This is a genomic window from Paenibacillus sp. RC67, from assembly GCF_030020805.1.
In the GTDB taxonomy this organism is placed as follows: domain Bacteria; phylum Bacillota; class Bacilli; order Paenibacillales; family NBRC-103111; genus Paenibacillus_S.
In genome coordinates this window covers 6,916,833-7,005,000 of the sequence record NZ_CP125098.1, presented here as the reverse complement: position 1 = coordinate 7,005,000, position 88,168 = coordinate 6,916,833, and the positions used below count along the sequence as shown (strand labels likewise).

75 protein-coding genes, 2 rRNA genes and 2 pseudogenes (1 of these 79 running past the window's edge) are annotated in these 88,168 nt (G+C 45.1%); 60 read left to right on the top strand and 19 right to left on the bottom strand.

Features of this window, described 5'->3' with window-relative positions; all coding sequences use genetic code 11:
- Together QMA13_RS31725 and rrf are read left to right on the top strand one after the other, a co-directional pair.
- Positions 1 to 1,667, top strand: a 23S ribosomal RNA gene (locus QMA13_RS31725); it begins 1,256 nt to the left of the window's first position.
- A gap of 205 nt (positions 1,668 to 1,872) precedes the next feature.
- A 5S ribosomal RNA gene (gene rrf, locus QMA13_RS31720) occupies positions 1,873 to 1,989 on the top strand.
- Positions 1,990 to 2,333: 344 nt separating this feature from the next.
- On the opposite strand, the gene QMA13_RS31715 is transcribed toward rrf, so the two are convergent.
- The 4 genes from QMA13_RS31715 to hxlA all read right to left on the bottom strand — a co-directional run bounded on the left by QMA13_RS31715 (position 2,334) and on the right by hxlA (position 8,179).
- Positions 2,334 to 5,273 (bottom strand): DEAD/DEAH box helicase, encoded by a 2,940-nt coding sequence (locus QMA13_RS31715; protein WP_282937623.1) that lies wholly within the window; start codon positions 5,271 to 5,273, stop codon positions 2,334 to 2,336.
- Positions 5,270 to 6,829, bottom strand: coding sequence for an SWIM zinc finger family protein (locus QMA13_RS31710; protein ID WP_282937622.1), 1,560 nt, complete (start codon positions 6,827 to 6,829; stop codon positions 5,270 to 5,272). The genes QMA13_RS31715 and QMA13_RS31710 overlap by 4 nt, the downstream gene beginning before the upstream one ends.
- Before the next feature lie 151 nt (positions 6,830 to 6,980).
- Complete coding sequence (gene hxlB / locus QMA13_RS31705; protein ID WP_282943663.1) at positions 6,981 to 7,538, bottom strand: 6-phospho-3-hexuloisomerase; 558 nt, start codon at positions 7,536 to 7,538, stop codon at positions 6,981 to 6,983.
- Between the two features lie 8 nt (positions 7,539 to 7,546).
- On the bottom strand, positions 7,547 to 8,179 hold the full coding sequence (gene hxlA / locus QMA13_RS31700; protein WP_282937621.1) for a 3-hexulose-6-phosphate synthase: 633 nt from the start codon (positions 8,177 to 8,179) through the stop codon (positions 7,547 to 7,549).
- Between the two features lie 275 nt (positions 8,180 to 8,454).
- Here hxlA and QMA13_RS31695 point away from each other — a divergent pair, with 275 nt between their 5' ends.
- The 4 genes from QMA13_RS31695 to QMA13_RS31680 all read left to right on the top strand — a co-directional run bounded on the left by QMA13_RS31695 (position 8,455) and on the right by QMA13_RS31680 (position 11,084).
- The gene (locus QMA13_RS31695; RefSeq protein ID WP_282937620.1) at positions 8,455 to 8,829 is read left to right on the top strand and encodes a winged helix-turn-helix transcriptional regulator; all 375 of its coding nucleotides are present in this window, start codon (positions 8,455 to 8,457) and stop codon (positions 8,827 to 8,829) included.
- 204 nt (positions 8,830 to 9,033) lie between these two features.
- Positions 9,034 to 9,699, top strand: coding sequence for a GGDEF domain-containing protein (locus QMA13_RS31690; protein ID WP_282937619.1), 666 nt, complete (start codon positions 9,034 to 9,036; stop codon positions 9,697 to 9,699).
- Positions 9,696 to 10,058: a response regulator gene (locus tag QMA13_RS31685; RefSeq protein WP_282937618.1), complete on the top strand. Its 363-nt coding sequence runs from the start codon at positions 9,696 to 9,698 to the stop codon at positions 10,056 to 10,058. The genes QMA13_RS31690 and QMA13_RS31685 overlap by 4 nt, the downstream gene beginning before the upstream one ends.
- Before the next feature lie 27 nt (positions 10,059 to 10,085).
- Positions 10,086 to 11,084: an HD-GYP domain-containing protein gene (locus tag QMA13_RS31680; protein ID WP_282937617.1), complete on the top strand. Its 999-nt coding sequence runs from the start codon at positions 10,086 to 10,088 to the stop codon at positions 11,082 to 11,084.
- A 113-nt stretch (positions 11,085 to 11,197) separates the two neighbouring features.
- On the opposite strand, the gene QMA13_RS31675 is transcribed toward QMA13_RS31680, so the two are convergent.
- Positions 11,198 to 12,082, bottom strand: a complete 885-nt coding sequence (locus tag QMA13_RS31675; protein ID WP_282937616.1) for an AraC family transcriptional regulator — start codon at positions 12,080 to 12,082, stop codon at positions 11,198 to 11,200.
- Between the two features lie 249 nt (positions 12,083 to 12,331).
- Here QMA13_RS31675 and QMA13_RS31670 point away from each other — a divergent pair, with 249 nt between their 5' ends.
- The 9 genes from QMA13_RS31670 to QMA13_RS31630 all read left to right on the top strand — a co-directional run bounded on the left by QMA13_RS31670 (position 12,332) and on the right by QMA13_RS31630 (position 25,861).
- A complete protein-coding gene (locus tag QMA13_RS31670) occupies positions 12,332 to 13,642 on the top strand; it encodes an ABC transporter substrate-binding protein (RefSeq protein ID WP_282937615.1) in 1,311 nt (436 codons plus the stop codon).
- Positions 13,643 to 13,827: 185 nt separating this feature from the next.
- The gene (locus tag QMA13_RS31665; RefSeq protein ID WP_282937614.1) at positions 13,828 to 16,059 is read left to right on the top strand and encodes a hypothetical protein; all 2,232 of its coding nucleotides are present in this window, start codon (positions 13,828 to 13,830) and stop codon (positions 16,057 to 16,059) included.
- Positions 16,060 to 16,157: 98 nt separating this feature from the next.
- Positions 16,158 to 17,246 carry a glycosyl hydrolase family 18 protein gene (locus QMA13_RS31660; RefSeq protein WP_282937613.1) on the top strand — a complete coding sequence of 363 codons (1,089 nt, stop codon included), beginning with the start codon at positions 16,158 to 16,160 and terminating at the stop codon, positions 17,244 to 17,246.
- 485 nt (positions 17,247 to 17,731) lie between these two features.
- Positions 17,732 to 19,612 (top strand): molecular chaperone HtpG, encoded by a 1,881-nt coding sequence (gene htpG, locus QMA13_RS31655; protein WP_282937612.1) that lies wholly within the window; start codon positions 17,732 to 17,734, stop codon positions 19,610 to 19,612.
- A gap of 463 nt (positions 19,613 to 20,075) precedes the next feature.
- Positions 20,076 to 20,768 carry a response regulator transcription factor gene (locus tag QMA13_RS31650; RefSeq protein WP_282937611.1) on the top strand — a complete coding sequence of 231 codons (693 nt, stop codon included), beginning with the start codon at positions 20,076 to 20,078 and terminating at the stop codon, positions 20,766 to 20,768.
- Between the two features lie 109 nt (positions 20,769 to 20,877).
- Positions 20,878 to 22,341: a sensor histidine kinase gene (locus QMA13_RS31645; protein ID WP_282937610.1), complete on the top strand. Its 1,464-nt coding sequence runs from the start codon at positions 20,878 to 20,880 to the stop codon at positions 22,339 to 22,341.
- 323 nt (positions 22,342 to 22,664) lie between these two features.
- A complete protein-coding gene (locus QMA13_RS31640; RefSeq protein WP_282937609.1) occupies positions 22,665 to 24,140 on the top strand; it encodes a GGDEF domain-containing protein in 1,476 nt (491 codons plus the stop codon).
- A 161-nt stretch (positions 24,141 to 24,301) separates the two neighbouring features.
- Complete coding sequence (locus tag QMA13_RS31635) at positions 24,302 to 25,363, top strand: LLM class flavin-dependent oxidoreductase (protein WP_282937608.1); 1,062 nt, start codon at positions 24,302 to 24,304, stop codon at positions 25,361 to 25,363.
- A gap of 51 nt (positions 25,364 to 25,414) precedes the next feature.
- Complete coding sequence (locus QMA13_RS31630; protein ID WP_282937607.1) at positions 25,415 to 25,861, top strand: response regulator; 447 nt, start codon at positions 25,415 to 25,417, stop codon at positions 25,859 to 25,861.
- Between the two features lie 69 nt (positions 25,862 to 25,930).
- Here the strand turns inward: QMA13_RS31630 and QMA13_RS31625 are convergent, their stop codons facing one another.
- Entirely contained in the window at positions 25,931 to 26,611 is a 681-nt protein-coding gene (locus QMA13_RS31625) for an MIP/aquaporin family protein (protein ID WP_282937606.1), read from the bottom strand.
- Positions 26,612 to 26,785: 174 nt separating this feature from the next.
- A complete protein-coding gene (locus tag QMA13_RS31620; protein ID WP_282937605.1) occupies positions 26,786 to 27,040 on the bottom strand; it encodes a sensor histidine kinase in 255 nt (84 codons plus the stop codon).
- A gap of 187 nt (positions 27,041 to 27,227) precedes the next feature.
- Here QMA13_RS31620 and QMA13_RS31615 point away from each other — a divergent pair, with 187 nt between their 5' ends.
- Complete coding sequence (locus QMA13_RS31615; RefSeq protein ID WP_282937604.1) at positions 27,228 to 28,241, top strand: HD-GYP domain-containing protein; 1,014 nt, start codon at positions 27,228 to 27,230, stop codon at positions 28,239 to 28,241.
- Between the two features lie 286 nt (positions 28,242 to 28,527).
- A complete protein-coding gene (locus QMA13_RS31610) occupies positions 28,528 to 32,976 on the top strand; it encodes an S-layer homology domain-containing protein (protein ID WP_282937603.1) in 4,449 nt (1,482 codons plus the stop codon).
- An 86-nt stretch (positions 32,977 to 33,062) separates the two neighbouring features.
- Here the strand turns inward: QMA13_RS31610 and QMA13_RS31605 are convergent, their stop codons facing one another.
- A complete protein-coding gene (locus tag QMA13_RS31605; protein WP_282937602.1) occupies positions 33,063 to 35,099 on the bottom strand; it encodes a bifunctional diguanylate cyclase/phosphodiesterase in 2,037 nt (678 codons plus the stop codon).
- A 237-nt stretch (positions 35,100 to 35,336) separates the two neighbouring features.
- Between QMA13_RS31605 and QMA13_RS31600 the strand changes: the two genes are divergently transcribed.
- The 25 genes and pseudogenes from QMA13_RS31600 (at position 35,337) to QMA13_RS31480 (ending at position 62,590) form a co-directional block, all read left to right on the top strand.
- Complete coding sequence (locus QMA13_RS31600) at positions 35,337 to 36,494, top strand: response regulator (protein WP_282937601.1); 1,158 nt, start codon at positions 35,337 to 35,339, stop codon at positions 36,492 to 36,494.
- 142 nt (positions 36,495 to 36,636) lie between these two features.
- Entirely contained in the window at positions 36,637 to 36,996 is a 360-nt protein-coding gene (locus QMA13_RS31595) for a response regulator (RefSeq protein WP_282937600.1), read from the top strand.
- Positions 36,997 to 37,040: 44 nt separating this feature from the next.
- The gene (locus QMA13_RS31590; RefSeq protein WP_282937599.1) at positions 37,041 to 37,445 is read left to right on the top strand and encodes a hypothetical protein; all 405 of its coding nucleotides are present in this window, start codon (positions 37,041 to 37,043) and stop codon (positions 37,443 to 37,445) included.
- A gap of 219 nt (positions 37,446 to 37,664) precedes the next feature.
- Positions 37,665 to 40,238: a tetratricopeptide repeat protein gene (locus QMA13_RS31585; protein WP_282937598.1), complete on the top strand. Its 2,574-nt coding sequence runs from the start codon at positions 37,665 to 37,667 to the stop codon at positions 40,236 to 40,238.
- A gap of 25 nt (positions 40,239 to 40,263) precedes the next feature.
- Positions 40,264 to 40,935: a DUF1266 domain-containing protein gene (locus QMA13_RS31580; protein WP_282937597.1), complete on the top strand. Its 672-nt coding sequence runs from the start codon at positions 40,264 to 40,266 to the stop codon at positions 40,933 to 40,935.
- A gap of 100 nt (positions 40,936 to 41,035) precedes the next feature.
- A complete protein-coding gene (locus QMA13_RS31575) occupies positions 41,036 to 41,599 on the top strand; it encodes an RNA polymerase sigma factor (protein WP_282937596.1) in 564 nt (187 codons plus the stop codon).
- A 147-nt stretch (positions 41,600 to 41,746) separates the two neighbouring features.
- On the top strand, positions 41,747 to 42,304 hold the full coding sequence (locus QMA13_RS31570; RefSeq protein WP_282937595.1) for a hypothetical protein: 558 nt from the start codon (positions 41,747 to 41,749) through the stop codon (positions 42,302 to 42,304).
- 367 nt (positions 42,305 to 42,671) lie between these two features.
- The gene (locus QMA13_RS31565) at positions 42,672 to 43,403 is read left to right on the top strand and encodes a sporulation initiation factor Spo0A C-terminal domain-containing protein (protein WP_282937594.1); all 732 of its coding nucleotides are present in this window, start codon (positions 42,672 to 42,674) and stop codon (positions 43,401 to 43,403) included.
- 275 nt (positions 43,404 to 43,678) lie between these two features.
- Positions 43,679 to 45,001, top strand: a complete 1,323-nt coding sequence (hisD, locus tag QMA13_RS31560; protein WP_282937593.1) for a histidinol dehydrogenase — start codon at positions 43,679 to 43,681, stop codon at positions 44,999 to 45,001.
- Positions 45,002 to 45,098: 97 nt separating this feature from the next.
- Positions 45,099 to 45,731, top strand: a complete 633-nt coding sequence (locus QMA13_RS31555) for a TraX family protein (protein WP_282937592.1) — start codon at positions 45,099 to 45,101, stop codon at positions 45,729 to 45,731.
- A gap of 169 nt (positions 45,732 to 45,900) precedes the next feature.
- Entirely contained in the window at positions 45,901 to 46,269 is a 369-nt protein-coding gene (locus QMA13_RS31550; RefSeq protein WP_282937591.1) for a hypothetical protein, read from the top strand.
- A gap of 24 nt (positions 46,270 to 46,293) precedes the next feature.
- Positions 46,294 to 46,467: pseudogene (locus tag QMA13_RS31545) on the top strand (DUF3995 domain-containing protein); the annotation flags it as partial.
- A gap of 84 nt (positions 46,468 to 46,551) precedes the next feature.
- The gene (locus tag QMA13_RS31540; RefSeq protein WP_282937590.1) at positions 46,552 to 47,352 is read left to right on the top strand and encodes a stalk domain-containing protein; all 801 of its coding nucleotides are present in this window, start codon (positions 46,552 to 46,554) and stop codon (positions 47,350 to 47,352) included.
- 258 nt (positions 47,353 to 47,610) lie between these two features.
- The gene (locus tag QMA13_RS31535; RefSeq protein WP_282943662.1) at positions 47,611 to 48,315 is read left to right on the top strand and encodes a FadR/GntR family transcriptional regulator; all 705 of its coding nucleotides are present in this window, start codon (positions 47,611 to 47,613) and stop codon (positions 48,313 to 48,315) included.
- A 251-nt stretch (positions 48,316 to 48,566) separates the two neighbouring features.
- Complete coding sequence (locus QMA13_RS31530; RefSeq protein WP_282937589.1) at positions 48,567 to 49,940, top strand: acyclic terpene utilization AtuA family protein; 1,374 nt, start codon at positions 48,567 to 48,569, stop codon at positions 49,938 to 49,940.
- Positions 49,937 to 50,248 (top strand): DUF4387 domain-containing protein, encoded by a 312-nt coding sequence (locus QMA13_RS31525; protein WP_282937588.1) that lies wholly within the window; start codon positions 49,937 to 49,939, stop codon positions 50,246 to 50,248. The genes QMA13_RS31530 and QMA13_RS31525 overlap by 4 nt, the downstream gene beginning before the upstream one ends.
- On the top strand, positions 50,245 to 51,147 hold the full coding sequence (locus tag QMA13_RS31520; RefSeq protein WP_282937587.1) for an AraC family transcriptional regulator: 903 nt from the start codon (positions 50,245 to 50,247) through the stop codon (positions 51,145 to 51,147). Before QMA13_RS31525 ends, QMA13_RS31520 begins: the two co-directional genes overlap by 4 nt.
- 171 nt (positions 51,148 to 51,318) lie before the next feature.
- Positions 51,319 to 52,203 carry an ABC transporter permease gene (locus QMA13_RS31515; protein ID WP_282937586.1) on the top strand — a complete coding sequence of 295 codons (885 nt, stop codon included), beginning with the start codon at positions 51,319 to 51,321 and terminating at the stop codon, positions 52,201 to 52,203.
- 15 nt (positions 52,204 to 52,218) lie between these two features.
- Positions 52,219 to 53,103 (top strand): carbohydrate ABC transporter permease, encoded by an 885-nt coding sequence (locus QMA13_RS31510; RefSeq protein ID WP_282937585.1) that lies wholly within the window; start codon positions 52,219 to 52,221, stop codon positions 53,101 to 53,103.
- 34 nt (positions 53,104 to 53,137) lie between these two features.
- Positions 53,138 to 54,592, top strand: a complete 1,455-nt coding sequence (locus QMA13_RS31505) for an extracellular solute-binding protein (RefSeq protein WP_282937584.1) — start codon at positions 53,138 to 53,140, stop codon at positions 54,590 to 54,592.
- Between the two features lie 104 nt (positions 54,593 to 54,696).
- Positions 54,697 to 55,857 (top strand): ADP-ribosylglycohydrolase family protein, encoded by a 1,161-nt coding sequence (locus QMA13_RS31500; RefSeq protein ID WP_282937583.1) that lies wholly within the window; start codon positions 54,697 to 54,699, stop codon positions 55,855 to 55,857.
- Positions 55,858 to 55,921: 64 nt separating this feature from the next.
- Complete coding sequence (locus QMA13_RS31495; RefSeq protein ID WP_282937582.1) at positions 55,922 to 57,979, top strand: ADP-ribosylglycohydrolase family protein; 2,058 nt, start codon at positions 55,922 to 55,924, stop codon at positions 57,977 to 57,979.
- A gap of 4 nt (positions 57,980 to 57,983) precedes the next feature.
- A complete protein-coding gene (gene rbsK / locus QMA13_RS31490) occupies positions 57,984 to 58,880 on the top strand; it encodes a ribokinase (protein ID WP_282937581.1) in 897 nt (298 codons plus the stop codon).
- Between the two features lie 466 nt (positions 58,881 to 59,346).
- On the top strand, positions 59,347 to 61,995 hold the full coding sequence (locus tag QMA13_RS31485) for a lipase/acyltransferase domain-containing protein (protein ID WP_282937580.1): 2,649 nt from the start codon (positions 59,347 to 59,349) through the stop codon (positions 61,993 to 61,995).
- A gap of 22 nt (positions 61,996 to 62,017) precedes the next feature.
- Entirely contained in the window at positions 62,018 to 62,590 is a 573-nt protein-coding gene (locus tag QMA13_RS31480; RefSeq protein ID WP_282937579.1) for a hypothetical protein, read from the top strand.
- A gap of 501 nt (positions 62,591 to 63,091) precedes the next feature.
- On the opposite strand, the gene QMA13_RS31475 is transcribed toward QMA13_RS31480, so the two are convergent.
- Both QMA13_RS31475 and QMA13_RS31470 read right to left on the bottom strand, forming a co-directional pair.
- Positions 63,092 to 63,403 (bottom strand): hypothetical protein, encoded by a 312-nt coding sequence (locus QMA13_RS31475; RefSeq protein ID WP_282937578.1) that lies wholly within the window; start codon positions 63,401 to 63,403, stop codon positions 63,092 to 63,094.
- An 827-nt stretch (positions 63,404 to 64,230) separates the two neighbouring features.
- Positions 64,231 to 65,553 (bottom strand): IS4 family transposase, encoded by a 1,323-nt coding sequence (locus QMA13_RS31470; RefSeq protein WP_282937577.1) that lies wholly within the window; start codon positions 65,551 to 65,553, stop codon positions 64,231 to 64,233.
- 505 nt (positions 65,554 to 66,058) lie between these two features.
- Between QMA13_RS31470 and QMA13_RS31465 the strand changes: the two genes are divergently transcribed.
- The gene (locus QMA13_RS31465) at positions 66,059 to 66,244 is read left to right on the top strand and encodes a hypothetical protein (protein ID WP_282937576.1); all 186 of its coding nucleotides are present in this window, start codon (positions 66,059 to 66,061) and stop codon (positions 66,242 to 66,244) included.
- A gap of 81 nt (positions 66,245 to 66,325) precedes the next feature.
- Positions 66,326 to 66,778 carry a hypothetical protein gene (locus tag QMA13_RS31460; protein ID WP_282937575.1) on the top strand — a complete coding sequence of 151 codons (453 nt, stop codon included), beginning with the start codon at positions 66,326 to 66,328 and terminating at the stop codon, positions 66,776 to 66,778.
- A gap of 364 nt (positions 66,779 to 67,142) precedes the next feature.
- Here QMA13_RS31460 and QMA13_RS31455 read toward each other — a convergent pair.
- The 4 genes and pseudogenes from QMA13_RS31455 to QMA13_RS31440 all read right to left on the bottom strand — a co-directional run.
- Positions 67,143 to 67,310 (bottom strand): annotated as a pseudogene (locus QMA13_RS31455) (recombinase family protein); the annotation flags it as partial.
- A 15-nt stretch (positions 67,311 to 67,325) separates the two neighbouring features.
- On the bottom strand, positions 67,326 to 67,478 hold the full coding sequence (locus QMA13_RS31450) for a recombinase family protein (protein WP_282937574.1): 153 nt from the start codon (positions 67,476 to 67,478) through the stop codon (positions 67,326 to 67,328).
- A gap of 44 nt (positions 67,479 to 67,522) precedes the next feature.
- Complete coding sequence (locus QMA13_RS31445; protein WP_282937573.1) at positions 67,523 to 67,747, bottom strand: recombinase family protein; 225 nt, start codon at positions 67,745 to 67,747, stop codon at positions 67,523 to 67,525.
- A gap of 85 nt (positions 67,748 to 67,832) precedes the next feature.
- Positions 67,833 to 68,000, bottom strand: a complete 168-nt coding sequence (locus QMA13_RS31440) for a hypothetical protein (protein ID WP_282937572.1) — start codon at positions 67,998 to 68,000, stop codon at positions 67,833 to 67,835.
- Between the two features lie 584 nt (positions 68,001 to 68,584).
- Here QMA13_RS31440 and QMA13_RS31435 point away from each other — a divergent pair.
- The 7 genes from QMA13_RS31435 to QMA13_RS31405 all read left to right on the top strand — a co-directional run bounded on the left by QMA13_RS31435 (position 68,585) and on the right by QMA13_RS31405 (position 74,830).
- Positions 68,585 to 70,219: an abortive infection family protein gene (locus QMA13_RS31435; protein WP_282937571.1), complete on the top strand. Its 1,635-nt coding sequence runs from the start codon at positions 68,585 to 68,587 to the stop codon at positions 70,217 to 70,219.
- Between the two features lie 727 nt (positions 70,220 to 70,946).
- Entirely contained in the window at positions 70,947 to 71,672 is a 726-nt protein-coding gene (locus tag QMA13_RS31430; RefSeq protein WP_282937570.1) for a hypothetical protein, read from the top strand.
- 532 nt (positions 71,673 to 72,204) lie between these two features.
- Complete coding sequence (locus QMA13_RS31425; RefSeq protein WP_282937569.1) at positions 72,205 to 72,582, top strand: restriction endonuclease; 378 nt, start codon at positions 72,205 to 72,207, stop codon at positions 72,580 to 72,582.
- 20 nt (positions 72,583 to 72,602) lie between these two features.
- The gene (locus tag QMA13_RS31420) at positions 72,603 to 72,998 is read left to right on the top strand and encodes a hypothetical protein (RefSeq protein WP_282937568.1); all 396 of its coding nucleotides are present in this window, start codon (positions 72,603 to 72,605) and stop codon (positions 72,996 to 72,998) included.
- Between the two features lie 18 nt (positions 72,999 to 73,016).
- The gene (locus QMA13_RS31415; protein WP_282937567.1) at positions 73,017 to 73,712 is read left to right on the top strand and encodes an MrcB family domain-containing protein; all 696 of its coding nucleotides are present in this window, start codon (positions 73,017 to 73,019) and stop codon (positions 73,710 to 73,712) included.
- The gene (locus tag QMA13_RS36760) at positions 73,672 to 74,283 is read left to right on the top strand and encodes a DUF6602 domain-containing protein (protein WP_481858061.1); all 612 of its coding nucleotides are present in this window, start codon (positions 73,672 to 73,674) and stop codon (positions 74,281 to 74,283) included. Before QMA13_RS31415 ends, QMA13_RS36760 begins: the two co-directional genes overlap by 41 nt.
- Positions 74,284 to 74,536: 253 nt before the next feature.
- A complete protein-coding gene (locus QMA13_RS31405; protein WP_282937565.1) occupies positions 74,537 to 74,830 on the top strand; it encodes a hypothetical protein in 294 nt (97 codons plus the stop codon).
- 159 nt (positions 74,831 to 74,989) lie between these two features.
- Here the strand turns inward: QMA13_RS31405 and QMA13_RS31400 are convergent, their stop codons facing one another.
- Positions 74,990 to 75,319, bottom strand: coding sequence for a helix-turn-helix domain-containing protein (locus tag QMA13_RS31400; RefSeq protein WP_282937564.1), 330 nt, complete (start codon positions 75,317 to 75,319; stop codon positions 74,990 to 74,992).
- Positions 75,320 to 75,705: 386 nt separating this feature from the next.
- On the opposite strand from QMA13_RS31400, the gene QMA13_RS31395 reads away from it, so the two are divergent.
- Positions 75,706 to 75,951, top strand: a complete 246-nt coding sequence (locus QMA13_RS31395) for a hypothetical protein (RefSeq protein ID WP_282937563.1) — start codon at positions 75,706 to 75,708, stop codon at positions 75,949 to 75,951.
- A 136-nt stretch (positions 75,952 to 76,087) separates the two neighbouring features.
- Positions 76,088 to 76,345, top strand: coding sequence for a hypothetical protein (locus QMA13_RS31390; protein WP_282937562.1), 258 nt, complete (start codon positions 76,088 to 76,090; stop codon positions 76,343 to 76,345).
- A 440-nt stretch (positions 76,346 to 76,785) separates the two neighbouring features.
- Here the strand turns inward: QMA13_RS31390 and QMA13_RS31385 are convergent, their stop codons facing one another.
- The 4 genes from QMA13_RS31385 to QMA13_RS31370 all read right to left on the bottom strand — a co-directional run bounded on the left by QMA13_RS31385 (position 76,786) and on the right by QMA13_RS31370 (position 78,729).
- Positions 76,786 to 77,010 (bottom strand): hypothetical protein, encoded by a 225-nt coding sequence (locus QMA13_RS31385; RefSeq protein WP_282937561.1) that lies wholly within the window; start codon positions 77,008 to 77,010, stop codon positions 76,786 to 76,788.
- A 105-nt stretch (positions 77,011 to 77,115) separates the two neighbouring features.
- Entirely contained in the window at positions 77,116 to 77,505 is a 390-nt protein-coding gene (locus QMA13_RS31380) for a DUF8051 family protein (RefSeq protein ID WP_282937560.1), read from the bottom strand.
- A 94-nt stretch (positions 77,506 to 77,599) separates the two neighbouring features.
- The gene (locus QMA13_RS31375; RefSeq protein ID WP_282937559.1) at positions 77,600 to 78,394 is read right to left on the bottom strand and encodes a helix-turn-helix domain-containing protein; all 795 of its coding nucleotides are present in this window, start codon (positions 78,392 to 78,394) and stop codon (positions 77,600 to 77,602) included.
- Positions 78,395 to 78,507: 113 nt separating this feature from the next.
- A complete protein-coding gene (locus QMA13_RS31370; protein ID WP_282937558.1) occupies positions 78,508 to 78,729 on the bottom strand; it encodes a helix-turn-helix domain-containing protein in 222 nt (73 codons plus the stop codon).
- Between the two features lie 207 nt (positions 78,730 to 78,936).
- On the opposite strand from QMA13_RS31370, the gene QMA13_RS31365 reads away from it, so the two are divergent.
- From QMA13_RS31365 to QMA13_RS31335, 7 genes are all read left to right on the top strand, one after another.
- Positions 78,937 to 79,380 (top strand): hypothetical protein, encoded by a 444-nt coding sequence (locus QMA13_RS31365; protein WP_282937557.1) that lies wholly within the window; start codon positions 78,937 to 78,939, stop codon positions 79,378 to 79,380.
- A gap of 82 nt (positions 79,381 to 79,462) precedes the next feature.
- On the top strand, positions 79,463 to 80,428 hold the full coding sequence (locus QMA13_RS31360) for an aldo/keto reductase (protein WP_282937556.1): 966 nt from the start codon (positions 79,463 to 79,465) through the stop codon (positions 80,426 to 80,428).
- Positions 80,429 to 80,754: 326 nt separating this feature from the next.
- Positions 80,755 to 83,043, top strand: coding sequence for a helix-turn-helix domain-containing protein (locus tag QMA13_RS31355; RefSeq protein ID WP_282937555.1), 2,289 nt, complete (start codon positions 80,755 to 80,757; stop codon positions 83,041 to 83,043).
- Between the two features lie 255 nt (positions 83,044 to 83,298).
- A complete protein-coding gene (locus QMA13_RS31350; protein ID WP_282943661.1) occupies positions 83,299 to 84,228 on the top strand; it encodes an ABC transporter permease in 930 nt (309 codons plus the stop codon).
- Positions 84,229 to 84,231: 3 nt separating this feature from the next.
- Positions 84,232 to 85,104, top strand: a complete 873-nt coding sequence (locus QMA13_RS31345; protein WP_282937554.1) for a carbohydrate ABC transporter permease — start codon at positions 84,232 to 84,234, stop codon at positions 85,102 to 85,104.
- A gap of 51 nt (positions 85,105 to 85,155) precedes the next feature.
- Positions 85,156 to 86,691, top strand: a complete 1,536-nt coding sequence (locus QMA13_RS31340; RefSeq protein WP_282937553.1) for an extracellular solute-binding protein — start codon at positions 85,156 to 85,158, stop codon at positions 86,689 to 86,691.
- A 108-nt stretch (positions 86,692 to 86,799) separates the two neighbouring features.
- Positions 86,800 to 88,143 (top strand): FAD-dependent oxidoreductase, encoded by a 1,344-nt coding sequence (locus QMA13_RS31335; RefSeq protein ID WP_282937552.1) that lies wholly within the window; start codon positions 86,800 to 86,802, stop codon positions 88,141 to 88,143.
- Positions 88,144 to 88,168 lie beyond the last annotated feature (25 nt).

Genomic DNA, 88,168 nt, shown 5'->3' with positions numbered 1-88,168 from the left:
ACCGTAAGGAGCGCTGGACAGTACACAAGTGAGAATGCCGGTATGAGTAACGAAAAGACAAGTGAGAATCTTGTCCGCCGAAAGCCTAAGGGTTCCTGAGGAAGGCTCGTCCACTCAGGGTAAGTCGGGACCTAAGGCGAGGCCGAAAGGCGTAGTCGAAGGACAACAGGTTGAAATTCCTGTACCACCGTGAACCGTTATGAGCAATGGGGTGACGCAGAAGGATAGTGACGCGGGCTGATGGATGCCCGTCCAAGCAGAGAGGCTGATGTGTAGGCAAATCCGCACATCGTTAAGGCTGGTCTGTGATGGGGAGCGAAAATTGCAGTAGCGAAGGTCATGAGTTCAGGCTGCCAAGAAAAGCCTCTAGCCAGGGAGAAGGTGCCCGTACCGCAAACCGACACAGGTAGGCGAGCAGAGCATGCTAAGGCGCGCGGAAGAACTCTCGTTAAGGAACTCGGCAAAATGACCCCGTAACTTCGGGAGAAGGGGTGCCTCGGTAGGGTGAATAGCCCGAGGGGGCCGCAGTGAAAAGGCCCAAGCGACTGTTTAGCAAAAACACAGGTCTGTGCGAAGCCGCAAGGCGAAGTATACGGGCTGACGCCTGCCCGGTGCTGGAAGGTTAAGGGGAGTGGTTAGGGAGCAATCCCGAAGCTATGAACCGAAGCCCCAGTAAACGGCGGCCGTAACTATAACGGTCCTAAGGTAGCGAAATTCCTTGTCAGGTAAATTCTGACCCGCACGAATGGCGTAACGACTTGGGCGCTGTCTCAACGAGAGATCCGGTGAAATTTTAATACCTGTGAAGATGCAGGTTACCCGCGACAAGACGGAAAGACCCCATGGAGCTTTACTGCAGCTTGATATTGGACTTTGGTACGATCTGTACAGGATAGGTGGGAGCCTGAGAAGCATGAGCGCCAGCTTGTGTGGAGGCGACGTTGGGATACCACCCTGATCGTATCGGAGTTCTAACCCGCGGCCGTGAACCGGTCGGGGAACAGTGTCAGGTGGGCAGTTTGACTGGGGCGGTCGCCTCCTAAAAAGTAACGGAGGCGCCCCAAGGTTCCCTCAGAATGGTTGGAAATCATTCGAAGAGTGCAAAGGCATAAGGGAGCTTGACTGCGAGACATACAGGTCGAGCAGGGACGAAAGTCGGGCTTAGTGATCCGGTGGTACCGAATGGAAGGGCCATCGCTCAACGGATAAAAGCTACCCTGGGGATAACAGGCTTATCTCCCCCAAGAGTCCACATCGACGGGGAGGTTTGGCACCTCGATGTCGGCTCATCGCATCCTGGGGCTGAAGTAGGTCCCAAGGGTTGGGCTGTTCGCCCATTAAAGCGGTACGCGAGCTGGGTTCAGAACGTCGTGAGACAGTTCGGTCCCTATCTGTCGTGGGCGTAGGAAATTTGAGAGGAGCTGTCCTTAGTACGAGAGGACCGGGATGGACGTACCGCTGGTGTACCAGTTGTTCCGCCAGGAGCACGGCTGGATAGCTACGTACGGACGGGATAAGCGCTGAAAGCATCTAAGCGTGAAGCCCCCCTCAAGATGAGATTTCCCAGTATGTAAGACCCCTTGAAGACGACGAGGTTGATAGGTTCGGGGTGGAAGCACGGCAACGTGTGGAGCTGACGAATACTAATCGGTCGAGGGCTTAACCTAATACCCAAGAAAGTGAAGAGAAGCGTTGTAGCTTATTCCGAATACTTTCTCGGGGCCCGGAAACAAACCGGTTAACAAATACGATTACTTTACGCATGCATTTCGTATCTAGTTTTCAAGGAATAAGCCTTGAGCTGCATGTCCTTTTTAATGAAGGATATTTTCTCGCAGCATTTTCGAAGAAGTAATCCTTCGAAAAATCCCGTTTGGTGATGATGGCGGAAGGGAACCACGCGTACCCATACCGAACACGAACGTTAAGCCTTCCAGCGTCGATGGTACTTGGACCGCAGGGTCCTGGGAGAGTAGAACGTCGCCAAGCAAATCTAAAACACTCACTTTGTGGGTGTTTTTTTGTTTTTGTGGTGCTCCCGAGTTTCTTAGAAAACTAATTGAGTGCATTAATACGGTTGTTAAATCATGTTGGCCTTTATCACATCAAAATAAAGTTGGAGTCCTTACAGCTTAACAATTGCTTTCCTTTGCCTTAGCCTTACTTTATAGCTCCACATTGTGAACAGTGTTAAGTTTGGATCACTATTTTCAACCAGCTTTTGAAGCTTTCACTTTATAATTACAATCCCTTAAATGAGCAAATGAAAAAATCCATCCTGGTTTTTTTGACCAGGATGGATTTTTTAACATCATCTATTCAATAAAACCGCATTACCACGACTGACGAAGAGCAAACAAATCACGCAGCTCATCATTAGAAAGCTCTGTAATCCAATTCTCTGAGGTGGAGATTACGTTTTCGCTCAAGCTCATTTTGCTCTCCAGCATCTCATCGATCTTCTCCTCCAGAGTGCCGAGGGAAATGAACTTGTGCACTTGTACGTTGCGCTTTTGTCCCATACGGTAGGCGCGGTCAGTAGCCTGGTTCTCCACGGCGGGGTTCCACCAGCGGTCAAAATGAAACACGTGGTTGGCAGCCGTCAAGTTGAGGCCGACACCGCCGGCTTTCAATGACAAAATAAAAATGCCGGGGCCTGATCCATCCGGTGCTTGGAATGTATCGATCATTTTATCGCGGTCTGCCTTGGAGGTGCTGCCGTTCAAATACAGTACGGGTTCGTTTCGATGCTTCCCTAGGACGTCGGCTAACATGCGTCCCATGCCTATATACTGGGTGAAGATCAGGCAGGAATCTCCTTCGTCCCGAAGCTCATCAACCATAGCGACAAGCCGTTCCAGCTTCGCAGACCGAGTAATGAACGATTCTCGCCGCTCCTCAGATAGGAGCACTTCCTCGGATAACGCATCTTCCTTTGTCAACAGCACGGGATGGTCACATAGCTGCTTGAGACGAGTCAAGGCAGCAAGGATGGCTCCCTTTCGTTCAATGCCTTCCAAATTCTTCATGCGGTCCATAAGATCCTTGACCGCCTGCTCATACAGCGCTCCTTGCTCGGCGGTAAGGTTGATATAGACCTTCATCTCCAGCTTGTCCGGCAGATCCAGCTGGATTGCAGGATCTTTCTTTTTGCGGCGCAGCATAAAGGGTTTGACGAGCTTTTGAAGCTGTAGGGTTCGTTCCTCGTCATGATGCTTCTCGATCGGATTAGCAAATCGATGTTGGAAGCCGCGTGAATTCCCCAAGTAACCGGGATTGAGAAAATCGTAGATCGACCACAGCTCTGATAACCTATTCTCAATCGGTGTACCCGTCAACGCAATACGGTGCCGTGCTTTTAGAGAGCGTACGGCGGCAGATTGTTTGTTTTGCGCGTTCTTGATGTTTTGTGCTTCATCCAGACAAAGAGCGCTCCATTGGATTTCCTGGAGTAGCTCCTGATCTAGCAGAGCCGTCGTATAAGAGGTGAGTACAACGTCTGTATCCTGTAGTACAGCATGAAATGCTTCACCATTTAAGCGTCCTTTTCCGTAATGAACCCAGACTTTTAGATCGGGAGCAAAACGGGCGATTTCCTTCTGCCAGTTGCCAAGCACAGATACCGGGCAGATGAGCAGCGCAGGGGATTCAGACTCTTCTTTGTGCTGCAGCAAATACGTAATGAACTGAACGGTTTTACCTAGTCCCATGTCATCGGCTAAACAGGCACCAAGCCCAAGTTTTCTAAGAAAGCTTAGCCATGTGAAGCCTTCTCGTTGGTAGCCGCGCAGCTCTGCGCGCAGCCCATCAGGGACGGCAAGCTCTTTTAATTCCGACGGCTGGCCTAGTTGGCGGAGAAGCGCTAAGAGATGGGAGTTCAGTTCGACTTCTAGCTTGATCCGTTCTTCCTCGTTCTCATCTTCTAGCTCGGTAGTCCGACGCCCTTCAGACGTAGGCTTCTCTTGTTCAAGCTCACTCAGCAGATGTAATTGAAGGACATCCTGCAAGGATAGGCCTTCTTCCGGATCCATACTCTCCATAAGCCTTTGGATTTGCTCCAGCAGCGCGGGATCCAAGTAAACCCATTCGCCGCGGAAGCGAATCAGCCGTTCCTTGCGGTTCACCAGTTCGGTGAATTCAGCTTCATTAAGATCCGCATTGCCGATAGCAACGCGCCAGTCAAAATCGACAAGAGCATTCAAGCCGAATAGTGACTCGCTTCTACCTCCGGCCTCAGATGTTACTTGCGCACGAAGCCGCGGCTTGCGCTTCGAAGCTGCTTCCCACCAGCCGGGAAGCATGACGTTCCAGCCATCGCTCAGCAATTCACGGCTGTCCGTGGTCAGAAACCGCCAAGCAGCTTCGTCACTAAGCGGCTTAGCAAAGAGCTCGCCGCCAGCAGTGGCGCTTGGAAGTGCTGTGGCCAGTCTGGCTGTCCATCCGGGAGAACGCTCCTGGATATAGGGACTCCACTCGCTAGCCCAGGTGCCGAATGCATTCCCGTCTGAAGCCAGACGAAGGGGTACGAGTACAGAGCTATCGTTTTTATCCTGCAGCACGAGCCGGAGGCGCCAATCGTACTGCTCGTCGTCCGGCTCCAGCAGCTGCAGAGCAGGACGGAAAGGGGCCATATCCGGCTTCCAGCCAAGTGATGCGAGCCACTCTTCCTCTGTAAAAGCGCCAGCGGATGCAGAGGCTGCCGACTCGCGACCTCTGAACAACGCGGGATAATCACGCCGAAGATCGGCCATCGCGGCCTCGTCGGAATATTGCTCCATGAAAACCGTAGCGGAAAAAGCGGAACGCAGACCGGAGAGCTCCTCACCTGTGGCATCTAATTGATGCAAAGGTTCCCAATCCAGTTCCTCCAAGCCTTCCGATCCGGACTCCCATGTCCACTGCAGCTTTCCGCTGCGAAATGAGCTATAGCTAGGTATATAGTGGCCCGATTTGGCTTCTTCGTATAAGAGAGGTGCTGCCTTAAGCAATCCATTCACCGCTTCCGTTCCACCCTCCCATCGGATGATATCGATGAAATTCGGCTGGGCGAAGAAGGGAAGCACCATTTCCGCAGGAAGAACCGTTACCGTCAGCTCACCCGCCTGCTGCAGCTCCAAAGTCGTTCCATAGTAGGAGGGCTCATGCCATGCGAACAATAATTTCCGGAATTTTTCGCCGGGAACATCCTGTTCATTCTGCTGGCCCCATAACAAGGCGTCCCCGCTATCTGTTAAAATGACATGCAGTGTCATATCATACCATTGTGTAATCATTCCAGCAGCTTTCCTTTCTTCATTTCCTCTTGCAGTGCCCGCAATCGGCTGTGCCGCTCAATGAAACCGGTGAAGAATCGTTCCCACCTATCCACCTGCTTCATTTTTTTGTATACCTTGTCCAGTCTCTTCAACAGCTTGACCGCTAATTTGTAATCGTGGCGATTTTTAAGGGCGACATATCGCTCGATGGCTTGATGATAGAAAGGAAGAAGAAGCTCAGGAGCTTCCTTCTCAATCGGCTGTAGAACGCTGACCTTATGGGAGTGGGGATCATGTCCCTGAATCATTTGCAGCTCTAGCCAAGGCTTCCATTTCCGCTGCTCGTATAGCACCTCTTCCATAATTGAGATGGAATGAGGAAGCATCCCTTCGAGAACGGTCCATAAATGGTTCTCCGCTTCTGGTACATGCGAAATGGCCGTTTTCCAGTAGTCCATATAGGTGTCAAGCTCTTTATTTTTTTGACCATAGAAGTAAGAGGCGGTCTTGATTAACCAGTCCACTAGATCATCCCAGTTGTGAGAATCCCTAATACGATTCAAGAAAGGAAAGAAGAGACTCGCCGGTACTTTTATTACCGCATTGCTCTCTTGTAAAGCTTCCCATGCCTCTTTACTTTTGGATTGATACAGATACAAGTAAGCCTTGGCCGCCAGAAGAGAAGCCGATGGGGAATCGGATGTTTGTTTCTCTAATTCGGTAATCTCTTGAGACACCCAGTGGCTGCCTTCGGGAGAATGGGCTATTCCGTACTCCCATAGTGCTGTATACAGTCCTAAATCCAAATACTTATGTTTGGTTTCATCCAGCATTTGCTGTCTTATATATTCTAATGTTTCTTTAAGACGCTCTGCATGGAGAGTAAAATCGACTAGGGAGGATTGCTGCTCCAGCCAGTCTTGGATTTTATCAGACAATCGGTACAACGCAAAAGATGTGTAATAGTTTACGTTATTTTGAGCGGAATGTTCTTTCATTTTTCGTAAAATAAATAACTCTTGATGCAGCTCGAAAAAGATTCGATCCCCATCAGAGAAATCAATAGAGTCCTTACGAATCGTTTGCAGTTGGCTTCTCAGCGCGTCAGAATACATCCCTAAATCATACGCCGGGGTAACACGAGATGTATATTGATTCATAGCCTCATGCCAACCTTTAATCTTCATGCTCGGCAATTGGTTAATCTGTGATTCTGGGGATGGTGTGGACGTGATCCGTTTCAGATGGTGCTTGGCATTCACAATCTGAGAGGCAGGATAGCCCAACCTATCGGCAAGCTCCATGATCACAGCTGCTTGATGCTTGCAGGAAGTTTGAACCGGGCAATCACAGGAGTTGGACTTAAAATGATTTAAGTGCAGCGTAACCTTGTACTCTTCCGAGCCAGTCACCCATGCTTGAATAACCCGATCCTCTGAAGCGACCAGCCTGACTACGCGCTGCTGTTTAAAATAATTAAACCCTCGGCTAAGGGTGACTTCATTAAAAGTTTGGGCTACTTGTTCGAGCAGCTGCAACCATTGTTCATCGTTTAATGTAGAAAACAAGCTCATAGCAAAGCTCCTTGCTAAAAAATAAGGATTGTATTCATCTATTATAAATCGACGTGGACATAAATACGATATTTTCATGATTTAGATTCAAAAAGGTCGTCAGTAGAACCTGAAACAAATAGCCCTCACAATAATTCGTGAGGGCCACTCTCTACTCCAGATTGGCATGGCGGCCAAACATCGTACCGGAGTTCAAGCCTTGTTTTTCCATGATTTTAAGGATAACGGCGTCGAAGTAGATTAATAAGGTTTGCTCAAATAATGCTCCCATCGGTTGAATGGTTTGAGCTGTATTGCTAGATTGATCTTTTGGAGCGCCAGGCAGTTTCACGGCCAGCTCTGCTATTGTTCCAAGAGTGGATTCCGGGAAAATGGTTACAACGGCGACTGATCCGCCTAAGCCTTTTGCTTTTTCGGCCATAGGCACCAAGCTGCGAGTCTCCCCAGATCCGGATCCGATGATTAATGTATCCTCGGTTTCCATGTTCGGGGTGACCGTTTCGCCTACGACATACGCTTCGATCCCCATTTGCATCATCCGCATGGCGAAGGCTCGTACCATCAAACCGGATCGGCCAGCGCCCGCAACAAATACTTTTTTCGATCGAAGGATGAGCTCTGCCAATTGTTCCACCTGTTCTTCGGAGATCAAGTCGACTGAGCGGCTTAATTCTTTGCTTATGGTGTCTAAATAAGGCGCTGTCTGCATCATGGACATTAACCTAGTTTGATCAGCTTTTGCATTTCAGCTGCAACGGCTTGTTTGTTTTCTTCACTGGTAATTCCGCCGCCTACAATGATCAGATCCGGCTGCGCTTTAATGACTTCCGGCAGAGTGCTTAATTTAATGCCGCCAGCGACAGCTGTTTTTGCATTTTTGACTACACGTTTAATAGTCAGCAGGTCTTCAAAGGAATTTTTTCCGACCGCTTGAAGATCATAGCCTGTGTGAACGCAGATGTAGTCTACTCCGAACGCATCGACTTCTTTAGCCCGCTGCTCCAGATCCTTAACGCTGATCATGTCGATCAGAATTTTTTTGCCTTGTTTTTTGGCTTCTTCCACCGCGCCTTTGATAGTCATATCTTCAGCCGCTCCTAGGATGGTGATAATATCCGCGCCTGCTTCGGATGCTTTCATAACTTCATAACCGGCTGCATCCATAACCTTCAGATCCGCCAGTACCTTCAAATGAGGAAATGCTTCTTTGATTTCTTTTACAGCCTTGAGTCCTTCATTTATAACAACGGGTGTGCCGATTTCTACGATATCGATGTACGGCTCGACTTCCTTCACCAGTTCTTTCGCTTGCGGGATGTTAACCAAGTCTAACGCTAATTGCAGTTCCATAATATAATGTCCTCCTGATAATGGTTTTTTATTAAATGCTTTTTCTGATATAATTTGAATTCCCTTGAACAGGGATCATCCTATCGTCTCAGCCATTATGCTTATCCTATTTATGAGCGTATTCCTGTGCATGATTTTGTGTAAGCACCTCTCTCTAGGAAACCGTATTGGTTAATACAAAATACATCTTAACCTCTGTGGAGAGAATAAAGAAGAATGCACTTTTTTGTGCGGTGGTTACAAAAAAGTAACTTTTGAAAGCGTGGGAGAGAATCATGTCGGACCTTAGACAAGAAATACTAGATAAAATCAAGAACGGGGATTTTAATTGTGAGAAAGAATTGACCCTATCGATGATCAGCGGAAAGTGGAAGATTGTCATTCTGTGGCATTTGGGAACGGAGGGCACCCGCCGGTTCAGTGAGCTTCAGCGCCTGTTTCCAAAAATCACGCATAAGATGCTTACGAGTCAGCTGAAGGAATTGATGGATGACGGCATCGTGCATAGAGAAGTGTTTCCCGAGGTGCCACCAAAAGTCGAATATTCTATAACGGAGCTCGGAAAGACACTGCTTCCGATTATTGAAATGATGTACGAATGGGGCAAGAAGAGAATCGCGGATATTCAAGAAAGCGAAGGAATCTACTAACAAGTAGAGATTAGAATACCTAAACAAAAAGAAGCAGGCCAACAAGACGAGTCTTTTAAGGGACGGATGTTGGCTTTTTCCACTTATAACGGGATTAAAGGATCAATGACCAATTATTAACAATTCTTAAGTAAACGGTCTTTTGAAATGGTGTACAATAGGTAGGGCTAATGACCTAAAATAAACAAGGGGCTGCCATAAGGAATGAAATATACGGGACGTATCGTATCTCTCCTCATCGTCATGATTAGTTCGTTGGGGTTAATTGTATATAACTACATATTTCATGGTTTATTGGATGTGATTCAGTTTACGGTTTCGGCTTTCTATCTGTTTTTTGGCTGGTGGCTTGGTAAGCAGTATGACAGAATCAAATACTTATCGGAGAAGGATTTATTGACGGAAAGCTACACCCGTCGGTTCGTCATAGATAGGTTCCCCAAGCTTCAAAGCCTATCGGATAGAAAAGGACAGCAGCTGATTCTTTTTCTGATAGACGTCAATAACTTCAAATCGATTAACGATCAGCATGATCATGCAATGGGGGATCGGGTGTTGCAGCTTATTGCGCATACGCTCAAAAGCATTTTTAGAGAATCGGATTATGTGGTGAGATGGGGTGGCGATGAGTTCCTGGTCATTCTTCCCTGTACGGACGAATCAGGAATGCAAGAGCGGCAAAGCCGTCTGCATCATGAATTGAATGCACTGTCTGGTCAGGTTCCTATGACAGTTACTGTCTCGGCAGGGTACGCGGTGTATCCAGATGAAGGTAAGGGTTTGGATGAATTATTAAAAATCGCAGATAAAAAAATGTACACCAACAAATATGGTAATCAAGCAAACAAGGAGCGCAGAATAAGTCTATGACAAAAATAATGGTAGTTGATGACGCTGCTTTTATGAGGCAGATGTTAAAGGACATGCTGACTACGAGTGGCTTTGAGATCGCGGCAGAAGCTGCGAATGGTGAAGAAGCGGTTCTAATGTATAAGAAGGTAAAGCCGGATCTGGTGACCATGGACATCACGATGCCTGAGATGGATGGAATTGAGGCTCTGACTGAAATCAAAAAGCATGATCCGCTAGCTAAAGTGATTATGTGTTCCGCCATGGGCCAACAGGGAATGGTAGTGAATGCGATTAAGGCCGGGGCTAAAGACTTTATTGTAAAGCCGTTCCAGAAGGAGCGGGTGCTTGAAGCTATTAACAAAGTGCTGGTCAACTAATAATTCGGCGGTTTGGGGAGTGAGTACATGGATAGGTATCTTGGGAAAAAAGTGAAAAATGACATTGCCAACTCGTATGGGATGATCCTTATACCTGCGGGGACCCTGCTGCTTGATCTGCATGTTGAGTTATTGAAAAACCATAATGTTGATCCCCTATCCATTATCCTCGTATCCGAAGTGGAGGATGTATACAAGCATTCTGTTGACAGAGCTGTTCAAACATCGGAGGAGCTGTTTCAATCGATTGGAAAATCTCAAAAGATCCCGCTATTAGAAATCCAAGAGGAGCTTCTCCCCGTCATTCAGCAAGTATCTGAGCATTCTAATATTTTTCGTTTGTTTCAGGTAGTCAGAGCGACGGACGAGTACACATATCAGCACAATATTGGTGTGGGAATCTTATCTACCTTAATCGGAAAATGGTTGAAATTGCCGGAGCCTGATCTTTCCACGCTATCGCTTGCGGCAACTTTGCATGATGTCGGGAAAGTGAATGTGCCGATTGAAATACTGAATAAGCCAGGTAAACTGACCAAGGAAGAGTATGATCTCATAAAAAAACATACGATTTACGGTTACGAGATTCTAAAAAATACGGAAGGCTTAAACCGCCGTATTCCGCTTGTAGCTTTGCAGCACCATGAGCGAAATGACGGTAAAGGCTACCCTTTGGGTCTTAAACATAACCAAGTTGATTATTTTAGCAAAATTGTCGCGGTAGCCGATATTTTCCACGCTATGTCCTCCAAGCGGCCGTACCACGACCCTATCCCCTTCCATGAGATTGTAAGCCGTATGAGAACGGGATTGTTTGGGGAGCTTGATCCGAACATCGTATCCGTGTTTCTTGATAATATGATCAACAAACTGATCGGCGAAACGGTGTTCTTATCCGATGGCAGAGAGGGAGAGGTTGTGTACCTGAATCCTCACAGCCGAGAGACTCCATTAATTAAAGTCAACGATGAGTTCGTCGATTTAAGTAAACGATACGATATTCGCATTCAGGAAGTGAGTGTGTAAAAGAGAACATAGGAAGTGCCCTAGAAGTTTCAAGGCATACTTCAGCAGCTTCAAAGTTTAACAGCGCGGAAAGGGCTTAGGGCCTAGACCGCGTTGTTTTTTTTGCTGCTAAGTCACCCGCGCTGAGCAGGGTACATCGTCGTTAAATGGCGGCGATATTGTCGAGGCGTCTGGCCGTACCGCTGCTTGAATATCCGAGTAAAATAAGACGGATCGTCAAAGCCGGATTGCTTCGCCACCTCATGAATGGAAGCTGAGGGACTATGAAGTAATAGACAGGCCTCCTGCATTCTGCGGGTGGTTATGTACTCTATAATCTTTTTGCCCGTTACTTTATGAAACAGCCCCGAAATATAATTCGGTGACAAAAATAATTCCTCTGCCATTTTTGACAGCTCAAAGGGCTCTTTGAAGTGCATTTCAATCCATTGAAGCATCTTTTCAACGTGGCGTGATTTTTGCGGCCGAATCGGCTGATGGCTGATATTTTCCGTAGGGAACACTCGGGTCATAAGATAAGAAAGGAAATTCATGGTGAACAGCAGGACCGCTTCTTTTTGCTCATGGACAGGTACTGTGCGAATCAACTCGCCAAAATGATAAAAGCGATCGTTCAACTGCTGCTCCTGCTCTTCTGTCAGTCGGAACACTTGAATCTCTAACGGACTGTTGGCGATATGGGACATAAACGTATACAAGGTTGGAAACAGCTTGGAAAACGGTTCTAAGATCGAAGGCTTGAAATTAAAAACGGTACGTTGATACGGTGGCTCGACATGATTGAAATGGAGCTGGTAGGGCTGTGAAAAAAGCAGCGTCCGAGGTTCGATGGGATAGAGACGTTCGTTAATGATTAATTTTCCTGATCCTTCATGCACGTAAACAAACTCCATGCCTTCATGGGCATGGTAGTATTCGATATCCTGGGTCAGCTCTTCCACTTTATGAAAGAACTGAAACATATCCTGGGTCCAATATACTTTTTTGATCAAGTCCATGCTTTATCCCCCGAGCACTCAGCCTGTATATCGTAAAAATTCACATAAATTAAGCTCAAATGGTCATTTTAAGAGCGATTAGGCGTTAGAAAATCGTAATATAATCCTGGTTTAGGGTAACCGTTTTCAAGTGCCCTCATGATATCATCAAGTTGTAACTTCCGCAAGCCTAGGGTTGGAAGCGCTTTTTCACATAAAAGATAAGCATCGGGGGATACGGCTACGAAAAAACGAAAGGGGACAGATTCGATGAAAGAATTCAAGAGAAATAGATACCTATCAGGGTTTATTGCCCTTACCGCTGCTACGACCATGCTGGCGGGCTGTGGGCCAAAACAGGAGCCAGCAGCAAGCAAGGCGCCCGAGGTTCCGGTTATGAAGGATCCGGTCGATATCGTGTTTTACTCACCTCAAGCGACAAGGACAACGGATCAGTTCATGACGTTGTACGGCAATGACATCAAAGAGAAATTCCCGAATGTAAACGTCAAATTCGTTGAATATGGCAAAGGGATGACGACCCCGGACCTCCTGACATCGGGACAGACGGTGGATATCATCATGTCGACACCTTCCACGATTAGCGAATTGACCAAATATGGACTTCAATACGATATTTCTGATCTCATCAAAAAATATAACTATGATTTGAATCGGCTGGAGCCTTCGCTTGTGGAGTTTATGAAAGAATATGCAGGCGGAGGGATGTACGGATTGCCTACTAATACGGATACGTTTGCCCTTTTTTACAATAAAAGCCTATTCGATAAATTCGGCGTGGCCTATCCTAAAGAAGGCATGACCTGGGATCAGGTGTACGATCTGGCCAAAACATTGACACGCTCCGAAGGCGGAGTTCAATACTACGGATTTACAACTTCCGTCTTCCACATTCTCGCATACAATCAGCTATCGGCCCCTTACTATGATCTGAAAGCCAACAAAGTGGTCATTGCCGAAGACAAGTTTAAAACCGTCGTGAACAACTTCTCTCGTTTCTTCGAGCTGGCGGGACCACAAAATGCCGAGGAAATGATCAATAAGTATGCCGACTTGTTCAAAAAGGATCAGCGTGCTGCCATGTACGCCTATTACGGAGTTGATCTGCTCTCGAATCAGGTTCCGTTCGATTGGGATGTGGTTTCGATGCCGTATTTTAAGGAAGCTCAGGGCGTCGCTCCACAGTTTGCACCGTCCTATATGTCGATTGCGGGGATGAGCAAGCATAAAGACGAAGCGTTCCAAATTCTAGCTTACCTTACATCCGACGAATATCAGACGAAGATCTCCAAGATAGGCAAGCTGACGAGCTTGAAAAGCTCCGACGTCCGCAAAGTATTTGCCCAAAATCAAGACGCGTATAAAGGTAAAAATTTGAAGCCTTACGCTCCTGAAAAGACCGCACTGATAACGCCGAAGGATGAACTTAGCGGGATTGCTAGCTCCAAGACGACGGCGGCTTTCAAACAGATCGTAACAGGACAAAAGGATGTCAATACGGCACTTAGAGAAGCGGCGGAAGCAGCACAGAAAGATATCGATACAGCCAAAACCAAATAAAGCGGACGTGTAGAGGAGAAGGAGAGAGGGCGACAAGACAAAGATTGGAAAAGCGGTACTAGCGCTCCACGGATCAGCAGGAAGTAGTTGCTTGCACTGAGGAGAGTATGGGTCCCTTACTATCGGCTCGTTGATCCATTTCGGCTTCTCCTCGACCTTAAGATCATCACGGAGGTACAGAGAATATGGAACTAACGTTACAGGAATTGAAACAATCGACTGCTGTAGTGGAAGGAACGGTCCTATCCACCTATGGTTACTATAGAATCGGTGACAGGGGTGGTGCGACTTATGTGATTAAGCGTGCTGCTGAACGAGAAGACGGAGGCAGTGTCATTCAACTGCAAGGCGGGCTGCAGGCGCATCTGCTGCCCGTTTCCTCCGTTAACTACACCATGTTCGGCACGGTCAGCGATGGCGTCAACGATGACGGAGTACAGATTAAAAAAGCGCATGCTTATGCGAACAAAGTCGGGCTCCCCCTCGTTAATCCCACGGGTGAATATTGGATCAAGGATACGCAGTGGATCACGATTCAAACGGATGTCCAGTGGGGGCAAACGGTATTTCACATTGACGAGAAGCTCAACAAGAACGCCGAGCCCAAATTCCAGGTTATAAGCTGCAAGGAGCCAGAAGAGATCGAGCTTGATCCAGCGACCAAAGCGGCTCTTCTATCGAAGCTAAAACCGGGAACTACGCTGATTCCAGAACTGGCTCCATACAAAAATTGCCTGGTGGTCGTCAAGGACGACAATGACCGAATAGGCATGCGGTATGGTAATTACAACGGTACGGGCTGGGCGAGACAAGAGTTTTTTTATGTGGAGGAGTACGGCCGAATTATTGGAGATATTGCCTGGACCTTCAATGACTATACGAGTCTTACAGCCTATCCGTGCGATGACAGCTATTTGACCTTAAATGGAGGGACATTTTACTTATCGGGTGACAATTCCGGAGTCGATCCCCAAAAATACGTACAAAACGGGTTTGTCATTCGTCGCAGCCGAACGCGCGTTACGAACCAGTGGGTAGGTTTGGAGCCTGGCAAGGAAGATATATCACGAAATGCTCGCAACGGCTTTTACAATTTTAACTTAGCTTACGATGTACTGCTTGAAAATGTCCGGCTTCTGCCGTTGGTCTATGATCGAGGAGCTCCTAATCTTAATGTGCCTCACGGTACTTACGGTATTGGCGGCAGCACCGTGCTGTGTGCCACCTTTCGCAATGTAACGGCCGAAGGAAGCAGCTCGCATTGGGGCGTATTCGGAACGAATTTGTTCAAAAATTTCCGGATCGAGGGCTGTAGGCTGAACCGCGTGGACGTGCATTTTCACTGCTGGAATTTTTATATGCGTGACTCGGAAATCGGCTATAAGGGGCTTACCTTGACCGGAGGCGGCGATCTATTTATTGAAAATACGCGCTGCGTGAGCAATCAGTTCTTAGGCATGCGCAACGATTACGGCGCTCAATGGGACGGCAACATTCGGTTGAACCGCTGCCGGCTTACGATAACGGATACCAAGCTGGAGGCTAGTGCGCTGCGAATGACGCCAAGCGATTTTGATTATAAATATCCCATTGGCTATGGCAAATCGGTCATTATCGACGATTTCACGTTCGATTTCACAGGTCTGCCGGAGGCTCAGAACGTTTGCTGGATCATGAAAATAGCGCCTTTTTCCAAGATGGGAACGGGGCAGCGCTTGTTTTTCCCTTCCCACGTTGAATTTCGGAGCATCTTCGTCGAAGGGCGTGAAAGCGGCGTGAGAATTATGGAAGTGAAGGATACAAACGGGTTTGTTCTTCGCAACAAAGGCGGTTTCCAAGGCGATTTGCTTGTGCCTAACTCCAGGATGCGTTTTACAAATATACAGCTTGAGGAGCTGTCCTCTGGATCAACAGACCCTATTCATTTTTCAGTGAAAAATGATAATAAAGGAGCAGATGGAGACGAGTATTCGCTGTTTCCGAGTATCGAATTTAGCGATTGCGGACCGCTATCCGCTGAACTGGTCGGATGTGCTGCGGATGTCGGCTTTACACGCTGCATCGTTAGTAGAGTTGCCGGGGAGGACGGAGGAACGCTGCGAGGAAGGCTTGACTTTGATCGCTGTCGCTTTAAAGCTTACGGGACCGACGACGGGCAAAACTTCTTCTCGCTCGAATCGACCGGCGGCACGACACTGAGCCATTGTACGGTATATGCGCCTGTTGTAAACGGAACGATGCAGCCTGAGCTTGTAAATCGCAGCGGGATCCTCGTTATGAATGAAGCGGTGAAGTACAACCATGTCAATACGAGGCTATCCAAAGAAATCGTAGATTATTTTGCTGGAAAAGGAATTGGGATGCATCGCGAGTTTGCGGAGCAATTGAGAAGTCGTTCCGATTCGTACGGAGACTGATTTCTAGTGCAGCAGTCCAAATACATGCCCGTAGTGATGGAGCTTTTGGGATGTGTGTATGTTAGCCAAAAACGATAAGCGAAAGGAACGAATTGCTTATGAAAAAGTCAAAGCTATCCTTTTACACCGTATGGTTCCTATTTCTCTGCTTGTTGACTGCCAGTGCCAGCCCTGCCAGTGCCGTTACTACGGTGCAAGGACAGTATTTGGACAATGCTGCTTTTTTTAGCCACAATTACGTGAAGTACACCTCCTTTGTAAATCTGGTTCCCACTCTTGCTGATAAAATGGACCATACCTACAAGGTGAATTATTGGTTTCCGAACTCAGGTTTTTTTACCGCTAATGGATTGATTAGCAATGCATCGACTGAGCTGGCGCAAGTGAAATCATACTTAAATGCGGTTAAAAGCTACGAGGACACCAACGGGACCAAGTTTAAAATCCTCGCCTGGCTGAGCGCAGACAGCGCAACGGTAGATGTAACGAATGCAGCGGTTAGAGCGGCCATTGTGAATGAGTGTAAAAAGCTTACGGATACCTCAGTTCCCGGCAGCTACGTAAGCGGCGCCAACCGAGCGTTTGACGGAGTGATACTGGATCTTGAGCCTTCGGGCAACAACGATACACGCTACAATGCTTATAAGCAGCTGATGATCGAAATCAAGCAGGGGATCGGCAGCTCGAAGCTGACCGGGGTTGCGGCGCATAAATGGGGGAACGGCAGTAATTGGAGCTGGAGCCCTACTTATTTCTATTATATGGGACGCAATGTCGATGTAGTTGTGGCTATGACTTACGACAGCGGTGCCGCTAGCGGAAGCGGGTACCAGAGCTGGATGCAGCAGCAAACGACCGATATTATGCATGCCATTTCAGGTAAGACATGGAATAACAATGCTGATCATCCTGCACCTATGAACGGTGTGCGCGTATTTATAGGACAGCCGGCGTTTGCCGATAAGCCTGCATCAGGTCATAATTCCCAGTATGAAAACATGGAGTTTGGTCTGCAAGGGGTCGATACGGCCATTACCGCTTTGCAAAATGACAGCGCGGATCCTTCGGCAAACTATTTTCATGGTATGGCCGTTTACTTACATTCGGACGGATCGGGAGCCGACGGTTTCGCATCATGGACTACGGATTGGTGGAAATTCGGTCATTATTGGTTAGGATCGTGGTGAAGCCAGCTATAGGCTGTTAGTCAAAAGAGAAACCTAAAAAACTCGAAATGCTGCTAGCATAATCCGGTGGGGTATCCCCCTCCGACCGCTGTTATTATCGGGAAAACTTGATTTTACTCGCTTTACAGCTGTTATTTCCCGATAATAAAGGCGGGCGCTAACGCTTCTCCAGGGGATACCCCACCTATTTATATAGCAAATTTCTCGAATACTCAGGTTTCTCGATAAACTCGCTAGCCTATAGCTGGCGGTTTTTTTGTAGGTAAGAAAAGCTTGAGTGTATTTTAGGGAATACTTGAATTTACCAAATAATATTCCGTCTTTTGGAATAAGAGGTTGACATTAAAAATTAGGATATGGTATATAAAAGGAAGAGTTAGCACTCAAGTGAATTGAGTGCTAAAGCTTACAGCAGTTGAATTTATATCATCTGCGCAGCAACTTAACCTACTTTGACGATGTTTATTTTGAGAGGAGATCTTTTCGTGGCCAAACAACAGTTTAAAGCAGAATCCAAAAGATTGCTGGAAATGATGATTAACTCTATTTACACACAGCGTGAAATCTTTCTAAGAGAGCTTATTTCTAATGCAAGCGATGCTATCGACAAAATATACTACAAAGCATTAACCGACGATCAACTGGTGTTCAACCAAGACAATTATTTCGTTAAAGTTACTGCGGATAAGGCAAACCGTACGTTGACCATTTCCGATACGGGTATCGGTATGACGAAGGAAGAGCTTGAAAATAACTTGGGCGTTATCGCCAAGAGCGGCTCGCTCGCATTCAAGAAAGAAAATGAAGCCAAAGACGGCCACAACATTATCGGCCAATTCGGTGTTGGTTTCTATGCCGCTTTCATGGTAGCTGATGTGGTTACAGTCACAAGCAAAGCTTTGGGCAGCGACGAGGCTTATAAATGGGAATCCGAGGGAGCAGACGGCTACACGATCGTCCCTTGTGAGAAGGATTCCGTAGGTACAGAAATTGTTTTGCAAATTAAGCAAAACACCGAGGATGACCAATATGACGAGTATTTGGACGAGTATCGTCTGAAGGCGATCATTAAGAAATACTCCGATTTTATCCGTTACCCGATCAAGATGGATGTAAAAGGGCAGCGTCCTAAGGAAGATAACGCCGAGGAGCTCGAGGAATACACCGAGGAACAAACGGTTAACAGCATGGTTCCGATCTGGCGCAAAAACAAAAGCGAGCTGACGCAGGAAGACTACGATCAGTTTTATTTTGAGAAGCGCTACGGCTTCGACAAGCCGCTTAAGCATATTCATATTAGTGCGGACGGCGCCGCGGTATATAATGCGATTCTTTTTATCCCGGAAAACACGCCTTTTGACTACTATACGAAGGAATACGAGAAGGGGCTTGAGCTGTACTCCAATGGCGTGCTGATCATGAACAAATGCTCCGACCTGCTTCCGGACTATTTCAGCTTCGTGAAAGGGATGGTCGATTCCGAGGATTTGTCACTGAACATTTCCCGTGAAATGCTGCAGCATGACAGACAGCTGACCTTGATCGCTAAAAACATTAAGAACAAGATCAAGAGCCAATTGCAAAGCTTGTTGAAGGATGAAAGAGACAAGTACGAGCAATTTTATAAATCGTTCGGCAGACAGCTGAAGTTCGGCGTGTACAGCGATTACGGTGCGAATAAAGACGTACTGCAAGACCTGCTGCTGTTCTACTCCTCTAAGGAGAAGAAGCTGGTTACTTTGGATGAATACGTATCAAGAATGCCGGAAGATCAGAAGTACATTTACTACGCCGCTGGTGAATCGATCGAAAGAATTGAGAAGCTTCCACAGACCGAGATGGTGGCAGATAAAGGCTATGAAATCCTGTACTTCACCGACGATATCGACGAGTTCGCGATCAAAATGATCATGAACTATAAGGAAAAAGAGTTCAAATCCGTATCGAGCGGCGACTTGGGAATCGAATCGGATGCTAACGACAATGCGGCTGAGACCGAAGAGGGCGGCACTAAGGAGCTCTTCGATTCCATGCAATCCTTACTGACGAACAAAGTGACTAAGGTTAAAGCGTCCAAACGCTTGAAAACCCATCCGGTCTGCTTGTCAACCGAGGGCGAGGTCACCATTGAAATGGAGAAGATTTTAAAAGCAATGCCGAACAGCCAAGATGTAAAGGCCGACAAAGTGCTTGAAATTAACGTAAATCATGAAGTGTTCCAATCATTGAAGGATGCATATGGCAAAGATAAAGAGAAGTTCAATCTGTATACCCAATTGCTCTACAACCAAGCTCTTCTAATCGAAGGATTACCGGTTCAGGACCCTGTAGAATTTACGAACGATATTTGCAAAATTATGGTGTAACAGGTATCAACCTAAGGAAACCCGACGCTGGCACTGCCGGTTCTGTCGGGTTTCTTTGCGCTGCTTGGAGGATGAAATCAAATCCATAACGTTAAGAAACTTTTAAGAATTGTTTCTACAATCTGTTAAGATTCTGCAGCTATACTAAGTACCATAGCAGTTCAAACGACGCAATCAATCATTCCATGTGAAAAGTTTGTTTTAGCAATATTTGGGTCGAGAAACTTGATTATTCGAGATGGAGGTGAGGTATCCCCTGTAGGAGCGGTAGCGCCCTCACCGGAGTACCACCTACTTATCTAAAGCTTCATGGGATTCTCTTCAAGACTCGCAATCCTCAGGGGTTGTATTTACTCTTCCAAGTTGTTACGTTTATGGATATGCATGTATATGAAGGGCGTCCTTTTAGAACTGATACAACTGAACTACAAACTATACAGGAATACAGGAGGGTATCCGCGCGATGGCACAATCTACGATACTCCTTGTCGATGACGAGAAAGAAATCATCGATATGCTTGAAATTTATTTAAAAAACGAAGGATATAAATTGCTCCGGGCATCGGATGGAGAGCAGGCGCTTCAGGTGCTTCAGAAGGAGGACGTAGACTTGATCGTTCTGGACATTATGATGCCGAAGATGGATGGTATTGAGGCTTGTCTCAAAATCCGTGAGCAAAGAAATATGCCTATTATCATGCTCTCGGCCAAAAGTCAGGACATGGACAAAATCTGGGGCTTGTCCTCCGGTGCCGACGACTATCTGAGCAAGCCGTTTAACCCGCTCGAGCTGATTGCCCGAATCAAGTCCCAGCTGCGCCGCTACACGCGTTTGAATATCCCTCATGTGAATAAGGAGCATGAGATTGAGGTAGATGAGCTGACGATCAACACGTTAACGCACGAAGTCAAGCTGCAAGGACAGGAAGTGAAGCTTACGCCGCGAGAGTTTGCCATTCTGGAGCTTCTGGCCCGTAACCGGGGCATGGTGTGGAACATTGAGAAAATATATGAAGCCGTCTGGAAGGAAGCGTATTTTGATTCCGACAATACCGTCATGGTACATATTCGTAAAATTCGGGAGAAAATCGAGCAAAATCCGCGCAAGCCGAAATTTATAAAAACCGTATGGGGGGTTGGCTACAAAGTTGATTAGAAGATATGAATTGGACCCGTCCTCCAGGTTAAATCGTTTTCCATTTACCTGGTTTCCTTTTAACCTTCTCCGTAAATTAATCATATGGGCCCGGAGGCTGTATTTGGCCATGATGGGTCATGTAAGTCGGAGTATACGGTTGCAGCTGATATTGACCTTTTGCGTTTGTTTAATAGCCTCGTCGCTTCTTTATGCCTTCACTTATCAAGCATTTGGTGAAATGCGAAGTCAGGCTGTCATCGACTACAAATATGGGATTGATCAAATAGACGGTGAAGCGCGTAGTCTTGTTCGTGAGTTAGATACTCGATCCTTTGATCAAGAAGCGGATACCAGTGAAGTCATTCCTACTCCTGCTTCAAGGCAAGCCGATTTTGAAAATCATGTTAAACGCATCGCTCGTGACCAGAAGTACAAAGTCCTCATAACGGATCTTGAAGGGAAAGTCATTTTCCGAAGCAGCAATGCGGCGGAAACGAATGTCGATATTCACAATATCATCAGCAACGCGATGAATGCCCGTACGGATCACGACTATAATAGAAAAGAGTTTTCCAGCTTTTATCCGGTTAATTATAATAGTCAAAAATCATATTTAATCGTATCCGCCATTCCTGAGCCTCACATCACTTATCGCAAGGGCGAAAGCCCGATGTCTTTTTTTAGCGCGGTAGTTTTATTTATCTTCTTGTTCTATTTCTTGACTCAGAGGAAAATGCGTTACGTGGAGGAGCTGGCAGGGGGCTTGCGAATCATTGCTACAGGAAATCTGGATTATCGAGTCATCGAGCGCAGTGATGATGAATTAGGCTCCTTGGCGCGGGATATGAATCTGATGGTGGAGGATTTGCAAAGGAGGATCGAGGAAGAGCGGCGCAATGAGCGGCTGAAGAACGAGCTCATTACGAATGTCTCTCACGACTTGCGCACTCCGCTTACCCTTATTATGGGATATCTCCGATTGCTGCAGGATAAAGGCTACGAGACACAAGAACAGGCAGCCGGTTACGTAAGTATCGCTTACAATAAATCCGAGAAGCTGAAACTTCTCATCGATGATTTGTTCGAATATACGAAGCTTTCCAATCGCGATGTACCGCTGTACAAAGAAGGCGTCCCGATCAACGAGGTATTGGATCAGCTCCTTGAGGAATTCGTCACCATGGCAGAAGAACAACAGCTAACGATCGTCCGTAATATTCCGAAGGAAAAGCTGCTCGTCCGAATCGATGTGGATAAAATGATCCGCGTATTCGAGAACCTGCTCACCAATGCCCTCAAGTATAGTTTGAAGCCAGGCGCTATCACAGTCAACGTCTCACGGGATCACCGCTATGTGACTATTAGGGTCAGCAATAGGTCCGATATGCTGACGGATGAAGAGCTGCAGCAATTGTTCGAGCGGTTTTACCGGGTCGATGCCTCCCGTTCCTCCGCCACAGGTGGCTCCGGATTGGGACTGGCAATCGCCAAAAGTATCGTAGATTCGCATGAGGGTACCATTTGGGCAGAGCAAGATAGCGGTCAGCTGCATTTCTATGTCAAGCTGAAGCTGGCTGCATCGGGAATATAACTTTAGACTTAAACGATCTCAATAACCCGTCACTGGTATAGACCAGGGCGGGTTATTCCCTTTAGAATGCAGATATAAGCCAGCCAAGATTCGACAAAAAAAGCGTTTTTGAAGTTTACAAATCATTTCCATATGATAGAATAAACAAAAGGAGGTCTAAATTCCTAAATATAGGGGAGAGGACTCCAAGACTCCATAGCTGCCTCCTAGTACACAGATTAAAAGATGATACATTGTGATAGATTCCCAACCTTACATATAGGGGTGTGGGTTTATTTCACTATGTCTTTTTACTGAGGATGCGGCGAAGGCGGGGGCACAGGATGAATTCTTGGTTCAGAGTAAAATTGACGATCACGATGATCATTTTTGCTGTGGCGATTTCATTTACTATTGCAATAACGGATCACGTAAGGCTAAGAGAACAAGCCATTCATCATAAAATGGAAGAAGTAGATCGGAACGAAAAGATAGCCAAGTATGCTTTGGAATCTATGGAAAAGGCTTACTTTGTGTTTGGCGATCCTATTGCGAGCAGGCTGAAAGACAATTCCATCTATCTGCTAAATCTGTATGACCGGAATCATTCATTTGATGAATGGGATTTTGATTCGCTTCACGCCTTATTAGGAACCGATATATACATAATCAATAGCGATAACAGGATCACGCACAGCAGCTTTAAAGAGGATATAGGTCTGGACTTTGAAGCCTGCTGCAGGAAGCTTGCGCAAACAATGGATGAAAGAAGGGCGTCGGGGGAGTTTTTCCATGACGGCATCGATATAGAGCAGAAGACAGGTTTAATCAAAAAATACAGCTACATGGCCACGCGGGACAAGAAATATATCATTCAGCTCGGTTATGTGCTGCAAAATGAGGACATTTTTGATAAGTTTAATTTCTTTAAAACCATAGACGAGCTATTGCAGCAGTATCCTAACGTTAATGAGATTAATATTTTGAATACGGGTGGTTTCTCTTTAGGTGAACCGGTCAATGGACCAAGGCTTACCGGCGAAAGGCGTAAAGCATTTGATCAGACACACCAGACAGGACAAACGACTGAATGGAGAGGGGAATGGAAGGGCGAGCCGGCTATTTACCGTTATGTTCAATATGTATCTGCTTATGATACTGGAGCCACGAAGAATAAGGTGTTGGAAATCATTTATAATGAAAAGGATCTGCAATGTATCCTTGATGAAAATAAAAGAATCTTTTTCATTCAATTGTTCATAGTATTCCTCATTTCCATCGTACTTTCTCTGATTATTTCCCGGTGGGTAGCCCTCCCCATGTATCTTGCGTTTCATGACAGTTTGACTGGATTAAGGAACAGAGCCGCTTTCGATGAAATGCTGGCAACGACATTATCGCAAAACAAGCATACGACGGCTATGATGATGATTGACCTCGATAATTTTAAGCTGGTGAATGATCGCTTGGGACATGACCAGGGAGATCATTTGTTAAAATGTGTCGCACAATGTCTCCGGACGGTTATCCGCAAGACGGATGTAGCCATTCGTTTGGGAGGCGATGAATTTGTGGTCATTATGCCCTCTGCAACCAAGCCTATGATTGAATCGACGGCGGCCAGGATCATTGAAGAAATTGGGATATCGACGGCACGGGAAATCCAGTTGGACGGTGAGAAGGTCACGGTCAGCATCGGGATTTCACTTGCGCCAGAGCATGGTGCTGACCCGGATGCTTTGTGTAAAAGTGCTGACATTGCTTTGTACCTATCCAAGAAAAGAGGAAAGAATCAGTATTATATTTACGATAACAATTGATATTTTCGATTCATAAATAGAAAGTGTCTATTAGACTCAAAGGGCGAGCGATGCTATAGTGAAGCAAAAGCAATAATCATATTAAATCAATAGGAAATGTATGTTTAATATAGCAAAAGAAGCTGTATCGGATTCCGACATGTGAAGGAGGATGCCGTACGATGAAGTTTGCTCTTTTTACCCTTATGATGAATATTCCCAATGCGGTAACAGGGGAGTCTTGGACGACCCAGCAGAAATTTCAAAATGTACTCAAGCAAGCGGTTCTTGCCGAGAAGCTTGGCTTTGATGCTTATGGTGTAGGAGAAAGGCATGGAAAGCCATTCATCTCGTCATCGCCACCCGTGGTTTTGACCGCTGTAGCTGCCCAAACATCCAGCATAAGGCTGCTAACTACCGTTACGGTATTAAGTGTGCTGGACCCGGTACGTGTAGCTGAAGATTACGCCACGCTGGACCATCTATCGGGTGGACGGCTGGAGCTAATTATCGGTAAGGGGAACGATCCGCGTCATTACCCGCTTTTTGGTATTAGTGAAGAAGAACAATGGGACTCACTCTCCGAGCGCTATGCCCTCCTCAAGAGGCTGTGGAATGAGGAGAACGTAACCTGGGAGGGGCGCTTCCGTACTCCGCTTCACCATGTAACAACCGAGCCCAGACCGTATCAACAATCGATTCCCGTATGGCATGGCAGTGCGTCAAGTACAAGGTCCACGGAATTGGCGGCACAATATGGGGAACCGATTTTCTCATCTAACACATTCCATCCGCAAGCCAAATATAAGGCATTGATCGATCATTATCGGGAGCGATTGGCCTATTACGGTCATGATCCGAAGCAAGCAGTTGTCGGAGCAGGAGCCGGAAGATTATATTTAGCTGATACCTCGGAAGAAGCGGTCAAACGATATCGTCCCTATTACGACGCCTTCAATGCCACAGCCTCCGCTCAGCATAATCAATCCCCTTTTAAGGATCTTGAGGATAACATTAAGAATGGTCCTGCTCTTGTAGGAAGCAAGGAATTCGTCATTGAGAAAATTCTAAATTACCATGAAGCTTACGGGAATCAGGTACTCAGCATTAGTGTGGACGGCTTAACCGAAGCCGAGCAGCTGGAACAGCTGGAGCGGTTCGCTGAAGATATCATGCCTGTATTGCGCAGAGAGATTCCAAGTTCGATATGGAATAAGCAGGAAGTGGCTGTGGCCGAGCGATGAGAAAGCGATGACGATCCTTCATAACGAAAGTATTCCTTTTCAACTGTTCGGATGCTACGATATCTTGAACTGGTAATGAAAGGAATGCTGCTTGAGATGAAGGAAAAAAGAAGCATGCTTGTTATTGATGATCAGTATGGAATTAGACTGCTATTGTCCAAAGTGTTCACTCAGGAGGGCTTTGAAGTACATGCTGCGAAACATGCTAGACAGGGGTTAGAGCTGTTCACCGAAATAGCCCCGGATATCGTTCTGCTGGATATAAAATTTCCCGGCGGCATGGACGGGATAGAATTATTACAGGAAATATTGGTACTCAACTCTCATGCCAAAGTCATCATGATGACTTCTTATGAAGACCATTATGACGAATGTCTGGAGCTTGGAGCCGTTGACTATTTTCAGAAACCGTTTGATTTGGAGGATTTAAAGGAAAGGGTACATGCTTCTCTGCTTAGCGCAAAGAGAGCGCCTGGATCAGGCGCTCAGATTGACTAGAAACCCGGATTTTTAGAAAAATACAAGTGTGGTTTCCTACCAGAGTACGAAGCGGATTTCTCATTTTTTTCACTTACTTTTGTTAAGCAATCGGAACATGAAGGCAGCCAATACAGCACCGACAAGAGGGGATAGCAGGAATACCCAGACTTGCGATAGGGCCTGCCCTCCCAGCAAAAGCGCAGGTCCTAGGCTTCTTGCAGGGTTGACCGATGTTCCTGTTAAACCGATGCCGAGAATGTGAACGAAAACAAGCGTGAGTCCGATAACCAACCCTGCGAGGCCGGGATTGCCCTGAGCTGATGTAACGCCCAGAATGGTATAAATAAAAACAAAGGTTAGCACGACTTCGACGATGACAGCCATCCAAGTTGAAATCCCGATCCCATAGCCTGAGCCAAAACCATTCTGTCCAAGACTTGTTACGGCTTTGCCTGTGGAGTCGATAATCGCATAAAGAAGAGCTGAGCCAGCAACTGCACCGGCTACTTGAGCGATAACATAACCTACAAAGTCTTTACCAGACAGCTTATGGCTGAACAGCATCGCTAACGATACCGCTGGGTTGATGTGGCAGCCCGAAACAGGACCGATGACGTAGGCCATCGCTACAATCGATAAGCCGAATGCAAAGGCGATACCCAGATAACCGAGCTCGCCTCCTGCTGTTGCAGCACTGCCGCAGCCGAAAAGAACAAGTACGAACGTTCCGATGAACTCGGCTAAATACTTCCTGGAAGATAAACCCATAACATCCCTCCATTGAATAAGATTTTTGTATTTTATGAAACACAAAGAAGCTCTTCTTGAGAGAAGAATCCCATTGCCGGAATGAATGGAGGTTCGAACCCTGCAAAGAAGAACTTACAATCATCATAATCTATTTCTTCATAAACCATTTCATGCCAAATTTTTAAGGATTAATCATTTAGGAATTTGAAAAGAAACGGTAGTGCCTTGACCTGGTATGCTTTCGATTGCCAAGCCTTTTCCGTAGATATGCCTCAATCGACGATCGGTATTGATAAGACCGATGCCCCGTTTTTTATCCTTAGGACGGTTCCATATTTCCAACAGCCTCATCTCACTCATGCCCGAGCCATTATCGGCAATTCGGATTTCCTCCAGAGCAGGCGTATCCCTGTCAGGATAAGCAGAAACACGATGACAATGATCCATGTTTTCGTTTTATTATTGTTCATAATTAGAAGAATTTCGACAAAGACGAGGTGAATCCTCTCCTAATTTGTCACGATTGTTCAGAATTTGTTTAGTGCTTGTTTATATAATAATGATCTATGACAAGGAGCGCTGTCGTGCTGCTTATGGGGTAAGCGAGAGCGACGACTCATTATGGAGGTTGTTTATGGATCATCATCTAATGGGCAAAAAAGTGAAAAATGATATTATAAACGCCTTTGGAGTTACGGTTCTGCCTGCCCAAACGGTCATTAATCATGAAGCCGTAACCGTACTGATGAATCATAGAATCCCCTTTGATTCTATCGCGATTGATTTAACGGAACCTGACCATGATACGGATTTCGACATATTGGTCAAACAAACCGTAGCTGTGTCCAAGGAGCTTATCGAATCTATCAAGAGTACTCGCAAAATTCCGGTCATAGAAATTAGAAAAGAAATATTACCGATCATCCATGACGTCTCAGCGCAGGACAATATTTTTCAATTAATTGAATTGGTTAGAGCCAAGGATGATTACACCTATCAGCATAATATAGGCGTTGGCATCTTATCGACACGGATTGGACGATGGATGAATTTGAGTGAGCCGGAGCTTGCCAATCTGTCTCTTGCGGCAACTCTTCATGATATAGGCAAGGTGAAAATTCCTGATGAGATTCTAAATAAGCCAGGGAAATTAACGGATGCTGAGTACGAGCTGGTGAAGAAGCATACAATCTTCGGGTACGAGATGCTAAGGGAAACGCAGGGGATCAGCCATAGAATTGCGCTCGTGGCCCTTCAGCACCATGAACGCGAGGATGGAAACGGGTACCCGCTAGGTCTCAAGAAGCCCAAGATCGATCTGCTGAGTTCCATTGTGTCTGTTGCCGATATTTTTCACGCAATGTCTTCCAAACGGCCCTACCATGAACCGCTTCCTTTCTACGAAATTGTCAGTCAAATGCAGCGAGGCAAATTCGGGGAACTGGATCCAAGAATCATTTTGCTTTTTGTCGAAAACACGATACAACGCTTGATTGGCAAGCAGGTTGTATTGACCGATGGAAGAGTAGGAGAGGTCGTTTACTTAAATCCTCACCATATGGAGGCTCCATTAGTTAGAGTAGAAGATGATTTTATAGATTTGAGCAGGGAAAGAAGCCTGCAAATCCAAGAGATTCTGGTTTTGTAAGATCAGAAGTATGACCTAAATAACCTGATTCCGGTAACTCCCTGGGACGGGTTATTTTTTATTTTGTCGAAAGTAGGATAAAAGAACTGGCTTAACAAAGAGAAAGTCGAATAATGGTGAATCTTGTTCAAAAATTGTTTAGATCGTGCTTGTATAATTTGGAACTATGGATGTTAGTAATGCAGAGTTGGCTATTTAAGGGAGGGAAGTGATGGAGCTAATCAGAGAATAGTAGCTTAAAGGATAGGGTATAGGTCACAAAGAGATGAAAAAAGGAGTTAAGAAAATGAAACGACATACATCCAAATGGATGTCATGGGTGCTTATGCTGTGCATAATGGTATCCATGATGCAGCCGTTAACGGTAGGCGCAGCTGCGGATAACACGAAATGGGTAACGTTTAAAAATGATGAATTTATGAAAGGAAACCAGCTGAATCTCTTCTCGTTAAACGGAACTACAAAAGCCATTACAGATGATAAAGGCAGAAATGTATTACGTTTAACCGAGAGAACAGGCAATGTGTTTGGAACTGTTTTCAACAAGAAGATGATTACGTCAACGAACAAGTACTCCTTCAGTACGTTTTTTAAATTCCGGTTGAATGCAAATAAGGCGAGCAACAGCCCGGCTGACGGGATTACGTTCACTATCCAAGCCCAAGCTAATGATGCTGGAGCGGTTGGCCAAGGTATAGGATACGGTGGAATTACACCTAGCTTTGCGGTGAAATATGATACCTATCAAAATGCTAATTTAGGTGATCCGTCCGACAATTATATTGGTCTGGCCGTGAATGGCGACGTGAATAACAAAACAGGCTGGTATACAACGAATCTTAATTCGATCCGACTTTCTGATGGCAATGATCTGTATTCGTGGATCGATTACGATGGAGATACTAAAAATGTGAAGGTCTATATCAATAGCTCACCTACACGACCTGCTTCTCCTGTTTTGAATGCTAACGGTATTGACCTGGAAACGATTTTTAAAGGCAAACCGGGCGTTTACGCAGGCTTCACGGCCGCAACAGGTGGGTCAATGGAGACACATGATATTTTGTCTTGGTATTTTGTAAACGAGTTGGATCCGATCGACACGACACAATATCAATATAAGCAAGCTCCGACTGAAGTTAAAGTTAACGCTGTCCCAACAGGAGAGCCAGGCAAGTATAAAGTTATCGCAACATTATATGATGTAGACGGCAACCCAGTACCGGGAGCACCGGTTAGCTTAAGTACTTCGCAAGGTACCGTGCCTACGCAAGCAGATGGTAATGGTCAAGCTAGTACGGTAGTAGATTTCGGAAGCAATCCGCCGAGCAACATTACGGCCATAGCTGTCGGGGGCGCCTATGCAACCGTGAAAGTTCCTCCTGCGCCGACGAATCTTGCTACAGGAACAACGGCACAGACAGCTAACAAGCTGACTTGGAGTACGGTAAGTACAGCAACCTACTACAATGTGTATAAAGACGGTGCTTTGATTGCTACGAATGTTACCGGCGCAACTTACAATGTGAGCGGGCTTACACCAGGGGAGTTCGCTACGTTTACGGTTACGGCTGTAACGAATAATGCAGATGGCATTACTGAATCGATGCCTTCCAACAGCGTGGTTCTTCCGATTGCTCTGGACCTTGCTATTGACAGCCCGAGCTATTCGCTGCCAGTAGGCTCCACGCATCAAACGGTAGTATCCTCCGTTTATTCAAATGGAAGCAAGGTTGAGGTAACGAATAAAACAAGCTTTACTTCGAAAAACTCTACGGTCGCAACCGTAGGTCCGGATGGTCTGGTTACAGCGATCGGTGCAGGAACAACCGTAATCGAAGCCGTCTATAACGGCAAGAAGGTTCAAGCAACGGTTACGGTACCTATTGCAGCACCGACTGGAGTTGCAACGAAGGATGTAACATCCACAGAAGCGACCATTATCTGGAACGCAGTTCCAGGCGCGCAATCCTACAATATTTATGATAACGGCAAATTAATTGCATCCGGGGTCACAGATACCAAGTATACGGTAACAGGACTTACACCAGGAACAGAACATAGCTTTACAGTAAGTGCTGTAAGCAACGGAATTGTTTCTCAGGCTTCGGGTGTAGCGGGCGCAACCACAACGACATTGCGTGATCTGCTGGTAGATCCGGCTAATGCTACACTTGTAACAGGAGCTACTCAACAAACCCAAACAAGTGCTGTTTACTTGGATGAGAGTGTTAAGGACGTAACGAAGCAAGCAACCTACTCTTCCTCCAATCCAGCTGTTGCTGCTGTAGATGCTAATGGCTTGATTACTGCCAAAGCTCCAGGAACAGCGACAATTACAGTAACCTTCGACGGTAAGACGACAACGCAAACGATTGTTGTGCAAGATCAAGCTCCACAGTTCAACTTGACCTTCAGTACATCGCCTGAGACGGTGGTAGGAGACGGTCAATCCAAGGTGACCTTGAGCGCCAAAGCGACTTCACCTGACGGTAAACCGGTTGCTGGAGTGCCAGTTACATTCCATTTTGGCAATAACTCTGCCAACGATGTGACGGTTATTACGAATGAGCAAGGAATAGCTTCCACGGAGTATACGGTGCCGGCTCTTCAAGGCATTATCCCTGTAAGCGAAGTTATTACTGCTACGGCAACCGACACGAAATCCGGGTTATCCCAACAGCAAAGTGTAGCGATGACGTACATGCCTGCTGCGGTATTCGGAATCATTATGGATCAAGTGACAGGTAAGCCTGCCTCCGGAGCAACCGTTTCGGTAACAGCTGATTTTGACGGAGACGGTGTTATTGATTTTAATTCAACGGTAACGACGGGACCAGACGGTTCTTACCAAATTCCGGTACCTCGTGGTAACTTCACGTACACAATGAACATTCAAACACCGGTTCAAATCGGAAATCAAACTGTAGTCTTAAAGCAAACACAAACAGCGGTTGTAGGTCAATTGAGCGGCGTTGGCCAAACCATTGATTCTACCAATAAAATTAGCGGCTCCTTATTCATTGCTTCTTCCTCCGGGAATGCTCAACCGACCGTAGGAAGCCTGTTTGGAAACGGAAATGTGAGCGCGCTAGTACAAGGATTGAACGGAAATTCTTTCACTTCTACACTTCTGCTCAATGCGGAAGGAAACTTTGAACTGGCTAATATACCGCAGGGCGAGTATAAAATTACGTATCAAATTAAAGCACCGGATGGTACCGTATTGGCTGGACCATCGACAACAGTGAAGGTAAATCAGAATGGGGAATTGGGCGTTGTATATTCCTTGATCGACCCTTACGGTGTTGTGACCGATGCTTACACGGGACAAGTTCTTGATGGAGTCACTACGCAGCTGTACTGGGCAGATACGGAGCTGAATAAGCAAAATGGCCGTACACCTAATACGCTGGTAACTTTACCTGAGTTAGCTGATTTCGCACCAAATAAGAACCATAATCCACAGCTAACGGATGCTTCAGGACAATATGCATGGATGGTTTATCCGAATGCCGATTATTACATTGTTGCTACGAAGCCGGGCTACATTAACTACAACACATTGGAAGCTAAGCCGAATGCTGCAGCAGCTAATGGCTCCGACAGCTATATCAAAGACGGAATTATTCACGTAGGACAAGATGTGGTTAAATTGGACTTCTCCATGCGCAGAATTCCTACTTCCGATCGCCATAGCTCTGGAGGCGGCTCCAGCTATGTGCCACCGGTTGCACAACCGTCATTGAATTTGACTGTAGATAAGAACATCGTCAAAGAAGGCGATACATCGACAGTAACGCTGGATTACAAAAATCCATCTACTTCTTCTATTGGAGCAGGAGTTATCACCTTCAATATTCCTCAAGGAGCAGAAGTAGTGAGTGCTGATGGCGGTACGGTCAAAGGCAATACGATTACATGGAATATTGCAGATTTGCCTGCTGGACAAGCCGGAAGCTTCAAGGTTGTTTTGAAATGGGGGCTTCTAACGGCAGCGGATGCCCAAGTCGACATCTCAGGTCAATTTGCAGTAAACGGCGGAACTGATAATGCTATAAAAGCGGAATCGACCGTTAAAGTTAAAGTATTCTCCGACCGTTTCGGTGAACTCAAGCATCAACGTTACATTCTGGGATACCCGGACGGTAAGTTCCACCCGGATAACACGCTAACTCGTGCTGAGCTGGCAGCTATCGTTGCCCGTTTAACAGAGAATGTTACGGTAAATGATGCTCTTGCGTACACGGATGTTAAAGAAAGCCATTGGGCCGCTAATTACATTAAAATTGCAACGAATCACGGCTATTTCAGCGGCTTTGAAGACGGAAGCTTCCGTCCGGAGGCTCAAGTTTCCAGAGGCGAGCTGGCATCCGTTATGGCGCGCTTCTTGAATCTGAAAGTGACTGCACCGGCAACGAACCATTTTCAGGATACCGAAGGACATTGGGCTGCCAACGCAATTGAAGAATTGTACCGCGGCAAATTCCTAGCAGGCTACCAAGACGGAACGTTTAAGCCGGACGATAGCATTCGCAGGGTAGAAGCGGTGACGATGATTAATCGCATGCTGTATCGCGGACCTTTAAAAGGTACTGAAGTGGTATTCCCGGATGTTCCGGCAAGCCATTGGGGCTTCGGGGACGTGCAGGAAGCCACGGTTTCTCACGAATCGACCCGCAATCAAGATGGAAGCGAAGCTTGGAAGAGCAAGCTTGCTGACGAAGTGCAATAAACATACAAAAGAAACCGACCATGCAATTTTGCTGCGTGGCCGGTTTCTTTTTGCTGTTTATGCAAGGATATGTACTATAAGGAGGCTTATGAGGAGGAAGCAAGGCTATCCTTTAATTTCGATTTCAACCAGATCTCCATCTCTTCACGAGGCATCGGTGTGCTGTAAAAGTAGCCCTGCACTACTTTGCAGCCTAGCTGCTTGAGCGATTCAAGGTCTTCCTTGTTCTCTATACCTTCCGCAATGACATCCAACTGCAAGCTCTCTGCCATCAGCACGATGGCATGGATAATAGCCCGTTTGCTTGGAGTGTGCAGATCATGGATGAATAGCCTATCCAGCTTCAGCGCATCCATTGGGATTTGATCCAGCAGTCCGATGGAAGAGTAGCCGGTCCCAAAGTCATCCATGGACACCCTTACGCCTAAAGCGCGAATGTCGGCTAGCTGCCTTACAATATCGTGAATATCATAGAAAATCATGGATTCCGTGACTTCCAGCTCAAGCATTTGCGGGTCTAAGCCTATGCTCGATAGAACCGATTGGACCATGTTCAGCAAGCTGCCGCTTTGGAACAGCTTTATTGACAGATTGACCGACAAGGGCTGGCTCATGCCTTTTTGCTGAAGCATAGCACATTGTTTGCAGGCCTCTTCCAATATCCATCTCGTCATAGGAATGATCAGGCCGGTTTCTTCGGCTATAGGAATAAACTCGGTCGGCGAGACGATGCCTAACCGCGGATGATTCCAGCGAATCAACGCTTCGAAGCCATAGGGGCTGTTCGTCATGACATTCCATTTGGGCTGATAAACGACGAAAAACTCCTGATGGTCAAAGGCTCTGCGTAAATCTTTTTCAAGCTCCATTCGTCGGACGGTTGCTCTGCCAACTTCTTCGCTGTAGACGAAATATTGATTTTTGCCGAGCCCTTTGGCCTTATACATGGCAGTATCGGCTTTTTTCAGTAACACCGAACGATCCGAATGTTTAATTGGGCCTATGCTGATCCCAACACTTGCTGTAATGTACAGCTCATTCATTTCGAGATGAAAGGGCTGCTTAATCTGTTGGAGTATTTGCCCTGCCAATTGCTCGCCATGCTCTGAATGACAGTCACGAACAATGACGAGAAACTCATCTCCGCCGATTCGGTAAACCTGCTGTTGAGCTGTAATAAAGCCCTGCAATCGTTGACCCACTTCTTGAATAAGCATATCTCCGATGTGATGTCCGAGCGTATCATTAATGACTTTAAATTGGTCCAGATCGATAAATAACACTCCAAGACTGTCATGGCCTGTATAAGTATCGAAGAAGCGGTTCATTTCATTGCGGTTAGGCAAGCTGGTAATCGTATCGCGGTAAGCCATCTTTTCAAGAACAAGCCGATCGAAAAATACCGCTCCCCAAGAGATAAGCAAAATAACAAAGATATTCACGGTTACTCCTACAAGGAGCAGTGGATCAACAGCTTTGAACACATCATCGGCAAAAGGGGGGGACCATGGATACGAATCATTGCGGAATATGGCGGCTTTCATTCCTGTATAATGCATGCCACAAATTGCAATGCCCATCGTGATGGCGGATAGCCATAGGTTCTTACTCGAAACGGGGGGAGTTTGGAACTGAAGTATCAGCAGTAAGGCCAGATAGGATACGGCTAAAGCGATTAGAACAGACAAAATGGAATGAAATAGGTCATATTCCAGCGCAAGCGGCATTTGCATAGCAGCCATTCCCGTAAAATGCATAATACTGATACCGCTTCCCATAAAAAAACCGCCTATGGCGATCTTGTTCCAACCCTTATTTTTAGGTATGGTAGTAGTATAGAAAGCAGCGAAGGATGCAGCGACACTTGCAGCCATAGAAAGCAATGTCAAGGTTATGTCGTAATGAACCTGAACGTGCAGATGGAACGCGAGCATGCCGACAAAGTGCACGGACCAGATGCCGCTGCCCATCACAAAGGCCCCGGCGAATAACCAGAAGTAGTTGGTTTTTCCGGTGATACGTGAGATTTTGGATGAAATATGAAGAGCCGAATAAGAGGCAAGGATTGCAATAGCGACTGAGAGGGCTGCTATAGGGTAATTATAGGATCCTTCGACGGGCATGAACGAACCACTCCTTATAAGTCAGAAAGGCCTTAGATGTCATGGAGATGGAAATCATGTATATGGAGTAATACGATAAAACCCAAGCATCCTAAAGCCGATATATATTAAAATGGTATTATATCGCGTTATACTGAACAATTTTTGAACATGAACATTTCGTTGAAGGCAGATTATAGATCCAGTGGCATCGAGAAGGAAACGGAATAGGCTCCATGAGGAGGAACGAGGATAACGATGAAGGCTATGCTGGTGGATGATGAACGCCTTGCTTTGATGCAGTTGGAGAAGATATTGAAGGAAATTCCAGGTATCGAGGTTATAGGGACCTATTTGGAGCCGAATCAAGCCATAGAGGCGGTAGGTAAACTGATGCCCGATGTCGTTTTCCTGGACATCAATATGCCGGAGATATACGGATTGAGGGCTGCCGAGCTGATGCAGGAGGTATGCCCGGCTGTGGAAATCGTGTTCGTCACCGCATATGACGAATATGCGGTCCAGGCCTTTGAATTGAATGCGCTGGATTATGTTATGAAACCTATACAGAGGGAACGTTTGAGTCGAACAGTGCAGCGGCTTCAGCAAACCGTCGATAGCAGCTCGAAACAGGAGCAATCGGTCAAAAGCAGCTCCGTGCTTATCCGATGCTTGCAAACGATGCAAATCGAATTGCCGGGCAATGAGCCGGTTACATTGAAATGGCGCACCGCCAAGGCACAGGAGCTGTTCGCTTACTTGCTTCATTATAGAGGCCAACTGGTTCGCAAAGGGGAGCTCTTCGAATTGCTCTGGCCCGACTTTGAGATGGAGAAGGCGAAGACGCACCTGTACACGACGATTTATCAGGTGCGCCAAGACTTGAAGCGGATGGGGGCGGATATTGAAATCCGCAGCTTGAGCATTAAGGAAGGATACGCACTTGATGCCTCAAGAGTGCGTATCGATGTGGAGGAATGGGAACAAACGAATCGCGCGCTAGGCATCGTCTCGGCAGATAATCTGCAAGAGCATCAGCAGCTTGTGGACATGTATGCTGGAGACTATATGGCCGATTGTGATTATTTATGGGCGGAGAATGAGCGGCAGCGTCTCCGGACATTGTGGCTGCAGCAGGCGCTGCTGTTGGGCGACTACTATACCCGTGAAGGAATGCTTACCGAAGCGATGATGGTATATCATCGCATGCAGCGGCAGTATCCGTATTACGAGGAAAGCTATTTTGCTTTGATGCAGCTGTACAGCCTCTTGAAGGAGAGGACGGCGGTAGAAGAGCAGTATAAGCGACTTGCTTCGGTGCTTGAGGAGCTGGATGTACTACCTAACGATAAGATCGTTATGTGGTATGAGCAATGGAAAGGGTTTGGCTCCAGATTGGAGCGACCGGCTCAATAGAAATACAATGGAGGGCAGCATCCCATTCGGGAGGCTGCTTTCTTTTTATATATAGATAACTCACACGCTCTCTGTTCATTTTTTGTTCAGCGTGATCTGATTAAATAATAGTAAACAGGTTGTTGAAAGGTGCGATAGAAAGATGACTGCAGTTATGGTTGTGGATGATACGGCATTTATGAGAATGGTCATGCGTGGAATGCTGGAAGATATGGGAATGAATGTGGTGGCGGAAGCGCGTAACGGGAAAGAAGCCGTGGAGCTGTATGATAAAGTGATGCCTGATCTCGTTACGATGGATATTACGATGCCCGAGATGGATGGCATTGAGGCCTTGAAGCATATTAAAGGACGTCATCCCAAGGCCAAGATTATCATGTGCTCAGCGATGGGCCAAAGGGATATGGTGCTTGAAGCGATCCGCAGCGGGGCGGCTGACTTCGTCGTTAAACCGATTCAAAGAGATCGTATAGAAGAAGCTGTCGGTAAAATGATGGTGTAGTAGTTTGGAAATTGGGCCGGAGAAAGACTGTAGGGGTGATGCATATGACCAGAGGAGATTTTAACAATCCGAGTTCCATTGAAGCTGCTGTGTTTGCAGACGGGATAAGGGCTGCTCTGAAGGAAGACCCGCTGTTCTTTGTCTTCAAATATCATCTTGCCATTCTTCGCGAGCTGACGGTGGGACTTGACGAAGGGATCAGAAACGAACTCCTTACGGAAAGCGTAGCAATCATTCAGGAGGCCTGTCAGGGCAATGTAAGATGTATCAAATGCCAGAATGCTTTTCATTTCCGACACTGTCAAAACCCTGGCTCGTCACATGAAGTTGTTCATATCCTAGAATTAACTTGTTCCAGATGCGATGATGTGTTTACGTTAGCGGAGGACCGGGAGCGGGTATCCTATTTCCATCCTCGCTTTTATAAAAACAGCCGCCAACTAAGCTAAACCTTCTTCAGGCAATCCCCTTTACCTTTAAGCCCCCACTGCAATCGTAAAAAAGTCGTGTTTATGCAGCAGTAAGCACCACTTCCTCTATCATTCGTCCTATCTAAAATCGCTAATTCCTTTCCGATATAGGTAATAGATATTAGTTGAAGGAACAGCGCTTGCCGTTACACTAGGGCTTTCCGCAGTTCCTTAACTGATAAATGGAAAGGAATGAGCATGATGAGCATATGGGAGCTGCTGGGCCTTACTCCAACGCTTGAGACGAATATCATTAAACGCGCATACGCCCAAAAATTAAAAATAGTTCATCTCGAGGACGATCCGGCAGCCTTTCAACTGCTGCGTGAAGCCTATGATCAAGCCATTAAGGAAGCCAAATATATTAAGGAAGCCACAGAACAGGAGCCATCCGTTTCTTCGAAGGACACGAGAATCGTGCATGAAATAGTGAAGCCGTTCGCTTCACTATATGAGGCCGGTTCTATCACTGCCGCCATGGAATCGGTTAGACAGAGCGATGTTCATGTGATTGCCGATGCATTTATGAAGCAAGTCGAGAGGATTTATGAGAATCCGGCAGCAAGGACGAATACGGAGGTGTGGAAGGAGCTGCTCGACGATGAGTTAGGCTGGCAGCTGAGCCTCAAGCCTATAGTGAGCCGCCGGATGCTGGACTTTCTAACGGAGCATCATCATTTGCCCAAGACGATATGGGTTGTGCTGAATGACTATTTCTTATGGACGGAACAGGAACGAGAACTGTGCGAGCATTATGATGAGCGATTCGTGGACTATTTGTTTATGGAAGTGAACAAGGCCTGGGAACTGCGCTACGAATTCGTTGTTTCGGCAGGCATAGATTTAGATCGGTTCATTGATTTCAGGGCCGAGGCGCATCACGCCTTGATCAGAGATGACTTGGAATACGCTGGATCCTGCTTGGCCGCAGCGCAGGAACTGTACCAGGATGATCCCGATTTGCTGCGCTTGATAGGCAATTATAGTATCCGTGCAGGCTATCCCGCGCAAGCGTTAGATGCTTACAACCGGCTTATTGAAGTCTACCCCGCCGATATCGACGGGTTTATTCATCGTGGTGCGATTTCTTTGCAGATGGGCAACCTCAAGCAGGCTTTCGCCGATTATCAGTATATTTTGACGAGGGAGCCTAATCATCTCCAAGCTATGAATGGACTTGCCCGCTGTTATTTGGGCTATGACCAGCTGAGCGAAGCCAAATTGTTACTGGAGCAGACGATAGAGCAGCATCCGTTCGATCTCGATTCCCGTATCAGGCTGTATGAAGTGAACAATCGGCTTGCCGAGTCGATACGTCAGGAAGTAATAGCCTCACCTCAAGATGCCAAACTCCACATGTCACTTGCCCAATCGTATTACGATATGGAGCAATATGAGGCTTGCTGCGAAGCCATTGAGTCTATTCGCCGATTTATCGAGCTGGACTCAGAAATGTATTTGCTCTGGGGAAGAGCGCTGTACCAACGCGATCTGGCGGAGGTAAGTCTCGAGGTACTAAATCAAGCTTGGACAGCCGCTCAGTCGGAAGGAGCCAATGGCTTCGACATTTTCGTAACGCTTGGAACGGTGCTGCTCAAGCTCGATCAGCCTGCTGACACCATCCATTACGTGTCTCTCGCACTGGAAATGAATCCGTATGCTGCGTCGGCTCTGAGCTTGATGGCACATGCTCGCTTGAAATTGGAGCAATGGACCGAAGGGATCGAATGTGCAGACCGCGCCATTGAGATGGAGCCTGCCCAGTGGATGCATTATTCCTTGAGGGGGCTATGCCACTATGAATTGGGCAACTACCGTGAGGCCTGCGAGGATCATGCTGTAGTCGTTGAGCATGAGTATGATTTTAATCAAGCCTGGTTTCGTAAAGGCTTCTGTCATTTGCAAATGAAGGAGTACGATCAGGCTATTCAATGCTTTGAAGAAGCGTTGGCATGGGAGTACGATGAGTCCGTTATTTACTATTATTGTGCCGGAACTCTTTGTCTGAAGGGCGATTATGAAGCTGCTCTTGCAGCTACACGCAAATTACAGGAGCTTAACGATTCGGACGGCTATGTGCTGGAAGGCGATATTTACCGGATGATGGGTGAAGAGGCTAAGGCTAAGGAAGTTTATATGGAAGGCACAGAACAGTTTCCAGATCATCTAGACATCACACAAATGGCTCTCTATATGATGCTGAAGGAAGGCAACCCGCAGGAACAAAAGCAAGTTATAGACTATATGACAAGACTGGCACAGGATGATGGGGAGTACTACCATTGGGTTCTTCTCGAAAGCATTCCCTACTTTTTGAATATGAACATGTGGCGGGATGTACTTATCATGGCGAAAGCGTTCATGGAATGGCAGGGGGAGGAAATAGAGGATGACGACGCCATTAAGGTATGGTTTTACTCCGGTATCGCCCATTATCATCTCCGGTTGTTTCAGGAAAGCATTGAAGACTTGGAGCGGGCATATCGGATGGGATACCGTGAGGAGATAAGCATTTATTTAAGTGCTGCCTATTTCAAAACGGGCCAGCTGGCTAATGCGCTATCGTATGCCGAGGAAGCATGTCGGGAGGAGCCGGACCATACGGAATATGCTTCGTACGTGCAAGAATTGCGTCAACAAAATAAGAAATCATCCTGGCTCGGTTGGTTTAAAAAGTCGACCCCAGTCGAGATATCGCTGCCGGATAAGATTTGTTTAAAGCATCAGGCAATAGGTGGTGTGCCTAAGCTGCATTTTATCGTGCAGGATTAACCAAGGGATGGAGAGGAAGAGATCGATGACAACGGAGAAGCAAAGTCTGCTCGATAGCCCATCTGGACTATGGTGCTTCGCGCTGGACGCGACCATGAATGAAATGAACGGTCTAAGCATGGAAAATAACTACAAGCTCGATCCTGCAGAGGATAGTATAGATCGACATAAGCATTCATTAAGCCGGGATTGGGGAATTCAAGGCCAGAACGACTTGCTGCGGAGACTTGAATCATTAATGGAGAACGGACATCGGGCTGAGTTCCATCAAATCAAGTCGTTCCTCTCCACGTTATCCGAAGCGGATCAGCATCGTTATATCCAATCCCTATCCAAGACAAGTGAGAAATACAGACAATACCAAATCGTCAAAGCTTATATGGATAGGCTTCCCACCGCAGGAATCGCCGCATGGGATTGGGGCCGATATGTTCATTTATGCAAGGTGGGGATATTCGTGGAATATCTCACGGAGGAAAAAGCGCTGAGGCTTGTAAAGCCTGTAGCCGTAAAAGCCCAGCAGCAATATGACGGCTGGCAGCAATTCGGCATCGCCTTCTTAGCGGGAAGACAGTTCTGGTGGGGGCAGATGACAGGTGACAGCGCGGAGATGATGGCCGGTTTTGCACGGAACTTGGTTATCCATCCGAACAGCCTGTGGAATCGGTTGAATTGGAATTTGCAGCTGGACGTATAAATTTTTTTTAAAACGAATAAGATTAACCCTTTGTAATGACATGATATACTAGAGGTATTAATTTCCTCTTTTTATAGCATAGGGAAGGGATGGGTCCAGCATGGATATGCGTCGGCTTCATCACTGCATCTTACATCAGCAGTTAGATGACGCGGAGGTGGCCACCTTTATTAAGGACTGGCTGCCTAAAATCGTAGAACATCAAGCCAGACAAGAGGCAATCGGACAAAATCGGTCCATAGGAAGGAGTGATTACGAGGAAATTGCAGATAAGGTACGAGATGTTGTTTTCCAGAAAATCGATAGTATCGAGCCGGACAAGCTCCGGGCATGGATATGTCAAGCGGCCTGCTTTATCACCAAGAATCATTTGAGGAAAAGGCGGCCGCTCCTATATGGTACAGTGGAGGACGGAATTCTTAACTTGGTGGTCCAAATGGACAGGTCCGTTCTGACCGGAACGCAGCAGGACATGCTCGAAGAGGCTATTCGTCTTCTGCCGTTGCAGCAGAGAAAAGCGTTTATGATGAAATACATAGAAGGCTATTCCGCTAAGGAAATAGCAGAAATACTTCAAAGCAATGAGAATCAAGTGAATCAATGGTGCTTCAAAGCGAGGAAAAACTTAAACGAAAGGTTAGCGCAAACATTTCAAAGAGCATAAGCCATCCTAATCATTAATAACTACTAAACTTAGAAAAATATCAGACGGGCAGGTTAGAACAAAACTATTAAGTTTTAACCTGTTCCAGATGATTTATATAAATATGATTTTACAAATAGATAATTTAATATTTTGGAGAGTTGATGTATGAATAAATTAAAATCAAATAACATCGATTCCGTTATAGGCTATCATCATTTTTTAGAAAAAGTGCTGGATGATTCTGAGTCTTATAATAGCTATTTATTAAATAATAAACATGACCATATCTATGAAAAAGATGAGGATTTATTGGACTTTAATCTAGAATCATATTCTTTTGATTGTATATTATTAATTCAGTTTGCACTGGAAGACCAGAATATTGATATTAAAGAATTATCAACTTATTTAGAAATTATAGAAGATTCTATTTATCAATTATTAAATAATTCAATAATGCCCTGGGAATTGCCTGAATCCTCATTTATTAGATTAATTCAATATTTAAATTTAGAAGTTAATGAAGTCATAGAAGGGTTAAAGCTATTAAATATTCCGTCTGTGCCTATTTCATGGAATCAATTAAAAGATATTCAAATTCGATTTAAACAAGATGTGGGAATGAATTTACTAGAAGCTTTATCTCCTTATGCCCAGAATTATAAAGAAGAACATTTAGAAAGAAGAGATCGACTTATTCAAGAGCTTCTACTATTGAGGTAGTATTGGGAGAAAACCACTGCGTTCAGTGGTTTTTTTCTTCTTTTTTTAATAAGATTTCTATTAAGATTTTAGTAAATAAAAGACATTAATAATTAGAAATATTGAAACTGAATATTAGATATCAAAGGAGAGGAAGCATGAATGTTCGCCGTATTTTATGGAAAAAAGAGATTGACCCGGGTAGGGTCTGAATATGAGGCTCGAATGGAGTTGTTTCGGCTCCGGGATTATTTTCTAAATCTGAAGATCAAAGAATGCACTCATAGAAAATAATGTATTCCAAAGTCCACCTTTATTGGTGGCCTTTTCTATTTTATAATAGGGTGATGGAAATGATATACATAGTACATAGAGAAGAGGCAGAAGAATGAGCGGGCAGTTTGAAGAAGCACTATTAAAAGAATTGAAAATGTTAACGAACAAAATGTATGAGTTGGAAGCGAATCAGCGGAATATGATGAAGCTGCTTGCTGAAATGAACAATAAATGGTCTCAAGTGGGTCAACTATCTCAACCATCGCATTCATCCGAATCTCCAAAATTGAACGCCATGGTCTCTGAGATTCAAGGGCTGAAGTCAGCTCTTGGTAAATTGGACAACAAGCTAATGGTTAGATTGAATAAACTGGATGAGATAGGAAAGCCGGTCGTGTTGAATGTTTCCGTCGATTCACAGAAGGCTATTGTTGAAAGCAGCCCCAAGCCAATAGTTGGCTCTCCACGGGCAAGTTTTGAAATGGCTCATTCAGAAGAGAGGGAAAAGGTGGTCCGTCTACTGAATTTTCTAGGTGTCCCCATTCATGTAAAAGGGTTTCAGTATTTAAAAGAAGCCATACTAATAGTCATGCGTGATCCAGAGGCTATCTCGGCGATAACTCGCTCCGTTTATCCGGTCATTGCCGAGGAATATCGAACCACACCAAGCCGTGTGGAACGAGGCATTCGTCATGCGATAGAAGTATGTTGGGTACGAAAAGATAAGGATTCTTTGAAGGAGGCATTTGGGAACTCCAGCATGTTGAACAAATCCAAGCCGACCAACCTTGAATTTATCACGATGGCGGCGCATTGGTGTCAACTAGAAACAGCAACGTATTAAATTTTATATGGTAACTATTTACAAAACTCTATAGCCCCGATATAATAAACCAAAATGGCTGAGGAGGATCATCAAAATGAATATTAATTATTGCACTTATTTGATCGAATCCTACAGTCATCATCATAGTTAGGCGTTTGTATTACGGATCAATGAGTCCGTAGGTACAAACGCTTATTGGCGTTATACCTACGGACTTGAAACATAAGAGTCATGTGGGTATTTTTTATCCCGCATGGCTCTTTTTTGTTAACCACACTAAGGGAGGTCGATTCATGATGAAGAAGATAAGGTATTCTTTACCGCAGGACAACGAGCTGCTTACAGGGAGGCTTGTATCGCACAAAATGCTTTTTAGCCGGGAGGTATTAACCGGGGTGCTGCAAATTTTTGACGAGGTGGCGGTTCGGGGAGATGAAGCAGTCCGCAGCTGCACACAAAAGTTCGATGGTACAACGCTGGATGAGCTAAATCTTACTGAAGACTATGTTGATCAGTGCATCGCTTCTTTAACTCCTGCTTTACGTGCAGCGGTGGAACATGCCATACGCAATGTGCGGGAAGTCAATCTTACCTTACTCCCCCAATCGTGGGAGCGACAAATCAGACCCGGAACCATCGTCGGAGAAAAGGTGAGACCGCTAGATCGTGTCGGTATTTGGATACCTGCCAGGAAAGGCCCACTCGTGTCCACCTCCATTATGCTGGTCGCCGCAGCGAAAGCAGCGGGTGTCCCTAACATTGTAGTTGGCATGCCTCCGCTGAAGGATGGAACAGCTGATTCAGGGACTGTAGCGGCTGCAAAGCTAGCAGGAGCAGATCAATTCGTTATAGGCAACGGCGTAGCCGTTATCGCAGGCTTTGCTCAAGGAACGGAGTCCATTCCCGAGGTGGACGGCATCTTCGGCCCAGGTCCAGGAGGAATTGCAGCGGCTATGAGTGTGGCTATGACCTATGGCAAAAAGAGCGCGTTAGGCATCGGTCCTACGGAAAGTGCAATTATGGCTGATGAGACGGCCGATCCTCGACAAACCGCTTATGATCTCATCAATGAAGCGGAGCATGGTCCCGATTCCACTTCCATTCTAGTTACGACCTCTGTAGACTTGGCGACCCAAGTAGAAATGCTTTTGTCCCAATGTATTGAAGAAGTTGAAGGAGTCAGACAGACCTATTTAAAGCAAGTATTTGGTCCCGAGGGTAAAGGAGCTATTGTTGTTGCGCCGGATATCGAGCAGGCTTGTGAATTTATTAATGGATTTGCCCCGGAGCACTTAATGATCGTTTGCGAAGAAGAGCAGGAGAAGCGGGTGCTAGAGCTGGTGCGTCATGCGGGGGAGATTCTGATCGGCGGCAGTACGCCGTTCTCTGCTGCCAACTATGGGATAGGCATTACGGCTGTGCTGCCTACGAATCATTTTGCCAAGGCATTCTCAGGGGTGACCTCCAAGGACATGGTGAAGGTCTCGACGATAGGAAGGCTGGAACCAGAGGCGCTGCAAAGCCTATATCCGATCATTCAGGAAATGGGAGTCTACGAGCACCTTCCTTGTCACGTTAAAGTGGCTGAAATCCGAGTGATGGGTGCGGCTGAGTAGAAAAATTCATCATCCGATTAAGTCCTCGAACCGCTGTACAGATGCCCTATCGGCAGTATATTCTTAATATACGACGCTCTTGGAGGGAGGACCCCTGATGCAGCTTATTGCTATGCTGACCATGCTCATCGATCACATCGGTTTGGTGTTCTTTAAAGATCAAGCGGTATGGAGGATGATCGGTCGGATTGCGTTTCCCATCTATGCTTACTTTATTGTCCTAGGATATAAGCACACAAGGAATTTGAAGCTGTATTTGGTTCGTCTTTTCATCATCGCTCTCCTATCCCAAATTCCTTTCATGCTGGCTCTAGGTACTAGAGGAGTGAATGCGGTAGGGACGCTGCTGATGTGCGTGATCATCTTATATCTCATCGAAAATACGGCCAGATGGATCTGGCTCCCCGCGGTAATTGCTATGTCGGTGGCTATGGAGGCCCTCAGCTTCGATTACGGATTGTACGGTGTACTGCTGGTGCTGATCTATAAGTATACGAAAAGTCATTATATGGTTCTATGTCATTTCGCTTTGAATGTCTTGTTTCTTTTTCTGAAAGGCTGGGTTATCGAAGCCTACAGCATCATCACAACGATAGCCATTGTGTATGCTCCAACTGTATGGAAGCAGGTTGAAAATATGCGGATGCCTAGATGGGTATGGAGAAGCTTTTACCCTGTCCATTTGACGGTTATTGCCGTTCTTGAATTTGTTATATCCATGAAAAAATAGGGATTTTCTATTTCAAAAGCCGACGCGGCCACTGCTGCCATGTCGGTTTTTTTGCTGTTCGGAGCGAATCGGCATCGTTAAGAAAGTATTAAGAATTCGTCTCTTAATCTGTTAAGTTTTGGAAGGTATACTATGCGCTATAATACATGAATCGCAAAGGGGAATGAGTATGAAACGATGGATAGCAAGCTTGATCCTGCTGCTCAGTCTGTTAGGCTTGATAGGTTGTTCAAGGTCTGTAGATTTTAACGGAAAAAGCGAGTTCTGGAGCGTCAACTGTTCTGTAAATTTGTCCTCTAATGAGAAATCCTATGCAATCGAGTATATCGGCAAAGAAAGCCAGCCTATATCGAAAGTTTATTATGCCTTTGAGAGCAGCAAAAATTTCAACAGCGAAGGGAGGGGGGATCCCCAATCGCGGCATCTCGTGATGAAAGGAAAAGGGACAATGACTAAGCCTTACGAGGAGGAAAAGAGCTTTAAACTCCGTATCCAATGGAATGGGAAAGAAGAGACGATAACTGTCGAGAAAAAGTAGCTTGCCCTATACTCCAAGAACACACGCTGGAGCTGCATGGCTTGCGCTATCGTTTTCTTTCTTCGAGCGATAGGTGATTTCACCTATGTAGGATTTTTCAAGAAAATAAAGCACTCTATTTTCGCGAGGAAGGATACGTGGCTCTATAGCCCGCTTTGCATCTTTCTCGGATTAGCCTGTGTGCTTATCTTGTTCTAAACTGTATTACTTAACATGAAACTCCATTTTGCCGATAATTGTATATAGCATCCAAAATTTGAAGGAAAATGGAGAGATTTACATATGAAATATGTCAGGGGAATAAAGATGAAAGGCGCTGCAATAACCATCTTGGTGATTTCAGCGGTTAGTATGTCTGCCGTTGGCGGGGCCTATGCTGGGGCTAATATTGCAGAAGTTAAAGCCTACCTAAACAAAGGGATCAAAGTCATCATTGATGATGAGCATGTATCCTTTGCTGATCCTGATGGCAATCCGGTGTACCCTGTGATCTACGACGGTAATTCCTATTTGCCTTCTCGCGCTCTAACTAATGCTCTTGGCGGGGAGATTGACTGGAATGATGACACTAATGCCATAACTATTAAGACAGCCGTTTACGGTGCAAAATCCACCAACGGGAAGCCCTATAAGGATGCAAAAGAGTATCAAGGGGAACCCAAACAGCCAGAGTCTAATCAAGCACCAGAGGAAACAAAAGATAGCAGTGCGCCAGCCATGAAGCAATTGAAAGTTCCCATTGCCAAACTGCAAAATATGGTGGATAAAATCATAGCAGATAGCTATAACCATACCCTTACCGAGAAGGGGCTATATTCGGAAGAGTACCTTCAAGAGAATGAAGGGAAAGAGCCGCCTATCGGTAAATATACGTTAAATAAAGCCAATATGAAGACCGTTGAGTATTATTTTGATCTCAATGTGTTGAAGATTGAATTGGAGTCGGATGTGAACGACTGGGGACCCAAGGACAGACCATACAAAGAGCCTTCGAAGCTCTCACATGATTTTACTCTGATTATGGAAAAAACATTAGATGGCTATGTGTTGAAGAGTCTCAGCGGCTATAAGCTTAGCCATTGAATCAACGAAGCTTTCCCTAAAGTAGGCTTTAGCCGCGCGTAATCGTTACGGATTATTGACGGTGAATTACAGCACTTGCCTGTACTAGGCAGGTGTTTTTCTTTAAATAGAAAGTAGCCCAACATCTTTCGGATGCAAAAATAATAGGATGTAAAAATATTCTTGACACATCCACCCATACTGATTACTATGAAGGTGTGGATAATTGGGTGATCCAATTATCCGGCAAGTCATGATGACATGGAAAGGTTAATGACAATGACTATTAAGAAGATCAAATACCATAGGGTGTACGAGGATGTCATTGAGCAGATCGAAAGCTTAATTCTCGAGGGTAATCTGGCTCCAGGCGATGTGCTGCCTACGGAGAGGGAGCTGGCTCAAGCGTTCGGCATCAGCAGAGGGACTTTGCGCGAAGCATTCCGCATCTTGGAGCGAGAAGGGCTGATCGAGACCCGTCCCGGCGGTGGCCGTTACCTTAGCAAAAATCTCAGTAAAGCGGAAGATCAGAAGCGAATTATTGAGAATATCGAGCGGGCTACGATTATCGAGCTGCTGGAAGCTCGGGAAATATTCGAAACCGGTATTGTGGAGCTAGCGGCGAAGCGGGCGACCGAGCCAGATATTCAGGAAATTGAAAGCGCTCTTGAAAGATGGGGCACCATCGACAGCGACTCGGACGATCCGATGAGTCCTGACCAGGCGTTTCATCTATCGATTGCCAAGGCTACACATAACGTGGTGTTGGTGAATCTGATTGAGCTGCATATGGACCTCTTGCAAAAGACAGCTACGAAGACCGTCGACATTCCCGGCCGGAAAGCGGAAGTCTACAAAGAGCATTTCCAAATTCTCCAGGCCATTAAAGAGAAAGACCCACAGAAAGCAAAGGAAGCGCTTTTGTACCATATCAGCCAAGTGAAGCAAAATATTATGTTGAACAAAGTGGGATCAAACGGATGAAGCGCATCCTTTTGATCATTTAATTGGATCATCCAATTATCCAAAATCATGCTATCTCCATCGGACTAATCCGCATTAGAGCTTCTTTGAGCTAGCAGCAGCTTTTTAAGGCCTCGTTGCAAGCGATTACATCAGTGGATATTTTAAAAAATGAGCTTCTGCATGAGCGGACGATCGTTCACCAGCAGAAGAGAAGCATCGCGTAATTACACCAAAATACAAGATGACGCTTGGACAAGTGGAGGGTGAATATGACAAAAGAACAATTCAAGATTCTAGCCCCCTGCGGCATGCTGGGGTACGGTTTTCCCAAGGCGTCCTTCATGAAAGGCATGGAACATGAGCCAGATGCGATCGTAGTGGATGCCGGTTCCACCGACGCGGGCCCTCATAAGCTAGGCGCGGGTACGGCCATTGTCAGCAGGCAGGCCTGCAAGAAGGACCTGGAGATCATTATCACGGAAGGCGTTAAGGCAGGCATCCCGGTCATCATCGGTTCTGCCGGAGGAAGCGGTGCGAAGGTCCACGTGGAATGGACGCAGTCGATCATCATGGAGATCCTACAAGATCATGGGATCGGCGGGATCAAGATGGCTACCATATGGGCAGATATCCCCCATGAGGTAGTGGAAGCGAAGCTGCAAGCAGGCGAATGCGAGCCGCTAGGCTTAACCGTAGCGCCGCTGACGCAGGAAAGGCTGGAAGCGACAAGCCGCATCGTCGCTCAGATGGGCCACGAGCCGATCATCGAAGCTCTTGCGGCCGGTGCGGACATCATCGTTTGCGGACGCGCTTATGACCCTTCGCCGTTCGCGGCGGTCGCAATGTACCACGGGTTTGACACGGCGCTCGCCTACCATCTCGGCAAAATCCTCGAGTGCGCCGCCCTATCGGCAGAGCCGGGGACGACCAAGGACAGTATGCTCGGCACGCTTAAGCAGGATTCCTTCATCGTCCAGCCATTGAGCGATGCCCGCAAATGCACGGCCGTATCGGTGGCCGCCCATACATTTTATGAGAAAGATCACCCATACATTTTGCACGGACCGGGGATGGTCTTGAATCTCGAACAATGCCGATTCACCGAGCTTGGAGACGGAAGCGTCGAAGTCACTGGAAGCCGAATCGAAGAGACGCCGGTGTACAAGATCAAGCTGGAAGGCGCCATGAAGGTGGCTTACCGGACGTTCGTCGTCGCAGGCGTGCGCGATCCGCTGCTAATCTCCCGCATCGAAGAAGTGGAAGAGCTGGTGAAGCAGCAGGTTCGGGATTATTACAGTGAAGTTGCACCGGAGGATTACAGCATTCATTTTATCAATTATGGATTGAATGGCGTATTAGGAGAGCTGGAGCCACAGCGCACCCCGGCCCATGAATTGGGTGTCGTATTCGAGGTCGTGGCGAAGACGCAGGAGCTGGCGAATGCCATCTGCAGCTCAGTGAGATCGACCTTCCTGCATTACGGCTATGAAGGCCGCAAAGCGACCGCAGGCAATCTGGCGTTCCCTTTTGCACCGAGCGATGTGCCGTTCGGCGCCGTGTACGAATTTTCCGTCTATCACTTGATGGAGGTCGCCGACGGGCTGGAGATGTTCCCTATCGAATATACGGAGGTGCAGCCATGAAGCTATATGACGCAGCAGCTGTTTTGCGCAGCAAGAACAGCGGGCCATTTGAAATTACAGTCGACGTGCTGTTCACCGATCCTGCGATCTACTTCAGAGTCAAGGAGCAGGAGCTGATCAACAAGACGCTGGTATCCCGGCTCTACAACATTCCGGAAGAGAGCATTACGCATATCGTGTTTTTCGATCAGGCGCTAGGGTTCAAGATTACGTTCTCCCGCAAAGTATCGTCCGGTACATTTCTCGACCGCGACGTCTATGGAGCCCAGCAGCATGCGCCGTTAATGGAATTGGAAGTCAACCTATGAACGAGGCAGCAGGTTCATCTGTTCGCCCAAGCGCTGTCGCTCCCGGATTTATAGTGAAGCGAGATTATAACTTCAATAAAAATGTTCCCATTCATATATCACGCTGGATGCCAAGTATCTTTCTTGAACCATTCCATTGGCACACTTCGTTTGAGGTTGGATATTGCCTTGAGGGAAAGGGACTTTTTTACTTTGAGGACAAGAGATATGAGATCAATACAGGCGATGTGTTCGTTGTTAGTCATATGGAACAGCATCGGGCGCAATCGGACCCCTTGAAGCCATGCCAGTTTCACTTCTTAAAATTTGATGGTTCTTTGATAGATGGTGGGGAGAATGAGTTGTTAGCCCCGTTTTTTATGAAGTCAAAGTATTTCGTGAATAAAATCGATGGAAATCTGCAGGCAGCTGCACAGATTGGAACGCTTCTTCGAGACATTTGGAATGAAATGAAGGAGCAGGATCGGGCCTACACAAGCATGATTCGAGGCTTGCTGATGCAAGTATGCACCTACCTTTTTCGCCATTATGCCAAAGAAATTCCAATGGAAGAGTGGAACCGATCGATGCAGGCCTATAAGAAATTGCAGCCGGCTCTCGGGATGATTCATCATCAATATCATGAAAATATTCAGCTTAAAGATATGGCTGCCAGTTTATCCTTAAGCACGTCCCGGGCTTATCATTTATTTAAAGAAACGATGGGAGAAGGCTTCAAAGAATATTTAACCAAAATCCGTATTCACGAGTCGAAAAAGAAGTTGAGCGATCCCCATGTATCGATTACCGAGGTGTATCTGTCTTGCGGCTTTCAAGGCCATGCTTCGTTCTACAGGTCCTTTAAGCAAATTGTAGGAATGACCCCTAAAGAATTCAGAAAATACGTGCTGACTTCGTAAGAATAGCTATTTTTGAGAAGAAATGAAGCGAATTGAAGAGGACTCATCCACAAGAATTAAGTAAAATTTAATGTATAGAAATAAGCGCTTTCATGTTGAGCGTTAAGGCAGCTTAACAATCAACTTAGAATTTACTAGACAAGAGGTGAGAGTGAACAAGTGTACACTACAATGAAGCGAATGTGGGCAGATAAAATCCTGTATCTCATGCTGCTACCCTGCATCGTTTATTTCGTTCTTTTTCATGTGTGGCCCATTATCGGCATGAAGCTGGCCTTCTACGATTATCGCATTCTTGGCGATCACGAGTACGTAGGACTTAAATATTTCAAGGAGCTGTTCAGTACTCCGGTCTTTGCCAATGTATTGCAAAACACATTAATTATTAGCGCCATGAAAATGTTCCTCATTTTCCCTATCCCGATTTTGTTCGCCTTGATGCTGAACGAGTTCGCTAACGGGAAGTTCCGCAAAGCGGTGCAGGTCGTATCGTATTTGCCGCATTTTCTATCGTGGGTCGTAATTGCAGGCATCTGGTTCGAGTTCCTGTCTCCGTCGACCGGGGCGGTCAATGAATTCGTGAAGGCGCTCGGCATGCCGGCTAAAGATTTTCTGACGGACAAAGACAGCATCCGCTGGGTGCTGCTAGCTAGTGAGGCTTGGCGCAGTATCGGCTGGGATTCGATCATTTTCCTTGCCGCTATCATGGGCGTTAGCCCAAGTCTGTACGAAGCCGCTTATGTCGATGGAGCAAGCCGTTGGCATATCGTGACGAGAATCGTGCTGCCGCATTTGTACGTGCCGATGGTCACCATTTTCATTCTGAATGTCGGCTTCATTATGAACGCTGGACTGGATCAGGTGCTTAACTTCACTAATGATTCCGTCAACAGCCACATCGACATCATCGATACGTACGTATATCGCGTCGGTCTGATCAACGGGCAATATTCGTTTGCGACGGCAGCCAACCTATTCAAAAGCTTGATCGGCGTCGTGCTCGTGCTGTCCACGCATTTTATCTCGAAGAAATTAACCTCAAAAGGCGCATGGTAAGGAGGTGGATGTATCATGCTAGAAAGAAAGCTTACCGTATCCAAAGCGATCATAGCGCTTGTTCTGACGCTTGTTACATTAACGATGTTCGTACCGATCATGAACCTGCTTGCGAGAGCCCTATCTCACCCTTCCAAGGTGAATCTGCTGCATGGGTATGAAGTATGGCCGAGAGGCTTCTCTTTCATTAACTTTCAAGTCGTTCTCAGCAATCCGATTGTCGGAAAAGCGCTGCTCAATTCGGTGTTCATTACGGTGGTCGGCACGTGCTTAAGTATCTTTTTTACAACGCTTGCCGCCTATGTACTGACTCGCAAAAATCTGGCGTTCAAAACGCCGATCATGATCTTCCTCATCATCATTATGATTTTCGAGCCGGGGATCGTGCAGGAATACATGGTTATCAAGGACCTGCATTTGCTGGATAGTCTGTGGGCGATGGTGCTGTACCGGATGATTAACGTTTATTACTTGATCATCATGATGCGTTTTCTGGAGGAAATTCCGGATTCCTTGATCGAAGCAGCCAAGATTGACGGAGCGGGGCATATGACCTTGTTCATAAGAATCGTGATGCCGCTGGCGCGTATTCCACTGCTAACGATTGGGATGTTCTATGCGATTGCGAAGTGGAACGAGTTTTTCAAATCGAGTATCTTCCTATCCAGCCGTGACAATACAGTGCTTCAGGTGCTCCTAAGACAATTCGTCGTCGAACGGGATACAACAAGCCTAGTTGGCGCGACCGATCTGCTGAAGAACAACAATATTGCCCAGCTCGATTTCTCGTCGTTGAAAGCGGCTACAATCATCGTTGCCATGGTTCCGATTCTCATGCTGTATCCGATCATTCTGAAGTATTACACCAAAGGGGTCATGGATGGCGGCGTCAAAGAATAATTCATATCCAATGAAAATGGGGAGGAAAACAGAAATGAAAAAAATGTTCACCCTAATGGCAGCCAGCTTAATGGTGGTAACGACCGCTTGCAGCTCCGGCGATACGAAGGCTCCGGCCGATTCGGCACAAGGCTCATCGGATAAGCCCGTGACGATTACCATTGTCGATAAAGATCTAACCCCAGACGACAAACTGCTCAAAGGCATTGAAGAAGGTATGAAGGCCGAAGGGAAAAATGTGAAGCTGCAGATCGTTCCGGTACAGAGCGGCACCTACTCCGAGAAGCTAGGCCTGCTGCTGCAAAGCGGCAACATTCCGGACTTGATCTACTTCCAGGGCGGAGACTACCAATTCGCGGTCACGCAGAAGATTCTTGAGGATTTGACGCCTTACATCGAGAAATCCACCCATGTGAAAGCCTCAATGAACCCATACAACAAGGAAAGAATGAAGAACTATCCGTATCTCGTATGGCTGTCCCCGATCAGCAACTCGGTTCCGGTGGTCCGTCAGGATTGGCTGAACAAAACGGCTACGGGCAAGGATTTGCTCGCGAATCCGACCATCGACAACTACTATAACTTCCTCAAGGAAGTGAAGGACAAGAACGGCGCCAAGTTCGCCTATACAACGGCAGGCACCTTGGATGAGCTCGATGCGACCTTCGGTCAAGCGTTCGGCTTAACGTCGACATGGATCAAAGGCTCGGACGGCAAGTATGCGTTTGGCAAAACGACCTCGTTCGAAAAAGACAAACTGGAATTTTACGCGAAGCTGTATAAAGATGGGTTGCTCGATCCAGAGTTCTTAACGAAGAAATGGGATACGAAGGAAAAAGCGTTCTACGACGGTCAAGCAGCTGTCATCGCAGGAACGCAGGGCAAGGTTATCGATATCTACAATACAAAAGCGATATCCCAAAATGGCGCAAACGCGAAGCTTATGCCGCTTCCGCCAGCCAAAGGCAAAGGTCAAGGCTATATGCCTGTTGATGTGAGCAAGGAAAGCCGCGGCTTCGCTATTGGCAAAACGTCCAAGAACAAAGATATGGCCTTCGCTGTACTGGAGTTCCTGGCTAGTCCCAAAGGACAAATGCTAGATAAGCTTGGCGTAGAAGGCGAGCAGTACAAGATTGTAGACAACAAAATCAAATTAACGGATAAATTCGCCGAGTGGTATGCGCGCTTTGTAGAATCGACCGTGAACTTCAAGCCGGACAAAGAATTCGATCCGTCGACACCTTACTTGTCCGAACCGGCTACCAAGTCGCTGGAGATGATGGCTTCCATGTCCAGCAAGGACAACAGCTTCATCATCCCTGCCGAGCTGGCTACCAAGTGGGATGCCTGCAACGCGCTGTATAAGGAATTCGCCGCGAATGTCGTCACAGGTAAGAAAACGATCGCCGATTTCGATAAATTCGTGCAGGATTGGAACGCCGCTGGCGGTAAGGAAATGACGGAGTACGCCAATAAAACGATCAAGTAAAACGGTTGGCATGCTTAGAAGTGGTAAGACAGAATCAGATAAAAAAGCTGTGGAGTGTGGGGCTTTCGGCTTCGCACTCCCGGTATGGATAGGAGAGCAGGCTCATGATTTCTTTTGCAGACCGGGTCAAAGGAGTAGTCTTCGGTACGGCCTTCGGCGATGCGATGGGGGCAGTCGTAGAGAAAATGACCCATGCCCAGATCAAAGAAAAATACGACCGAATCGAAACGGTAAGGACGAAGTGGTGGAAAGCAGATTGGCCGGACACGTCGCGGCTCGGCAGAATGAGAGGGCAGGGCATCGTGACGGACGATACGCTAATGACGCTGGCGCTGATGAACGTATACTGCACGGAGCGGCGCCATCTAGACGCGTACGATATGGCTAATGAATTTGTGAAGGAAATCGGGTTCCGTCCAAGATATATTCCGGAATTCGGACGGGAAGCGCTCATTCTGGATCGATTGTTTTATCCTGAAAAGCATATTTTCAATCGGCATGTGCTGGCGAACTGCGAGCCGCGCGAGGGCGGCTACGGCAATATGGTCAACTGCGGAGCGGCCATGTACATTGCTCCTATAGGAATAGTGAATGCGTGCAATCCGAAGGCGGCTTACGATGAAGCGATCCTGTTCGCCTCTGGCCATCAGCTGAGCTATGGACTGGAAGCAGCGGGCGTACTGGCGGCCTGCGTCGCCAAGGCATTCGAGCCGGGAGTGAGCGTCCAAGATATCTTGGACACGGCGCTTTGCTATGCGAAGGACGGGACGAAGCGAGCGATTCAGGACGTGTGCAAGAGAGCGTTGGAGCTGCGCTCCGAGAAGCAGGACCGGAGCAAGGTCGTGCAGGCTTTGCACGAGGCGATGACTCCGTACTCTCCGATGGGTGACGACGTCAACCGCAGCATCGACAAGCTCGGTATCCCGTCAAACCACTACACGCCGAGCCGACTGTTTTCGATCGAGGAGCTGCCGCTAGCACTTGGCTACATCGTGCTGCACGACGGCGATCTACTCGAAGCTGTAAAAGATGGCGTCAGCTCCGGCCGTGACACAGACTCCATCGGTGTCATGATCGGCGCGATTCTGGGAGCGATGCAGGGTGTGCAGGCGATTCCAGCTGACGAAATCGCAGCCTTGGAAGAAGCGAACAAGCAGGACTTTGAAACGCAATGCAACCGATTCATCGAAGCGGCTTCGGCCATTATTCAAGAAGATATTCAATTCTGCCAGCGCAGACAACAGCAGCTCGGCTCAATACAATAAAGGCGGTGGACTCATAGTGATTCCTTCAAATTATTTAGAAAAAGTGTACTCTGGCTACTTAGGCATGAATATCGGCATCCGATTGGGTGCCCCGGTCGAGCCAACCATTTGGACTTATGAACGTATACAAAATACTTACGGTGAAATTACCGATTACGTTAAGGAATTCAAAAACTTCGCGGCCGACGACGATGCGAACGGTCCGTACTACTTCCTACGCGCACTCTATGACGATGCCGTGGATCGAGATGTGACTCCGAACGATGTCGCTCGCGCTTGGCTGAACTATGCCCGTGAAGGTGTCGGGATGTTCTGGTGGGGCGGCTACGGTGTCAGCACCGAGCATACCGCCTTCATTAACTTGAAGAACGGCATTCCGGCCCCACAAGCTGGTTCTATCGAGCAGAATGGACTCATCATCGCCGAACAGATCGGCGGACAAATTTTTATCGACACATGGGGGCTCGTTAATCCAGGCAACCCTAAGAAAGCCGCCGACTTCGGCGAAGCCGCAGCTCATGTATCCCATGACGGCGAAGGCGTACTGGGTGCGAGATTCTTCTGCGCGGCGATTGCCCAAGCGTTCCTAACCTCGGATATTAACGAAATTATTGAAGCAGGACTCGCGCAAGTTCCTGCGGATTCGCTCTACGCACAGGTGGCTAGAGCGGTGCTGGCGTTCCACGCCGAGCATCCAGGCGACTTCCGCGCCTGCCGGGATATGCTGGAAAGAGACTGGGGCTATGACAAATACAAAGGCGTCTGCCATATCATCCCGAACGCCGGCGTCTGCGTCCTCGCGATGATCTACGGTCAAGGCGACTTCAACCGCACCGTCGAGATCGCAACCATGTGTGGCTGGGATACCGATTGCAACGCAGGCAACGTCGGCACTGTACTAGGCGTAGCCGTAGGACTGGAAGGCATCGCGGACAAATACCGCAAGCCGATCAACGACTCTATCGTGATGTCGGGTATCTCCGGTTATCTCAACATTCTGGACATTCCGAGCTATGCCAAGGAGCTGACGATTCTCGGCTACCGTCTGGCGAAGGAGCCTTGCCCGCAAGAGCTTCAGGACAGCTTCAAGGAGAACGAAATCTACTTCGACTTCGATCTTCCAGGCTCGACACATAACATTCGCGTGTCCGATCCGTTTTACTGCCAAGCGCGTCATTCCACGGAAAAAGCGTTCAAGGGAACCGGCTCCCTCGAAGTGGTTTTCGATCGCATGGTCCGCGGGGAGAAATCCAAAGTGTTTTATAAGCCATTCTATACCCGCGATGACTTCAGCGACGAGCGTTACTCTCCGACCTTCGCGCCGCGCGCCTATTCCGGCCAGAAAGTGTCGATGAATATCTTCCTTGACCAATGGAGCGGCAATGAGACGATGGGCATCGCTCCTTACGTCCGCTTAGCCAAGAGCAAGAAGGAGCTTGTTCAAGGTTATATCAAGCTCGTAAATCAAGAATGGATTCATGTCGAATTCGACATCCCGGATTCAGAAGGCGAACTGATCGACGAAGTCGGCATCGTGCTCGAGGCCTACTCGACGCGTAAGCCGAAGAGCCTCGGTCGCGTCTTTATCGACGAATTCCGCATCTACGGCAAAGCGGATTACAGTATCGATTTCAGCAAGCAATCCATGGACTTCGGCTGCGTGACACCTTTCGCCCACAACCACGGCGCTTGGAGCCTGGTCGACGGAGCCATGTACCTGATGACTGCCGAGCCTAGCGAGGCATATACAGGCAGCTACTTCGCGCAGGATTACTCCGTGTCGGTGAAGATCAACCCGCAGATCGGCGACTCGCATCTCGTAGCCATCCGCGCCCAGGGCGCTATGCGTGGTTACCACGCAGGCTTCGACGGCAAGGATCAAGTCGCGATCTATATCAACGACTTCGGATACAAGAAGCTTGTATCGACCAGCTATGCTTGGCAGTTGAATAAGGAATATGATCTCAAGGTGACGGCGCAAGGGAATACGATTACGCTCAGCATTAACGGCGAGCAAGTGCTGACACACACAGATGATACATGGGGCTATGGCATGTACGGCGTGAGCACGCTCGGCGTGGCGAGATCTTATTACAGTGATATTCGAGTGACGGAGATCTAGGCCAATGGGAAAAATTATTGTCCTGGGGAGCGCGAATATGGATATGGTGATGCTTACAAGCCGCATTCCAGAAATCGGTGAGACGATGCAGGGAGAGGGCTTCTTCCTCTCCCCCGGCGGTAAAGGAGCCAACCAAGCAGTCGCCTGCGCCAAGATGGGCGCCAATACCTGGTTCATGGGCAAAGTCGGCGATGACCTCTTCGGCCAGTCTTTGCTTGACGGCCTCTCGGGCTATGGGGTACACACCGACTACTTGATGCGTGAGCCGAACGTCACGACAGGCGTCGCCGCTATTACCGTGCTGAATGGAAATAACAGCATCATTCTGGATGGCGGGGCTAATAACAACGTCACACCGGATTATATCCGCGGCTATGAGCAGGAGCTTCTCTCCGCCGCTGCCGTTATGCTGCAGCTGGAGATTCCGATGGAGACGGTATATGAAGCGGTTCGTATGCTCAAGGGCAAGGTGCCGATTTTCTTGAATCCGGCGCCAGCTGTGCCGTTAGATGACGACATTCTGCGCGGCGTGGACTACTTCACGCCGAATGAAATCGAGTGCCGCGTATACACGGATGTGGAGATACGGAGCGCTGACGATGCTCTCCAAGCTCTGGATGTTTTGCGCGGCAAAGGGATTCGTTACCCTCTCATTACGCTAGGAGAGAAGGGGATCGTGTACTTTAACGGGACCGAGAATGTGTATAGAGAGGCTCGCAAGGTGGTGGCTGTTGACACCACCGCGGCAGGGGATACGTTCTCTGGGACACTGGCTGCGATGATTATCGCGGGTAAGAGTATGGATGAAGCGGTGGATCTGGCGCAAAGTGCTTCGGCTATTGCTGTCACACGGTTAGGAGCCCAGGAAGCGATTCCTGGGGTTGGGGAGATTTTGGGGTAGTGAAAGAGGTAGGAAGCCATCCTTCGTTTTCGGAGGATGGCTTTTGTTGTGGAATTCTCAAAGTATTTTTTTAGGAGCTTTAGAGTGCAAGAAAATCTGCCACAAAAGAAATCTCGCTTTTCTTATGCTCGTTCCGTTTACGCATGATTTACTCCCTTGATAGATTTGGGCGACGGCGTCGTTAGCATCAGTGTCTGCACGGATGTAAACATCGACGTCTACGTCTATCCTAATGCACTGTTTCCGTCAAGTGGATGGTTTATCGGGAAACTGTGAATGCACCTAAAACTACCAGTCATTAAAACACAAGTAAAGCCTTAAGGCATGGGGGAAGAAGGCTCAAAAGAGTCGTTGGCTATAAAAATAATTACAAAAAGAAGCCGATTGGGAAGAAAGTTCTAAAAGAATCTCGGTTCCTCTTAGAGTTGCGAAAGTCCATGAATTATGTATAAAAATATTATTAAATATGGTAGATTTATCATATAAAAAAGAAATATGGAAGGTGTTTAAATTGAAACGACAAATAATAGTGGTACCTGGAATTATGGGGAGCGTCTTGCAAAACAAATCAGTAAAAGTTTGGCCACGCAAGGTCGTTGACTTACCCCTACTTGATTATTACGAGCAATACCTAACCTTAAATGAAGATAATGATGGCGATCATTTTAGAGCAGTGAGTGTTTTAGGGCTTACATATGGTAAAATAATAGGGGATCTTAAAGAAAAAGGTTATATCGTTAGTGAGCTTTTTTATGACTGGAGAAAAAATAACTTAACTCAAATAGAGAGATTTGAACAAGAAATACTAGATGCAGACGCAGATGAGATCACAATTATTGCCCATAGTATGGGAGGCATAATAACTAAGCTTTTTTTGAATTCAGATTTAAGTGACAAGTGGCGAGGAAAGATTAAGAGAATTATTACATTAGGGACGCCTTGGCTTGGATCTCTAGATGCTTATAAAACTTTAAATTTCGGGAAATCAATTCCTGAAGATGGAATTTTTCAGGGAATAGTAATTACTGATAAGGCTTCGAAATTTATCTCACCTTCTTTTCCAAGTGTATTTCAATTGTTACCTAACGAAGAATATTTCAAAAAAGCACTAATTCAAGATGAACCAATATTAGTTTTTAGAAATGACAGGACCAATATATATTCTTCCGAAGAAGCATTTGATGAATTAATACTACCGATCTTCGATATGTATCATCATGATTATCAAGAAGTAATTGAAGATTTTCACAAAGCATTAATTAAACCTTTAGATATTGAACATCATGAGGTGATTGGTGTTGGTTCTTTTACGCTTGCTGGAATCGAAGAAAATGAGCTAAACGAGCATTTGGGTGATTTTAGAAATGGTGATGGTACTGTAACAATTTTCAGTGCAATGTCCGAGAATTCCTATAAATATTTTGTACCCAAAGTAAAACATCACGCACTCCCAAATAATCGGTGTGTAATAGAACTAATTTCAAAGATATTGAATGAGGACGAGGTTACTGAAAACGAAGAAATTATCCTAAGTGTTGAGAAAGTTAAAGAAACTGGCTTTACTGGTAAGGTAGTGAGAATTGCATGTCCAGTAATGGTGAATATTCTGGATGATAATGGGAATTCTATTTATGGTCATATTGAAGCTATTGATGAGCAAAGTTTTGAGGGAATTCTATACGACCAAAAAGCACAAGTATATACTATAGGAAAAACAATTTATGTATTATACGAAGAATACCAATATGAAAACAAAGAGCAAAAGCTTATTATAGAAGCTTACGCAGAGGGGCCAACCTCTATAGCAGTTGAAAATTTTAAGAATGGTCGAATGAAAGAATCCGGTTCGGGCTCATTTAAAACCTTTAATATTAATCTAAACAAGACTGTTGAATTAGTAATAAGTGAAGTAACTGCCGATGTTAAGGCTATAATAAAAGAAAATGAACACATAGAAGAATTAGAACTTAAGCCTATACAAGCACGCAACACTGTAGAATTAATCTTTCCAAAGACAAAGTATAGATTGTCCTTTGAACAAGGTGTGTTTAGAGAGGATAAAGATATATACTTGTGTACGGGTAGATCATACCTATATCTAGAAGAAGTTTGCCGGGGATCTTTTGATATCGATAATACTTTTTATTCAATTAATGGTGAAAAATTTAATATAATGACTTTTGAAGAAACTGAATTAATGTTAAAACCCGGAATGAACAAAATTTTGATTTACTCTAGAGATATTCAAGGAAATACCGAAGATTATAATGAACTTTCAATTTTCTATTTAAAAGAATTAGAACCAGTTGTCGAGTTTGAATTTTATACACATCAGTTTAAAGTAAAAGTAAAACCTAACCGCTACTATTTTATTTTAAATCATCAATACGGCATTGAACTTCCTGAAATAACCATGAGATTTGATAATGATAATGATGTTTACGGTGAAGATATAATTTATAATAATTTGGAAAGAATTATGACTATAACATACGATACCCTTTTAGGGGATTTGAAAAAAGAAAGTGAATATAAAATTATAGAAAAGGATATAATATCCGTTTTTGAAGGTACTATTGAAGAAAGTAAAATCCATGAAGTATTATTTAACCTCCATTTGGATGAGGACATCTATTGTAGGATTACCAAAAGATTAGGAGGAAGACCATACACAACTATCAATGAGAGAAACATAAAAAATTTCAAAAATATAATCTTAAGGGGAATATCTACTTCAGCAGTATTCTATAACAATATTGACTATACGGTTTCCTTCCATAACTTAGACGAGGACTTTACGATACCAAACTCACAGGAATCGTATAGCTTTTATTTTAAGGTCTTCGATAAAGTTGGGGTAGAAAGGAAAACTTTGAATTTATCAGCTTTGCTTTATATAAAAAATAGATCAGAATCTTTATTTGACGAAGCCGAAATTGTATTTAATGAAACAACGAATGTATATGAAGGAAGTTTCAGCATAAAGTTTATTGAGGAGACAGTAAAGGAGTTCCAGTCAAATGAAATTCAAAATCTAGAGCTCCATATAGTGGATTCAGACCATAATACAGTTCTTAGAATACAACAAATAAAAGTCCGATACATTCATAAGTAAAGTTTGGAGGGGGTAAAGAAGAATGGTGCTTATAATGACAGTTAATGTGACAATACTCATTATACTCTTTACCCTTTATAGAATTCAGAAAAAGAAGTTAAGTGCTTCTTTATTTTTTGATGTCACTGTTCTAAATTACTTTAAGTACTTAATTACGCCTTCAGTACTTGTTATAATAAATGTTTTTTTAAATATTTTTTATTCATGGACATATTGGTACACTATCGTTGTACCAGTTATTGTTTTTATATTTATAGTTTTTAAGGAAACGTACCTAGAAACCCATAACTTAAAGAAAATGAACCAATTTGAAATAGAAATAAAACAAATAATAAAAAATGAGCTTGCTAATTATAATCTGCACCTACAAATAGATGAAGATATTACTGTTATTTATCACAGAAATGAAAATAAAAAAGGAATCCAAGTGTATATAAAGTCAGATGATGTTACAGATGTTCTACATTCTTTTCGAATAAAGTTAAAAGAAATGCTACAAAAGTACTACAATACATATGAGATCTCAGTATACGTTGAAAAAAATAGGAAAAAAAAAGACCTTAAAGTGCTAACAGTTAAAATAATTAATCAATAATAGACTTTATCAATATTCAGATACCAAAACCCTTTCAAAAAGAGGGTTTTTAAGTTTATTTGTATCCCGTTAAATTAATATGTGTAAATCATTTTGGATCTGTCTACCACTATGATGGTTACTTTTAACTACTAAGCCTCTCCCAAGATCCAGTATAGTACTGTAAAGAGAGCAAAGGCCTAAGCTATCGCCCCAATAGATTATCTCGGGTACTAAATGAATTTTCAACTGGGAAAGCAGTTGACGCAGATCATCTTCTGTGACGGTTGCTTTTTCGTTTATGGATTGTCCCCAGTTATTTGCAGCTCGATGCCCTCAAGGCTCTTTTTAGCCTTATTTATCTTCTTTTATCTAGCTTCTTTGGACCGTTGGAACTACTTGGTGTTACTTTGGTATCATCCCCTTCAAGTAGACACTCAAAAAAGTCCGGATGATATCATGAGGATAGAGTGAACTTGGAGGGGATTTTGGTATGACTAAAGAAGGACAGACATTTCAAACTTACGGAGAAAGGTTTAAACCGAATGTAGTGAAATACTCGGTGCCGTACCTGGGCTGCCTATCTTGCTTATGGGCTCCCTTGTATTCGCTGTGTCTATGGGCTAGGATGCTCTTTTCCAATCGAGCATGGAGTTCGATTTGCAGGTCTTGTTGCATGCGATGGATTGTCATTAGAGCATCTTCGACGGTTAAAGTGTCTAGTTGTGTGCCGTGCCTATGTACACTTTGCAAGATGTCAAGTGTCTCGATGCGTCTGCACAGTTGATTTTCTCCGGTTACGAGTTTTTCGTACACTTCTAATATTTCACTCATATTAAGTCACCTCCCGAGGACAAAACAGCTTTCTTGTCTCTCTGGTTCATTTTTTTCGGCTCTTAGGCAGATTTCAACAGGTTGGATAATTTGTTGAGGCCTCGATATTCACAGAATTCCTTGAACTATTTCGGTATGCAGAGCAAGAAGTGATTGTTTATTACACCATATCCACTTAAAACTATTTTGCAAATAGGAATTTCGAGGATTATAATGTAAATAGGGACTGTTGTCCCTACACTAAACTACGGGTAAGTTCCGTAGGCTAGTGCAGTTTGAGGAGGACTCATAATAACGTGAGTCAGCTAAATACCCCTAGTTTGGGGCCAGAGGACACCAAACTAGGCTTGGTGAATGCACTCGTTACGAGTGGAGGAGACGGCCAAGCAATTTGGCCAATAGGTATTGTGGAAGAGCAGGTAATAAATTTTCTACAAGGGTGTAATTAAAAATTATGTTCTGCCCTAGTCTCGGTACGTACCCCATGAAACCATGGAGGTTACGTATGAGAATGAAACGGAAGAACACAGGAAAGATACGTGATTATGCCGTTCAGTACGCGATAGGTGTAGCAACTGGCTTAACTGTAGGCTTATTGCTATACTTCATTCAACGGCTGTGGTAATAATCGCGTAACGAAAAGGAGGGGAGTGCGCACCAATGTCATTAAGTTAAGCTAAGAGAAAAGATCGGGAAAACAAATGAAATCCGAGAAACGGCATGGGAAAAAGTCCTATGCCGTTTGTTTTTTGTGCAAGCAAGGAAAAAAGCGTACAGCAAACAAAGCGGATGGCATATCCGCTTAAAAAATGTTCATGTGAACCGAATTATGCTACTCTATAAACGAAGCTAACGACTGATTTCGAGCGGATTTTGCGCGTATTCTTCTGCCCTGGGCGAATGGGTCGAATCGGCAAAATGTTTTTGCGAATCAGCGCTTCAACATCGGGCAGGGGTTCATCGTCCCGTGAGCGCAGGAAATGTCTACAAACATGAACGGCGACCGTGAAGTTGACTTGGTAGGAGTGCCGTTTATCCATTTTCGAAATGACGACGTGCGAGGTCATCATTTCAGCGAAATTGTACATGATCATTCTTGCGAAAATCTCTTGGACGATGGACTCTTGTCTCTTTGCGTGAAAATGCGTCAGACCGACGGTGTATTTTAATGCCCTAAAAGAAGTTTCAATGCCCCATCGCATGTTATAAATGGACTTGATTTCATCGGGTGGGAAATCAGCGGCAGAAAGATTCGTAATGACGGTTTCATAAGCGCCACTGGGCAAGACGAAACGAACAACCCGAAAGGAAATCGGGTAAAACAAGTTCTCCTGCAAATCCAAAAAATCAAATGTAGACGTGGAAGGGACGAACTTGTACATCTCGGGACGAGCCTTAACCGCTTTGGTTTGTTTTTTGGTGAGGGTCAGATGAACGTCCCAATCAAACGCTCCGCTAGTAGGCAAACGCAAACCCGAAAGAATACCATTGGACTCCAAATCCTTTACCCGTATAACATAGTTCCAACCTTTGCGTTCAATATGCGCGAAATTGTTGTAACTTTCATAACCGCGATCGGCAATCACAATGGTTTTGCCCTTGATGGGGGAACGGTCAACCATAGTAGCCAGCGCCCTTCCCTCGTTCCACAACCTTCGTGGCTGAACAAGGGCATCCACGTAAAGTCTGTTGCACAAGTCATAGGCTGCGTTCAAGTGCAGAAGGTTAAAGCCTTTCGTGTTCGGTTGACTTTGAAAATAGGTGTCCGTTTCCTCAGAGTCCGTTGCGATATGCAAATCCGAGCCGTCAACGGCAAGTAATCGATACCCTCGGTAGCACTTGATATCCGCATACGATTGCGTAAATGCGTGAAACAAGAATTCCACAGCAGACGGCAGGATTTTATTTCTTTGTTGGACAAAAGCAGAAGTGGTTGCAGTGTTTACGTCATAGCCCTGCGATTCCAAGAGTTCCTTATAGATGCTGTTGCCTCCCATGGAGATCAGGAGCTGCATAACCGTTTCAAAGGGCAGCTTTTTCTTACGGGTAAAATCCTTTTCAGGATTTTTGACATAAGGTGCTGGTGCAGCTGACATTTCTCGTATGAGGGATGTCAGCGTTTTTTTAAGCGAATTCGCGTACGTATCCATTAGCGAAACCTCCTCGTTTTTTCAAGGGGCTTCGCCACATACTTTCAACTACTTGTCAAGTCTTATTTGAAAATTCGCACAAAAAAGAGCAGGCTATCTTTTCGATAGCCTGCTCTTTTTCTTGATTTTGGCCCTGCGCCTTAACTTAATGACATTGGAGTGCGCACCCCCTCTTTTTTGCATTTCGCTGCCGAAGCATCAAGCGCGGTGAACCATACCATAAGTGACGGCGAAAAATTTTGTTGTGGAAAGCTTCGTAAAGGCATATGGAATATCTTGATTAAAAGCCTCTAAAACATTTTGTTTTAGGGGCTTTTAGTTCTTTGTGACTGCCATGATAACCACAATTTTCCAAGCTTATGTTATTATATATAGATAGTGAGCGGCACTTTGGAAATCATGAATATCGCTGAATTTGGTTTGTTCGCGAAGTTCGTGATTAAGACGTTAGCCGAAATTAATGTTTTGAAGAATAATACGAAATAATTGATAGGATGATCAATCTATGAGTATTAGTGAAATCGTTAGCATGATCTCAAGTATAGCAGCTGTTTTTGCAATAATAATTTCTTTATTTAATGTTAGAGAATTAGTTAAGCAAAGAAAACAGACAATCGTCCCTGAATTAATATTTAAGGAAGGTAAGTTTAGCATCTTTAATGGATCAAATACACCGATTCCATTAAGGTAGGTTGGTACAAATATGAGTAGCAACATCGAGGAGGCATTTGCCCTAGAATGTTTCAACATAGGCCTCGGTTCATGTAAGAATGTGAAACTTTCATGGATTTATGATGTAGAGCCAATCATTGATAAGATTCTAAGAAATAATAATGAAAAAGCATATCGTATTAATTATTATAAGGAAACTCAGACCATTGAAATTAAAATGGTAACTCGCGAGTTTATTTCTAGTCACTTTGACTTACAAAGTAAAGCAGAGTACATCTTACCTGTTAGTATAAATAAAGAATCTAACAAGTTTAGTTTGCCAATGAGTTATCACGTTCTGTGTTGTATTTTATTGGAGTTGTACCTTTCTCAAAATAATAAGGATGAATCTTTTCTTGATTGGCCGACTCTTAAAGTAGAGGCAAGTTATGAAGACGTATCAGGTAACAAATATAAACGCTCAATGAATTTAAAGCCTAAAGTAATTGATGTAAAAAAAATAAAGAACGATATGGAACCATGTGCTAGGGGATGGTTTGAAGTAAGTTTGTAAGGTATTCAAGGAAGCCATTAACTTCACCTTACACTATATTCACGCATCGGGCCATTCGGCCCTCGGTCCGTAAGAGGCATTCGAGAGGGAGTATCAGAGGACAACGCTGATGGGATTTCGAATGCTGAGAACGTTATACGACATACTTGTAAAAGCTATGGCTGTAAATATATTAACTGCAATTATCGATTTAACTGGGGTAGTTATTGGTGGTTGCTTTAGCTTTAGGGGAAGCAAAAGCGCTACTGAGGATAGCATAAGGGCTCAATCTTTAATTTTTGAGCAAACAAAAGAACTAGCACAGAAGAAGGAGAATGAAAAAAAGAGAACCTGTAATCGTTGCGGCGCTAATCGCCCTTTCAGGCTTTCCGCTAATCCCGGCATCTACATACTCGTCGTAAATTTCTTTCCCGTTCCTTCTACAATAGTCGCGTAATGTGTCGAGCTGGGCATCGATGCTGTAGCCTTGCTCGGCTTGTTCCTCGGTGCTAACTCGGGCATAGATAGCGACTTTAATGGGCTTGTTGGTCATGGTGATCTTCCTTCTTTAATTCTCAAATATGCTCTCTTTAAGCTCCAATTCGGTTATTGCCACAATCATTTGGAGAATGAATTTACCGGTTGGTGTACGGTTTTCAAATTTCTCCGCAATGGATCGAAAGCTAACATGTTGTTTATCAAGCACGTGTATGATGTTCATAACATCAAGCTTATTTCGAGCCAGTCGGTTGATCTTCCATACGATCACCTCATGGAACAACTGCTTCTCCCGCGTCTTTTAACAAGCGTTGAAGCCCATCGCGGTCTTTCCATGTTAAACCCGCTTGCTCCTTCGTCCACATACTCCGCATAAATCTCCTTCCCGTTCTCCTCACAGTAGGCACGTAAAGCTTTGAACTGCTGGTCGCTTCTTTCCTGCCCTTGATTGGTACGCGCATAGATGGCTACTTTCGTTTTATTGGTTATCATGATGGATACACTTCCTTTTCGTATTCAGATAGTTAAATGCTTAATGGCCGATGTACCTTGAATCTGTATTTCGGATATTTCGCGGTCAGTGCTCTGGATAAACCCACGGAGCAAGGCGTTTCGACTTTAGTACACTGCGGACTTCTTTCAGTGATACTGCGCTGACTGCAAGTTCAGCGAGCTTCGATTCAAGCTGGCGCTGGTTATTCTGCAAGGCCGCTACATCGGTTTTTATAGCGTTGATTTTCTCCATGAGCTCCACATGCCAGATGAATCCATCCTCGAATAGCTCGAAACAGCGCCGTTGATGTCTTTCCAACTGTTTTAGACTCGTAGCGGTCTGCGCTAGCTGTTCCCGTAAAGGCGGTTCGGCTTCCTTGCTCCTGCGGTTAATGTGCGTAACGTTGTTTCTGAATATAATAGGGGTACAAAAACCGTTGATCACGTATGTGCTACATGTGGGGAAGTTGGTTGGGGTAAGAATTGGCCGGAAGAAGAGGCCCAACAATAAACTCAAAGATAATTAACAGATAGTTTAGGAACTGTGGAGAATATACGAATTCAACAAAGGAGCATGCTGTGGCAGCTCCTTTTCAATTTCCGTTATAAACGTTATTTCAGCGTGATAACTGACACTCGCGAACCTTTACTCTACTACTCTATGTACTCCAATAAAGTGAAGGATTAGGAAAACACTTAAGCATACATACAATTTAAACAGTATCTTCCAATACGAACGTAAGTTTGTTATGCTAGTCATATATTTAGATATAAGCAATGGGATAACCACTTAAAACTCAAATTCATAACATGATTGGATAATAGCGGGGTATACATATGAAAGTTAATAAAATAATGGCACAAATGAATGAGTTCGGTGAAAATTCTCGAAAAGTTAACTTAAATCAACTTCGAGAAGAAATTGAAAAAGATAAGTGGGATGTTCGTAAACTTGGGATCCCATACAATAAAACGACTGCTGAATATTACATATCATTTGAAAAAATTGCATCCGCTTTTAGAAATATTGTAAAGAGATATGTGAAGCAAAGATTACTTGAATACGATTCAGTGACATTTACAACCACTAACCGCGATGTTCTGGGGTTAACCCCATTTTTTAAATTCATAGTAATCAAATATCCAGAATGGAACGACTTAAATCTCTTGAGTCGAAAAGATGTTGAACAATATATAAGGTATATTCGCAATCAACCATTAGGTGGTTTTAATTCCCAACAAGGGATTTTAATGACAGATGATAGTATTTGGAGATATATAAGTACGCTAGAAAATTTTTTGTATTTTATTCAAACACACGAATGGAGTGAAGCTCCGTATAAACCAATCCGTAACTTAATCTATCAAGAAGATCGACCTAAAATTAAACCCAAGGATATTCATGACTATAAGTATTTGAGCGACTATGTATGGAATCAGGTTCTTGAAAAGATCGAAGCTCTTAACACGAATTATCGACTAATTGTGCTATTGTTAGAGGCAACTGGGTTTAAAGCAAATGAAGTACTGACAATAAAAATCGATGCACTTGTTAACAAAGATAATGGATATTGGATTAAAAAGGATAAGAGGGATAACGGGTTACACTACGTTCCAATACAGAATGAAGAGTTGGTTAAAGAACTCATTGTTCATCAGCAATTGATTCAAAAATTATTTCCTGAAGAATTAAATCCAGAGCAGTTAATGTTTCTAACATTAGAGGGAAAGTCAAAAGGAAAACCGATATTAAGAATAAATCTTTACAGGAATTTGCAAAAGTTTGCGGAAAGATGCTCAATAAAGAATGAACAAGGGGAGATATATAAATTTAATTGTAACGAATTTCGTCATCGTTTCGGGGTCAATTTGGCTAAACAAGGATTGGGTGTTCAAGAAATTCACAATCTATTAGATAATGTTACGCCACTCATGGCCGTTGCCTACTGTAGGATTGCAGCTAGCGAGGGCTCAACGGAGGCTGCCTGGGGGAGAAATACTGCTCCATCTGATGATATTATTGGTAGTACTTTTAGCAATAATGTAAACACACAATATATTCAAGAAGCGTGGACCAAGGCATTAGAGAGAAGAAGTACAGATCCGGAAGGCGCAATTACAATTGCTCGCACTCTATTAGAAATCGTTAGTAAGTTCATATTGGATCATGAGGGGATAACATATGATGATAAATCGGATATACATCAACTGTATAAAGCTGTGCAGTCTGTATTAAATTTGGCCCCAGATAGCCAGCACGAAGCTATTTTTAAACAAATACTTGGAGGTTGCACATCAGTTGTTATTGGCATAGGGTCTCTTCGAAACAAACTAAGTGATGCACATGGGAGAAGCTATAATACACCCGCCCCAACAAATAGACATGCACAACTTGCTGTAAATCTGGCTGGGTCAATGGCTGACTTTTTATTCTCAACTTGGGAAGAGACTCGTAAAAGTATTGATAAATAGAGTAATCCTAAGAAAGGAGATGCCGGGGCAAGCTCCTTTTTATCTTTCGCCGATAGACCCGTTAAGCTGAAGCTTATCACAAATAGTGGTAAATCGTCTTTGAAGGACTGTTGTTCTCTTTGTGTCTGTAAGAAGAAATCTGATTTGCATTTGGTTGAATTTTCCTGCATTTTTGAGGGTTTTACCCCAAATTGCAGAGGGTGAAACATGGGGTGAGAGAGCAGAATTGAGGGTGAATGGGATGGTCGGTACACACAGGTGCATAATTTTCCAGATAAAATCGCCTTTTTGAAAAACGGCCTCTTATAAGAAAAATATTTATTTCATAATTAGGATGAACGAATGGTCAATGAAAATAAATTGGGTCAAATCCCGGGATATAATCGAAAACATAATCTCCATTTTTCTTCGAATTCGCCGATTTTCTGTGTTGTCCATTTTATGGATTTAGTGTTATATTTAAGGTGATAAATTTGCATAGAGGGGTAATGAAGAATGTATATTATGTGTTATGACTTGACGTGCCCGCATTGTAACCATGAATTTGGTAGAAGCTAATATCGAACGCGGATTCAGTGAAAACGAGGATATGGATTGTCCAAAATGTAAAAAACATGTTGCCAATATCTGGGCTGACATGGGATGTGAGATCGTGGAATCTAAACACGCGGCTCCCAGCACAATAAAATGAATGAGATTTAAGAGAGTCCCATAAGGAGAATGCTCCATGGATACGATTGTTATTGTTTCTACTGTGCTTATCACCCAATTCTTACTAGGGCTGTTTATAAAAAATTACCTACCTTCTTACATGAATGAGAAAGGTAAGAATCTGGCTACAAAAGAGGATATTCAAGAAATTACAGATAAAGTTGAGAGTACTAAATTTGTTTATAATTCGCAGCTCGAAACATTCAAAACAGATTTAATTAAAGATTTGGAAGTATTTAAGGATTATCAAAAGTTCAAAAGGGAATATAGCTATTCTCAATTTAAAGAACTTTATGTACACTTGTATGGAATAATTGTTCAATCGGAATATCTAAGGTATTTCTTTCAAATCGAAAAAAACGTTCCTTTCATTGAATTGCATATTAGGAACAAATCACAGGTATATAATATTCAAGCAATGTCAGTGGAAGATAAAGAAGAAGCCATATCTAATTTAATTACTGAATTTAATAAGATACAGATTGTATATAAAATTATTGATAGCAGCATGTACGCTTCTCAAAGTTTATTGAAAAAAGCTGTGTCCTATAGGTTCGTAAGTGAGTTCTACACAGATTCAACCATTGAGAAAGAACTACTTGATAAGTACAAGGATGAAGAACTAAAACTCATATCTGAGATTGTTCAGCTAATTGTAAAAGAGACAAATGAACTGCGAAAAATTTGCGAAATGGATTATAATGATGAAGAACTCAAGACAGGTATTTTACAGCTAAATTAGAATATATTATTCATTGCACTCGCAGCAGAGGGTGCTTTTTATTTTCCAGACTTAATCAACAATGCTTTACACCTTACTTTTCTTTATCAATCAACTTCTGAAAAATCACCAAAATCTCAGAATCCAGCCTATAGGCAGGGTTCTTTTTTATTCATTTCAATTTCTGGATAATTTGTAGGAATTTATCCATCTGTGTCGAAATGCTTATAAACAATACCAAAATGGAGTGTGACTAATGGCACGGACGTATCGAGCAGAAGGAAGACAATTGGCCTATTTACTACGAGGGTTTTTAGCTCTCATAGGCCTGGCGGTGTACTACTATACTGGCCTTAGAAATGTATGTTGGGCACTCCCAGCAATTTTAATAGTAAGCTTCTTTATTGCAGAAATTTGTGGAGAACTGTGGACAAGGAAACGCAGAAGTGAGAAGAAAATCTCTACCACAAAAAGTAGGAATCCTTCAGCAGCTAAGACTCAACAATTGAAATCAGCCTCGTCGAGTAGAACAAAACTGTCTGACCTTGATCTCTTGAAAGCTAGTGTACACACGTTGTCCGGAACTGATTTTGAAAGATTAATGGAGCTTTATTACAAAGACCAAGGGTACCAAGTTCAGCGTGTAGGTGGCCCAGGTGACCACGAAGTGGATTTGATCCTGAAGGGGAAAGAAGGCTACAAAATAGCCGTCCAATGCAAACGCTGGAAGCAGGATGTAGGCAACGATATCGTACTAAGGCTAAAATCTGGCAAACAGGTTCATGGATGCTACGATGCGTGGATTGTTACGACAAGTAACTTCACTAAAGCGGCTAGAGAAGCTGCGGACAAGCTGAATATCCAATTAATCAACGGATTGATGTTGGATGATCGACTTAAGAGTTGGAAAGCCAAAAGAGGAGTTTCTTAAATCATTGGAGGTTATGGCGTATGGCAAGAAGAAGAAAACAATCAATCTCAACATTTTTGGTTAGTGCGCTAGGGTTCTTAGCTATGTGTAAAGCATTTTTATGGATAATGGAATATCAGGTCCTGCATGTCCCGATAAATATGCCCGAGTTGAATTATGCCATCATCGCTGTACTAGTCGCATTATTACTTCGAGTCGGATTTGTTGTATCGATAGCACAGCGTAAGAAGAAGGTAGGCTTTGAACATGTTGCGAATGGGCCAAGCTCAACAAGCTCCCCTAGTGCAAATGATCTTAATATGTGCGTAACATGCGGTAAAACCGTAAGCGACAAAGTAAAGCAATTCTGCTTGAGCAAACCAGACCGATTCCAGGGCCAAATCTATTGCTTCGATCATCAGTCTAACCATAGATAATAATTTTGGAGGATCAAAATGTCATTACCAGAAATGCTATTGGGGATTTTCAGAAGTAAGCAGAAATCATACAAAATGGTACTCATCCTATCTTTATTAGATGAACTATCCAATCAACAAGCTTCCGTTGTGCCGCTCAAGGATGTGAAGGAGCGGTTTTTGGCATTTTACCAGAAACGGGAGCGAGAAGGGCTTGTAGTAGAAATGCCTCCTGTGAAGTCATCGAATTCTTGGAGTCACATGACTTTGGGACAATTGAATTTAATCATTGGCAATCCAATAGATGCCTTATCCTCGGTGCTATCCATCGTAGACAACGGACAAGCCATCGGCTTTAGACAGGATGTCTGGGAAGAGATGAGATCCGATGTGATTGAAGAATTTCGAGAGTATGCTGAACGTGAGATCGAAGATTTTTATAGCAAAATGTCTAATCCCGTGCCTATTTCGCAGTTGCTCTCCAGAGTGCTTACTGAATACTTAGCTTCCAAGAGCCAACCTTTTGCAAAGCACCCCTTAGGAGAGTTTGTTCGACAAACAATTCCAAACCAATTAAGATCGTTATCCTTCATAGGTGAGCAATATAAGGTGCAAGGTTCTGTTGGACAAGGGAACTGGGCAGACATTCCCTGGATTGCCATTATGGATCCGCGCATTACAAGCACGACTCAGTATGGAGTTTATATTGCTGATGATGCCGTTAACCTGCAGTAAACAGCTTGATATTATTATTTACGATCAAGCTTCTCCGATTGTATTTGGTCATTCCAATTTCGTGATTATCCCACAGAAGTATGTAAAATCGGTTATTGAAGTGAAAACCAGCATAAGTGGAAGTAAATTTATCGATGCTCTTGAGAATTTGTATTCTGTTCAACGATTTATGAAGGTATCTTCGGATTCCACTTATTTTGGTATTTTTTCATATGGTTATCATAGCTTTTCTTCTGTAGGGCCTAACGAGGTCGCACGCAGATTAAAGAATAGAATGACTTCCTTTTATTTAGAAAAACGTGAAGAGCTTAGATCTAGCGATTTGGATTTTTTAAGATGCTGTACGGTAACGTCATTATGCTTAAATGGCAATATTTACGGGCTTCATTGGAATGGAGAACGGGAAAGGGGACCAGAATTCGGATTTTATAACACCAAGGAGCAAACGTTTAATTTTTTTCTTTCGAATCTATTAAATACTCTAGACAACGAGACCATACACGGTTCCAGGCCTCTATGGTACCCTACATCTAAAGAAAGCTCATTACTTTTGAAGGAAAGGTTGATATAAAAGTATTTTAGAATAAGAACTATAGGGAGCGACTTATTGGCGATCAGATGGCTAAGTATCTCGTCTAGAAGTACATGTTTGACTTCGCCGTGGGGTTGCCGAATTGAAAATAGAGACGAAAGAGTAACTAAAGGAAGGTGAGATAAGCATTGTTTGAAAGTTAAGGTGGATAATGAGCATGCGGACGTGCAAAACGGGTGAAGGAGTAACTTAAGATATTTTCTTGGTACTTTATAATGGGAGTAGGGATTGAATGTTTGCTTCAGTCATAACCAAGATATACCTCGCATTGAGCGGCTTCAAAAGCAATATCAAGAGCCTACCTGGGAAGCCTGAAGCATTTGAAGATGACAAGGTAACAGCCATTCGTGTTCATGTTGATGAGATGGCAGCACTATTAAATAATATTTCTTCGTTATTTGAAAGCGGTTTGGACGAAGAGGATCTTAAATGTACCATTCAAGCCATTGAAAGATTGCCTTTGAATCACTCCGTGAGGCTCACTTATAACGTTTTTATATTGATGAGCTTACGGGTTTATCTATGATTATGACTAAGGAACAGCCATCTATGGTTATTTTGTATTTTATAACAGAAGAAAGTCTTGCTCATGTCATACAAAATGTTTTGGAAGTTTTCCATACGTCAGTTGATGGAGCGATACATTGAATAAAGAATTCAAAAGCTGGCCCCAACGGAGCCAGCTTTAGTATTTTTCCTTAACCTTCCGATAAGTTACCAAAGTTTCCTTTATAAACTCGGCTTCTTCTTCCGTTAGGTCTTCTTTATTCCCAAGATATAATAAGACATTTTTATCCCCACCATTGTTGCTTTTGGGCTGATCAATTCTACCTAGTAAATAATCTATACTTACATCAAAATAATTCGCCAAAGTGATGAGTGTTTCAAAGTCAGGCTCTCGTTTTCCCTGCTCGTAATTAGCCAGCTGAGCCCTGGTAAATTTCAGGTGTTCCGCAAGTTCGTACTGGCTGATGCCTTTTTTATTTCTGATTTCTGCTAATCGTTTTCCAAACAAGCGATCACCTCCCCTTAACATTATAAGTAGTAAGAAATATCCAAACTACAAAAGACACAATAAGTCTCTTTTGGTTGACATTATGGGTACCGAATAATATATTTAAAAATGTAAAGACACATAATGTGTCTATAAAATATTCCGCATAGGTGATCCCCCTGAAATATTTCATCTCTAAGATACCTCTACAAGCAATCGAGAAATACATAGCCATAGAACCTAGCACCGATTTCTTTGATCTCATCATAACCATAGAAGCTGATGGAACACGCGGCGATGTCCTTTATAGACCTCACGGCGAAACAGGCCCGTATAAGGAACTAGATATTTGGTATGGCTCACTTCTAGACTACATAGAGGACACAGACCTCCTAAAATCGATACTTTTGCATCTAATTAATGATACCCGACGAGATATCCGAATCTATGAGGAACAGTTACTAGGATTGCCAGAAGAGGAGCTTGCTAAACGATGGGTGCATAGAAGTCTGACTTCTTACTACACCATATCCGTTCCTAGCCGTGGCGAAATGCTGAGGCGGCATATAGAGGAAGAGAAGAAGGACTTAAGGAGATATGAAAGAATGCTGTTTTATTTAGTGGTCTACGGAAGTTTGCCTACAAATCATTGACGACTGGAACCTCCATGCGTGGGCAGGTTCTTTTTTTGTGCAACCTCGTTGGAGAAAGAGATGAAATATTAGGCTTAACGAATTGGAAATTAAATTATGCTATACTAAATAAAAAAGTATGAAGGGGCTGCATGATATGAAATGGTCAGATATTTGCAATCATTACCCCAATCGTTTTGTTTTAGTAGAAGCAATCAAAGCGGTATCAAATAATCGATTACGGACTATAGAAGAGATGACTGTCGTGGAGGAGTTTGATAACCCAAACCAAGCTTGGGAAGGGTATAAAATCCATCATAAGGAAAGTCCTGAACGTGAGTTTTATGTTTTTCATACTAGCAACCCTAGTATAGAAGTTATTGAAGAATATTTTTCGGGGATTCGCAAGTCATGATGGAAATTAGGCTTGAAAATGGGCTTCCAATTGTATCGTTTCAATGCACGTACCAGGCCAAAACAATTGGAATGAGTAATGTACTATTTGACACAGGATGTGCCTCTACCATCTTTGATACGGATTTAATTGCTAACATTGGACTTTATTTAGATATGGTTAACGGGGCACCTAGGCGTATGTATGGTGTTGGCGGTGCCAGTGAATTGTGTTACGAGTAATCGGTTGAAGGGTTACATATTGGTTCTTTTATTTTACCAATGTTTAAAATCCAATTAGGTATGACGAGAGAGCCTTATGGGTTCGATGGAATTCTAGGTATAGATTTTATGACCGCTGTTGGTTTGAAAGTTGATTTCAAAAATATGAAAATTATTTGTAGCTAAACAATTTAATAGGTGAATTTTGTATATTAAAAGCTGGCCCAAAGGAACCAGCTTTTAATGTTTTTCCTTAACCTTCCGATTAACTAAAGCTTCCTTTAAAAACTCGGCTTCTTCTTCCATTAAGTCTTCTTTATTCCCAAGATAAAACAATACATTTCCATAATAATCCCCAACACTGTTGCTATTGGGCTGATCTGTTCTACCTAGTAAATAATCTATACTTCCGCCTGGTGATGAAGCAGGCACATGATAGAGGTCAAATCCAGCAGCAGCTTGCACCTATGATTCATCTAAATAAACAATAGCAACTTCTATCAACTAAATGGTCGAATGCCATTTCGGAAGTTGTCGAAACCGTAAAGAGAACGTACACGGTTCTCGTTCTTAAGAACCGACATGACCAATAGCAGTCACAAAGAGGAAAAGGAATACAGCCATTGATGTGTTAATTACTTCGAAAAGCATAAGCGGCTTAGACATTTTAGTCGGTGATTTTGGGAAAATACCAGCTAAATCGATAATGTACACGATAAAGTATAAAACAGCGATGATTTGAGCGATGAAAATGGCATGAGGATGTGATATCAACAAGAGATAGCACGCAATAAACGACGTAATTCCAAGTAAGATAAGAAACAGATTAAACCCCCAAAATACACCTCCTTTTAATTTTGAAAAATCTCTATTTTCAATCGGTCCTCCCGGAACCAATATCGCCAATAATGTTACATTTAAAAACACTAGTAAACTTGCCATGATCATAATATCTTGCATCGTTATCTCTTCCTCTCATCTATTAGTGTCTCAAGATTAACAGGAAGGAAAGAAAATGTATTGTAAAAAATCAGCATCTATGATCAGGCATTCATCACTTCTGACCATGCCATACATAACGAAGGGTTAATTCATGTGGCAGTTTCTCTAACTCTTTGACGGTTTTGCCTGCAAATTTCTTGGATGTTTTGATGAGGTGAGACTGATCATAGTAACGATGCTGTATATCCTTCCTCAATCCTTCATCCTCAACATGTTTTCTAAACTTCACAATATCTCCATAGACCTTTGGGTTCAGTCCGATCTGTTTTTTGAAGAAACGCTCAAGCGTACTTTCTGAAATACCAAAAAAATTTGCCATACTCACAATGTTCAAGTTTTCGTACTCTCGTTCTATATAAGTTAGCATCTTCTCTATACGGTCAGTATCCTTCTTATTTAACGTCATTTTATGCAACAAATAATGATTGATTGCTGTGATATGTTGCTCCACATCTTTAGATCCCATCATCATTCGGTAAAGTTCATCTAGATCAGGATCCACATCAATGGCCTGTACGATTCGCTCTGTCAATTCGAGGCTGGGCACATGAAACAATTGTATAAAACCTAACGGAGTTAATGAAATCCCGATTTGATACAGCTTTTGCCCATATCTAACATGTTTAGCCCTTTTCATTTGACCAATTACAACCGTATTGGGGATCACCACTTCCTGATCATCTCCCACCAGCCTATAAGCAGACGCATAATTGAAAATGATATTGATATGCCCCAGCGGCATAATAATATCTTCTCTGTTGTCATCAGCGAGAAAATCGAAGTCTACGACCCAGATATAGTCCACTATCTTATGTAAAGCATTTATGGGTTCATAGGTTCGAATCATCGAATGCTTCTCCTTTTAAAAGGCTGGTGAATTCTTTTTTGTCCCCAAAGTGGTCGATAAGAGCGGTAACGGTAACAAGGTGGAGGCTATTTGACGCTGACTTTTATTTCAACTTAATCCTCAACCTCTACCAAATCTATAATCTCTTTAATATCCTTGATGTTCAGCGCTTCCGCGATTCTTTCGATATGACTAAAGTTAATATTTCCCCTTTTACCAGTAGAAAGCTCGCTTAAGGCAGCGTGACGCACATCAGATAATCTAGAAAGCTCACGTAAGGAAATATTGTGCTTCTGCGTTAGTTTGGATATGTTTACAATTACTCTTTTGCTCAAGAGGGATCACCAACTATGCACGGTATAGGTATTGCTATACGCAAAAACGTACCATATAATAAGAATTATGTTGGTACGTAAATGCGTAACATTACTCTAAGCGAGGTGATCCCCCTGAAATATTTCATTTCAAAGATACCTCTACAAGCAATTAAGAAATACATAGACATAGAACCTAGCACCGCATTCTTCGATCTCCTCTTAACCATGGAAACCGATGGAACAGGCAGTCGTGTTCACTACCGACCTCACGGAGAACCAGTCCCATATGAGGAACTGGATATGTGGTATGGCTCGCTGCTGGAGTACATAGATAACACAGACATCCTCAAATCGATGCTAGTACATCTAATTAACGACACTAGACGAGATATCCGAATCTATGAGGAACAGTTACTAGGATTGCCAGAAGAGGAGCTTGCTAAACGATGGGTTCATAGAAGTCTGACTCCTAACTATACGATTTCGGTTCCAAGCCGAGGTGAAATGCTGAGGCGACATATAGATGAAGAGAAGAGGGACCTGAGGAAATATGAAAGGATGCTGTATTATTTATTGATTTATGGGGATAACTGTTCTTTCAAAGAAAGCTTACGTAATATCGCTAATAATTCAGAAAAAATAAAACCGAAATTCCCTTTCAACATTTGACGAGATTGAATAAGATTAGGTAATCTATAATTATTCATTTGTAAAAGCATACAAATATCTAAAAGGAAGCGGGAATTATTCTATGTCGGAACAGTTGCTTTCAAATCGGCCACTTGGCAGTACGGGCTTGTTAGTCTCTCCGCTGTGTGTTGGTGGGGCTCCATTCGGAGATATGCCAGAAACCTTTGCTTTTAGCGCTCCAGAAGAAACAGCACTAGCAACGATTCGTGCTGCTTTTGCAAGTTCAATTAACTTTCTCGATACAGCTGCGGCTTATGGGGATGGTGAGAGTGAGCGGCGTATTGGTAAGGTCATTAAAGAGAATGGCGGACTCCCAGCGGGTTATGTGCTTGCTACCAAAGCCGACCGCTGCTTACAGACAGGTGACTTCAGCGGTGAACAAATCAAACGCTCCATCGAAGGAAGTCTCCAACGCTTAGGACTAGATCGCCTGCAATATGTGTACATCCATGATCCGGAACATACCACCTTTGAAAATGTTATGGGACCCGGGGGACCGCTCGAGGTACTGAAAAACTTCAAGGATCAAGGAGTCATCGAGCATATTGGTATGTCTGGTGGTCCAGTTGATATGCTTATTCGTTATGTAGAAACCGGAGAGTTCAGCGCGGTTGAGACCCATAACCGATACACGCTGCTCAATCGATCAGCTGAGTCTTTGCTGGATGTCGCCAATCGATTGGGTGTTGCAGTCATCAACGCAGCCCCTTATGGCAGCGGTATGCTGGCAAAAGGTCCAGATGCCTACTCCCGTTATGCCTATAGCGATGCGCCTCCGTTGCTGATTGAACGTGCAAGATCGTTTGCGCAAATCTGCCAGGAATTTAATGTCCCTCTAGCAGCCGCTGCACTTCAGTTCTCTATGCGTGACCCTCGTGTCACGAGTACGGTCGTTGGCATGTCGAAGCCGGAGCGGGTCGCTCAAACCTTAGAGCTAGCCACTTTACCGATTCCTGCCGAGCTGTGGTCTGCTATAAGTGAGATAGAATATGATACGGAAGATCCTGAAGCTAATAGATTTAAATAATAAGATAGATTATTAATAGATTAGATTTACAGTAAAACCAAAAGAAACCGTTCCTAAGTAAAATGGAAGCACCACCCACCATTTACGAAAGGAACGGTTTCTTTGTACATTTAATAGGCAAGGACCCTATGCTTGCCAATGGACTTAGAAGAGGATATTCCCCGGTGTAGAAATAACCGGATCTATTCGAAAGGGCCAGCCTGCTGCTGGATAGTGAATCAACCCGATAATCCGTTCTAATGATTATGCCCTGATTATGGACTTCCATCAAACCCGTCTCTATAATAGGAGAAACATTAGACGAAACGGCTTACGAGGGAGATGCCATGAAAATTCGTTCCAGCAAATATTTCACCCGTCTCTTAATGTACAGTCTGCTGATCGGCTCTATTCCAGCTATTATCGTTGGAGTGATCTCCTATTACAAAGCCTCCTCGATAGTTCAGGACAAGGTCAACTATAGTAGCATGGCGACACTTCAGCAGACCCAACTTCGTGTGGAGCAAATCCTCAAGACGATCGATCATTCGGTTACACAGTATATTAGCTCGCCCCTCGTAGGGAATGCTATGTCGCTCCCTTATTCAGCAGCCCATTATCAGGTTTATAATGAAATGTACCAGAACATGGTACGCAGCCAAACCTTCGAGCTGACCATAAACAATATGACGGTACTGAATTTAAAAGGTCAATGGGGCGTCGACAACAACAATATTTTTACATTCGACGATGTTAGAAATCTGGATCAGCTTCTCCGGTATGAGAAGCTGCCTTCATTTTCCCTCTGGGTAACGGACGAGGACAAGAGTTCGCCAAGTATTAATCTCGTGAAGAAAATCCCGCTGAATTCACTGAAAGCCAACGGACTGGCCATCGTGACTATTGCCGAGTCACAGCTGGCGAGACTTCTGGCAGCCGACAGCCGGATTGGCAGCATCATGGTCATGGATAAGGATTACCGTCTGTTGTCTCGAAGCGATCAGAAAGTGCAGCCATCCGGCTTGGAGCAGCTGGTTGCCGAGGTGCAAAGGCGAAGTGAAACGGAAGGACAATTCAATGTAGAGCTTGACGGGGACAATACAAGCGTCATCATGCGCAAGTCAAGTTACAATGGCTGGATTTATATATCTGCCATATCCATAAAGGATGTTACCCGAGATTCCCGTTCTATAGGCTGGGTTACTCTGTTTGTATGCCTGCTCATGGTCCTGGTAACCGGCGGACTGGCACTGTTCGGTTCCCGGACGTTCTACCGGCCGGTTCGGAAATTGGTCGCGACGATGGCTGACAGATTCGGAGATCTGCCTGAAGAAGCCCGTACCGATGAATTTGCCTTGATCGGCTATCGGCTGCAATCCATGCTGCAGACGGAATCCCTCCTCCTGGACCAGCTTACGGGACAAGTGCGGGAGCTGAAGCAGTTTTTTGTCATGAAGCTGATTCGTGGCGAGGAGAAAGAGTCTCAGCTCCCGGTCAGATTGAAAGAGTATGGCTATCAAGCCAATTGGCAGTGGCATGCCGTACTCGCCATTCAGATCGATTCTCTGGAGAGGTCCCAGTATAATGAAAATGACCGTGATCTGCTGCTCTTCGCCATCGCAAATATCGCAGGCGAGCTGATCCCTGCTGAGGAACGGCTAGATCCGGTGCTGCTGGAACAATCCCAGATTACGGTTGTCGGTGGGGCCGGAACTATGGATGAGGAGTACAAGAACCGGTTGTTTGCCGTGGCGGAGCTTATCCAGAGAACCGTGCTGCATTACCTGAAGCTGCAAATTAGCATCGGGATCAGCCGTCCCCAGAAGCGACTCATTGATATCTCCCTCTCGGTCGAGCAAGCACTAGAGGCGCTTCGCTACAGGATTCGTTACGGCCCGGAATCCGTTCTGTTTATCGATGATGTCCAGCCTGAAGACGTGGTATCCAGTGTGTTCCCGCACCGTGCGGCCAAAGAGCTCTACGATGCAGTTAAGTTGGCTGATAGGACAAGGACCGACGAGCTGTTGGAACGCTGCATGGAACTGATCTTTCAAGAGCAAGCCGACTGGCGCCAATACCGGATGGCATTGGTGAGGCTGTACACTATGCTGACCGAGCTTGGACAATCCGAGGCAATAGCGGATGCAAAGAAGGATACAGAGGAGGAATTACCACCCGATCAGGAAAAGCAGCTTTTTGACAAACTACTTGATCTAGAATCCCAGGAGGAAATCCGCCATTGGTTTAGCGATATCGTCATTGCCCCGATCATGCGCAGGCTGGAGCAGCAGAGCAAGTCTCACGCCAAGAAAATATCGGACCAGTTAACGGATTTGATCCACCATCACTTCGACACCGAGCTTACCCTTGAGGCTTGCGCTAGGCAATTGAATTACCACCCCAACTATTTGGGGCCGCTGTTCAGTAAGGAAAAAGGGATTAGCTTCAGCGAGTACCTGCAAAACTACCGTTTGCAGATGGCGAAGCGATGGCTGGTCGAGACGGATATGAAGATCGCGGATATCGCGGAAAGACTAACCTACACCAACCCTCAGAATTTCATCCGCTTTTTTCGCAAGATGGAGAATATGACGCCCGGACAATACCGGGAATTGCACGGTCATCACAAAAGTTGAACGCATCAATCGAAGACTCCCTCGATAGGTTCCCAGCCTGTCGTTGGGGGTCTTCTTCATGTTGTTATAACATGATTATTCCACACGTGATGATGATTATATCCACTCCAGCGACAAACTCCCTTCCTAATGATTATCCCCCGATTATAGACGTCCGCTTGTCGGCCGCTTATCTTGAAGGTACGCACAGAAAAGACAAGAAACACGAAGGTGGAGTCGAAGATGAGTCAAATCAAAGGAAATCTTGCGCTTGAAATGTCTGTCGCTGCTAAGCCGAAGAAGCAAAGCTTCTGGGGGCAGATAGGGAGGAACAAATGGCTGTATGGGATGCTAGCCCCAGGGGTGCTTTACTTCCTGTTGTTCAAATACGCCCCTATGTGGGGTCTTCTTATGGCTTTCAAGGATTACCAGCCTTATCTGGGCTTTTTCGGCAGCAAGTGGGTTGGCATGAAGCACTTCGAGCGGCTGTTCCATGATCCGGCGTTCTGGATGCTTCTAAGGAATACCCTAGTGCTGGCCGGGTACAATATTGTCTTCTTTTTTCCCGCACCGATCCTGCTCTCTCTTATGATTAATGAAGTGCGCCGAGAGAAATTCAAACGGGCCATACAGACCGTTATCTACGTGCCCCATTTTGTCTCCTGGGTCGTGGTGGTCGGCATCGCTTATACCTTTTTTACCATCGACGGTGGACTGGTGAATGAAGCCATCATGGCAATGGGTGGGGACAAGATCAACTTTCTCGCCAGCGCAGGATGGTTTAGAACCATGATCACACTGGAAGTCATTTGGAAGGAAACGGGATGGGGGACCATCATATTCCTCGCAGCCTTGGCAGGGGTCGATCCTCAGATTTACGAAGCCGCCAAAATGGACGGTGCGGGAAGGCTGCGCCAGCTATGGCATGTGACACTTCCGGCCATCCGCTCTACCATTATCATTCTTTTTATCCTCCGGCTCGGTACCTTTTTGGACACGGGCTTTGAGCAGATCTTCCTGATGCTGAATCCGATTAACCGTGAGGTCGGGGAAGTGTTTGACACTTATGTATATACGGCGGGGATTACGCAAGGGCAGTTCAGTTTCAGTACCGCTGTCGGCCTTTTCAAGTCGATTGTCGGATTTGTACTGGTCATCGGCTCCAACTGGATGGCCAAAAAATTCGGTGAGGAAGGGGTGTACTAATCTATGAATCAACAAAACCGAAGCTGGGGACCCCGTCTGTTCGAGTGGACTAACGTTGCTATCCTGCTGTTGGTGTCGGCTGTGATGCTCATCCCGTTTCTATATATCCTATTGATTTCCTTCGCGACGGAGCAGGAGGTGTTGTCCAAGAGCTTCCTCGTATTTCCAACGAAATTCTCGTTGACGGGCTACCGTTACATCTTCTCTACTCCCATACTGCTTCGCAGCTTGGCAGTCACCATTGGGGTGACGGTGATAGGGACCCTTGTGAATCTACTGCTGACGGTGCTTATGGCGTATCCGCTTGCCCGCAGAGATCTGTACGGACGCCGTCCCGTCATGCTCATGGTTCTCTTCACGATGGTGTTCAACGCTGGTATCGTGCCTACCTTTTTGATTGTCAAAGCGCTGCACCTCACTAATACCTACTGGGCGCTTATTATTCCTGGCGCGATCAGTGCTTTTAATATGATCATCATCAAAAACTTCTTCCAGCAGTTGCCTGACGGTTTGGAGGAGTCGGCCAAGATTGACGGCTGCAATGACCTTGGGATTTTGTTCCGTATTGTTATTCCGCTATCTCTGCCTGCTATTGCAACCTTTGCGCTGTTCTATGCAGTGACTCATTGGAATACGTTCCTGAGCGCTATTTTGTACATCAACGATTCGAAGAAATGGCCCATTCAGGTCCTGTTAAGACAGATCGTGATTTTGTCGGAGAAGGGGTTGTCCGATATGAACGAGGCGCCCCCTCCGCCATCCAAGATTATTAACATGGCGGTTATCGTGTTCTCCACCGTCCCGATTCTGTCGGTTTATCCCTTTTTGCAAAAGCACTTCGCCAAGGGAGTGCTGCTAGGTTCAGTTAAAGGATGACTTGTTCATCTTTTGATACAATATCTTCAATATGATAAGGGGGAGTAAGACATGAAGCAGTTAAACCACAAAATGTCCCTAACGGGTCTAGCACTAATTCTGACAACCGCTAGTTTGTCGGCATGCGGCGGTAATCAGGAAGCAAAGAACACTAACGCAACTTCAAACGGACCATTTACATTCACGATGATGAACCAGTATCCCTCGACAGAGCCTCCCAAGGCCGACAATCCGATTATTAAGAAGATCGAGGAATACACCAATACCAAGATCAATGCCACCTGGGTTCCGGCGTCTGCTTACAATGACAAGGTTAATGTCTCCATCGCCTCCAATGATCTGCCTCAGGTACTGATGATTGCGGATACCAAGTCCTCATCCATCATCAATGCAGAGCGGTCGGGCATGTTCTGGGAGATCGGACCCTATATCAAGGAGTTTCCCAATCTGAGCAAGTACAACGCTAGTGAGCAGGTACTGAACAATATCTCCGTGGATGGCAAGGTATACGGTTTATACCGAGCCAGAGCTCTAGCCCGTCAGGGTATCGCCTTCCGGCAGGATTGGTTGGACAATCTAGGCTTGCAGCAGCCCAAGACCATCGATGATCTCTACAAGGTTATCCAAGCATTCGCCTTAAACGATCCGGATAAAAACGGCAAAAACGATACCTTCGGGCTAGTGGAGGCCGAGGATTCCGGAGGCGCAGGCGCCATGGGTCTCACGGGCTTCCAGACCATCGCCTCTTTCTTCGGAGCGCCCAACCAGTGGGATATTCAGGATGGCAAAGCAGTTCCTATGTTTATGACTAAAGAAAATATGGAAGCCATGAAGTTCTACAAGAAGCTGTATGACGAAAAGCTGATTAACCTGGATTTCGCAGCAACCAAAGTCAGCAAACAGCAAGAGCAATTTTATCAAGGCAAGGCCGGCATGCTGTTCACTACCCTCGACTTCGTAATCACCGGAGGAAACGAGCTGAAGAAAGCTAATCCTGCTGCCAAGATTGATATTGTCAGCAAAATTCAGGGACCTAAGGGAGAGCGGGTGTTTGCAACCACAGGGTATAACGGAATGTTCGTGTTCCCGAAGGCCACCGTCAAGTCGGAGGCGGAGCTGAAGCAGCTTCTTGGTTTCTTCGACAAAATCGTAGATGACCAAATGCTGTATACCTGGACGTGGGGGATCGAGGGTGTCCATTACACCAAAGGAGCGGACGGAGAGCCGGTCATCTCTGACCAGACGGCATATGCCAACGAGGTATCTCCCCTCAAGCAGCTGCCTACCTATGACGGTGCGCTGATGATCTGGAAGGGGAAGGGGGAGGCGGACAATAAATTCCGTACCATGATGAAAAACAATGAGGCCATTGCCGTATCCAACCCGGTGGAGCCCCTGATCTCACAGACCGCTGTGGAGAAAGGAACGGAGCTGAACAAGATCATTGCCGACGCCCGTGTCAAATTCATTATGGGAACCTTGGATGAAGCCGGCTTCAATAAAGAAGTGGAGAAGTGGCGCTCTCAGGGCGGGGATCAGATGATCAAGGATTATACGGAACTGTATACGAAGCAGGTTAAGAAATAATGCGGCTATGCAAAGAAAATGAGGTCCGTTACGAGTTATTGCTGGAGGAAAATGGATTTGGGCTGCGGGCTTATCTTGTGAAGCCACGCATTCGGGAGGTCTAACGAAATGAATAATGAGTCTTTTGATTTTGATATTATCATCGCGGGTGCGGGTGTCGGAGGAATAAGCGCTGCGTTAGCTGCTGCGAGATTGCAGATGAGAGTGCTGCTGATTGAGCAAGCCAAGGAAGTGGGGGGGACAGGTGTATTCTCCAGTGTATCCTTGGTATGCACCTTCCGGGATTCCTGGGGCAAACCGATTACCAGTGGCATTCACCGGGAGTTGTTTCCCGCCTCATACACGCATTACAATGAGAAGCTTGTTCCTACTTATGATGAGCAGGAGCTGAAGGCAGCATACGAGAGGCTATTGGCTTCCGAACCGACCCTTACGCTGTGGACCGACTGCAAGGTGACCCGAGCGGATAAGCAAAATGGACGTATTGTCCGTCTGCATATCCAGGGCAGTCGAACGGTGGCGGTTACCGCCAAGATATACCTCGACGCCACTGCCGACGGCAATCTTTCCGCGTTAGCGGGATTGGAGTACAGGTTGGGCAGAGAAGGCGATGGGCGGATGCAATCCGCCACCGCCACCTTCAAGGTCAGCGGCATAGACTGCTCCCTGCTGAAGGAGCCAGATATTCGGCAGTGGTCGGCCATTCATTCGCTCCGTAGGGAACTATTGCCTTATTACCTCGACATGAAAGCGGCAGGCCGCACCGGCAACCCTCGACAGGGCGTCACTTGTTTTCCTTACCCAGATGGCAAGGCCCTGCTGTTCAATTCTACTTCGGTGCTGGATGTAGACCCTACCCGCCCAGAAACGGTTACCAGAGGCAGGGAAGAGGGAATTCAGCAGGTGCAAGAGTTGTTTGAGGCCATCCGGCAGCATCCTGCTTTCCATCATGCGAAGCTGGATTACATTGCCCCCAAGCTGGGTGTCCGAGAGGGGCGGCGTATTGTCGGAGAATATGAATTAACCGCAGAGGACTGCCTGCAGAGCAGGCGCTTTGACGATATGGTGGCGGCATGCGCCTATTCCTTGGACATTCATAGTCCGGATGGAGGTGCCACTAGGCTTGAAAGTATTCCCGAGCCAGGCTATTACCATATCCCATACCGTTCGCTTATTCCCAAGGGCTGTGCCAATCTATTACTCAGCTCCCGATGCATCAGCGGCACCCACGAAGCTCACAGCTCCTACCGGATCATGGCTTCGGTCAGCGCCATCGGGGAAGCGGCGGGAACAGCAGCTGCGCTCTGTGTGTTCCAGGGTCTTCAGGATGTCCGGGAGGTCAAACCATCCCACACCCGGTTCATTCTCCAGCTGCGGGGTCAATTTATAGAAGGAGAGGTGGAGCGGATTCCGATACCTGCAAGCTCTGCATGGGCAGAGGGAATGGATTAATCTTGAAGGGATAGCATGCTGAGCT

Bases quoted from the DNA above. Each gene is read 5' to 3' on its own strand.
- QMA13_RS31605 (WP_282937602.1), bottom strand. From the start codon at position 35,099: ATGCCCGTCGAAGGATCCTATAATTACCCTATAGCAGCCCTCTCAGTC.
- QMA13_RS31665 (WP_282937614.1), top strand. From the start codon at position 13,828: ATGGAACTAACGTTACAGGAATTGAAACAATCGACTGCTGTAGTGGAA.
- QMA13_RS31550 (WP_282937591.1), top strand. From the start codon at position 45,901: ATGAAACGATGGATAGCAAGCTTGATCCTGCTGCTCAGTCTGTTAGGC.
- QMA13_RS31540 (WP_282937590.1), top strand. From the start codon at position 46,552: ATGAAATATGTCAGGGGAATAAAGATGAAAGGCGCTGCAATAACCATC.
- QMA13_RS31650 (WP_282937611.1), top strand. From the start codon at position 20,076: ATGGCACAATCTACGATACTCCTTGTCGATGACGAGAAAGAAATCATC.
- QMA13_RS31530 (WP_282937589.1), top strand. From the start codon at position 48,567: ATGACAAAAGAACAATTCAAGATTCTAGCCCCCTGCGGCATGCTGGGG.
- QMA13_RS31645 (WP_282937610.1), top strand. From the start codon at position 20,878: ATGATGGGTCATGTAAGTCGGAGTATACGGTTGCAGCTGATATTGACC.
- QMA13_RS31715 (WP_282937623.1), bottom strand. From the start codon at position 5,273: ATGATTACACAATGGTATGATATGACACTGCATGTCATTTTAACAGAT.
- QMA13_RS31555 (WP_282937592.1), top strand. From the start codon at position 45,099: ATGCAGCTTATTGCTATGCTGACCATGCTCATCGATCACATCGGTTTG.
- QMA13_RS31445 (WP_282937573.1), bottom strand. From the start codon at position 67,747: ATGATAACCAATAAAACGAAAGTAGCCATCTATGCGCGTACCAATCAA.
- QMA13_RS31440 (WP_282937572.1), bottom strand. From the start codon at position 68,000: ATGGAGAAAATCAACGCTATAAAAACCGATGTAGCGGCCTTGCAGAAT.
- QMA13_RS31505 (WP_282937584.1), top strand. From the start codon at position 53,138: ATGAAAAAAATGTTCACCCTAATGGCAGCCAGCTTAATGGTGGTAACG.
- hisD (WP_282937593.1), top strand. From the start codon at position 43,679: ATGATGAAGAAGATAAGGTATTCTTTACCGCAGGACAACGAGCTGCTT.
- QMA13_RS31510 (WP_282937585.1), top strand. From the start codon at position 52,219: ATGCTAGAAAGAAAGCTTACCGTATCCAAAGCGATCATAGCGCTTGTT.
- QMA13_RS31355 (WP_282937555.1), top strand. From the start codon at position 80,755: ATGAAAATTCGTTCCAGCAAATATTTCACCCGTCTCTTAATGTACAGT.
- QMA13_RS31620 (WP_282937605.1), bottom strand. From the start codon at position 27,040: ATGGATCATTGTCATCGTGTTTCTGCTTATCCTGACAGGGATACGCCT.
- hxlB (WP_282943663.1), bottom strand. From the start codon at position 7,538: ATGCAGACAGCGCCTTATTTAGACACCATAAGCAAAGAATTAAGCCGC.
- QMA13_RS31515 (WP_282937586.1), top strand. From the start codon at position 51,319: ATGAAGCGAATGTGGGCAGATAAAATCCTGTATCTCATGCTGCTACCC.
- QMA13_RS31590 (WP_282937599.1), top strand. From the start codon at position 37,041: ATGACCAGAGGAGATTTTAACAATCCGAGTTCCATTGAAGCTGCTGTG.
- QMA13_RS31595 (WP_282937600.1), top strand. From the start codon at position 36,637: ATGACTGCAGTTATGGTTGTGGATGATACGGCATTTATGAGAATGGTC.
- QMA13_RS31535 (WP_282943662.1), top strand. From the start codon at position 47,611: ATGACTATTAAGAAGATCAAATACCATAGGGTGTACGAGGATGTCATT.
- hxlA (WP_282937621.1), bottom strand. From the start codon at position 8,179: ATGGAACTGCAATTAGCGTTAGACTTGGTTAACATCCCGCAAGCGAAA.
- QMA13_RS31565 (WP_282937594.1), top strand. From the start codon at position 42,672: ATGAGCGGGCAGTTTGAAGAAGCACTATTAAAAGAATTGAAAATGTTA.
- QMA13_RS31350 (WP_282943661.1), top strand. From the start codon at position 83,299: ATGTCTGTCGCTGCTAAGCCGAAGAAGCAAAGCTTCTGGGGGCAGATA.
- QMA13_RS31525 (WP_282937588.1), top strand. From the start codon at position 49,937: ATGAAGCTATATGACGCAGCAGCTGTTTTGCGCAGCAAGAACAGCGGG.
- QMA13_RS31420 (WP_282937568.1), top strand. From the start codon at position 72,603: ATGGCAAGAAGAAGAAAACAATCAATCTCAACATTTTTGGTTAGTGCG.
- QMA13_RS31360 (WP_282937556.1), top strand. From the start codon at position 79,463: ATGTCGGAACAGTTGCTTTCAAATCGGCCACTTGGCAGTACGGGCTTG.
- QMA13_RS31615 (WP_282937604.1), top strand. From the start codon at position 27,228: ATGGATCATCATCTAATGGGCAAAAAAGTGAAAAATGATATTATAAAC.
- QMA13_RS31680 (WP_282937617.1), top strand. From the start codon at position 10,086: ATGGATAGGTATCTTGGGAAAAAAGTGAAAAATGACATTGCCAACTCG.
- QMA13_RS31475 (WP_282937578.1), bottom strand. From the start codon at position 63,403: ATGAGTGAAATATTAGAAGTGTACGAAAAACTCGTAACCGGAGAAAAT.
- QMA13_RS31470 (WP_282937577.1), bottom strand. From the start codon at position 65,553: ATGGATACGTACGCGAATTCGCTTAAAAAAACGCTGACATCCCTCATA.
- QMA13_RS31500 (WP_282937583.1), top strand. From the start codon at position 54,697: ATGATTTCTTTTGCAGACCGGGTCAAAGGAGTAGTCTTCGGTACGGCC.
- QMA13_RS31710 (WP_282937622.1), bottom strand. From the start codon at position 6,829: ATGAGCTTGTTTTCTACATTAAACGATGAACAATGGTTGCAGCTGCTC.
- QMA13_RS31335 (WP_282937552.1), top strand. From the start codon at position 86,800: ATGAATAATGAGTCTTTTGATTTTGATATTATCATCGCGGGTGCGGGT.
- QMA13_RS31340 (WP_282937553.1), top strand. From the start codon at position 85,156: ATGAAGCAGTTAAACCACAAAATGTCCCTAACGGGTCTAGCACTAATT.
- QMA13_RS31480 (WP_282937579.1), top strand. From the start codon at position 62,018: ATGGTGCTTATAATGACAGTTAATGTGACAATACTCATTATACTCTTT.
- QMA13_RS31695 (WP_282937620.1), top strand. From the start codon at position 8,455: ATGTCGGACCTTAGACAAGAAATACTAGATAAAATCAAGAACGGGGAT.
- QMA13_RS31640 (WP_282937609.1), top strand. From the start codon at position 22,665: ATGAATTCTTGGTTCAGAGTAAAATTGACGATCACGATGATCATTTTT.
- QMA13_RS31390 (WP_282937562.1), top strand. From the start codon at position 76,088: ATGAAATGGTCAGATATTTGCAATCATTACCCCAATCGTTTTGTTTTA.
- QMA13_RS31660 (WP_282937613.1), top strand. From the start codon at position 16,158: ATGAAAAAGTCAAAGCTATCCTTTTACACCGTATGGTTCCTATTTCTC.
- rbsK (WP_282937581.1), top strand. From the start codon at position 57,984: ATGGGAAAAATTATTGTCCTGGGGAGCGCGAATATGGATATGGTGATG.
- QMA13_RS31575 (WP_282937596.1), top strand. From the start codon at position 41,036: ATGGATATGCGTCGGCTTCATCACTGCATCTTACATCAGCAGTTAGAT.
- QMA13_RS31600 (WP_282937601.1), top strand. From the start codon at position 35,337: ATGAAGGCTATGCTGGTGGATGATGAACGCCTTGCTTTGATGCAGTTG.
- QMA13_RS31670 (WP_282937615.1), top strand. From the start codon at position 12,332: ATGAAAGAATTCAAGAGAAATAGATACCTATCAGGGTTTATTGCCCTT.
- QMA13_RS31485 (WP_282937580.1), top strand. From the start codon at position 59,347: ATGGTAGATTTATCATATAAAAAAGAAATATGGAAGGTGTTTAAATTG.
- QMA13_RS31520 (WP_282937587.1), top strand. From the start codon at position 50,245: ATGAACGAGGCAGCAGGTTCATCTGTTCGCCCAAGCGCTGTCGCTCCC.
- QMA13_RS31380 (WP_282937560.1), bottom strand. From the start codon at position 77,505: ATGCAAGATATTATGATCATGGCAAGTTTACTAGTGTTTTTAAATGTA.
- QMA13_RS31375 (WP_282937559.1), bottom strand. From the start codon at position 78,394: ATGATTCGAACCTATGAACCCATAAATGCTTTACATAAGATAGTGGAC.
- QMA13_RS31685 (WP_282937618.1), top strand. From the start codon at position 9,696: ATGACAAAAATAATGGTAGTTGATGACGCTGCTTTTATGAGGCAGATG.
- QMA13_RS31635 (WP_282937608.1), top strand. From the start codon at position 24,302: ATGAAGTTTGCTCTTTTTACCCTTATGATGAATATTCCCAATGCGGTA.
- QMA13_RS31415 (WP_282937567.1), top strand. From the start codon at position 73,017: ATGTCATTACCAGAAATGCTATTGGGGATTTTCAGAAGTAAGCAGAAA.
- QMA13_RS36760 (WP_481858061.1), top strand. From the start codon at position 73,672: ATGGAGTTTATATTGCTGATGATGCCGTTAACCTGCAGTAAACAGCTT.
- QMA13_RS31495 (WP_282937582.1), top strand. From the start codon at position 55,922: ATGAATATCGGCATCCGATTGGGTGCCCCGGTCGAGCCAACCATTTGG.
- QMA13_RS31625 (WP_282937606.1), bottom strand. From the start codon at position 26,611: ATGGGTTTATCTTCCAGGAAGTATTTAGCCGAGTTCATCGGAACGTTC.
- QMA13_RS31630 (WP_282937607.1), top strand. From the start codon at position 25,415: ATGCTACGATATCTTGAACTGGTAATGAAAGGAATGCTGCTTGAGATG.
- QMA13_RS31405 (WP_282937565.1), top strand. From the start codon at position 74,537: ATGTTTGCTTCAGTCATAACCAAGATATACCTCGCATTGAGCGGCTTC.
- QMA13_RS31465 (WP_282937576.1), top strand. From the start codon at position 66,059: ATGAGTATTAGTGAAATCGTTAGCATGATCTCAAGTATAGCAGCTGTT.
- QMA13_RS31450 (WP_282937574.1), bottom strand. From the start codon at position 67,478: ATGAACATCATACACGTGCTTGATAAACAACATGTTAGCTTTCGATCC.
- QMA13_RS31365 (WP_282937557.1), top strand. From the start codon at position 78,937: ATGGAAACCGATGGAACAGGCAGTCGTGTTCACTACCGACCTCACGGA.
- QMA13_RS31675 (WP_282937616.1), bottom strand. From the start codon at position 12,082: ATGGACTTGATCAAAAAAGTATATTGGACCCAGGATATGTTTCAGTTC.
- QMA13_RS31580 (WP_282937597.1), top strand. From the start codon at position 40,264: ATGACAACGGAGAAGCAAAGTCTGCTCGATAGCCCATCTGGACTATGG.
- QMA13_RS31570 (WP_282937595.1), top strand. From the start codon at position 41,747: ATGAATAAATTAAAATCAAATAACATCGATTCCGTTATAGGCTATCAT.
- QMA13_RS31690 (WP_282937619.1), top strand. From the start codon at position 9,034: ATGAAATATACGGGACGTATCGTATCTCTCCTCATCGTCATGATTAGT.
- QMA13_RS31435 (WP_282937571.1), top strand. From the start codon at position 68,585: ATGAAAGTTAATAAAATAATGGCACAAATGAATGAGTTCGGTGAAAAT.
- QMA13_RS31585 (WP_282937598.1), top strand. From the start codon at position 37,665: ATGATGAGCATATGGGAGCTGCTGGGCCTTACTCCAACGCTTGAGACG.
- QMA13_RS31610 (WP_282937603.1), top strand. From the start codon at position 28,528: ATGAAACGACATACATCCAAATGGATGTCATGGGTGCTTATGCTGTGC.
- QMA13_RS31345 (WP_282937554.1), top strand. From the start codon at position 84,232: ATGAATCAACAAAACCGAAGCTGGGGACCCCGTCTGTTCGAGTGGACT.
- QMA13_RS31430 (WP_282937570.1), top strand. From the start codon at position 70,947: ATGGATACGATTGTTATTGTTTCTACTGTGCTTATCACCCAATTCTTA.